We start from the raw sequence: 113,029 nt of genomic DNA, 5'->3' as shown, positions 1-113,029 counted from the left end.
ACGACCACACCACCATCCACCGATCGGGGCCTGGAGGATCTCGACGCGGCGGCGCTGGCGTACGCGGCACGGATCGAGGGGTTGCCCCCGGAACGCCGCCACGAGGCGCGCGACGACCTGGTGCGCTTCGCGATGCCCTTCGCCGGACGTCTCGCGCGCCGCTACCGGGGGCGCGGGGAGCCCTTGGAGGATCTGGAGCAGGTGGCCCGGTTGGGTCTGGTCAACGCCGTTGACCGGTACGACCCGGAACGGGGCTCCTTCACCGCCTACGCGGCGATCACCATCGTGGGTGAGATCAAGCGGCATTTCCGGGACCGCACCTGGGGTGTGCATGTGCCCCGTCGGCTGCGGGACCTGATCCTGGAGGTCGGCCAGGCGACGGCGGCACTGACCAGTGAGCTGTCCCGGGCCCCGACGGTGGCCGAGTTGTCGAAACGGCTGGAGACCCCGGAGCAGGAGATCCTCGCCGCCCTGGAGTCCGCCGCCGGGTACAGCCCGGCCTCGCTGAACGCGCCGGTGGGTGGGGAGAGTTCGGCCGAGTTCGGTGACCTGGTGGGTGAGTCGGATTTCGCGTTGGAATCGGTCGACGACCGGGTGACCGTCAGCGGGCTGCTGCACCGGCTGCCCTGGCGGGAGCGGCGGATCCTGGCCATGCGGTTCTACGGCAACCAGACCCAGGCGGAGATCGCCGCCCGGTTCGGCATCTCCCAGATGCATGTGTCGCGGCTGCTGTCGCGGGCCTTGACCTGGCTGCGCCAGGCGATGCTCGCGGACACCCCGCCACCCTGGCAGAACGGGACCGCCGAGACCGAGTCGGCGACGGCCGGTCCGTCCCGCCCCGCCTCGGTACGGGCACGTTGACACCCTGACCGGCGGAGACGGACGGTCAGCAGGGCGGCACCGACCGGTGCCGCCCTGCTGACGCGCGTACTCCCGCTCAGTTGTCCGGGGTGTCGCCGTGGCCGCGCGGATGCCGCCACCGGTCGGAGGACTGCGGACCGCGATCGGCGCCCAGGGGGTTCTCCTCCGGCTCGTCGGTCTCCTCGAAGCTGGGCCGGAGCACCTCGTCCGGTTCCGGCACCTCGACCGGTCGGGCTCCGGAGCGGGGATCGGGGTGGTAGGCGGTGGCCTCCTGGGCGCCGTGCGCCCCCTCGGCGCTGGGCGACTCGGGCCGGTGCTTCTCCCGGTGCATCTCGTCGTGCAGCTCCTGGGGTGGGCGGGTGGCCCGCTGCGGCAGGTCACCACCCAGATCGGAGACGTACGGCCCGTACTTGGCGTCGAAGGCCGGGCGTTCGGAGCGGATCCGGGGCATCTGGTCGAAGTTGCGCAGCGGCGGCGGGCAGGTGGTGGCCCACTCCAGCGAGTTGCCGAAACCCCAGGGGTCGTTCACGGTCACCACGGCGCCGAACCGCCATGACTTCCAGGCGTTCCAGATGAAGAACAGGGTGGAGGCGCCGAGGACGAAGGAGAAGATGCTGGAGATCGTGTTCAGCGTGGTGAAACCGTCCGTGGGCAGGTAGTCGGCGTAGCGGCGGGGCATCCCCTCGTTGCCCAGCCAGTGCTGCACCAGGAAGGTGCCGTGGAAACCGATGAACATGGTCCAGAAGTGCAGCTTGCCGAGCCGCTCGTCGAGCAGCCGCCCGGTCATCTTGGGCCACCAGAAGTAGAAGCCGCCGAAGAGGGCGAAGACCACCGTGCCGAACAGCACATAGTGGAAGTGGGCCACCACGAAGTAGCTGTCGTGGGTGTGGAAGTCGGCCGGCGGGCTGGCCAGCAGCACCCCGGTGAGCCCGCCCAGCAGGAAGGTCACCAGGAAGCCGATGGCGAACAGCATCGGGGTCTCGAAGGTGATCTGCCCCTTCCACATCGTGCCGATCCAGTTGAAGAACTTGACCCCGGTCGGTACGGCGATGAGATAGCTGAGGATGGCGAAGAACGGCAGCAGCACCTGGCCGGTGGTGAACATGTGGTGTGCCCACACCGTCATCGACAGCACGGTGATCGCGGCGGTGGCGAGCACCAGACCGGTGTAGCCGAAGAGCGGCTTACGGGAGAAGACCGGGATGATCTCGGTGATGATGCCGAAGAACGGCAACGCGATGATGTAGACCTCGGGATGGCCGAAGAACCAGAACAGGTGCTGCCACAGCATCGGCCCGCCGGTGTCGGCGTTGTAGACCTGCGCGTCCAGCAGCCGGTCGGCGCTCAACGCCAGCAGCGCGGCGGCCAGCAGCGGGAAGACCAGGATCACCAGCAGGCTGGTGAACAGCATGTTCCAGGTGAAGATCGGCATCCGGAACATGGTCATGCCGGGGGCTCGCAGGGTCAGGATCGTGGTGATCAGGTTGACCGCACCGAGGATGGTGCCCAGGCCGGAGACGACCAGGCCGATCACCCACATATTCGCGCCGGCGCCGGGGGAGTGTTGGGCGGTGCTCAGCGGGGTGTACGCGGTCCAGCCGAAGTCGGCGGTGCCCTGGGGGGTGAGGAATCCGCCGAGGACCATCAGCCCGCCGAACAGGTACAGCCAGTAGGCCAGGGCGTTCAGCCGAGGAAACGACACATCCGGCGCGCCGATCTGGATCGGCACGATGTAGTTGCCGAACCCGAACGCCGCCGGGGTGGCGAACAGCAGCAGCATCACCGCCCCGTGCGAGGTGAACAACTGGTTGTACTGCTCGGGGGAGAGGAACTGCATGCCCGGCCGGGCCAGTTCCGCGCGGATCAGCATCGCCTCGATCCCGGCCACCAGGAAGAAGCCGAACGAGGTCATCAGGTAGAGCAGCCCGATCTGTTTGTGATCGGTGGTGGCCAGGAACCGGACCAGCTTGCTGCCCGGCAGGGGCTTGTTCAGGGCGCCGGGATAGCCGCCGAACTGGGCCGGTGCGAGGATGGCCGGCCCACGGTCCTGTCCGGTCTCGGTCGGTACCCGCTTGGGCATGATGCTTCCACCCGTCGACGACGCCAAAGGACGGGCGTGACTACCCGACCCGCCGACCATGTAACCAGGCGACAGGGAGGAATTCGGTCAATTCGCCAGTAGTGTTGCCCAGACGGCCTTTCCGTCGCCGGCCGGCGCACTGCCCCACCGGGCGGCCAGCTCGCGAACCAGCAGCAGTCCCCGGCCACCCTCGTCGCGCTCACCGGGGCGGCCCGGCTCGGCCGTCTCGGGGCTGCCGTCGACCACGGTCAGGTGCAGCCACGGCTGGCGCAGGGTCAAGGTGACCTGCATCGGGGTGCCGGCGTGTCGGACCACGTTGCCGACCAGTTCGCTGAGCACGATCGAGGCCGGCTCGACGGCGGCGGGCAGATTCCACCGGGCGCAGGCCTCGGCGACCATTTCCCTGGCGCGTCGGCAGGCCGCCGCCACCGGCTCCAGCCGCAGCCGCACCCTCGGCACCGCCGAGGCGCCCGCCACCCGGGCCGCCTCGTCGCAGTCATGGCGTACCGGCACCGCCCGGCAGGCCGGGGAGGCGGCCAGCGAGGCGGCCGGGTCCGGATACGGCGCGCAGATCACCATCGGCACCACCGGCCAGCCCGCGGCCTGTCGCGCCGCCGCGGTGAACACCGCCACCGCCAACGGGTCGTGCACGGTCAGTCCGGTCAGGTCGACCACGAGCGCGTCCGGCTGGGTGGCCAGGCAGCGGTCCAGCACCGCGAAGGCCTGGCGGGTGGTGGTCAGGTCCAGGCTGCCGGCGAGGCGTACGACGGTGACAGGTGTCCCGTCGTGCACGTCGCAGGTGATCCGGCTCGCCATCTCCGCCCTCGTTCCGCCGATGTCTTCCGCCGGTGTCGCAGGGCTGTCAACTACCCGGCGTCCAGCCCACCGAAACGGCTTCCCCGGGCCGGGTAGGCGGCCGTGTGGGGCGGGTCACGCCGCGGCGACCCGGCGCGGCACCCGGTGACGCAGCTCGGCCAGGGGCGGCCGTTCCTCGACCCGTACGTCACTGACCACGATCTCCCGGTCCAGGTTCGGCAGCGCCTCGGAGCCACCCCGGCGGAACTGGGTCAGCACGGCCGTGGGCAGCATCTCCGGGCTGGCCCAGCCCTGACGCTGCAATCGGGACCAGACGGTGAGCATGATCTGGGCGGACATCCGGCCCAGGGCGGCGGTGTCCTGGTGGCGGTGCTTGCGTTCGCCCAGGTCGACCTGGGCCAGGGCGTCCAGGCCGACGAGTTCGAGCAGGTCGATCAGCATGGCGGTCTCGACACCGTAGCCGGAGACGAAGGGCACCCGCTCCAGCACCTCGCGGCGGCCCGCGTACTCGCCGGCCAGGGGCTGCACGAAACCGGCCAGTTCCGGCCAGAACAGGTTGAGCATGGGACGGGCCATCAACTCGGTCACCCGGCCACCCCCGTCGGCCTCCACCGCGTTCCGGCCGATCAGCGGCCGGTGGTAGAAGCCCTTCACGAAATCCACCGAGGGGTCGGTGAGCAGGGGGCCGAGCAGCCCGGTGACGAAGTGAGGGCGGAACTCCCGCAGGTCGGCGTCGACGAAGGCCACCACATCCCCCTCGGCGGCGGCCAGCCCGGCCCACAGGGCGTCGCCCTTGCCGGTCAGTCGGGGCAGCCCATGGGTCATCGCGTCCTGGCTGACCACCTCCGCGCCGGCCGCCCGGGCCACCTGGGCGGTGCGGTCGGTCGAGCGGGAGTCCACCACGATCAACTCGTCGACCAGGGGTACCCGCTCCACCAGATGCTCGCGGATGGTCGACACGATGGCCCCGACGGTGGCCTCCTCGTTGCAGGCCGGCAACACCACACTGACCCGGCTGTCCCCCTTGGCCCGCAGCAGCCGCCGGGTCGGCCAGTCCGCGGCGGAACTGGTCCGGTAGGTGGCCCAGGCCTCGACAACCGGCGAGACCAGAGGTTCGGTGTTCCGCACAGGCACCCCCTTCGCGGGAGCACCGGGATTCCCCGGTGCTCCGTGTTAGCTAACCGGATCGTTGTCTCTAGCTTGATCACAGCCCTGCTCCGGGCAGGTTCCCGGCTGGTGAAGCTTTGATTGCGTTGCCGCCTTTCGTCCGGCTCTCCGCCCTGGTCAGGTGGGGTCGGCCGGGGGTGCCGAGGCGGTCGGTCCGGGCGGTGCGTGAGCCGGGCTGCCTGGGCGCAACCTCAAGGCACGCCGGGGAGGGCGCGAAAGGGGCCTCCGGTCGCGTACCGTTGCCGCTCATGGGTGTGTCGCAACGGTTGAAGACCAGGTTCCGCCGGTTCCTCCAGCGCCCGGGGACCACGGTCGACCTGGCCCCGCTGGAGAAGCTGCTGCCGGCCATCGAGGCCCGCGAGGAGAAGGTCCAGGCCTTCGACGACGCGGAGCTGACCGAGGCGGCAGGGGTGGCCTCGACCTACGAGGAGATCTGCGCCCTCGGGCGTGAGGCCGCCCGCCGCGGCCTCGACCAGCGGCCGTACGACGTGCAGCTGCTCGGCGCGATGTCGCTGCTGTCCGGCAAGGTCGCCGAGATGGCCACCGGTGAGGGTAAGACCCTGACCGCGGCCATCGCCGCCTACGGGCACGTGCGGCTCGGCAACGGCCCGGTGCACGTGCTCACCGTCAACGACTACCTGGCCCGCCGGGACGCGCAGTGGATGGAGCCGGTCTACACCCTGCTCGGGCTCACCGTGGGCTGGGTCAACGAGGCCTCGACCCCGGCGGAGCGGCGGGCCGCGTACGCCTGTGACGTGACCTATGTGGCCGTCAGCGAGGCCGGTTTCGACTTCCTGCGCGACCAGTTGGTCACCGATGTGGCCGACCGGGTCCAGCCGGCGCTGCGCACCGCGATCGTCGACGAGGCGGACTCGATCCTGATCGACGAGGCCCGGGTGCCGATGGTCCTCGCGGGCTCGGTCGCCAGCGAGCAGGACCCGGTGCACGCCGCCGCCGCGCTGGTGCGCGGCCTGCGCAAGGGCAAGCACTACACGGTGGCCGAGGACGGCCGCAGTGTCGCCTTCACCACCGCCGGCCTGGCCGCCGTCGAGGCCAAACTCGGCATCGACCTGTACGACGAGGAGAACGTCGAGCAGCTCTCCGCGGTGAACGTGGCGTTGCACGCGCACGCCCTGCTGCACCGCGACGTCGACTACATCGTCCGCGACGGCACCGTCGAGCTGATCGACGAGATGCGCGGCCGGGTGGCCCAGCGCCGCCGCTGGCCGGACGGATTGCAGGCGGCGGTCGAGGCCAAGGAGGGCCTGGACGCCACCGCCGAGGGTGAGGTGCTGGGCACCATCGCCGTGCAGGCGTACATCGGTCTCTACCCGACCGTGTGCGGCATGACCGCCACCGCCGTGCTGGTCGGTGACCAGCTGCGGGAGTTCTTCGGGCTGGAGGTCGCGGTGATCCCGCCGAACACCCCCTGCGTGCGGGTGGACGAGCCGGACCGCATCTACGCCACCCGGGCGGAGAAGGAGGAGGCGCTGATCGACGAGATCCAGCGCTGCCACGCCGCCGGGCGGCCGGTGCTGGTCGGCACCCTGGACGTCAAGGAGTCCGAGCAGCTGGCCGCCGGGCTCAACGCCGTCGGGGTGTCGTGCGTGGTGCTCAACGCCAAGAACGACGACGAGGAGGCGGCGATCATCGCCGAGGCCGGTGCCCACGGCGCGGTGACCGTCTCCACCCAGATGGCCGGTCGAGGGGTGGACATCCGACTCGGCGGCAGCGACCAGAGCGATCAGGAGCGGGTCGCCGAGCTGGGCGGCCTCTACGTCATCGGCAGCGGCCGGCACGACAGCCGCCGGGTCGACGACCAGCTGCGCGGACGGGCCGGCCGGCAGGGCGACCCGGGTGGGTCGGTCTTCTTCGTCAGCCTGGAGGACGACCTGGTCGTGCGGCACGCCGGCGACACCGTCCCGCCCTCGCCCCGGATGAACGCCGACGGTCTGGTCACCGACCCTCAGGTGGACTACGCCGTCGAGCACGCCCAGCGGGTCGCCGAGGGGGTCAACCACGAGATCCACCGCAACACCTGGCGCTACAGCGTGGTGATCGAGCAGCAGCGCAAGGCCCTGGCCGAGCGTCGGGAACGGCTGCTGACCAGCGACGTCGCCGCCCTGATGCTGCTGGACAAGATGCCGGAGAAGGCCGGCGAGATGGACGAGGACCTGCTCGCCCGGGTGGCCCGGTCGATCGCCCTCTACCACCTGGACCGGCTCTGGGCCGACCACCTGGCCGAGCTGTCCGAGGTCCGCGAGGGGGTGCACCTGCGCGCCCTGGGTCGACTCGACCCCCTGGATGAGTTCCACCGGGCGGCCGTGCCGGCCTTCACCAACCTGGTCCCGGAGATCGAGGCGCGCACCCTGGCCACCTTCACCGAGACCGAGTTCGACGAGGACTGGCAGCCGGACGCGGCGGAGCTGGTCCGGCCGAGCGCCACCTGGACCTACCTGGTGCACGACAACCCCTTCGGCTCCGAACTGGACCGGCTGATCGCCTCGGTCGGTCGGCGGCTCAGCGGGGCGGGCGCTCGCTGAGGCGTACCGACCGATCCGGTCGCGGCCCCTCCCGGAGGTACCCGTACCCTGGGAGGGGCCCCGCTTTGCACCGTTTCGACCGTAGTTGTGGCGGGTAGTAGGGCGGGTCATTGACGCCAGGGCCGCCGTCGGGGCCGCCCTGGTGCCTGTCTCGGAGCCGAGGAGGAGACCGTGAGGACGCTGGCCAGGCGTACGAGGGCTGCGGGCCGGTGAACCTGGAGACCAGTCCACCGCTGACGGAGACCCTCGGCGTGCTGGAGACGGCGGCCCTGTTGCGGGAGCTGACCGCCGGACTGATCGGTCTGGACGATTTCGACGAGGCGCTGTCCGCCCTGGTCCGCATCACCCGGGACGCCATCGCGGGGGTCAACTGGTGCGGGTTCACCGCCCTGCGGGCCGGTGAGCCGGTCGGGGTGGCCGCCTCCGACGCCCCGATGAGCGGGCTGGACGACCTGCGGTACGGCTCCGACACCCCGGCGATGGACGCCATCCGGCTGCGGGAGATGGTCCGTGCGGAGAACCTGGCCACCGAGCCCCGCTGGCCGCACTGGCGGGCCCAGGCCGGCGAGTTGGGGGTGCACGGGGTGATCTCGGCCCCGGTCGACGTGGACGAGCAGGTGATCGGGGCGATCAACCTCTACGCCGACCGACCCGACGCCCTGACCACCGGCCACCAGCTCACCGCCATGCTCCTGGCCGAGCAGGCCGGTCTGCTGCTGGCCGCCGTCCGGGACCGGCAGCGGCGCAGCGCCCAGGCCGACGCCCGGGACGCCGCCCTGCTCGGCGAGGGGGTGATCGGCCAGGCCATCGGGGTGATCATGACTCAGCGTGGCTGCCCCCCGGAGGACGCCCTGGAGGTGCTGCGCAGCGCGGCCTCGTCGCTGTCCATCCCGTTGCGGGAGGTGGCCGCGCGGCTGGTCAGCACGGTCTCCCGTCCTCGGGACAACTGAGTTCCCGACCTCGGACAACTGAGCGCGGCTCTCGTTTCGCCCTGGTGGCCCCCGGGTAGCACCCTGGACTGGTGAGCTGATTCCAATCCCAGGGGGAACGATGCAGAGCCGACTGCGGGTGCAGGGGCACCCCATTCAACCGATGCTGGTGACGTTCCCGTACGGGCTGTTCGTCTGCGCGACCATCTTCGACTTCGCCCAGGTGGCCGGCGGCCCGGTCCTGCTCGGCGAGGTCGGTTACTGGACCGTGGTGGCCGCCCTGGTGGCGGCGGGGCTGACCATGGTGGCCGGCATGGTCGACCTGTGGGACGTGCCGCCGGACCGGACTCGCCGCACCGCGATCAGCTTCAACCTGGTCAACGCCGGGATGGCCGGGCTGTTCCTGCTCTCCTGCCTGGTGCGGGCGGAATCGCCGACCCGGGGTGCGACCGCCGTACTGCTGGTGGTCGAGATGCTCGCCCTGGCCGTCGGAGGTCTCGGGGTGGCCCTGGGTGCCCGGCTGATGCGCCACTACGAGCCCGGTCGGGCCGAGCCGACCAGCTTCGACGCCCTGCGCGGCTCCGGCACCCCCCGTGCCGCCGCCCTCAGTGGCGTCGACGCCCGGACCGTCGAGATCGTCCGCCCGCGTCCGTAGCGGGCTCAGCCCGGGTCCGCACACGACCGGGAAAAGGCGTTGCCACAGTGGAGACACCCCGGACACGCTGAGCCCGTGTCCCGGGAAGCGAGCTTCGAAGAGTTGGTCGTCGACGGTGCCGCCGCGCCGGTCGAGGGCTGGGCCTTCGACTGGCTCGCCGGACGGGCCACCGAGGAGCGCCCACCCTGGGGGTACGCCCGTCTGATGGCGGCGCGGATGGCGACCGTCGACGCGGCGCTGGACATCGACACCGGCGGGGGAGAGGTGCTCGCCGAGGTGCCCCACCCGCCCCGGCTGCTGGTGGCGACCGAGGCGTGGCCGACGAACGTGCCGGTGGCCCGGGCCAGGCTTCGCCCGATCGGGGCGAGCGTGATCGCGGTGAGCCCCGGCGCGCCGCTGCCGTTGCGTAGCGCCACCTTCGACCTGGTGGTCAGCCGGCATCCGGTGCACACCGACTGGCCCGAGGTGGCGCGCGTGCTGCGGCCCGGTGGGACGTTCCTGTCCCAACAGATCGGGCCGGGCACCGTACGCGAACTCAGCGAGGCGATCCTCGGGCCGCTGCCGCCACCGGCCCACCGGCATCCGGAGCAGGCGGTCGCGGCCGCCGAGGCGGCCGGGCTGACCGTCGTCGACCTGCGTACGGCCACCCTGCGTACGGTGTTCCACGACGTCGGTGCCGTGGTCTGGTTCCTGCGCAAGGTGGTCTGGACGGTGCCCGGTTTCACTGTTGCGGCGCACCGGCCGGCGTTGGCCCGGTTGCACGAGCGCATCCGCGCCGAGGGACCGTTCGTCGCCCACGCCCGACGTTTTCTCATCGAGGCCCGGCGTCGGCCTGGCGTCGGTCAGGCGCGCAGCAGGGTGAGCATCTCGGACAGGTCGAAGAACTGAGCGGTCTCCACGGCGGACGGATTGCCGTGGTCCGGGTCGGCGCCGGCGGCCAGCAGGGCGCGTACCGCCTCGCCGCTGCTGCGGAACACCGCCGCCGCCAGGGCCGTCTGTCCCCGGTCGTTGGTCCGGGTGTGGTCGGCTCCCCGGTCGAGCAGCGCGGCCACCGTCTCCGGGTGGGCATGGTACGCCGCCAGGATCAGTAGCGTGTCGCCCTTGTCGTTGGTCAGGTTGACCGGCAGCCCCGCATCGACGTACCCGGACAGTTCGGCGGTGGCCCCGTCGCGCGCCAGGTCGAACATCCGGTGCGCGAACTCCAGGGTCTCGGCGTCGAGTTCCTCGCTCACCGGGTCAGGTTAGTCGCCCTGCCGAGAGGGCGCTCAGCCCGGCCATCCGTGACCCTCATCGGCTGGTGGCGCGGTCACCGCCGAAGGAACCCTGTCCCGGTATTCGGGATAACCTACTAAACCTATAGGGTTTACATCCTAAACTGGTGGCGATCCTGCCGACCATCGCGAGGAACCTCATGTCTGCCCTGTTCGCCACCGAACCCGACCTGCTCGCCGTCGCCCGGGGCTGGGCCGCTGACCCGACCCGCTGGCCGGTACCGCTGCGCTTCGACCCGACCAGCCGGTGGTACGCCCGGCTGGCCGCCGACGACGACCACGAGGTGTGGGCCTTGAGCTGGTTGCCCGGACAGGGTACGGACCTGCACGATCACGGCGGCTCCTCCGGGGCCTTCCTGGTCGCCTCGGGGGTGCTCACCGAGCAGACCGTCAGCGGGGCGGGGCTGCGTCCGCACCTGCTCGCCGCCGGCACCGGCCGCCGGTTCGGCCCCCGGCACGTGCACATGGTCACCAACCGGCATTCCGAACCGGCGGTCAGCGTGCACGTCTACCGCCCCGCCCTGCGTCGGATGACCCGCTACCACCTGGAGGCGGGTCGGCTGCGCGTCACCGAGGTGGCCGAGGCCGGCGTGGCATGGTGAACCCCCTTCACCCCGCGCAACACCTGGAAGGAACGATGATGCCGCAGACCGACCCCGCCGAGCACTGTCCGACGCCCCCGCCGGGTTCCCGGGGGATCGACGAGATCCTGAGCGCCGCCCGAGCCCGGCTGAACCGGCTCGACCCGGAGCAGGCCCACCTGGCATACCGGGCCGGGGCCCTGCTGGTCGACATCCGACCGGCCGCGCAGCGGGCCGCGCACGGTACCGTGCCCGGGTCCCTGGTGGTGGAACGCAACGTGCTGGAGTGGCGGTTCGACCCCCGGTGTCCCGCCCGGCTGCCCCAGGCCGTCGGCTACGACCTGCCCGTCGTGGTGCTCTGTCAGGAGGGCTACACCTCCTCCCTGGCCGCCGCATCGTTGCAGGATCTCGGCCTGTTCCGGGCCACCGACGTGATCGGTGGCTTCGCCGCCTGGCGGATCGCCGGCCTGCCGGTACTGGGCCCCACCTCGTTGATCCGCTCGACCACCCCCGCGCCCCCGGCGACCGCCGGCCGGGTGTCCCACTGATCAGCCACGCCCACCCGGCGTGGCGGTAGTCCCCAGGAGGCCGTCGTGTCCGTCGTCGCCATCACCCCACGCCAACACCCCTCCGGCCGTACCCACCGAGGTCGCCTCGTCCGGCGGCGCACCGGCCCCACCCTGACCATCACTGTCGACCTGGCCGCCGCGGCGACGAGCCCGCGCCTGCATCGGCTGGTGGAACTGCTCGGCGAACTGGCCGAGGCGGGGGAGGGGCGGCTGTCCCGCGACCCGGTCGCCGCCCCGCCGGCCGATCCGAGCGTCGTGCGCATCCTCACCGGACCCCGGACCGTCCGGCAGGGCGATCGGGTGATCCCGCTGACCCGCATCGAGTACGACCTGCTGCTGTTCCTGGCCGAGCGGCCCCGGCGGGTCTTCACCCGCCTCCAGTTGCTCAACCAGGTCTGGGGATACGACCACGCGGTGGCCCGCACGGTGGACGTGCACGTGCGTCGGTTACGCGCCAAACTCGGCGCCGGTACACCGCTGCTGACCACCGTCCACGGTGTCGGTTACCGGCTGGCCGACGATGCCCGGGTGAGCGTCGAACGCTGAGCCCTCGTCCAGCGTGGCGGGTCCCGGCCGGGGCCGCGCCACGCTGTCGGGCCCGGACCCGGAGCTTGGAAAGCTGGTCAGGGCCCCCGTTCGGGCAGGTGATCGCGGCTCCCGACGAAAGGTGAACTCCGGTGTCGACCCCCCGTATCGGGTCAAGTTGACGACTCTGCTGTAATCATCTGGCCTCGTACGCAGAGCGAGCGGACGGCTCCGAAGTGTCGGCCAATTGTCACATTCACACAACGCAGCCGCCCCTTGACCCGCACACCGGCGCCGGGAAACATCGATAAAGCGGCGTCTCGGGGCCGTGGGGAAAGCCCGGACCAGCCTAGGAGGACCATGTCGGTCAGCCCCGCTTCGTCGCGCGCCGGATGGCATACGTCCCAACCAGCGGTCCCCGGTCGGCCACCCGGCGGCCAACGCCGCCCCACCGGCACCGCGACCCCGGTCATCACGGTCACCCTGTCGATTCCGCTGGCCTGTGAGGAGTCCCTGACCCCGGCCGCCCGCCAGCTGTTGGAAGCCGCCAGGGAACTGCTGGAACGAGGCGAGGGCACGATCGTCAACGGGGGCCCGGTGGTACCGGAGTGGCGCACCGAGGTCGTACCGGCCGGGCGGACACCGGCCCGACCCCTCGCCCCGACCATCCCCACCCTGCACATCCTGGCCTCCTCGCGGTCGGTGCTGCGCGACGGCGAGCCACTGCCGCTGACCCGGCTCGAATTCGACCTGCTGCTGCACCTGGTGGTGCATCCGCGCCGGGTGTTCACCCGGCTCCAGCTGCTCAACGCCGTCTGGGGTTACGAACACGCCGGTGTGCGTACGGTCGACGTGCACGTACGCCGACTGCGCGGCAAGGTCGGGGTGGACGTCCCCCTGGTCACCACGGTCTACGGGGTCGGCTACCGGCTGGCCGACGAGGCCCGGGTAACCCTGGACCAGACCGGCTGAGCGACACCGACAGTCCCTTCCAGGATCACCGGGCACGATTGTCGGATGCGTGTGCGTCCCATCTCCCCGCAGCGACTGGTCACCGAACTGGCGCAGCGACTCGCCGACACCGACCCGACCCGGCGCCTGCGGGTGGCGGTGGACGGCCCGAGCGCCGCCCGCCCCGGGGAGATCGCCGCGGCCCTGGTGGACCCCCTGCGAGCGTGGGGTCGCCCGGCCCGGCACATCCGCTCCGAGGATTTCCTGCGCCCCGCCTCGGTACGCCTGGAGCGGGGCCGGACCAATCCGGACTCGTACTACGAAGGCTGGGTGGACGAGGCCGGACTGCGCCGGGAGGTGCTCGATCCGGCCGGGCCGGACGGGGACGGGCGGATCCTGCCCTCCCTGTGGGACCCCTGCAGGGACCGGGCCAGCCGGGCCGAATACGTCGAGCTGCCCCCGAACGGGATCATCCTGGTCAGCGGCGCCTTCCTGCTCGGCGGAGGCCTGCCCTTCGAGATCACCGTGCACCTGGAGATGTCGGCCGCCGCCCTGGGGCGGCGTACCCCTGCCGACCTGGCCTGGACCCTGCCGGCCTACGCCCGCTACGCCGAGGAGGTGGCCCCGGCCACCTTCGCCGATCTGGTGGTCCGGTTGGACGACCCGCGTCGGCCGGCGATCGTGGAATCCGTGCCGGACGCGGTTTGACCTTCGGGCCACCGGGGTAATCGCGGGGCTCACAGCGCCCGGGTGATCACCCGCCTGGGCGGTATGACCGGGTGGGGTGGTCCCACCCGCGATGACGATGAGCCCCAGGAAGGCAGGCAGCCATGCTCGTCCACGACACGGTCGGCACGGGACGATCCCAGGTGGAGATCGACCAGATTCGGCTCTCCCTTCAGGCCCGCTACGCCGAACTGTCCGAGGAGTACGAGCAGGCCGTGCAGCAGAGCCAGGTGCTGCGGCTGGTAGAGGTCGGCGACACCGCGGGCGACGACCAGGCCGACAGCGGCACCAAGACCGCCGAACGGGACACCGCGCAGTCGCTGTTGCGCACCATCCTCGACCGCCGGGCCCAGTTCGAGCACGCCCTGACCCGGCTCGACGAGGGCACCTACGGCTTCTGCGAGGGCTGCTCCGCACCCATCCCGGTGGAACGGCTGGAGATCTTCCCATCGGCCACCACCTGCGTGACCTGCAAGCAGACCCGGGAACGCCGGGCCGCGTGAGCGGGAGCGGTCGGCGGTCGGTCCGAAACACGGAGCGGGGCACCCATGGGCGAGATCACCGTGGGGACCGCCTCCTGGACCGACCGCACCCTGCTCGACTCCGGGTGGTACCCCCAGACGGCGGACACCCCGGAGAAGCGGCTGGCCTACTACGCCCGGCAGTTCCCGCTGGTCGAGGTCGACGCCACCTACTACTCCCCGCCGGCTGAGCGCACCGCCCGACTGTGGGCCGACCGCACCCCGGCCGGCTTCACCTTCAACATCAAGGCCTTCAGCCTGCTCACCGGCCACCCACCAAGGTCAGCGCGATCTACCAGGACCTGCGGCCGACCACCGACAAACGCAACCTCTACCCGGACGACCTGCCCCCGCAGGCGTACGAGGAGGTCTGGACCCGGTTCCTCAGCGCCCTGGACCCCCTGGCCGAGGCGGGCAAGCTCGGTGCCCTGCTGTTCCAGTTCCCACCCTGGTTCACCCTGCGCCGGGACAACAAGCAGTACCTGCTGGAGGTGACCCGGCGCTGCGCGCCGCTGCGTCCGGTCTTCGAGTTCCGGCACGCCTCCTGGTTCGACGGGGACAACGCCGCCGAGACCCTGGACTTCCTGCGCGAGCATCTGTTGGCCTACGTCAGCGTGGACATGCCGCAGGGACACCGGTCCTCGATTCCGCCGGTGCTGGCGGCCACCTCGGATCTGGCGGTGGTCCGCTTCCACGGCCACAGCGACAAGTGGACCAGCCGCGACATCCACGAGAAGTTCGGTTACCGCTACTCGAAGCGGGAGTTGGCCGACTGGGCCCCCAAGCTACGCGAACTGGCCGACCAGACCCGGCAGACCCAGGTGCTGATGAACAACTGCTACCGGGACTACGCCCAGGTCAACGCCAAGCAACTCCAGGCGCTGCTGACCGAATCCGACTGACCGCCGCCGGGTGTGCTCGGGACATCTCACCCGGACGGGGTGAGGGTGGGTCACCTTGAGTCGGCGCAGGGTGGTGGCAGCCGAGGTCGTCCGCGCGAGGCGACCGCACGGAGGTGGATGGCGATGACGGTGGTACCGCATCGGCGGCGGGAGGCTGTCCTGCGGGTCGTCGGGGCAGACGACCGGGCCGGGCGGGCAGGTCCCGGGCTGGCCAGCCCGATCCGGCCGCGACGCGGGCCGGTGGGGCCGCCGCGACGCCCCGACGACCGACGGTGGGAGACCGACCTACGGAGGTGGACAGATGGCTGAGCGGTTCGAGTCTGCGATTGAGTCCTCGGTGGACAAGATCAACCTGATCCTCAAGGACATCGAGCGGGCCTACGGCTGGCCGAAGGCACAGCGCAACCAGTCCTACGCGGCCCTGCGTACGGTGTTGCACCTGCTGCGTGACCGGATGCCGGTGCAGGAGTGCGCCCAGTTCTCCGCGCAACTGCCGATGCTGGTGCGGGGCCTCTACTTCGAGGGCTGGCAGCCGGAGAAGGTGCCGATCAAGCTGAGCCGGGACGACTTCCTCCAGGCGGTCCGTCAGGGCTTCCCCTACGACGCACAGGGCGGCCCGCAGCGGGTGGTCCAGGTGGTGCTGGACACCCTGCGCCGGCACCTCTCCCCGGGCGAATGGGAGGACGTGCGGTCCACCATGCCGGACGATCTCGTTCCGCTCATGCCCTGACCGTCGCGGGCGCGCCGCCCGGCTCACCCGGACGGCGCGTCCGGGACCCGGCGCGGCGTTCCAGCACCGCCCGGGTCGGGCTTGATCGACTCCGTTACGCCGGAATGGCGGTTTCCCGCCGCCTCGGTCTCCGCCGTTCCGGCGTAACGGCGTGGGTAACTCCCCGTCCCGTCGCTGGACGGGCCTACCAGAGGTCGAAGTGGAACACCTCGAACGAGGTGCCGTAGCGCACCCCCAGCCGGGTGCCGACCGGGCGGGCCCCGCCTTCCAGGAACTCCTCGGCGTCGAAGCTGCCGTCACCCAGCCCGGTCAGGTACGCCTCGTGCGCCAGCAGGGACGCCACCCCCTTGTCGAAGGTCGCGGTGGTGTCCACCCCGTGCTTCGACCGGGGAGAGGAGGCCGCCCAGACCTGGCGTACCCCGCCCCACGGCTCGACTCCGCCGGTCAACTGCTCCGGGAAGATCCACCGGTTGCCGGCGTCGCGTACCGCGTCCAGGGTGGCCCGTCCTACCGCGATGTGATCGGCCTGGTTGAGGGTGTCGGCGCCGTCCCAGGTCGCCCGGAAGTTGTTGGTGATCACGATCTCCGGCCGGTGTCGCCGGACCACGGCGGCCAGTTCCCGGCGCAGGGGCACCCCGTACTCCAGGATCCCGTCGGGCAGGCCCAGGAACTCGACCGTGTCCACCCCCACCAGGGCCGCGGAGTCGCGCTGCTCCTGCTCGCGTACCTGCCGGGCCTGCGGTGGTGGCATCCCGTCGATGCCGGCCTCCCCGCTGGTGACCAGGCAGTAGACCACCTGTTTACCCTGCCCGGTCCAGCGGGCCACCGCGGCGGCGGCGCCGAATTCGAGATCGTCGGGATGGGCCACGATCGCCAGGGCGCGCTGCCAGTCCTCGGTCACCGGCTCCAGGGGTTCCAGTGCTTCGGTCATCGCCACCTCCGTACTGCTCGGCTCGCCCCATCCTGTCACTGTCGGCCGTACTGCACCGGAATCGACCTCTGCACCCTCAGCCCGCACTCCGGTCGGTTGCGGTGACCTCGCCCGGGGGGTACCGAGCGGGGCGAACCGGGCGTGTCGCGGTGTATCGGCGTCTACGGTGGGTGGCACTGGTTTAGAGAAGATCGCGCGTGGGGTACCACGCGCGGCACGGCAAACCCCACCGACGGCGGGGGCTGGTTCATCCGAGGGAGCACGATGCCACTCAACGACGACGACATCCAGAGCACCAGCGGCGGCGGCCTGGAAGGCCCGGCCGACGGCGGCGCGACCCCCGGTCAGCACGACGGTGGTGCCGACGGCAGCGCCGAGGGTCCGGCCGATGGTGGTGCCACGCCGGGTCAGCACGATGGTGGGGCGGACGGCAGCGCCGAGGGTCCGGCCGATGGTGGTGCCACGCCGGGTCAGCACGATGGTGGTGCCGACGGTGCTGCCTGACGACCGAACACGATGACGCGACTCGATGCGCCGGGCGGCGGTGTCCGCCCGGCGGTTGCGTACCCGCCGTCGGCGCTGGCCCGCTGTGTCAGCGTCGAGCCGGAGAAGTTCGCCACCGCCCACTGGGGACACACTCCGTTGCTGTCCCGCGCCGCCGAACTGCCCAACCCGGCCGGCTTCACCGACCTGCTGAGCCCGGACGACGCCGACGAACTGCTCAGCCGGCGTGGTCTGCGTACCCCCTTCCTGCGGGTGGCCAAGGACGGCCAGGTGCTGCCGGCGGCGCGCTACACCGGCGGCGGTGGGGCCGGCGCCGAGATCGGCGACCAGGTCCTGGACGAGAAGATCCTGGAGTTGTACGCCGGAGGCGCCACCCTGGTGCTTCAGGGTCTGCACCGCAACTGGCCACCTCTGATCGACTTCACTAGCGAGTTGAGCCTGGCGGTGGGGCAACCGTTGCAGGTCAACGCCTACCTGACCCCGCCGGGCAGCCAGGGCTTCGCCACCCACTACGACACCCATGACGTGTTCGTGCTCCAGGTCGACGGGCGCAAACACTGGCGGATCCACCCGCCGGTGCTGCCCGATCCGCTGGAGCGCCAACCGTGGGGCGGACGGGCCGACGAGGTCGCCGCCACCGCTGCGGGACCGGCCACCCTGGACGTGGTGCTAGGGCCGGGTGACGCCCTCTACCTGCCCCGGGGCTGGCTGCACAGCGCCCAGGCGCAGGAGTCCAGTTCCCTGCACCTCACCGTCGGCGTCCGGGCCCTGACCCGGTACGCCCTGGTCGAGGAGTTGCTGGCGCTGGCCACCGAGGACCCCCGGCTGCGGGCCACCCTGCCCTTCGGCATCGACCTGGCCGACCCGGAGGCCATCGAGCCGGAACTCACCGAGACCGTCGAGGCGCTGCGCGACTGGTTGTCGCACGCCGACCCGGCGGCGGTGGCCGCCCGGCTGCGGCAGCGGGCCTGGTCGGCGTCCCGGCCTGCCCCGATCCGTCCCCTGGCCCAGGCCGCCGCCCTGGCCACGTTGACGGTCGACTCCCACGTCACCGTCCGCCCCGGCCTGCGCTGGCAGTTGGCCGTCACCGGCGACCAGGTCACCCTGTGCCTGTTCGACCGCACCATCACCCTGCCCGCATACTGCGAACCCGCCCTCCGCGCCCTGCTCACCGGCGAGGTGACCCGCGTAGCCGACCTCCCCGCCCTCGACGCCGACACCGACCGCCTGACCCTGACCCGCCGCCTCCTCCAAGAAGCAGTCCTAACCCCCTAACCCCCTAACCCCCTAACCCCCTAACCCCCTAACCCCCTCTCTCTCTCCCTCCCGCACCCCTCTCTCTGCGCGCCGATCTTGCACTTTCGGTCGCTGGTTCGCCCCGCTTCGCGGCTTTTGCGGCGACGAAAAGTGCAAGATCGACGCGTAAGGGAGAGCGATCGACGCGCGCACAAGGGGGCGGGGGAGGGGGGTTAGAGGGTGGTTAGGAGGAGGAGGGTGGTGGTCAGGCCGGCGGTCACCACCAGCAGGACGGGGCGGGGGGTCAGGACGGCGTGTTGGCGGTCGGCGATCAGGCGGGCCGGGAGCAGGCCCAGCACCGGGCCGAGGAGGGTGATCACCAGAGCCAGCACGGGCAGTCCGACGGCGAGTTCACCTTCGCTGCGGGCACCCAGGGCCCGGGCCCCGACCCCCAGGGCGTACGCCAGCACGGCACCGCCCAGGCCGCACAGCAGCATCAGCGGGTTGACCTTGCCCGACAGTTCGGCCCGCTGCCGGGTACGCCGCAGCAGGTCGCGTACCCCCTCCAACAGCGGCAGGGGATCGCCGGTGGCATCGGCTCTCGGTGTCGGTGGCGCGCCCGCGCGGCGTCCGCCGCCGCCCAGCCGGGCATTGAGCTCCTGCCACAGCACGGCGACCTCGGCGTCGACCCGCTCCTGGGTCTCCCGGGCGGCCACCAGTTCCCGCTCGGCCCGGTTGACCTCCTCGGCGGACTCGGCCACCGCCCGGTCGGCCGCCGCGCACTGCTGCTCGTACCAGGTGTGCGCCTCGGCCTGTTGCTCCCGCACCCGGGCGGTCAGTTCGGCCAGGCGGCGCAGCGCCGCCGCGTACGTCTGGCTGGTCACCGGTTCGTTCATCGGGCCGGTCCGTAGGGGATGATGGTCTGCCCGGTGCGGTGTACCGCCCGGTCGAAGAACAAGCCCCGCCACGGCCGGGGATACCAGTCCGGGCCCGTGCCGGGGTAGAGCGAACCCAGCTCCCCGCCGTGGGTGTCCAGCGCTACCCAGGCCCCGATCTGGTCGGTACGGGCGCTCGGTCCGCCCAGGTCGGCGCGCATCCGGGCGATCCCCCGCCACCAGGCCAGCACATGGGTGCGACGTTCCGGGCCGTCGTGCAGGATCCGGCGCAGGTGGGCGCCCCCGGTGGCCTTGCCGATCCGGGTGGCCAGGGCCCCGGCCGCCGCGTCGACGGCGAACAGCAGCAGATAGTGGGGTGCCTGGCTGGCCCCGGGGGCACCCAGACCCTCGGCGGTCTCGGCCAGCAGCTCGGCCACGCTCTCCTCGTCGTACCAGGCGGCGTCGTCGGCCAGTTCCTCGTACAGGGCACGCGCCGCCGGGTCGGCGTCCGGGTCCAGGCAGGCGATGGAGAATCTGGCCGTACCCGGACGGTGCTGGCGGGCCAGGGACCGGGCGGCGGCGTCCAGCACCGCGCAGGCCTCGTCGACCCGGGTGCCGAGCACCGCCAGGTTCCGCCCCGGCGCACGCGGCAGCCGCAGCGCGGCCGACCGGGCCTGTACGTCGATGATCTCGCCGAGCAGGGCCACCGGGCCGCGGGGGGTGCCGATCTCCGGGGCGGTCAACGCCCGGAAGTCCGGCGCGTCGGCCAACCGGGGGATCGCGTCGCCGTCGAACAGCCGCGCCGGTGCCGCCTCGGCCGGACGCATCCGCCACAGCCGGTGCTGAAGCTCGCTCCAGGTCTCCCAGTCACTGGCCGACGGGATCCGGGCCACCTCGTTGCCTTCGGGCAGGCCCGACTCGGCGTTGACCACCGCGTGGAACTTCGGTAGCGACTGGGCGGCGTCGTTGCGTTCGGCCAGGATCCGCAGGGCCTTGGGCAGGGCGATCCGCAGGGTGAACTGGGCCACCAGCGCCGGGCGCCCCCACAACGCCTCGATGCCGCGTACGTCCTGGGAGGCCAGCACCAGGTGGATGCCCTGGGAGCGGCCCCGCCGGGCCAGGTCCTCCAGCAGGTCGGCCGCCTCCCGGGCCACCGCGTCGCGTCCGGCCAGCAGCATCTGGAACTCGTCCACCACGGCCACGATCCGGGGCCAGTGTCCGGTGGGGTCCACCGCCCGCAGCTCGGCCAGCTTGGTGACCTCGTGCTTCTTCGCCGCGTCGGCCCGGCGGCGCAGCTCCTCGGCGAGGAAGCGCAGCAGCGCCAGGCCGAACTCCCGGTCGGTGTTGACATTGATGCCGACCAGCCGCATGTGCGGCAGCCAGCTGGGGTCCCGTCGCCCTTGGGCGAATCGGGCGAAGGACACCCCCTCCTTGAAGTCGAGCAGGTAGAACTCAAGCTCGGCGGGGGAGTAGCGGGCGGCCAGGGCCCCGATCCAGGCGAAGATCAGGTTGGTCTTGCCGGTGCCGGAGGGCCCGCCGATCAGCGCGTGCGGCGGATAGTCGCCGAGGCTCACCAGCACCGGGCGGCCGTGCGGCCCCTCGCCGATCGGGGCGGTCAGCCCGGTCGCCGAGTCCTCCCGCCACATCTGCTCCGGGGCGGGCAGCAGATCGGTGAAGGGGGTGGGGGCGGGACCGGCGCTCACCACCGAGGCGATCTGGCGGCAGGTCTCGGTGACCAGGGCGGCCGGCGGGGACGGGTCCAGGTGCACCGGCAGGGTGTCGACCCGGGCCTGGGCACCGGTGACCCGTACCCGGGTGACGGTCGGATCCGCCGGCAGCGGCACACCCTGCACGATCAGGTGCACCCCGCAGGCCGCGCCGGCCCGGACCACCCGGTCGAGTTGGCCGCGTTCGTGGCGGGACAACTCCTCCCCGCCGAGCAGCACCGCCACCCGCCACGGCTCGGGTCGGCGACCGGCGGCGGCGGCCAACTCGCGCAGGGTGGCGTGTTCACCGGCGAGCACGGTCTCGTTGATCCGGCGGATCTGCTCCACGAGGTCGTCCAGCAGCCGACCCAGCCCACCCGGCCCGACGAAGGTGAGCAGCCCGGCGGTGCCCAGGGGGGCGAAGCCGGCCAGTCCGCCGCCCAGGTGATCGGGGTCGTAGCCGACCACCCGCACACCCCCCGGCACTGCCCGGCCCAGGCTGCGCAGCAGCAGGGCGGACACCACGGCGGCGCAGCCCTCGGGGTCTCCGTCGAGTGCCACATGGCCGGCGTCGAGCAGGGCCACCAGCGCCGGCACCGGCTCGACATCCGGTAGCTGCACCGTACCGATGCGGGTTCCGCCCGGTGGTTCGGCCCGATCGGCCGGGGTGGGCTGCCATCGTTCCCACGGCATCGAACCCGCCCCGGGCGCCTCCCGGGCCGCGGCCTCCGCCGCCTGCCGGGCCAGGGCCGCCAGCCGCGCGGTGTGCTGGGCGTCGATCTCGGCGAGGCGCCTGTCGCGTTCGGCCCCCACCCGCTCGGGTACGCCGAGCGCGGCCCGCCGCACCCGTACCGCCCGGTCCCGGGCGGTGGCCAGGGCGGTCTGTGCGGCGTCCGACCTGTTCCGGGCGGAGCCGAGGGCGTCGGCGAGCATCTCCCGGACCCGGACGACCAGCTGGTTGCGCCGATCAGCCATCGATCCCGTTCCCGGGCCGGCCGCTCGTCCCCTGCTCGGCGGTGGGCCGTCTCGGCGGGCCGGGCGGCGGCTCGCGCCGGGGCGGGCGGGCCTCGGCGGCTCCGGTCGCCTCACCCGGGGTGCCGGTACTCTCCGGCAGGTCGCGGCCGAGCCGGTCGAGCAGGACCCCGGTGAGTACGCCGGCGGTGACCGCCGGATCGGCCGCGTGTGGCTGCTCACCCTCGCCGCGCCGCGGCGGTGGCATCCGGCAGACCCGGGTCAGCATGGTGTCCAGCACCGGGGCGGGTAGACCGGGCAGCAGGTCCCGCACCCGGCCGTCCAACTCGCGGTGCAGCCGGGACAGATCGTCGCCCCGGGGCGGGTGGCCGAGCAGTTGTCCGGCCAGGTCGCGCAGCAGTGGGGGTGCCACCGCGGCCAGCCCCAGGCCGACGTCGGCGTGGGCCCCGCGCAGTTCCCGGTGCAGTCGGTCCCGGTCACCGGCGCGTACGCCGTGGACCACCCGGCGCAGCAGCTCCCGGGAGTCGGTGATCCGCTCGTCGGGCTGCTCGGCCGACCCCTCGCCCCCGCCGGTCAATTCCGCCACCCGCACCGCCCACCAGCGGCGCAGCCGCACCTCACCGGCCGCCTCCGGGGCGTCCTCGGCCACCGGTTCGGTGGCCGGGGGAGCGTCGTGGGCGGGCCGACGCTGGGGTGCGACCGGCGGTGGTGCGGCGCCGTCGGGGGCCAGCCCGATCGCGGCCAGGTACTCGGTCAACTGCTCCTGGGCCACCCGCAGCGCATATCCGGCGGTCTCGGCGTGCTCGACGGCGGCGGACAACTCCGGCACCCCCATCGGGCTGGCCGACTCCTGCCGTACCCAGCGCAACCGCTCGGTGGCCAGCCCGAACTTCTCCAGGGCCTGCGCGAGCAGACCCAACGGCAGTTCCTCGGCGGCGGCCCGGACCTGTGCGCCGACATCCTCGACGATGGACACGCCCGGCCCCTAGAGTGTCGCGACGTACTGCTGGGCCTGCTCGACCGCGACGAGCGTCGCGGCGAGGCACTCCTCAAGCTCCTGACTGGCCTGGGTCAGCGACGCCTGCGCCGCCTCGACGGTGGTGTGTCCGCTGCCCTCCAGGGCACCGGCGAGGGTCTGCTGCGCCTCGGCCAGTTTCTCGCCGGCGGCCTGGACGGCGCTCTGGCCGTCACCGATCTGTTGGAGCGCTATCTCGATGGCTGCCTTGAGCTCGGCGACGCTCGCCACGCGGGAACCTCCTGGGGGCGGGGAGGACTCCATTAGAGCCTATGCCGGTTGCGGAACGGACATCCGCCCTGTCAGTGTTGCCGCCCCGCTGACCGGTTGTCGACCGCAGGGGACGTGAGTCCGATTCGTGAGACCCGGGGTCGCGAGATCACCAACCGTGATCAAAACCTGGTCGCAGCGGCGTGCGGGCCGGATCAGGGGCGCAGCCACCGGGGGCCGTACACCTCGGCGCCGAGCACGGTGACCCGGTCCCGCAACGCCCGGTCGGCGGTGACCACCAGGCGTCGCCGGTCGCTCGCATCGGCGACCAGCTCGACCACGGCGTCGTCCCCGGAACCGGCGGCGGAGACCACCCGCACCCCCTCGACCCCGGGTACCTTCCGGGCCGCACCCTCCACCACCAGCACCACCTCCACCGGCGGGGGCAGATCCGGCGGCACCCCCTGCCCACTCAGCGGCACCAGGGTGTCCCGCAGTCGGGCGGTCGCCCCGGCCCGGTCCCGCCACCAGCCGTCCGGCCGGGATCCGACCACGTTGGCGGCGTCCACGATGAGCAGCGGAGTCGCGTTCATCGGCCCACCATGCCACCCGGCCGGGGGCGCGTCGTGACCGCCGCGCCGGGCGGCCGTCCCCGCGCCCGCCGTTTCGGTGAAACGGCGGCATCCTGCTGCGGCGGACACCGCCACCGCGCCGAAACCGAGTCGATCACGCCGTCAGCGTGGCGTTTGTCCGGCCGGGGGCCGGGTAGCCCGTGCCGACCCGTCTCGCGCCCGACCGCGGAGGAAGACATGATTGGACCCGGCGACTTCGGTTCGGACCCGTGGGACGAGTTCCTGGCCCGGTACTTCGGTCGGGGTGAGGGTGGGCGTCGGTCCGCCCACCGGGTCGACATCACCCGACTGATGACCGCGGACGCTCGGGAGATGCTCGCCGACGCCGCCCGGCGGGCGGCGCAGCGGAAGAGCAGCGACCTGGACACCGACCACCTGCTGTGGGCCGCCCTGCAACGGGAACCCCTCCAGGATCTGGTGCGTCGCGCCGGGGCCGATCCGGACACCCTGATCAACGCGTTGGGTGGGCGGGGCGACAGTGCCCCGCGGGGTGAACTGCCACCGAACCTGTCGTTGACCCCGGCGGCCAAGCGGGCCCTGCTGGACGCCCATCAGCTGTCCCGGGCGATGGGCGCCAACTACATCGGTCCCGAGCACATCCTGATGGCCTTGCCGCTGAACCCGGAGTCGCCGGCCGGTCGGATGCTCGCCGCCGGGCGGATCCAGCCGGAGTCGTTGCAGGCCGCCAACGCCGAGCGGGGGCCGATGACCAGTCCCCGCCCGGATCGCGGCACCCCCACCCTGGACCAGTACGGCCAGGATCTCACCGAGCTGGCGCGCAACGACCAGATCGACCCGGTCATCGGACGTACCGCCGAGATCGAGCAGGCGGTGGAGATCCTGTCCCGGCGGACCAAGAACAACCCCGTGCTCATCGGCGAGGCCGGGGTCGGCAAGACCGCGATCGTGGAGGGCCTGGCCGAGCGGATCTGCGACGGTGACGTGCCGCAGACCCTGCTCGGCAAGCGGGTGATCCAACTGGACCTGGCCGGTCTGGTGGCCGGTACCCGCTACCGGGGCGACTTCGAGGAACGGCTGAAGAAGGTGATCGACGAGATCCGGGCCCACCGGGATGAGCTGATCATCTTCCTGGACGAGATCCACACCCTGGTCGGTGCGGGCGGTGCCGGCAGCGAGGGCGGCATGGACGCCTCGAACATGCTCAAACCGGCCCTGGCCCGCGGCGAGCTGCGGGTGATCGGCGCCACCACCCTGGACGAGCACCGGCGCACCATCGAGAAGGACGCCGCCCTGGCCCGCCGGTTCCAGCCGGTGTTCGTGCCCGAGCCCAGCGTCGAGGACACCGTGGCCATCCTGCGCGGCCTGCGGGACCGCTACGAGGCACACCATCAGGTGCGGTTCACCGACGAGGCCCTGGCCGCCGCCGCCGAACTGTCCGACCGCTACATCACCGACCGCTACCTGCCGGACAAGGCCATCGACCTGATCGACCAGGCCGGCGCCCGGGTCCGGCTGCGTACCCGGACCCCGGCCGCCGACGTGCGTGACCTGGAGCAGCAACTCGAAGAGGTACGCCGGGACAAGGAGCAGGCGGTCGCCGACGAGCAGTACGAACGCGCCTCCGCCCTGCGTGACCGGGTCGCCGAACTGGAGGAGCAGGTAGGCCGGGCCCGCGGCGAGGACGGCGGCGCCAACCAGGTGCCCGAGGTGGGGTCGGAGGAGATCGCCGAGGTGGTCTCCCGGGCCACCGGCATCCCGGTCAGCCAGCTCACCGAGGAGGAACGCGACCGGCTGCTGCGCCTGGAGGGGCACCTGCACGAGCGGGTCGTCGGCCAGGACGACGCGGTCAACGCGGTGGCCGAGGCGGTACGCAGGTCGCGTACCGGGTTGGCCGACCCGAACCGTCCGATGGGCAGCTTCCTGTTCCTGGGCCCCACCGGGGTGGGCAAGACCGAGCTGGCCCGGGCGTTGGCGGAGGCGTTGTTCGGCGAGGCGGACCGGATGGTCCGGGTGGACATGAGCGAGTTCCAGGAACGGCACACGGTCAGTCGGCTGGTCGGCGCCCCACCCGGCTACGTCGGGTACGAGGAGGCGGGCCAGCTCACCGAGGCGGTACGCCGCCGACCGTACGCGGTCGTGCTGCTCGACGAGATCGAGAAGGCGCACCCGGACGTCTTCAACATCCTGTTGCAGGTACTCGACGACGGTCGGCTGACCGACAGCCAGGGCCGGACGGTCAACTTCAAGAACACCGTCCTGATCATGACCAGCAATCTCGGCTCCGAGTTGATCACCGGCACTCAGCGGGCGGTCGGCTTCGGTGCCGGTGGCCCGGGCGAGAGGCAGGAGAACGACGAACTGCGGGAGCGGCTGATGCGCCGCCTGCAGGAGAACTTCCGCCCGGAGTTCCTCAACCGCATCGACGAGGTGATCATCTTCCGCCGGTTGGAGGCCGAGCAGTTGCGGCAGATCACCGGCCTGATGCTGGAGGAGACCCGCCGTCGGCTGCACGCCCAGGACATCGAGGTGGACTTCACCACCGCCGGGGTCGACTGGCTCGCCGAGCACGGCTACCAGCCGGAGTTCGGGGCCCGACCGCTGCGCCGGATCATCCAGCGGGAGGTGGACAACCAACTGTCCCGGATGCTGCTGGAACAGCAGGTGTCCCCGGGGCAGCGGGTGATCGTGGACGTCCGCGACGGCCACCTCGACTTCGAGGTGGCGGCCGGGGAGCGCGGCTACACGGCCGCCTCCACCACCCATCCCCGCTGATCGGAATGTCCCCGGACCGGGAGGGTACAGATGACCGAACCGGAGGAGAACCGCGACGAGGACCGCGCCGACCCGATCGTCGCCCCGCCGACGGCCAACCCCGCCCGGGTGCAGGTGCCGGCGGAGGGACCGGGTGGGCCGATCGACGAGGGCGACCCGGAATCATCCGGGTCGCCGCCGGCAGAGGAGGGCTGATGGTACGCGAACAGCGACTCGAACCCGAGGTGGAAGTGCTCTGGGACGACTTCCACGCCGAGGTCAACGTGCCGTCCGAACAGCTACGGCAGTGGCTGCTGACCCGTGGTTCCGGTGAGGAGGCGTTCGGCCCCGGCCCGGATCTGGACCTGCCCGAACCGGGGCGGCAAATCCTCGCCGTGCTGCGCAAGCGCAAGGTCGACCTGACCCCGGAGGACATCGAGGTGATGCGGGAGGCCGTGGAGCGCATCCGGGAACTGACCGCGGCCCGGCCCAGCCGGGGCAACGCCGACGACCAGTGGCGGCACTCCCTGCTCGACCTCGGACACGACGTCCTGGTCGAGCGGTAGGGCTACGCGCCAGCGCCGCCGTCGGGGTCCCGACGGCGGCGCTGGCGCTACTCCGTGCCCAGACTGGCGATGGTCAGACCGGCCGCCTCCGCGGCGGCCAGCCGATCGGCCCGGGTCTGCTCCTCCCGGGTGAGCAGGTCGGCGTACTCGGTCAGGTCGGCCGGGTCCGGAAGCTCCGGCAGCCGGCGGAGGAAGGCTTCCACGTCCCGGACGGCGGCGGTGTGCCGCGCGGCCGCCTCGCGCAGGACCTCGCGGTCGTCGGCGGCGGGGTAGAGGTCGGTCATGGCCGCCCTTTACCCGCCCTCAGGCCGTTCGCACCCCGGGATCCACCACCACCGGCGCCGTCGCCCGCAACCCGAACGTCGGGTTGCGCAACAACCAGGCCAGGTACGCCGGGTGTGGGGCCAGGGAGTCGGTGTACGAGGTCAGCGCCGTCTCCAACACCAGATCGGCCATCCGGGCGGCCGGCGACTCCGGATGCCAGCCCAGCATCAGCCGCCACCGCAGGGGGCTACCGGCCAACCGCCGGGTCACCAGCCCGGCCACCGGCCGGAAGGTGGCCTGGCACAGGGCCACCGCCTCACCGGCGTCCACCAGATCAATGCAGCCGCGGACGTCGGTCTCGTACACCTTGCGGGGGGTGAAGCCCGCCCGCGCGCAGGCGGCGGCGAAGCAGTCGCCGAAACAGCCGTCCCCCGGGGCGGCCACCCACTGCTCGTGGCACAGGTCGGCCAGCGCCACCTCGTCGCGCCGGGCCAGCGGATGGGTCTCCGGCAGCAGCACCATGATCGGGTCGACCGCCACCTCCCGCCAGCTCAGCCCGTAGTCCGCCGAGGGGGTGGAGTCGCCGCACACCCCGGTCAGGGCGAAGTCCAACCGCCCACCGGCGACCAGCTGGGCCAACTCGTCGACCGACCAGGAGGCGTACGTGGTGATCTGGGCCTGCGGCTGCTCGGCGGCGAGCCGGTGCACCAGCCGACCCAGGATCGGGCTGTTCACCCCGCCGAACCGGTAACGGCGTGGGGCGTCCCCCGCGCCGGCCAACCGGGCCGCCTCGTCCTGAAGACCCTTCATCGCCGGGAGCAGCACCCGGGCCCGGGCCAACACCAACTCGCCGAGGGCGGTGGGCCGTGCCCCCCGACGATCCCGTTCGAACAGCGGCCCGCCCAAGGTCCGCTCGATGCGCTGGAGCTGGGCGGTGAGTGCCGGCTGAGCCAAGCCCAGCGTCGAGGCCGCCTTGGTCACGCTCCCGGTCTCCGCGATGGCGCAGACCACCCGCAGGTGGCGCAACTCCAGGTTCATAGCGTGACGGTAGGGCCACGGAGCAGTTGGCGGTAGTGCCTGGAGGTATCAACGGCCATGAACATGCTCACTCAGCGCCCGGGCCGCTCCTCCAACTCGCTGAGCTGTGTGTGTCGGCCGGTCACCGCGTCCCGGAACTTGTCGACCAGGGCCACCGCCGGCTCGACGATCCGGTTCCACGGCGGGGTGTGCGGCGCCCTCGGGTGCGGGCGGGTCGGCGCGGCCTCCTCGGCGATCTCCAGCCGGTTGCCGAGCCGGACCAGTTCCTCCTCGGTGGCGGCCTGACACAGCCGCTGCACCAGCGCGTCGACCGCCGACACGTGCGTCTCGACCAGTTGGGCGACCATCGCCAGCCGGTCCTCGGTCAGCCCGCGCAACGCCATGAGCAGCGCGGCGTTGCCGGCCAACACCTCGGCTACCGGCTCGTCGGCGTCCTCGATGGCGTGGCGGACGGCGGGCAGCAGGTACTGCTCCTCCGCCGACAGGTGCCGGGACAGGGCGGCGACCAGGATCTCCCGCCCGTGCGCGGGATCCGGGCCCGGCTCGACCAGCCGCCGGGACAGCGCCAGCAACTGCCGGTGCTCCTCGGCGATGGTGGCGGCGATGCTGCGCCCCGGGGGCTGGTAGCCGTCGCCGGGGGTGGGCGGTAGCGGCGGCAGGTGGACGGACACGGTCCCTCCTCGGCGGGCGGTGGAGGGCCGATGATATGGCAACCTCGGCGCGGGGCAGTACCCGCACCGGTCGTCGTCGAAACCGTCTCACCACGGCGTCGGCTGGACCGGTGCCGCCCGCGCCTGACCTGCGGGCTGGTATGAAGAGGCGATGACGAGTGACGCCCGCCCCGCCCTTCCCGCGCCGACCGACGAGGTCGTCGACCTCTGCCGGGATCTGCTGCGCATCGACACCACGAACACGGGCGACAACGCCACCAGCGTCGGGGAGCGCCTCGCCGCCGAGTACGTCGCCGAGAAGCTGGCCGAGGTCGGCATCGACCCGGTGCTGCACGAGTCCGCCCCGGGCCGGGCCAACGTGATCGCCCGGATCCCCGGCACCGACCCGAGCCGGGGAGCCCTGCTGGTGCACGGCCACCTGGACGTCGTACCGGCCGACCCGCACGAGTGGTCGGTGCACCCCTTCTCCGGTGAGCTGCGCGACGGCTACCTGTGGGGTCGGGGGGCCATCGACATGAAGGACTTCGACGCGATGGTCCTGGCGGTGGTGCGCCACTGGCAGCGCACCGGGGTCCGTCCGCCGCGCGACATCGTGCTGGCGTACACCGCCGACGAGGAGGCGGGCAGCGACTACGGCGCGCACTTCCTGACCACCCGGCACCGGGAGCTGTTCGACGGCTGCACCGAGGCCGTCGGCGAGGTCGGCGGATTCTCGTACACCGTGGACGAGTCCCGGCGGCTCTACCTGATCGAGACCGCGGAGAAGGGCATCGACTGGCTGCGCCTGCACGCCAAGGGCCGACCCGGGCACGGCTCGATGGTGCACGACGACAACGCGGTGACCGCGCTGGCCGAGGCGGTGGCCCGGATCGGGCGGCACCGCTTCCCGGTGGTCGTCACCGACACCGTCCGGGCCTTCCTGGAGGAGGTCTCCGAGCTGCTCGACATCGAGCTGGACCCGGAGGACCCGGAGACGGCGATCGCCAAGCTGGGCCCGATCGCCAACATCATCGGGGCCACCATCCGCAACACGGCCAACCCCACCCGGTTGGCCGCCGGCTACAAGGAGAACGTCATCCCCGGCAGCGCCAGCGCCACCATCGACTGCCGCAGCCTGCCCGGCCAGTCCGAGCTGCTGGAGCAGCAGCTGCGGGAGCTGATCGGCCCGGACATCGCGATCGAGTACATCCAGCGGCAGCCCGCCCTGGAGACCACCTTCGACGGTGACCTGGTCGAGGCCATGTCCGCCGCGCTGCGGGCCGAGGACGCGGGGGCCCACCCGGTGCCGTACATGCTCTCCGGCGGCACCGACGCCAAGGCGTTCTCCCACCTGGGCATCCGCTGCTTCGGTTTCGCACCGCTGCGGCTGCCGGCCGATCTGAACTTCTCGGCGTTGTTCCATGGCATCGACGAGCGGGTTCCGGTGGACGGACTACAGTTCGGCGTGCGGGTTCTCGACCGGTTCCTGCGTACCTGCTGATGCCGTGCCCGGTTCGGGCCCGGCAGCTGACGAAACTTCCTGAAAGGGACGCCTCCTATGACCGACCAGCACGGTGAGCTGGATGCCGCTCTCGAGCGCGTGATCGAAGCGGCCCGCCACCACCTGGCCGCCGTCCGCGCCGCGCAGGGCCGGATCGACGACGACGACGTCTGGCGGGCGTACGTCGCACTGAACAACGCGTCCTTCGCCTACGACGAGCAGCTCATGGACGCCTTCGGTGAGGTCACCCCGTGGGATGTCGAGTCGATCGACCCCGACGAGGTCGACCAGCGCCTCGGCGCGGCCGACGGGGTGGAGGCGACCGACCCGCACCCCCAGGTGATCTCGGTACGCCAGCGGCGCGACTACCGGGTGCCGAGCGTCTCCGCGCTGATCCGGATCGCCGAGGCGGCCCGGCGGGAGGGCATCCCGGCCGAGGAGGAGGTGCCCCCGGTGGAGGGAGTCGGCGAGGCGGTGCTGGAGCTGCTGCAGAGCGGCGACGGTTCACTGTCCGCGCTGGACGTGCCCGAGTTGGAGCCGCTCGACGGGGTCGTCATGGTCAGCGAGGTCGGCACCCCGGTCGACCTGGAGTCCTTCGACGACGACGATGCGGTCGGCCCCTTCCAGCCGGCCACCGGTGACCGGCTGGTCGGGCGGCTCGACGAGCACCCCTTCCTCGACGACGAGGCCGAGCACGCGCACTGACGTCCGTCACCGCCGGGCTGCTGCCGTCGCCGGACGGTGGCGGCCCGGCGACCGGGCCGACCCGGGTCACGGGGTGTGCTGGGGTCGCTTCAACAGGGCCAGCAGCAGCATCACCACGATCACCGCCCAGGTGATCGCGTAGGTGACCATCGGCCGTTGTTCGCTGGCCGCCCCGACGTACCCGCCGATGGCGTAGCTGGCCAGGCAGAGCAGTCCCAGCCCGGCGATCCGTCGGGCGCTGCTGGTGTCGCCGCGCTCGAAGATCCAGTCGGCCAGCCCTCGGGTGGTCCGCAGCACCGTGCCGGTCTGGAAGGAGGTCGCGGTCTGCACCCCGAAGGTACGGGTGACCAGCCCGCCGAGGATGCCGACCGGGAAGGCGCACAGGGCGGTCAGCACGGTGCGCTCGGTCAACGAGTCCCGACCCGAGTCGCGGGACTGATCCACCAGCCCCCACAGCACCAGCAGGGCCAGCATCGCGAGTAGTTCCCAGCCCGGTGGCCGCAACGGGCCCACCGTGGGGAAGCGGCGCAGCCCGGCGCCGAGCAGACCACCCAGACCGAACGCGATGATCGACGCCAGGGCGGACGGCCACGCCGGGAGATGTCCGGCCAGGCCCATACCGATGAAGGCCACGTTTCCGGTCTGGATTCCGACGAACACCTTGTACCGCAGGAACGAGAAAGCGTCGACGACTCCCGCCAAGCCGGTTCCCAACATCAGGGCGAACAATGGATACCGAAAGTCGAGTTGGGTCGTGTTCCACTGTTGTGGGGACCCTCGCCCTGCTGGTCCGGTTCTGCCTTGACGATTGGACATCGCGCACTCTACCCGGACGCCTGATCCGGTAAACGCCGCATTCTTCCGTCCTTTCGTCGCTCCGACGGATTCCGCCGAATGGCGCGATCGCGTGATTCCGCGTACGCCGATTGCTGGCCAGGATCACAGGTAGGCACCCAGCCGTGCCGTCGCACCATGGACGGCCACTTCTTTGTCGGCGCCTTTCCCGCGACTCCTGAGGAGGTCCGTCATGGATCTGGTCTCCATGGCCAGATTGCGCGTCAAGCTCTACTCGTTCGCCGCTCTGGCCGCCGCCGGAGTCGCCATCGACGCGCCGATCTGGAGCATCACGGCACTCGCGTTCCTCTGTGCCGCGATCCCGCTCGCAGTCGCGCTCCAGGGTGGACGTGTCCGCGCGCTCTTTCTTCCGTCCCGGGACGCCACCATGGCGGCCCCTCAACGAGAGGTTGTTCGCGATGCGCAAGTCCGATGAGTTCGGCATGGGATCCAACGGCGGCGGGTCGCTGGTGGGCACCCTTCCGCGTAACCCGGCGATCGACGACACCCACCCCGACCTGGTCACTCCGCCGTCGACCGACGACGGCCTGCTGCCCAACATGGTGTTTCCCTTCTCGCTGGCCCACACCCGCCGGGAGAGCGGCGGCTGGACCCGGGAGATCACCGACCGGCTCCTGCCGATCGCGCACGACCTGGCGATCATCGACATGAAGCTGGACCCGGGGGCGTACCGGGAACTGCACTGGCACATCCAGTCCGAGTGGTCGATCGTGCTCAAGGGCAGCGGCCGGATCGGGGCGGTGGACCAGGAGGGACGCAACTTCCTCGAAGACGTCAAGGAGGGCGACCTCTGGTACTTCCCGGCGGGTATCCCGCACTACATCCAGGCCTTCGAGGAGGGCATGGAGTTCCTCCTGGTCTTCGACGACGGGTGCTACTCCGAGGACGCCACCTTCCAGTTGACCGACTTCCTCGCGCACGTGCCCAGGTCGGTTATCGCGAAGAACTTCGGCTGGACCGAGGAACAGATGCGCAACCTGCCGGAACGCGAGAAGTACATGTTCCACGGGCAGGTGCCGCCGCCCCTGGCCGAACAGCGGGTCTTCAGCCCCACCGGCGATGTTCCGCGTACCTTCAAGCACGCCTTCCTGTCGCAGACCCCGGAGCGGTTCGAGGGCGGCAGCGTACGCATCGCCGACTCGACCAACTTCGCCGCCGCGACCACCACCACGGTGGCGATGGTGGAGTTGGAGCCGGGGGCGATGCGGGAGCTGCACTGGCACCCCAACGGCGCCGAGATGCAGTACGTCATCTCCGGTCAGGGCCGGATGGGGGTGTTCAGCGGCGGCTCCACGGCCCGGACCTTCAACCTGCAACGCGGTGACGTCGGCTACGTGCCGGTCTCGCTGGGCCACTACATCGAGAACCTCGGCGACGAGCCGTTCGTGTACCTGGAACTGTTCCGGACCGCGAAGTTCGAGGACATGTCGCTGGCACAGTGGCTGGCGAACGTACCGCCACAGGTGGTCGCGGACACCCTGAACATGCAGCGGCAGGTCATCGAGGTCCTGCCCAAGGTGAAGAACGCCGTGCAGCGGCACTGACCAGCGGCTACGGACGCCACGACCTGCCAGCGGGTCGTGGCGTCCGCCTTGCCGGCCGGGCCCTGGGTTCAGGAGGGTCGATGGGCGTCCCAGAGGCGGGCCAACTGCACCCGGGTACGGATGCCGAGCTTGGCGTAGATCGCCCGCAGTTGGGTGTCCACGGTGTGGAACGAGACGAACAGCTCGGCGGCGGCCTGCTGTTTGGTAGCACCCCCGGCGAGCAGCTCGGCCACCCGCGCCTCTGCGGGGGTGAGGGCCTGGACCCCGTCCGGCCGGGCCGGGGACCGGTCGCGGGTACCGGTGGCGAGGTGGCGGCGCAGCTGCCGGGCCCGATCGTGGTCGCCGGTGGCGCCGAGGCGCGTGTAGAGGGCGGCGCACTCGTCGAGTACGTCTACCGCCTCGCGCCGCGGTAGGTGCGGCGAGCGCCCCAGGTCGAACATCGCGTCGGCCAGCGCCGGACGGGCCGCGGTGGTCCGCAGCCGGGCCACCGCGGTGGCCAGTGCCGCCGGGTCGCCGCTGATGATCCCGTCGGCCTGGTGGGCGATGCCCTGCCACAGCCGGTTGTTCACCGTGCCGGCGACCCGCTTGAGGTGGCTGGCGAGGATCTGGGCGTGTCGGCGGTCGCCGAGCAGCAGGGCGGTGCGGACCAGTCGCGGACCGTGGTGGGGCACCAGCAGCAGGGGAGCCGCCGCCCGGTGCGACATCCGCAGCATCGCCCGCAGCAGCGGGGCGTGCCGTTCGGGCTCCGGATCGGCGGCCGCGGCGGCCCCCAGACGAAACCACTGCAAGCCGTCCGGCCAGTCCAACGCGGGTTTCTCCGGTGCCAGCAGGGCCCGGGCCATGGAGACCTCGTCGCGACGCAGCAGCTCCTCCAGCACGGTGCCGAGCAGGGTGGCCCGGGCCTCCTCGGGTAGCGCCTCGGCCACCGGATCCTCCAGGGCCAACCGGGCCCGCGCCGCGGCCTCGGCGAACTCGCCCACCGCCAGGCGGGCGACACAGTCCAGGGCGGTGACCAGCGGTCGGGCCACCCCACCCAGGGTGTCGATCTCGTCGCTGACCGCCTCCAGGGCGCTTCGCGCGTCCGTGAACTGGCCGAGGGAGAGTTGGTTGGCGATCCGGTCCACCCGCAGGAAGACCAACTGGCTGCGGGCCCCCGGTGCGCCTGTGTCGACCTCCCGCAGGATCCGCGCGGCCCGGGGCAGGTCGGCGCCGGCCGTGGCCTGGGCCGCCTGCGCCAGGGCCAGCTGGATCCCGCCCTCGGGGGCCGGGGCCCTGCGGTGCGCGTGCTGCGCCTCGACCAGCAGGTCACCACTGTCGGGGTAGCCGAACCGGGCGGCCACCGAGGCCCGCATGGCCAGGGTCCAGCTCCGTTCGGCACCGCTCAGGTGTTCTTCCAGGGCCCGCTCCAGGTAGCTCATCGACAGTGAGGGGCGCTGGGTGGCGTGGTAGGCGCCCAGTCGGCCCAACAGGAGGGCCCGCTGGTGTGCGGCGCACCGAGCGACGGCGAGTTCGGTGCGCAGCAGGAGCATGGCCTCGGGCAGCCGTCCGGCGAGGAAGAGGTTGTCGGCCGTGGCGACCAGCCAGTCCAGCTGGTGATCGGCCGTGCCGGGTGCGCCGCAGGCCAGCAGCAGGTCCGCCGAGAGGGTGGGGCTGACCGCCGGATCGGTCGCCAGCCGGGCCGCCAACGTCCGGACGTCCTGGCCCACGGTCGGCATGGCCTGGAGCAACTGGCGGGCGGCCGGGGCCGGGTGGCCCGCCTCGGCCAGCACCTCGGCGGCACTCTCGTGCAGTCCTCGCTGCATCGACAGCGGAAGCTCCGCCAGCACCCCCTCGCGCAGTCGTGGTGAGGCCAGCCGCAGCCCGGTCGGGCCGTCGACGAGGGTTCCCCGGGCGATCAGCTCCTCCACGGCCGTCTCCAGCGCCAGCCGGGTGCCGACACCCGCGCGGGCCAGCAACCGTTCCAGGAACCAGAGTTCGCAGGGCGCGTCCGCAAGAGCGACCATCCGTACGAGGTACCGCTGAATGTCGCTGGTCGCCGGTGACCCGCCGGTGGACATCTTGGGACGCTGCACGGATGTCTCGGGCATCGGAATCACCGTCAATGCCTCCCCGAATTCGGTTCTCCGGGCCTGTCTGGACGTCGGTGAGCCGTTAAGGGGAGGCTAACCAGGCGGGCGGGAGATTCGGACGGGAAATCGCGAGGAAAACTCCGATCCACTGCTGTCGGTGGGCCGAATTCGAATACCGGGACATCCGGTGGTATCCGTCCTTTCGGTGACCCGGGTTCGGTAAGTTGCGAAGTCATCGGCACCGGTCGTAACGACGCATGACTTGCCGGACCGCCCGAACAGACAGCCAGGTGTGGAGAACCGATGTCGAGTGCCGAACCGCCCGTCGGGGGGAATCGGATCGGGGCCGATCCGGCGGACGTCTACCGCGAGTTCCGCCATCCGATCCTCGTCCTGGGGGCGAGCACGGTGGTCGCCGGAACTCTGGACGCCTTCGCCTTTCTGCGGTACGGGGCCTTCGTGGGCAACCAGTCCAGCAATGTCCTGTTCCTGGGGGTCGGACCGGCCGGTGGGCATCCGGCCTGGCCGACGGCGGCGGCCTCGATGGTGGCGTTCGTGGTCGGGACGGGCCTGACCACCCGGCTGCGCGCGGTGCAGAGTCGGTGGACCCCGGTCTCCCGGGGCCTGGCCCTGGCGGTGGCCACGGTAGCGCTCTGGGGGGCCCTCAACGTGGTGTTCGAGTACGGCCGGGACAACCCCCGGCTTCGGGCCCTGCTGGCCGCCGTCGGCGGGTTCGCGATGGGTGCCCTGGCCACCCTGTTCGTCCGCACCGCCGGGATAGCCACCACCATCACCTACCAGTCGGGCACGGTGGCGAAGACCGGTGAACGGATCGTCGGCTGGCTGCTCGGCCCGCCCCAGGGCCGCGGCAGAGCCAGAAAGGGCTTCCTGCTCGGCCTGCTGACCCTCGCCGGTTACGCCTGCGGTGGCGGGATCGGCACCCTGGCCCAGCAGCGACCGCTGTGGGTGCCGGCCTGGGCGACCCTGGCCCTGCTGGCCGTGGCGCCCCTGATCCGCCACCGGGGATGATCAACCGGTGGGTCGGCGACCACTCTCAGTACGACAGTCCCGGCTGCGGCTGGTTGACCCGACGGCGACGCAGCACCACCTGCCGGGTGCCGTCCCGGTACAGCCGTACCCGGGCCAGTTCCCAGCCGGAGAACTCCGCCTGGATGGCCAACTGCGCCGCGGCGGTCAACCGGTCGACGTTCGGCGGCAGCCGCAGCGGCGCGTATTCGTAGTCCATGGACCCTATGCTGCCCAGCCCGACCCCTCCGGCGCCACCTTGCCGCTGACCTGGCGCGAAAGGTACCCGGATCAGCCGTCCCGTTCGGGGTAGCCGACCTCCAGCGCCGAGACGTCGTCCAACGCCGTGGTGATCTCCTCGGGCAGGGTCATCCGCTCCACCTGAAGGGCGCCGAGCAACTGCCCGCAGGTGCGGGCGCCGAGGATCGGGGCGGTCACCCCGGGCCGGTCCCGGATCCAGGCCAGCGCCACCTCCAGGGGGGACACCCCCAGGCCGGTCGCGGCGGTCGCCACCGCCTCCACGATGCTGGAACAGCGCGGCTCCAGGTAGGTGGCGACGAACCGTTCGAAATGCGGCGACACCGCCCGGGAGTCCGCCGGTCGGCCGTGACGGTACTTACCGGTCAGCACCCCGCGACCCAGCGGGGACCAGGGCAGCACCCCCAACCCCAGGGCCTCACAGGCCGGCAGCACCTCCCGTTCCACCCCCCGCTCCAGCAGGGAGTACTCCACCTGGGCGGCCACCACCGGGGCCCGCCCCGGCCAGGCCGCCTGCCAGGCCGCCGCCCGGGCGGTCTGCCAGCCGGAGAAGTTCGACACCCCGACATAGCGGACCCGGCCACTGGCCACCGCGTGGTCCAGCGCGGCCAGGGTCTCCTCCAGGGGGGTCTGCGGGTCGTAGCCGTGCACCTGGAACAGGTCGACATGATCGGTGCCCAGCCGACGCAGCGAGGCGTCCAGGGTGCGCAGCAGGTGCCCCCGGGAACCGTCCCGACGCCGGCTGCCGCCGGGCCGCAGACCGGCCTTGGTGGCGATCAGCAACTCCTCGCGCGGCACCAGACTGCCCAGCAGCGAGCCGATCACCGACTCGGCGTCACCGTCGCCGTACACGTCGGCGGTGTCGACCAGGTTTCCACCCGCGTCGAGGTAACTCTTCAGTTGGGCGGCCGCGTCGTCGGCGTCGGTGTCCCGGCCCCAGGTCATGGTGCCGAGCGCGAGCCGGGAAACCGCCAGCCCGCTTCGGCCGAGCGGTCGCTGCTGCATGGTTGAACCTTATTTCGAACCGGGCCAGACGGATATCCTCGCTCCTGTCGAGTCTGCTGGCGATTCGGGGTGAGCCGGTGATCGTCCCCACCGCCGCGATTGCGTAACCTGATGCGACTGCGGATAGGGGAGGACTCTGTGCGACTCGGGCTAAGCCTCGGATACCAGACAGCGTGGAGCACACCGGCTGATCATCTGGCCCTGGCTCAGGAGGCGGACCGGCTCGGTTACTCGGTGGTGTGGGCGGCCGAGGCGTACGGCTCCGACTCGCCCAGCATGCTCGCCTGGATGGCCGGGCAGACCGAGCGGATCGACATCGGCAGCGCCGTGATGCAGATCCCCGCCCGGACCCCGGCGATGACCGCGATGACGGCCGCCACCATCGACGCGCTCTCCGGCGGCCGGTTCCGGCTCGGCCTGGGGGTCTCCGGTCCGCAGGTCTCCGAGGGCTGGCACGGCGTACGCTTCGCCAAGCCTCTGGCCCGGACCCGGGAGTACGTCGACATCGTCAAGCTGGCGGTGGCCCGCAAGGAGGTCGCCTACGACGGCCAGTTCTACACCCTGCCGCTGCCCGACGGCCCCGGCAAGGCGCTGCGGCTGGGCTTCCACCCGCCGCGCGAGCACATCCCGATCTACCTGGCCGCGGTCGGCCCGAAGAACCTGGAACTGGCCGGTGAGATCGCCGACGGCTGGTTGGCCATCTTCTACGCCCCGGAGTTCGCCCAGGAGCAACTGGCCTCGGTCACCGCCGGTCGGGCCCGGGCCGGCAAGGAACTCGCCGGGTTCGACGTGGTGCCCTCCGTGCCGGTCGTGGTCGGCGACGATGTCGACTCCTGCGCCGAACTGGTCCGCTGGTACACCGCCCTGTACGTCGGCGGCATGGGCAGCCGGCAGCAGAACTTCTACAACCAGCTGGCCACCCGGATGGGGTACGGCGACGCCGCCCGCGAGGTGCAGGACCTCTACCTGGCCAAGCGTCAGCGGGACGCCGCCGCCGCGGTGCCGCTGGAGTTCATCGACCGCACCTCCCTGCTCGGCCCCAAGGAGCGCATCGCCGACCGGATGTGCCAGTACGCCGAGGCCGGAGTGACCACCCTCTCGGTGACCCTCTTCGCAGCCGACCGGGACAGCGGAGTGCAGACCCTGCGTACCGTCGCCGAGGCCCTGGAACTCTCAGGAGTCGGGGAGTGACCTGGATCGAAGCCATCGTCCTGGGCATCGTCCAGGGACTGACCGAGTTCCTGCCGGTCAGCTCGTCAGGGCACCTGCGGATCACCTCGGCGATCTTCTTCGACCAGGACGCCGGGGCCTCCTTCACCGCGGTCACCCAGTTGGGCACCGAGGCGGCCGTCCTGCTCTACTTCGCCAAGGACATCTGGCGAATCGGCCGAACCTGGGTCGTCGGCATCTGGGACTCCTCGGTACGCAGCAGCCTCGACTACCGCATGGGCTGGTACGTGATCGTCGGTTCCATCCCGATCGGCCTGTTCGGCGTCCTGTTCAAGGACCAGATCCGGGAGACCGCCCGCAACCTGTGGGTGGTCGCCACCACCCTGATCGTGTTCGCCTTCATCCTGGCCTTCGCCGAGTACTGGGGCCGGCAGACCCGGACCCTGAAGGACTTCCGGCTGCGCGACGGCGTGGTCATGGGTTTCGCCCAGGCGCTGGCCCTCATCCCCGGGGTGTCCCGCTCCGGGGCGACGCTGACCTTCGGCCTGTTCCTCAACCTGACCCGGGAGACCGCCGCCCGCTACTCCTTCCTGCTGGCCATCCCGGCCGTGGTGATGTCCGGCATCTTCAGCCTGGGCGACGTCTTCGAACCGGCCGCCCCCGGCACCTCGGTGCCCAGCGTCGCGCAGATGGTCGTCGCCACCCTCATCGCGTTCGCGGTCGGGTACGCGGCCATCGCCTGGCTGCTGCGCTACGTCGCCCACCACACCCTGTACATCTTCGTGCTCTACCGGGTGGCGGTCGGGACCCTCGTCCTGGCCCTTCTGATGACCGGGACGATCAGCGCTACCTGAGTCGGTTTTTGTTCGGTGGTTGCGGTTTGGGGCTGGGGCGACCGTGTCCGGCTTCGGGCGGTCAGGCTTGATCCCTACGCCGGGCACGGTCGCCCCAGCCCGACCTGGTCGGCCTTCGTCGACCTGGCCGGAGGTGGGGAGCTGGTCGGGTGTCGTCGGTGCGGTGCGGTGCGGTGCGGTGCGGTGCGGTGCGGCGGTGCGGTGCGGTGCGGTGGGGCTTGGGGCGGGCACCGTCGGGGTGGTGGGGGGAGTGAAGACGGCTGTTGGCCGGCACCCGGGTTCGGGTGCCGGCCAACAGTTCTTGCTCCCCCTGTGGAGGAATGTCTGTCGGGGTCAGCTGTTCCAGTGTTGGGCGACCAGGTCGGCGGCCTGCTGTTCCCACTGGGCGTAGTGGTCGGGGTAGGCCGACACCTGGACGGTCTGGGCGGCCTTGGTCAGGGGCATGTTCTGCCAGCCGTCGACCTGCTTGAGGCCCTTGAGGAAGGCGGTGGTGGAGTACTCGGGGTCGGTGATCTGATCCACCGTGCCCCAGCCGCTGGACGGGCGCTGCTGGAACAGGCCCTGCGAGTCGTGGTCGTTGCGGTCACCGAGGTGACCCAGGTTCTCCAGCTTCGACTCCTGCAACGCGGTGGCGATGGAGACGACCGCGGCGCGCTCGTCCATGCCGTTCTTCTTGGTGGCGGCGATGATCGCCTTGGTGTTGGCGACCTGCTCGTCGTCGAGGTCGATGCGGGACTGGTCGCCCTGCACGCCGTGCGGGATCAGCTTGGTGGTGTCGGGCTTGGTGGCCTGCGCGACGGTGGCCGTGGTGGCGGTGGTCGGAGTCGGTTCGGTGGTGTCGGCGGTGCCGTGGTTGAGCGGGCCGGCGGCGAGGCCACCGGCGACGGTGAGACCGGCGAGGGCCAGGACGCTCTTACGCAGCATGGTGTTCATGGCGAAGCTCCATTCGGGGGTCGGGTGTCGCCGACGCGAAGGGGGATCGGCGGGCGACACCAGCGCCGTCATGGCGCACAGAGCGAGACAGCGGGATCTCCGGCGGCGGACCAAGGGGTCTTCGCGGCGCCGGATCAGGTGCAACGACCTACCGGGGTGGGTCATTCCCGCAGGTCGTCGGCGCTCGCGGCCGAGCTAGGGCGGGCGGGCGGTCACCGGCGGCGGCGAGGGGAAGGTACCGCATCGGGGTTCGGTGACCGCTGCCGCTTGCGTGGCCCTACTTGCTCGGCCACCGATTCCAACGCCGGGCATCCGCTCCGCATTCCGCCGAGCCGGCCCGACGAATCCGCCACCACCGCCCAAACGTCCGCCCGATGCCGGCAATCCGCGCACCCGGGTAGGCGGCGGCCAAACGCCACGGACGGTACGCAGCGGGCGCATGAAGCCACCGTCGACCCGCAAGCCGTATCGCCACTGACCGGGTACGGCGGTTCGGATGGTGCCGACGGTGCGGAAGACCACCGGTGGGCGTCGGCGGCCTAGGGTGGGGTACGTGGCGACACTTCTGCTTCTGCGGCACGGACGTACCACCGCGAACGCCGATGGTGGACTGGCCGGCCGGCAACCGGTCGATCTCGATGAGACCGGTCAGGCCCAGGCCACCGCGGTGGGTGAGCGGCTTCGCGCACTGCCCCTGGCGGCCGTGGTGAGCAGCCCCCTGGTCCGCTGTCGGCGCACCCTCGAACTGGCCTTGCCGCAGGCCTCGCCGGTGCTCGAGGAGGGGATCATCGAGTGCGGGTACGGCGCCTGGGAGGGACAGCCGCTGAAGAAGCTGGCCAAGGAGCCGCTCTGGCCGGTGGTGCAGCAGCATCCCAGCGCCGCGGTCTTCCCGCAGGGGGAGGCGATGGCTCAGATGGCGGCTCGCGCCGTCGCCACGGTACGCGGCTGGGACGCCCGGGTCACCGCCGAGCACGGTCCCGAGGCGGTCTGGTTGGCATGCAGCCACGGCGATGTGATCAAGGCGATCGTGGCGGACGCTCTCGGCGTACACCTTGATTTCTTTCAGCGGATCGTGGTGGACCCGGCGTCGGTGACCGCGATCCGGTACACCCCGCTGCGCCCCTTCCTGCTGCGCCTCAACGATGTCGGCGGAGACCTGGCCGGGCTGGTCCCGCCGCAGCGTAAGCGGCGTCGGCGGACCAGCCGACCCACCGACTCGGACGCGGCGGTCGGCGGTGGAGCCGGAGGCGGCCGGTGAGTCGCCCGGCCCGCCCCGGTGACCGGACGACGAACCGGTGCAATGGACGGGCCGCCAGGCGGGCCGGGGAGCGTACCGGAAATCGGGTCGGTGGGGTGCGCGGTGCCTGGGGCCGCCGGATAGGGTCGTGGGTATGACGCACCAGGTGCACGCCTTCGAGCCGCCGGAGCGGTTCGTCGCCGGGACCGTCGGGCCGCCGGGGGAGCGCACGTTCTTCCTCCAGGCGCGCGGCGGCGGCCGGCTGGTCAGCGTCGCGTTGGAGAAGGTCCAGGTCTCGCTGCTGGCCGAGAAGTTGGAGGAACTGCTCACCGAGGCGCAGCGCCGGTTCGGGGTGGAGCTACCCGAGGCACCGGCCTCGATCGGCGACAACGAGCCGCTGGAGACACCGGTCGACGAGGAGTTCCGGGTCGGCACCCTGGGCCTCGCCTTCGACGCGGACACCGCCACCGTGGTGATCGAGGCCATCGCGGTCGGTGAACCCGAGGCCGAGGTGGAGTTGGGCGAGTCCGAGGAGGACGAGCCCGAGGACGTCGAGCCCGACGAGGACCTCGACCGGCTCCGCGTGCGGCTCACCCCGGAGGCGACCCGCGAGTTCATCGAACGGGCCCGGCGGGTGGTCAACGCCGGTCGTCCACCCTGCCCCCTCTGCGGCCAGCCGCTCGACCCGGCGGGTCACCTCTGCCCCCGAAACAACGGCTATCACCGGTGACCTCGTCCGGCGTGACCCCCCGACAGGACGGTGGCGCCGCGTTGCGCCTGCTGCGGGACGGCGAACTGACCGTCGAGGGGCGACTGGTCGACGCCTCCAACACCACCCTGCGGGCCGTGCTCACCCTCGACGGCGTCACCGCCCGCTGCGTGTACAAGCCGGTGCGTGGCGAGCGTCCGTTGTGGGACTTCCCGGACGGGACCCTGGCCGGCCGGGAAGTCGCCGCCTACCTGGTGTCGGCGGCCACCGGCTGGGATCTGGTGCCGCCGACCGTGCTGCGGGACGGGCCCTTCGGGCCGGGCTCGTGTCAGCTGTGGATCGACGAACCGGACGAGGTCGAACCCCTGGTCGGGTTCGTGCCGGCCGACGCCGTGCCACCCCGGTGGATCCCGGTCGCCACGGCCCGTGACGACGACGGCACCCCGTACGCCCTGGCCCACGCCGACGACCCCCGGCTGGCCCGGCTGGCGGTGCTCGACACGGTGATCAACAACGCGGACCGTAAGGGCGGGCACGTCCTGGTCGGTCCCGAGGACCGGATCTACGGGGTCGACCACGGGGTCAGCTTCCACGTCGAGGAGAAGCTGCGTACGGTGCTCTGGGGCTGGGCCGGGCGGTCCCTGCCCGCGGACGCCGTCGAGGTGCTCGACCGGCTCGCCGGTCAACTACGCGGCCCCCTCGGCGCCGAACTCACCGAACACCTCACCCTCAGTGAGATCGCCGAACTGGCGGCCCGGGTCGACCGGCTGTGCCGGCACGGTCGTTTTCCACAGCCCTCCCGGGACTGGCCGTCGGTGCCGTGGCCCCCGCTGTGAGCTGAGGTGTTGATCACCCCCGGCTGGACGTGGGCGCGACTCCGGTCTGGTTAGGCTGACGGTCATGGAGTCTTGGGTGGGGCACGAGGTGCCACGTTTGCCGGGCAGGAGCAGGGCGCTGAGGTTGTTCGACACGGCCCGGCAGGCTGTGCACCCGACCGAACCGTCGGGCCCGGCGACCATGTACGTCTGCGGTATCACCCCGTACGACGCCACCCACCTGGGTCACGCCGCCACCATGATCACGTTCGATCTGGTGCAGCGGATGTGGCGGGACGCCGGCCACGAGGTGCGGTACGTGCAGAACGTCACCGACATCGACGACCCCCTGCTGGAACGCGCCGAGCGGGACGGCGAGGACTGGAAGGTCCTGGCCATGCGGGAGACCGCGCTGTTCCGGGAGGACATGGAGGCGCTGCGGATCATCCCACCGGCGCACTACGTCGGTGCGGTCGAGTCGATCCCGGAGATCGCCGAGAAGGTGCTGGAGCTGCTCAAGGACGACGCCGCGTACACGCTGGAGGACGGCACCGGCGACGTCTACTTCGACATCTCGGCCGTTCCCCGGTTCGGCTACGAGTCCAACCTGTCCCGGGCCGAGATGCTGGAACTCTTCCCGGAACGCGGCGGTGACCCGGATCGGGCCGGCAAGCGCGACCCCCTCGATCCGCTGCTGTGGCGGGGCGCCCGCGAGGGCGAACCCTCCTGGCCCGGCGGGGACCTGGGCCGGGGTCGGCCGGGCTGGCACATCGAGTGCACCGTGATCGCCCTGGCGCTGCTCGGCAACACCGTCGACGTGCAGGGCGGCGGCAACGACCTGATCTTCCCGCACCACGAGTGCTCCGCCGCGCACGCCGAGCGGCTGACCGGGGCGGCGCCCTTCGCCCGGCACTACGTGCACGCCGGAATGATCGGCCTGGACGGCGAGAAGATGTCCAAGTCGCTGGGCAACCTGGTCTTCGTCTCCCGGCTGCGCGCCGACAAGGTGGACCCGATGGCGGTACGCCTGGCGTTGCTCTCCGGGCACTACCGGGCCGACCGGTCGTGGACCGATGACCTGCTGACCACCGCGTACCAGCGCCTGGACCGTTGGCGGCGGGCCGCCGCCGCGCCCGCCGGCCCGTCCGGGGAGGCCTTCCTGGCAGCCGTACGCGACCGCCTCACCGACGACCTCGACTCGCCCGGTGCCCTCCGGCTGGCCGACGAGTGGGCCGACCGGACCCTGTCCGCCTCGACGGCCCCCTCCGCCGACCCCACTGCCCCCGCCCTCTTCACCACCACCCTCGACGCCCTCCTCGGCATCCACCTCTGACACCCCTCCCACCCCGCCCACCCCGCTCCCGCGGCCGGGCGGGGCGGGCGGGGCGGGCAGGGCGGGCGAGGCTGCGGGAGGGTGGGGGAGGGTCAGCCCAGGACCAGGCCGGGGTCGGGGTGGGGGTCTGGGGTGGGGGCGGGGATCTTGTACTCCTCGGTGAGGGTGGTGACCGGGCCGGGCCAGGTGGCCTGGGCCACCTCGATGGGTTTGCGGTGGGCGTCGTAGGCCACGTGCAGCAGGTGCAGGACCGGGGTGTCGGGGCGGATCTGGAGGGTCTCCGCCTCCTCCCGGCTGGGCTGGCGGGCGGTGATCGTGTCGGTGGCGGTCGCGTACCGCCGTCCGGTGGCCTCCTCGGCCTCCTGGTAGAGCGGGCGGCCGAACGCCTCGGCGCGTTCCAGGGTGGTGCCGGCGGTGTCCGCGGGTAGGAACCAGGAGGCGCCGACCTCGACCGGGGAGTCCTCGGTACGCACCAGGTGACGGCGGCAGAGCAGTTCGGTGCCGTCCGGTACGCCGAAGGCGTCCGCCACCTCCGGTGGGGCGGGGGAGCGGCCGACGGAGACGAGTTGCTGGCGGTACCGGGCGGCCAGGTCGGTGTGGTAGCCGCGGAAGCCGCCGTAGCGCCCCCGGGACAGCCGGTTGAGTCGCCGCCGGGTGCCACGGACGTACGTACCGGAGCCGGGTTTGGTGATCAGGACCCCCTCGACCCGCAGCTGGTCGACGGCGCGTTGCACGGTCTGCTTGGCCACCCCGAACATCTCCGCGATGGCCGGGATCGACGGCAGCCGCTCACCCGGCCCCCAGTCCCCGCGCCGGATCTGTGTCTTGAGCTGCGCGGCGATCTGTCGGTGCGGAAACTCCGCCGCCCCCGGGTTGATCTGCATCCGGACCCCTATCAGCTAGGTTCCTAGGATGCCCTACGCGGGGTGACCCTCGCCACCCCTGTGGTCACAAACCTGGCGGCGAATACCGAAGCAGGCCCCGGGCGACGTCGCCCGGGGCCTGCGAGAAAACGTGTCTACCAGGAGCCGGCGGTGGGGCCTGCGGAACCGCCTCGGCGGCGCAGGTACTTCTCGAACTCCTGGGCGATCTCGTCCCCGGTCAACGGGGTGATGCCGGCGTCACCGACCCGTTCCTCCAGTTCACGCACGTACTCGCCGAGTTCGGCGTCCTGCTCGGCGGCGCTGCGTACCCGCTGCTCCCACTCGGCGGCCTCCTCGGCCAGGTCGGCCATCGGCACCGGCAGGTCGACCACCTCCTCGACCCGGTGCAGCAGGGCCAGGGTCGCCTTGGGGCAGGGCGGATTGTTGGCATAGTGCGGCACGTGCACCCAGAAGGACACCGCGTCGACCTCGGCGCGGGTGCAGGCGTCGTGCAGCACCCCGACGATGCCGGTCGGCCCGTCGTACCGGGTGGGGGTCAGTTGGTAGCGCTTGGCGGCATCGGCGTCGGAGGCGCTACCGCTGATCGGCAGCGGTCGGGTGTACGGGACGTCGGCCAGCAGCGCGCCGAGCAGCACCACCCGCTCGACCTCAAGACTGTGGCAGATCTCCAGCACCTGTTCGCAGAAGGTGCGCCAGCGCATGCTCGGCTCTATGCCACGGATGAGCACCACGTCTCGTTCGGTGCCGGACGGGCTGGCCACCGCGAAACGGGTCGTCGGCCATTCCACCCGCCGGGTGGCCCCGTCGGACATCGTGATGGTGGGCCGGCTGACCTGGAAGTCGTAGAAGTCCTCCGGGTCGAGTTCGGTGATCTGCTTGGCCTGCCACACCTGTTCCAGGTGTTCGACTGCGGCGGTCGAGGCGTCGGCGGCGTCGTTCCAGCCCTCGAAGGCGGCGATGGCCACCGGAGACCGCAGCACCGGCAGCCCGTCGAATTCGGTCACGCCGTCACCTCACCCCGCGCGTCACGGGCGCTCCGGGGATCGACCCCGATCGTTCGCCCGCCGTGCATGGTGATGTCGCTGTAGTCCCTCACATCAGTCAGCCTACGTGCCGTGTCCGGATGGGGCCCGTCGGCCGCGCCGGATCGCGACCGACACCCGTGCGGCGGCCGGAGTCTGGGGTCTTCCAAAAAGCGGTGACGTGGAACCGGCAGGCGCAGCAGAACCTGGCCGGTGGCCACTCTTATCATCATATAACCCTAGAATAGGACATGATCCATCGATGGCACGATGTGGGATTGCGCGGCGCAGGGGTTCAGTTCATACCGGAGCGGACTAACCTGACAGCGTGCGGACTTCGTTACTCGACGCGCTTGCAGACCGGATCCTCATCGCCGACGGGGCGATGGGGACGATGCTCCAGGCCGCCGACCTGACCCTGGACGATTTCGACGGCCTCGAAGGCTGCAACGAGATCCTCAACGTCACCCGACCGGATGTGGTGCGCGAGGTGCACGAGGCCTACCTCGCCGCCGGCGCGGACTGCGTGGAGACGAACACCTTCGGCGCGAACCTGGCCAACCTCGCCGAGTACGACATTCAGCACCGCATCCGTGAGCTGTCGGCGGCCGGTGCCCGCATCGCCCGGGAGGCCGCCGAGGCGTACTCGACCGCCCAGCGCCCCCGGTTCGTGCTCGGCTCGATCGGCCCCGGCACGAAACTGCCGACCCTCGGGCACGCCGCCTACGCCACCCTGCGCGACGCCTACCAGGAGAACGCCGCCGGTCTGATCGAGGGCGGCGCGGACGCCCTGATCGTGGAGACCTGCCAGGACCTGCTCCAGGTCAAGGCGGCGGTGGTCGGTTCCCAGCGGGCCATGGCCGAGGTGGGCCGCAAGGTCCCGCTGATCTGTCATGTCACGGTGGAGACCACCGGCACCATGCTGCTCGGCAGCGAGATCGGCGCGGCACTGACCGCGATCGAGCCCCTCGGGATCGACCTGATCGGGCTGAACTGCGCCACCGGCCCGGCGGAGATGAGCGAGCACCTGCGTTATCTCTCGCAGCACGCCCAGGTGCCGCTGTCGGTGATGCCGAATGCCGGGCTGCCGCAGCTCACCGCCGACGGCGCGGTCTACCCACTGACCCCGGTGGAGTTGGCCGATGCCATGGAACGCTTCGTCACCGAGTACGGGGTCTCCCTGATCGGTGGCTGTTGTGGCACCACCCCGGAGCACATCCGGGTGCTCGCCGAGCGGCTGGGCGGTAGCCGTCCGGGCCGGCGCGAGCCGCGTACCGATTCCGGTGTCTCCTCGATCTACCACCACGTGCCGTTCGCCCAGGACGCCAGTGTGCTGATGGTGGGGGAGCGGACCAACGCCAACGGCTCGAAGGCGTTCCGGGAGGCGATGCTCGCCGGCGACTGGCAGGCCTGCGTGGAGATCGCCCGGAGCCAGGCCCGCGACGGCTCCCACCTGCTGGATCTCTGTGTCGACTACGTCGGCCGGGACGGCGCGGTCGACATGCGGGAGTTGGCCGGCCGGTTCGCCACCGCCTCCACCCTGCCGATCATGCTCGACTCGACCGAGCCCGCGGTGATCGAGGCGGGCCTGGAGATGCTCGGTGGCCGGTGCGTGGTCAACTCGGTCAACTTCGAGGACGGTGACGGCCCCGACTCCCGGTATGCCCGGGTGATGCCGGTGGTCGCCGAGCACGGCGCCGCCGTGGTCGCGCTGCTCATCGACGAGGAGGGCCAGGCGCGTACGACGGAGTGGAAGGTCCGGGTCGCCGAACGCCTGATCAATGACCTGACCGAGCGGTGGGGGCTGCGCCGCGCGGACATCCTCATCGACGCGCTGACCTTCCCGATCGCCACCGGGCAGGAGGAGACCCGGCGCGACGGCATCGAGACCATCGAGGCGATCCGGGAGATCGCCCGCCGCTGGCCGGGGGTCAACTTCACCCTGGGCGTCTCGAACGTCTCCTTCGGGCTGAATCCGGCCGCCCGGCAGGTGCTCAACTCGGTCTTCCTGCACGAGTGCGTTCAGGCCGGGCTCACCTCGGCGATCGTGCACGCCAGCAAGATCCTGCCGATGGCGAAGATCCCGGAGCAGCAGCGGGAGATCGCCCTCGACCTGATCTACGACCGGCGCCGGGAGGGCTACGACCCGGTGCAGCGGTTCATCGAGATCTTCGAGGGGGTCGACGCGGCCTCCGCGCGGGCCACCCGGGCCGAGGAGTTGGCCGCCCTGCCGCTCAACGAGCGGCTCAAGCGGCGGATCATCGACGGTGAACGCAACGGCCTGGAGGCCGACCTGGAGACCGCGATGGCCGCCGGCACCGCGCCGCTGGCCATCATCAACGACATCCTGCTCGACGGGATGAAGGTCGTCGGTGAGTTGTTCGGCTCCGGTCAGATGCAGTTGCCCTTCGTGCTCCAGTCCGCCGAGGTGATGAAGACCGCGGTGGCGTACCTGGAACCGCACATGGAGAAGGCCGACGACGGCGGCAAGGGCCGCATCGTGCTGGCCACCGTCAAGGGCGACGTGCACGACATCGGCAAGAACCTGGTCGACATCATCCTGTCCAACAACGGCTACGAGGTGGTGAACATCGGCATCAAGCAGCCGATCTCCGCCATCCTCGACGCCGCCGAGCAACACCGGGCGGACGCCATCGGCATGTCCGGCCTGCTGGTCAAGAGCACGGTCATCATGAAGGAGAACCTGGCCGAGATGGCCACGCGCGGGGTCGCGGAGCGCTGGCCGGTCCTGCTCGGTGGCGCGGCCCTGACCCGGGCGTACGTCGAGGACGACCTGCGGTCGGCGTTCCCCGGCCAGGTGCACTACGCCCGCGACGCCTTCGAGGGACTGTCCCTGATGGACCGGGTGATGACCGCCAAGCGCGGTGGCGCGCCGGTCATCGATCCCGAGCGGGAGGCGGCGCTGGCCGCCCGCCGGGCCCGCCGGGAACGGCAGCGCGCCATGGTCACCGAGTCCCTGCCGGAGTTGACGGACACCTCGGTCCGCTCCGACGTGGCCCTCGACGTGCCGGTGCCGACCGCCCCGTTCTACGGCACCCGGGTGGTCAAGGGGGTGCCGTTGGCCGACTACGCGGCACTGCTGGACGAGCGGGCCACCTTCATGGGCCAGTGGGGGCTGCGCGGTGCGCGCGGCGGCAAGGGCCCCTCGTACGAGGAACTGGTGGAGACCGAGGGCCGACCCCGGCTGCGTTACTGGCTGGACCGCCTGATCGCCGACCAGGTGCTGGAGGCGGCCGTGGTGTACGGCTACTTCCCGGCGTACTCCGAGGGCAACGACCTGGTGGTGCTGGACGAGAACGGGAACGCCGAGCGGGCCCGGTTCACCTTCCCCCGCCAGCGGCAGGAGCGGCGGCTCTGCCTGGCCGACTTCTTCCGCCCCCGGGGCGATGAGTTGGACGTGGTCGCGCTGCAACTGGTCACCGTGGGGCAGCCGGTCAGCGAGTACGCGGCCAAGCTGTTCGCCCGCAACGAGTACCGCGACTACCTGGAGGTGCACGGCCTGTCCGTGCAGCTCACCGAGGCCCTGGCCGAGTACTGGCACAAGCGGGTACGCGCCGAGCTGACCCTGCCCGACGGCCGTACCGTCGCCGACGACGACCCGACCGACCTGGCCGGTCTGCTGCGCACCGACTACCGGGGCTGCCGGTACGCGTTCGGCTACCCGGCCTGCCCCGACCTGGAGGACCGGGCGAAGATCGTGGAGCTGCTCGGCGCGGAGCGGATCGGGGTGCAGTTGTCCGAGGAGTTCCAGCTCATGCCCGAGCAGGCCACCGACGCCATCGTCGTCCACCACCCCGAGGCCAGCTACTTCAACGCCAAGTGATGACCGCAGGTGCCGTGACCTGCACTTCCGGCACCTGCGGCAGGCGTTGAACCACGATCATGCCGTCCCCAGGCCGTCGCTGGGTTCCGGACCGTCCTCGTCGGCCTGGTCCTCACCGAACGCCTTGTCGATGGCTCGGCGGGTGCGGTCCTCACTGGTGGGCAACAGGTGTGTGTAGGTCCGTGAAGGTGTGCCGCTGTCTCAACAGGCATTATTCGGACGACCTGCATGCCGAATCCCCCTCTGTGTACGCTGCGTAGCCGTTCCGCACCTAGCTCGAAGGATGTGGTGCGCTCAGTGCGTTCGCAGATGAAGCAGCCCAGGCTGAGGGCGAGCTTGCCGAGCCAGTGCAGATGATGCAGCGGCGATTCGGGGACGGCTGGGACGGTCCGGATTTGTATCGATCTCAGCACGGCTCGATCTTGTCAGCCGTCCCGGCCGCGTTGTACTCGTAGTCCGCATTCGCGGTCCACCTGCGCTCGGCGGAACTCGCCACGCAAGCAGGATGATCAACTCCGTTTCGGCGTAATGGCGGTATCGGGGGCGGGCGGTAGGCGCCGTTACGCCGTAACGGTGGCCGGGGCGGGCGTGGCTGCTGGGCGCCGGGTGTGGTCGCCGAGGGTCGGGCGACGGGGCCGGTCGCTGGGCTGGGCATGATGGGCCGCGCGGACGGGGGACTGTGGGAGGCTCCGCCGTTGATGATCATGATGGCTGGCAGGATGTAGATCATGCTCGCCCTGCGCCGCACTCTGAGCACCTGGACCGTGTTCGTACCGCTCGCTGCCCTGTTGGTCCTGGCTTTGACCTGGGGGCAGAAGCTCGACGGTCTCATGGTCGTGATCGTGGGCCTGTTCCTGGCCGGGGCGGTACTCGCGGCCGTGCACCACGCCGAGGTGGTCGCCCACAAGGTCGGTGAGCCGTACGGGTCGCTGGTGCTCGCGGTGGCGGTCACCGTGATCGAGGTGGCCCTGATCGTCACGCTGATGATCAGTGGTGGGGAGAAGACCCAGTCCCTGGCCCGGGACACGGTCTTCGCCGCCGTCATGATCACCTGCAACGGCATTCTCGGGTTGTCGTTGCTGATCGGCGCGCTGCGTCGCCGGCTGGCGGTGTTCAACCCGGAGGGCACCGGTGGCGCCCTAGCCACGGTGGCCACCCTGGCCACCCTCAGTCTGGTGGTGCCGACCTTCACCACAGGTCGCTCCGGTCCGGAGTTCAGCCCGGCCCAGTTGACCTTCGCGGCGGTGGTGTCGCTGGCCCTGTACGCCCTGTTCGTGATGGTGCAGACCGGCCGGCACCGGGACTACTTCCTGCCGGTGGGCAGGGGAGGGGAGACCCTGCCGGAGGAGGTGCACGCCGACCCGCCGTCGACCCGACAGGCTCTGATCAGTCTCGGGCTGCTGCTGGTGGCCCTGGTGGCGGTGGTCGGTGACGCCAAGTCGGTGTCCCCGGCGATCGAGGCGGGCGTCGCAGCGGTGGACCTGCCGCCGGCCTTCGTCGGGGTGATCATCGCGTTGCTGGTGCTGCTGCCGGAGACCCTCGCCGCGGCTCGTGCCGCTCGCCTGGACCGGGTGCAGATCAGCCTCAACCTGTCGCTCGGTTCGGCGATGGCCAGTATCGGCCTGACCATCCCGGCGATCACGATCGCCTCGATCTGGTTGGAGGGGCCGCTGCTGCTCGGCCTCGGCGGCACCCAGGTCACTCTGCTGGCGTTGACCGTGGTCACCGGTGTGCTGACCGTGGTGCCGGGGCGGGCCACCCTGTTGCAGGGCGGGGTGCACCTGGTGCTGTTCGCCGCCTTCATCTTCCTCGCCGCCAGCCCGTGACGCCCCGCCGGCACATGCCACACCGGCCTCCCGGCGCACACCGCACCGTCCGCGGGCGCGCGCTGTCACGGCCCGCCGGCACACGCCGCACCGTCCGTGGATGAACCGGGGAGGGCGGTACGGCGTACGAAACGGCGAGGGGCGTGCCGGTCGTACCGTGGGGGTATGAGATCCGGCATCGCCGAGGCGGGAGGATGCGGTGGCGGCAGGCGAGCGGCAGGGGCGTCGGGGGAGGTTCATCGGTCTGGCGGTGGCGCTGGTGGCGGCTGCGGCGTGCATGGTCGACCCGGTGGGTCAGCCGGGTGCGCCGACCGGGCAGCGGGATCCGGCGTCGCCGAGCGGGGAGGTGACCACCCGGGCCGACGGCACCGACACGGTCGAGGAGTTCCAGGAGGACGTGGAGACGGCCCGACGTACCGCCGAACGCTACTGGGCGGCGCAGTTCGAGGCATCCGGGAGTTCCTTCCGGCCGATCCGGCGGGTGATCGCGTACCAGCGGGACGGTGAGGTGTCCTGCGGTGGGCAGGAGGTGCCCCGCAACAACGCGGTCTACTGCACGCTCAGCGACTTCATCGCGTACGACATCAACTGGTCGTTCGGGGCGTTCCGGCAGGTGGGGGACGCCTTCGTGTACTACCTGATCGGCCACGAGTACGCCCACGGGATCCAGACCCGCCTGGGGGTCCAGTACAACTTCACCATCCAGCAGGAGTTGCAGGCCGACTGCATGGCCGGGGCCTACCTGGGTGGTGTGGTGGAAGCCGGCTGGCTGACCCTCGACGAGGGTGACCTGGACGAGTTCCGCGAGGGCCTGTTGGCCGTCGGCGACGATCCCGGCCAGCCGTGGTTCGCGGAGGGTTCGCACGGCACCCCGGAGCAGCGCGCCGAGGCGTTCTTCCGGGGCTACGAGCGGTCGCTGTCGGCCTGCGGTCTCAGTTGAGAAAGGTCACCGGGTCGGGCGTACGGCGGTGCGGGGCTGACAGGATTCACCGGGTACCCGATGCGAGGAGGATCCGGTGATCAGTCACCCCGCCGCCGTGCTGTTCGACATGGACGGCACCCTGGTCGACAGCGAGCGACTGTGGGACGTGGCGTTGGCCGAGCTGGCCGAGACGTACGGCGGCAGCCTCTCGGCCGAAGCCCGGCGGGCGATCGTCGGCACCGGGATGGCGGACTCGATGCGGATCCTGCACGAGGACCTGGGCCAGCCGCACCGGGATCCGGCGGCCAGCGCGGCGTGGATCGACAGACGGATCCTCGAACTGTTCCGTGCCGGCTTGCAGTGGCGCCCGGGTGCCCTGGCCCTGCTGGAGGCGGTGCGGGCGGCCCAGGTTCCGACGGCCCTGGTCACCTCCAGCGGTCGGGCGCTGGTCGAGATCGCCCTGGAAACCCTGGGCCGGTCCAGCTTCGACGTGGTGGTCTGCGGTGACGAGGTCGAGGCGACCAAGCCGCACCCGGAGCCCTATCTGACGGCCGCGCGGCTGCTCGGCGTACCGATCGACAGGTGTGTGGCGATCGAGGATTCGGCCATCGGGGTGGCCAGTGCGGTGGCCGCCGGAGCGGCGGTGCTGGCCGTGCCGGCGGAGGTGCCGCTGGCGCCCCGCGACGGCGTACATCAGGTGGAGAGCCTGCTGGCGGCGGACCTGGAGCTGTTGGCCGCCCTGCTCGCACGCTCCGCCGCCTGACGTCCGCGCCGTCGCCGCCGTCCCAGCCGTGCCTGACGCCTGCGTCGACGGCCGCTGGTTGTTAAAAAGGGCCCCCTGTACCGCACCAGGCGTTAACAGGGGGCCCTTCCTTACACCTCAGTCGTGGGCGATGGCGCCCAGGACGTTGATGCGGGCGGCGCGAATCGCGGGCAGGACCGCGGCGATCACCCCGATCAGGGCGGCCAGGCCGAGGAAGACCCCCATCTGGCCCCAGGGCAGCACCAGGTCGGTGATGCCCTCGTCGCGCAGGGCCTCGACCACGGCGGCACCCAGTCCGGTGCCGACGACCACGCCGAGCAGCGCGCCGAACACCGAGATCACCACCGCCTCCACGGTGATCATGCCCATGGTCTGCGACCGCTTCAGGCCGATGGCGCGCAGCAGGCCCAGCTCCCGGGTCCGCTCCAGCACCGACAGGGCCAGGGTGTTGATGATGCCGAGTACGGCGATCACGATGGCCAGCGCCAGCAGGATGCGGATCATCGTGAGCAGGCTGTCGAGCTGACCGGCCTGCTGATCGATGTACGCGTCGAGGCTGACCACGGACACCTCGGGGCTGTTGGCCAGCAGCGCCTCGACGCGCGGCTGTACCTGGTCGACCGTGGTGCCGGACTCCAGTTGGATGAAGCCCTGGATGGGCTGCGGGATGGTGAAGTCGGCGGCCGCCTGGGTCGGCACCACCATCTGCACCCCGGTGAACAGCGGCGAGTCGTCGAAGATGCCGGTGACGGCGAAGGTCTTCACCTCACCCCGGGCGAACTGGATCGGCACGGTCGAGCCGACCGACAGGCCCCGATCCTTCGCGGTGTCCGTGCTGACCAGCAGCTCACCGGGCCCCAGCCGGTCGATGTTCCCGGCGGAGGCGGTCAGGCTGTAGACCTGGCGCAGGGCGGCCGGTTCGGTCACCGCTCCGGTGTAGGTGCGCTCGCCGTCGACCAGGGACATGTCGCCGTAGAGGCCGTCGACCAGCCGTACCCCGGGGATGGCCCTCGCCTCCTCCAGCACGGCGGGGTCGAAGGTCGGGGGGCGGGGGCCGGACTGCGCCCCGGCGATCACCAGTTCCGCCTTGACGGTGTCCTGGGCGAGGCTGCTGATGCTGCTCTTGGCCGAGTCCAGGATGACGGTGATGCCGGTGACCAGGGCGATGCCGACCATCAGGGCGGCGGCCGTGATGGCGGTACGGCGGGGGTTGCGGCCGGAGTTGAGTCGTCCCAGCTTGCCGGGCACCCAGCCGGAGAAGACCGCCCCTAGGGCCGCCACCACGGGCTTGCTGATCAGTGGGGTCAGCAGGGCCACCCCGATGAAGGCGAACAGCACCCCACCGAGGATGGTGGCCAGGGTGTTGCCTCCGGCGTATCCGCCCAGGCCGAGGAAGAGCAGGGTGGCGCCGATCGCGGTGACCACCGCACCGGCGATGGTGATCTTCGTCAGGGGGCGGTCCGGGGTGGCGACGTCCTGCATCGCCGCGATCGGCGGGATCCGCGCGGCCCGCAGCGCCGGCAGCAGCGCCGCCAGCACGGTGATGACCAGGCCGACCCCGAAGGCACCGATCACCGCGGAGGCGGGAACCGCGATCCCGGCCAGGTCCATCCCTCCGGCGAGGTTGCTGAACAGGGCCGCCAGCAGTGCCCCGATGCCGATGCCGGCGGCCAGGCCGAAGACCGCGGCGATCAGGCCGATGGCGATGGCCTCCAGCACCACCGAGCCGATGATCTGCTTGCCGCTGGCACCGACGGCCCGCAGCAGGGCCAGCTCGCGGGTGCGCTGCGCCACGATGATCGAGAAGGTGTTGAGGATGAGGAAGGTGCCGACCAGCAGGGCCACCGCGGCGAAGCCGAGCAGGATCCGGTTGAAGAAGGAGAGCCCCTCCTTCAGTCCGGCGGAGGCTTCGGCGGAGAGCTGCTCACCGGTCTTCACCTCGTAGGCGTCGCCGACCGCGGCGGCCACCGAGTCGCGCAACTGGGTGTCGGAGACCCCCTCGGCGGCGGTCACCACGATGTTGGTGTAGACATCCGGCTCACCGAGCATCAGCTGCTGCGCCACCGGGGTGGTGAACAGGATCTCGTTGGCGCCACCCATGGAGTCCCGGTCGCCGCTGTAGCCGAAGATGCCGACGATGGTGAAGTCCTTGCGCGGGGCCAGGGTGAGCACTCCCACCCGGTCGCCGACGGCCACCTTGGCCGTGGTCGCCAGACCCTTGTTGATCACGATCTCGTCGTCGGCCTGCGGTTCCCGGCCCTCACGCAGCTGCACCAGGTCGCCCTGGCCGACCCAGTTGCCGCCCATCTGCGGCGGACCGAAGGAGGCGACCACCTTGCCGTTGCTGCCGATCAGGCGGGCCCCGTCGGCGAGTACCACACCGGTGGCCTCGGCCACCCCCTCGGCCGCCTGGACCGTCGGCAGGGCAGCGGCCGGTACCGGAGCGGCCAACTGCATGCCCTCCATGTCGTTGCCCTGCACCTTGGGCTTGGCGGTCACACTGACGTCGACCTCTTCGTAGGCGTCGGCGAAGATCTGGTCGAAGGTGCGGCCGAGGGTGTCGGTGAGGACGAAGGCGCCGGAGACGAACATCACCCCCAGCACCACGGCCAGGCCGGACAGCATCAGCCGGACCTTGCGGGCCAGCAGGCTCTTCAGGGTCGCCCGGAACATCAGCCGGCCACCTCGGTAAGGGTGTCCAGCTTCTTCATCGTGTCCAGCACGGTCTCGGCGGTCGGCTCGATCAGCTCGGAGACGATCTGCCCGTCGGCGAGGAAGACCACCCGGTCGGCGTACGCGGCGGCGGTCGGGTCGTGGGTGACCATGACGATGGTCTGACCGTGCTCGCGTACGGAGTTGCGCAGGAAGTTGAGCACCTCCGCGCCGGACCGGGAGTCCAGGTTGCCGGTCGGTTCGTCGGCGAAGATCACCTCTGGGCGGGCCACCAGCGCCCGCGCGCACGCCACCCGCTGCTGCTGGCCACCGGAGAGCTGGGCCGGCCGGTGATCGAGGCGATCCCGTAGCCCGACCGTGTCGATCACGGTGTCGTACCAGGCCGGGTCGGGTTTGCGGCCGGCGATGGACAGCGGCAGCAGGATGTTCTCCTTGGCGGTCAACGTCGGCAGCAGGTTGAACTGCTGGAAGATGAAGCCGATCTTGTCCCGACGCAGCTTCGTCAGGCCGGCGTCCCCCAGGCCGGTGACCGTGGTGTCGCCGACGTGCACCGTGCCCCGGGTGACCGTGTCCAGCCCGGCCAGGCAGTGCATCAGTGTCGACTTGCCGGAGCCCGAGGGGCCCATGATCGCGGTGAACCGGCCACGCTCGAACTCGGCAGTGACCCCCCGTAGCGCGATGACCTGAGCCTCGCCGCTGCCGTAAACCTTCCACACGTCGCTCGCCCGGGCTGCGGCCTCTGCCGACCGGCCTGTCGTAGCGGTCACGTCAAGAACCTCTCCGTCGCTGTTCATCTCGTGCCGCCCCCGGTGGATCTCGGCACGCCTTACATCATCTGCGCCAGGCGCCGTGGTTCCCTACAACTCCGGGCGGAGATGCGGCGGATTTCCGGCTGCGGGTAGCCCCCCACTCGGGGTCAGGGTTATCCCCGACCAGCACGATGAGTGGCGATGAGGCTCGTCGTCACACGACGATCCGCGACCTTATCCCCGTGAACGGCAACCGTCTTCGGCGCAGAACGTCACCCTAGGTGACCGATGCAACGGTCACGTTACGCCCCCGGCCGGACCAGACCCGACTCGTACGCGAACACCACCGCCTGCACCCGGTCGCGCAGCCCGAGCTTGGTCAACACATGCCCGACATGGGTCTTGATGGTGGTCTCGCTCACCGACAGGGTCCGGGCGATCTCCGCGTTGGACAGCCCTCGGGCCACCTGCACCAGCACCTCCCGTTCCCGGTCGGTGAGCCTGCTCAACGCCGGCGGTGGGGTGGCCGCCGGATCGGGCAGCACGTCGGCGAAGCGGTCCAGCAGTCGGCGCAGGATGCGGGGGGCCACCACCGCCTCACCGGCGGCCACCGTACGGATCGCCGTCACCAGGTCCTCGGCCGGCACGTCCTTGGCCAGGAAGCCACTGGCCCCGGCCCGCAGCCCACCCACCACGTACTCGTCGAGTTCGAAGGTGGTCAGGATCAGCACCCGGACCGGCAGTCGGGCCTCGACGATCGCCCGGGTGGCGCTGACTCCGTCCATCCGGGGCATCCGCACATCCATCAACACCACGTCGGGCAGCAGCCGGCGCGACAACTCCACCGCCTCCGCGCCGTCGCCTGCCTCGGCCACGATGTCCAGGTCCGGTTCGGCGCCGAGCACCATTCGGAATCCGGTACGCAGCAACGGCTGGTCATCGGCGAGCAGAATGCGCACCGGTCGGGTCGACGTCGTCGGATCGGCCATCTCATCCTCCGGGGTCAGGGTGCCGCTCACCGGACGTCGGCCAGTGGTTCGACCGGGATGCGCGCGTACACCCGGTAGCCGCCGCCGGTGCGGGCCCCGGTGCGCAGGACACCACCGTAGAGGGCGACCCGCTCGCGCATCCCCACCAGGCCGTGCCCGACCCCCCGGTGCCCGGGTGCCGGCCCCCGGCCGGTGTCGGTGACCTCCACCTCCACGGCGTCGCCGGGAAAGCCGACCCGCACCTGGGCGGTGGCCTGACCGGCATGTTTCAGGGCGTTGGTCAACGCCTCCTGCACGATCCGGTACACGGTCAACGCCACCCCCTGCTCCACCGGCCCCGGGGTGCCGGCCACCGTCAAGGTCACCGGCAACCCGGCTTCGCGTACCTGTTCGACGAGGGTCTCGATGCCGGCCAACCCCGGCTGTGGGGCCAGGTCGGCGGCCGGCTCCGCCTCGGTACGCAGCACATCCAACAGCCGCCGCAACTCCCGCAGGGTGGCCCGGCTGGTCTCCTCGATGGTGGCGACGGCCTCGTCGGCGGCGTCCGGATCGCGGCGCAGCACCCGCCGGACCCCGGTGGCCAGCACCCCCATCACGCTGACGTGGTGGGCCACCACGTCGTGCAGTTCCCGGGCGATGCGGCGCTGCTCGTCGGCGACCGCCTGCTCGGCCAGGGCCCGCTGGTTCGCCTCGGCCACCCGGGCCCGCTCCCGCAGGGCCTCGATCGAGGTACGTCGCGCGTGCACGGCCCGACCCACCGAGAAGGACACGATCCCCACCAGCAGGTTGTTCGCGATCAGGTACGCCGAGCTGAGCTGGGGCAGGGACTCCGCCGGCAGCACCAGCGCGTTGACCAGCGACACCGGCACCCACAGCAGCACGGCGGCCAGCAACGCCGGGCGCACCGCATGGTGGGCGGCGAGGGTGTACGTGAGCACGGCGAAGGTGAAACTCTGCGTCGCGACGTTCGCCTCGAACAGCAACGGCAGGACGAGGGTCGCCACCGCGGCGGTCACGGCGACCCAGGGCGCCAACCGGCGCAGGATCACCGGTGCGGCGCACAGCAGGCTCCAGCACAGGGCCACCGGCAGGGATCGGGGCCAGAACTCCCGTGGGGTCAGCAGGGTGAGCAAGGCCTCGACCAGGACCAGCCCGACCGCCAGCAGGCCGTCACCGACCAGCGGACGCCGGCGCAACCGCTGCCTCAGCCCTGTGTGCACAGCCCGACGCTAGCCGCTCCGGCTCCCGGAAAGATCATCCCGGGTGGTGACCCCGGGCTCATCCCTGGGGACGAGGGTCACTCGTCCGCGCCCGGCGGCGCCGGACGGGACCGGGCATCGCGCAGCGGGTCAGGTGTCGCGGCCCGCTCCGGGAACGGCGGCGGGGTGCCGCCGTAGCTGGGACACAGGGCCTGATGGCTGCACCAGTCGCAGAGCCGGCTGGGTCGAGGCCGGAAGTCCTGGGCGGCGGTGGCCTGCTCGATGGCCCGCCACAGCGCCACCACGGTGCGTTCGAAACGCCTCAGTTCCTCCGCGTCCGGGGCGTAGTCGCACACCTCGGCGTCGCGCAGGTAGAGCAGCCGCAGCACCCGGGGCACCACCCCCCGGGTACGCCACAGCACCAGCGCGTAGAACTTGAGCTGGAACAACGCCCGAGCCTCGAAGGCTTCGCGGGGCGCCCCGCCGGTCTTGTAGTCCACCACCCGCAAGGCGCCGTCGGGGGCCACGTCCAGCCGGTCGAGGTAGCCGCGGATGAGCAACTCGTCGTCGATCACCGCGGAGATCAGACTCTCCCGTTCGGCCGGCTCCAGCCGGCGCGGATCCTCGACCGTGAAGTAGCCCTGGAGCAGGGCCGCCGCCGAACGCAGGAACTCGGCCGGGTCGACCTTCCCCTCGTCGGTGAACAGCCCCGCCAACTCCGGCTGCTCGGTGACCAGCCGGTCCCACTGCGGGGCGACGAGATCACCGGCCGCCTCCGGGGTGCGGCCGGCCGCCGGCAGGTCGAACAGCCGCTCCAGCACCGCGTGCACGAGGGTGCCACGGGCCTGCTCGACCGTGGGCCGCTCGGGCAGCCGGTCGATGCTGCGGAACCGGTAGAGCAGGGGGCAGGTCTTGAAGTCGGCCGCCCGTGAGGGTGACAGCGAGGCCCGCACGGTCGGCGGCAACGGGGCCGCGGTCGGAACCTGCTGGGTGATCACCGGATCCGCTGTCATGCCGTCGAACACTAGGGCACCGGTATGACAGGTGCAGCCGCCGCCGCACCGAACAGGTGATCTCCGGCCGCGTAGCATCGGCTCGGTGGAGCAGAGCAGGCAGCCGCGGCCAGGCCGGCGTTCCGGCCTACAGGTCGGCCGGATCTTCGGGGTGCCGCTGTACCTGAACGCCTCGATCCTGCTGCTGGCAGTGCTGATCATCGTGCTCTACGGCGAGTTGGCCGGTCAACGGTTGCAGCTCTCGCCCGCCGCCGGTTACCTGGTCGGCGCCGGGTTCGTCGGTGCGTTGCTCGGCTCGGTGCTGGCCCACGAACTCGGCCACGCGCTGACCGCACGGCATTTCGGCATCGGGGTGCGGGGGATCACCCTGGAACTGCTCGGCGGGTACACCGAGATGGACCGCGACGCCCCCTCACCCCGGGTGGACCTGCTGGTGTCCCTGGCCGGGCCGGCGGTCTCCGCGGTGCTCGGCGGGGCCGCGGTCGCCGCCACCCTGGCCCTGCCCGACCGCACGGTGGCCCACCAACTCGCCTTTCAACTGGCGGTGAGCAACGTCATCGTCGCCCTGTTCAACAGCCTGCCCGGCCTGCCCCTGGACGGCGGGCGGGCTCTGCGGGCGGTGGTGTGGGCGATCACCCGGGACCGACACCGGGCCACCGAGGTGGCCGGTTGGGTCGGTCGGGTCCTCGCCCTGGGCACGGTGGCGCTGGTCGGCCTGCTCTACGCCGCCGACATCCTGAGTCTGCTGGCGCTGCCGTTGACCGGACTGGTCGCGCTGACCATCTGGCACGGTGCCGGACAGTCGATCAGGCTGGCCCGCATCGGCCGCCGGCTCCCCCTGATCGACCTGGCCCACCTGGCCCGGCCGGTGCTGGCCGTACCCACCGCCACCCCGTTGGCCGAGGCCCAGCGCCGGGCCGAGGAGTTCACCCCGCAACGGCCGGTAGCGGTGCTGGTGACCGACGCCGCGGGCCGACCGGTGGGGGTGGTCGACCCGGCCGCGGCGGCCGCCGTACCGCCGCATCGCCGGCCCTGGCTGGCCGTGGACGCCGTCGCCCGCGCGGTGGCCGACCTGCCGAGAATGCCGGTGGACACCGACGGGGAGCGGGTGCTGGAGACCGTGCAGGCCCACCCGGGCGCGCAGTACCTCGTGACCGCAGGCGAAGATGTCGTCGGAATTCTGCACATCGCGGATCTGGCGCAACTGCTCGAACCTCACCGGAAGATGAACACGTGACCGTGACCCACTCGAACCCGGCCACCCCGGGCGACGCCGCACCCGCCCAGACCCCGGAGCTGACCCCGGTGCACCGGGGACCGTTCCGGCCCGGCGACCGGGTGCAGCTGACCGATCCCAAGGGCCGGATGCACACGGTCACCCTGGAGCCGGGCAAACAGTTCCACACCCACCGGGGCATCCTGGCGCACGACGCCCTGATCGGGCTGCCCGACGGCAGCGTGGTCACCACCTCCGGCGGCGGTACGGCCTTCCTGGCGCTGCGCCCCCTGCTGTCGGACTACGTGTTGTCGATGCCGCGTGGCGCCCAGGTGATCTACCCCAAGGACTCCGCGCAGATCGTCGCCATGGGGGACATCTTCCCCGGCGCCAAGGTGCTGGAGGCCGGAGCCGGTTCCGGGGCGTTGAGCTGCTCCCTGCTGCGGGCCGTCGGGTCCGGAGGCGAACTGCACTCCTACGAGCTGCGCGAGGACTTCGCCCAGATCGCCCGGCGCAACGTGGAGTCCTTCTTCAACGGGCCCCACCCGGCCTGGCACCTGCACGTCGGTGACGTCGGCGAGTGCACCGAGACGGGCTTCGACCGGATCATCCTGGACATGCTGGCCCCCTGGGAGAACCTCGACATGGTCGAGCGGGCCCTGCTGCCCGGGGGTGTCTTCATCGGCTACGTCGCCACCACCCCGCAGCTGTCCGAGCTGGTCGAGGCGTTGCGGGAGCGGGGCGGCTGGACCGAGCCGCGGGCCTGGGAGTCCCTGGTGCGGGACTGGCACGCCGAAGGGCTGGCGGTGCGACCGGACCACCGGATGATCGCCCACACCGCGTTCCTCGTCTCCGCGCGTAAGCTCGCCCCCGGAGTCACCGCACCGCCGCGCCGCCGCAAACCCAGCAAGGGCACGGAGGCGTACGTGCAACGTCGCCAGGCGCTGCGCGATGCGGAGGCGGCCCGGCAGGCGAGCACCCTGTCGCAGACGCAACCGGACACGACGCAGGAGACGGGCAGGCCGTGACGGCGGAATGGGGCGGCTGACAGTGAACGGGCTGAACCTGGCTGCGGGTGGGCGGTGGCCGGGGGTGACCGCATGAGTCGTCCCGGTTTCGGCGGCGGTGACCTGCCGGCGGTCTTCCCCGACTGGTCGCCCTACACCGACCTCGAATCGGCGGCGCGGGCCTACCTGCGTGACCCGGATGTCGCGCTGGAGGCCCTCGGCGGGGTGCTGCGGGGTGCCTCGGTGCTGGGCTTCACCCTGGAACGCTTCGTCAACGAGGTCAACGGGGTGTGGCAGGAGGTCGTCGTCTGTGACGGCAGTCGACTGGTGCTCTGGCACGGCGAGGACGTGCCGCCGGGGGAGGGCCCGCCCGGGTCGATGACCTCATCGCTGCGGGTGGTGCCGGTCTCCTCGGTCACCGAGGTCGGCTGCCGCCGCCGGCTGTTCCGCAGTGACAACGGCGAGATCCGGGTGGACAGCATCGACGTCTATCTGCTGCTGACCTCGCTCGATGAGGCCACCCCGAGCGAGGAGGCGGCCGGCGGTCCTCGCCATGACGCGCTGCGCTTCGGCAAGACCATCGACGACGGCGGGGCCGGGCAGATCGCCCGGTTGGAGGAGTTCGCCCGGTTGGTCGCCTCGGTGGTCGGTCGCCCGCTGCTGTAGACGCGGGTGGGTCAGTCCTCGGCCTCCGGGCCGGCCACCTCGACGCCGTCGCTGCCGCGTACCACGTGGATGCACTCGCCCGGGCACTCCCGCGCCGAGTCGATCACCTCGAGGCGCAGGTGTTCCGGTACGCCGACCCGGGCCCCCGGGGTCTGCTGGAGTTCACCGTCGGGGCCCTTGACGTACGCCAGGCCGTCGACATCGAACTCGAAGACCTCCGGTGCGTACTGGACGCACAGCCCGTCACCCGTGCAGAGGTCCTGGTCCACCCAGACCTGCAACTCGTCGGTCGCGACCTCGGCCACCGGTGCACCCCCCATGTTCTCGCGTCCCACCCCTCGACGGTACCCGAATGCCCGTACCCGCCCGCCAACCCACCCTGGCGATCAAGCTTCGGTGACGGGCGCGTTGCGGAGGACCGAATCGGGCTCATAGCGGCTAGTGTTAGGTCAGAACGTTCAAGCCCCCCGGGGAGGTGGGACGTGGCACGCAGCGACGACGCGGACTCGCGCGCCGCACGGTGGGAGAAGGAGGCCCACGATCTCTCCACGCAGGTCGCGTTCCTTCAAGAGGAACTCGCTCTGGTGCGGCGCAAGTTGACGGAAAGCCCCCGACACGTGCGGCAGCTGGAAGAACGGCTGGCCGCGACTCAGGCGCAGCTGGCGCGGCTGTCCGAGAACAACGAACGGCTCGTGAGCACCCTCAAGGAGGCTCGCGGGCAGATCGTGACGCTCAAGGAGGAGATCGACCGGCTGGCGCAACCGCCCAGCGGGTACGGCGTCTTCCTGGCCCGACACGACGACGGCACGGTGGACGTCTTCACCGGCGGACGCAAGCTCCGGGTCGCCGTCTCGCCCTCGCTCGACGTGGGTGAACTCCGCCGCGGTCAGGAGGTCCTGCTCAACGACGCGCTCAACATCGTCGACGCGTTCGGCTACGAGCGGGTCGGCGAGGTGGTCATGCTCAAGGAGATCCTGGCGGGCCCCGAGGGTGCGCCGGGTGACCGGGCACTGGTGGTCTCGCACTCCGATGAGGAACGGATCGTGCACCTGGCCGAGAGCCTGATCGGCAGCGCGATCAGGGCCGGCGACTCGCTCATGATCGAACCCCGCTCGGCGTACGCCTACGAGCGGATTCCCAAGAGCGAGGTCGAGGAACTGGTCCTGGAGGAGGTGCCGGACGTCGACTACGGCGACATCGGTGGCCTGCACTCCCAGATCGAGCAGATCCGCGACGCGGTGGAACTGCCCTTCCTGCACGCGGACCTGTTCCGGGAGCACCAGTTGCGTCCGCCGAAGGGCATCCTGCTCTACGGGCCGCCAGGCTGCGGCAAGACGCTGATCGCCAAGGCGGTCGCCAACTCCCTGGCCAAGAAGATCGCCGAGCGGCGGGGCGAGGAGAAGCACACCAGCTTCTTCCTCAACATCAAGGGCCCGGAGCTGCTCAACAAGTACGTCGGCGAGACCGAACGGCACATTCGGTTGATCTTCCAGCGGGCTCGGGAGAAGGCCGGCGAGGGCACTCCGGTCATCGTCTTCTTCGACGAGATGGACTCGGTCTTCCGCACCCGCGGCTCCGGGGTCTCCTCCGACGTGGAGAACACCATCGTTCCCCAGTTGCTCAGTGAGATCGACGGTGTCGAGGGCCTGGAGAACGTCATCGTCATCGGCGCCTCGAACCGGGAAGACATGATCGACCCGGCGATCCTGCGTCCCGGTCGCCTCGATGTGAAGATCAAGATCGAGCGTCCGGACGCCGAGGCGGCCAAGGACATCTTCTCCAAGTACATCCTCCCCGGCCTGCCGTTGCACGCCGACGACCTGGCCGAACACGGTGGAGACCCCCAGGCCACCGTAGCCGCCATGATCGACGCGGTGGTTCTGCGGATGTACTCCGAGACCGAGGAGAACCGCTTCCTGGAAGTCACCTACGCCAACGGTGACAAGGAGGTCCTGTACTTCAAGGACTTCAACTCCGGCGCGATGATCCAGAACATCGTCGACCGGGGCAAGAAGATGGCCATCAAGGAGTTCCTCACCTCCGGCCGCAAGGGGTTGCGCCTGCAACACCTGCTCGACGCCTGCGTCGACGAGTTCCGCGAGAACGAGGACCTGCCCAACACCACCAACCCCGACGACTGGGCCCGCATCTCCGGTAAGAAGGGTGAGCGGATCGTCTACATCCGCACCCTCGTCTCCGGCGGCAAGGGCACCGAGGCCGGTCGCTCCATCGAGACCGCCAGCAACACCGGCCAGTACCTCTGAGACAGCGCCCGCAGGGCCCGTGACGACACCCGTCACGGGCCCTGCGTGTGTGCACCTCGCCCACCGAGCGGAAACCGGACCTCGGCGCTAGACTCCGGACAACCCTCCTCGTATGCAAGGATTTCGCGTGCCCGCCGAGCAGAGCACCGTGGCCCCGCCGGCCGTACCGAGCCCCACCGTCAGCCCCGGCGCGCCGTACCGTCGAGGCAACCTGGCCCTGCTCGCCGCGCTGCCGGCGGCCTGGCTGCTGCCGCTGGCTGCGGTCGCCCTCGACGCCCGCTGGGTGCTGCCCCCGCTGGTGCTGCTGGCCACCGCCAGCCTGCTGCGCGGCGGCCGGACCCTGCTCGACCGGCTGTTGCTGGCCACCGTCCTGCTGGTCTGTCTCACCACCGCGGCCGGTCTGATCTTCGCGATCTGGCCCTGGGGGATGGACCCGGTGGCGGTCAGCGGCACCGCCCTCACGGCCCTCGTGCTGACCGCCCTGATCACCGGGCGGCGACCCGTCCTGCCGCGCCCGGCCTGGCCCGACCTGCTGCCCATCCTCGGCACCGGGGCCCTCCTCTGGTATCTGGCCCAGCCCCTGATCCGCGCCGGTGAGCTCGGCAGCCGGCTCAGCATCCTCAACCGGGGTGAGGACTACCTGCGCCACCTGAGCCTGGTGGACGTCATCGGGCGGCACGGCGGTTACCTCTTCGTCGACCCCGGCGCCGTCCGCGAGGACCTGTTCTCCGCCCTGGTGTACTACCCGCAGGGCTGGCACCTGCTCGTCGCCCTGCTCGACGGCCACCGCAGCCCGCCGGGCGGTGGGCCGGCGGGGACGGTCGCGGTGGAGCCCTTCCTCTGGTGGAACCTGGCCACCTTCGGTCTGCTGGTCCTGGCCCTGTTCTGGGCCGCACAGCGCCTCCCCGGCCCGCTGCATGCGCTCAGCCGGGTGGTGCTCACCGTCGTGGTCGGGGCCCTCATCCTCGGCAGCCAACTGCCCCGGATGCTGCTGTCCGGCTACCCCACCGAGACGATCGGGTTGACCCTCGCGGTCGTACTCGCCGCGCTGGTCGCCCGGCCACTGGCCGCCCCCCGGGAACACTTCCTGCTGCTCGGTGCCCTGCTGGTCGGCATCGGCTACACCTACTACCTGTTCCTGCCCGCCGCGGTGGTGCTCGTCCTCGGGGCGCTGCTGTTGCGCCACCGGGAGGTACGCCGACTGCGCCGCAGCACCCTGGTCATCGGCCTGACCGCCGCCCTGCTGGCCCCGGTGCCGATCCTGCTCGGGGTGTTCCGGGCCAACCAGACCGAGTCCCTGGCCGCCACCGTCGGCCCGGACCTGACCGAGACCTGGCTGGCCCTCGGCGGCCTCGGAGCCTTCGTGGTGTCCGCCCTGCTGGTGCACGCCGTACGGATCGGCCGGGCCGACCCGGCCTGGCGACGCTGGCTGTTCGTGCTGCTGGTCAGCGTGGCGCTGACCCTGGCCATCGGTCAGGCCAGCATCAGTCTCAGCGGCCAGGCCGGCTACTACTTCAACAAGGCCGGTCACCTCACCACCGTGCTGCTCATCGTCGGCACCGCCGCAGTGGTGCGACTGCTGCCGGTGCCGACCGGTGGCCGTTCGACGCGTACGACCGTGGCCGCCTGCACCGCCGTGATCGTGGCCGCCGCCACCGTCTGGTTCGGCGGGGTCACCGGCTGGCAGCGCAGCCTGCTGGTGGTCACCCCGGACAGTTGGGCGCAGCGCTGGGTCCACCAGCACATCGATCCGCCCACCCGGTCGGCCGCGGTGTGCGAGCAGGTCCACCAGCGCTATCCGGCCATCGAGGGGGCCACCACGCTGATCCTCGACCGGCGCCCGTCCCAGTCCTACCTGGCGAACATCTGCGTCTCCACCCTCCAGGGGACCACCGGCCAGACCGAGGACGGCATCTACGACATGGTCTTCCTCGAACCGGGTCGCACCTGGCAGATGCTGCACCGGGTACCCGGTGAGATCCGGCTGGTGGCGGTCACCGACGGAGCCCGGGTACGGGCCAACAGAATCCTGCGGGCCGTGCCGGAACTGGCCGATCGAGTGACCATCGAGACGATGATTATCGATGATCCGCCGAGTTGATCCGGCCGACCCGCGGCACACCGACCACCACGGCAGGCCCCTCCGGCCCTCGCAGCGGACTACCCTCGGACATGACGGGGATCGGTCGGGCAAGCGAAGCGGGTAGGTCGATGAGCGTAAGACGGATCATGGGCACTGAGGTCGAGTACGGCATCTCCGTGCCCGGTCAGGCCGGAGCCAACCCGATGGTCACCTCCTCCCAGGTGGTGAACGCCTACGGCGCCCGCCCGGAACTCAACCGGGGCGGCCGGGCGCGTTGGGACTACGAGGAGGAGTCGCCGCTACGCGATGCCCGGGGGTTCACCTACTCCGGCGCCGTGTACGACCCGGCCGAGGCCCTCGCCGACGAGGATCTGGGGCTGGCCAACGTCATCCTCACCAACGGAGCCCGGCTCTACGTGGACCACGCCCACCCCGAATACTCCACTCCGGAGGTCACCAACCCCCGCGACGTGGTCCGCTGGGACAAGGCGGGGGAGCGGGTGATGGCGGAGGCGGCCCGGCGGGCCGCCACCATTCCGGGCACCGCCCCGATCCAGCTCTACAAGAACAACACCGACAACAAGGGTGCCAGCTACGGAGCCCACGAAAACTACCTGATGCGGCGGCAGACCCCGTTCGCCGACATCGTGGCGTACCTGACCCCGTTCTTCGTGACCCGCCAGATCGTCTGCGGCGCCGGGCGGGTCGGCATCGGTCAGGACGGCGGCCAGAACGGCTTCCAGATCTCCCAACGTGCCGACTTCTTCGAAGTCGAGGTGGGGCTGGAGACCACCCTGAAGCGGCCGATCATCAACACCCGGGACGAGCCGCACGCCGACGCCGACAAGTACCGCCGGCTGCACGTCATCATCGGCGACGCCAACCTCTCGGAGATCTCCACCTATCTCAAGGTCGGCACCACCGCGCTGATCCTGACGATGATCGAGGAGAAGGCCCTCGGTTCGGATCTCGGCATCGCCGACCCGGTCGGTGAACTGCGGGCCGTCAGCCACGACCCCTCGCTGACCCATCGGATGCGGCTGCGCGACGGACGCCGACTGACCGCGTTGGACGTGCAGTGGGCGTACCTGGAGCGGGTGCGCACCTTCGTGGAGGACCGCTACGGCAACGACGTCGACGAGCAGACCGCCGACATACTGGACCGCTGGGAGTCCGTGCTGGACCGTCTGGGCCGCGACGTGATGCTCTGCGCCGACGAACTCGACTGGGTGGCCAAGCTGCGGTTGCTGGAGGGCTACCGGGACCGGGAGAAGCTCGCCTGGGGTTCGCACAAGCTGCAACTGGTCGACCTCCAGTACTCCGACGTACGCCCGGAGAAGGGGCTCTACCACCGACTGGTCTCCCGGGGCGCGATGAAGACGCTGCTCAGCGACGAGGAGTCCCGCTCGGCGATGACCGAGCCGCCGGAGGACACCCGCGCCTACTTCCGGGGCCGCTGCCTGGCGCAGTACGCCTCCGAGGTGGTCGCCGCCAGTTGGGACTCGGTCATCTTCGACATCGGGCGGGAATCCCTGGTGCGGGTACCGATGATGGAGCCGGAGCGCGGCACCCGAGCGCATGTCGGGGCCCTGTTCGATCGGTGCGCCAGCGCCAAGGATCTGCTGGAGAGCCTGACCGGCGGCTGAGCGGTCGCCTTCGTCGATGTCGATGTCTTCGGATGCGGGGTTTGCATACCCGCGCGGGTGGGCGTTTCGTCATCCCCGCGAGGTAAGTTCATCGCAGGGAGATCGTGGAGGAGGCAGCAGTGGCCACTCGTGACAGCGGCGGTCAGTCGCAGTCGGGCAAGTCCCGTCAGGGCGAAGAGGTCGAGGACGTCACCGTCGAGGCGAACCCGGAGGTCGCCGAACGGCACGCCGAGATCACCGAGGACGTCGACGATCTGCTCGACGAGATCGACTCCGTCCTCGAGGAGAACGCCGAAGAGTTCGTGAGAGGATACGTGCAAAAAGGAGGTCAGTGAGCATACCGGTTTAAATCGGACATGATGGGAGCGCGGGACGACGGAAGCGGTCAGCTTCGCTGCCGTGACTGCGGTCAGTGGAAGGCGCCTGAGGAATTCTGCTCAAACAGCAAGCGCCCCAATGGTCGAGGTAGCTACTGCAAGCCATGTTTCAACATCCGGTCGAAGGCCAGTTACGCCAAACGGGTGAAGCTTCAGCATGGCCGGGAAGTGAAGCCAGCCCGAGAGGTGCCTGACGGGCACCGATTCTGCGCGGACTGTGGCAGCGTCAAACCGCTTGCCGAGTTTCCCCGCAACCGCGCCGACAGTTCGGGCTACGCCACCTACTGCAAGCCCTGCCACAACACCCGAACGCATGAGACGAAGCAGCGGCTCTACGGTGGGACCCGCGAGTACCATCTGCGGCGCCGTTACGGCATCGGGCAGGCGGAGTTCGACGAGCTATTGGCCGAGCAGGGTGGGGTCTGCGGGGTGTGCGGTGACCCCGATCCGGAACATGTGGACCACGATCATGCCACCGGGTGGGTGCGCGGGATACTCTGCTTCAACTGCAACGGTGGTCTTGGCCAGTTCCGTGACAGTCCGACGAGGCTGGCCAGGGCCATCACGTATCTGAGAGGAACCACGTGGCAGCGGGTTTTGATCCATCCGGGCGTCTACCAGATGTGTTCACCAACGCGGGGACGTCCTCCTTCACGTCGTTTCTGAGCAAGGTGGCCCCCGAGATGCTGCCCGGCCGTCGGCCGCTGCCCCCGGGCATGGCCGCCGACCTGGCTCCGCACGCCACCACCATCGTGGCCATCGTTGCGGCCGGTGGTGTCGTGATGGCCGGCGACCGGCGGGCCACCATGGGCAACCTGATCGCCCAGCGGGACATCGAGAAGGTGCACCCGGCCGACGCGTACTCGCTGGTCGGCATCGCCGGCACGGCCGGCATCGGCATCGAGCTGATGCGACTGTTCCAGGTGGAGCTGGAGCACTACGAGAAGATCGAGGGCGCGATGCTCTCGCTGGACGGCAAGGCCAACCGGCTCGCCTCGATGATCCGCAGCAATCTCGGCGCCGCTATGCAGGGGCTGGCGGTGATCCCGCTGTTCGCCGGGTTCGACCTGGCCGCCAAGGACCCGGCCCGGGCTGGACGGATCTTCAGCTTCGACGTCACCGGCGGCCCGTACGAGGAGACCGGCTACGACGCGATCGGCTCGGGTTCGCTGTTCGCCAAGTCGGCGTTGAAGAAGCGGTTCCGGACCGGCCTGTCGGTCGACGACGCGGTGGGGTTGGCGGTGGAGGCCCTCTACGACGCCGCCGACGACGACACCGCGACCGGTGGCCCGGACCTGATCCGGCGGATCTACCCGGTGGTGATGACCGCGACGGCGCAGGGGACGCACCGGCTGACCGACGCGGAGACCTCGGCGATCGCCGAGAGGGTCGTCGCCGGCCGGATGGAGAACCCGGGCGGCTGACCCGCTCTCGCATTCCCCACCTGATCGCAGTTGCCCAGCACAGCGCCTGAAGGAGAGCCGCCGCCGTGGCCATGCAGTTCTACGCCTCGCCCGAACAGATCATGCGCGACCGTTCCGAGTTGGCCCGCAAGGGCATCGCCCGGGGGCGGAGCGCGGTGGTCCTGAGCTACGCCGGCGGGGTCCTCTTCGTTGCCGAGAATCTCTCCAGCACCCTGCACAAGGTCAGCGAGATCTACGACCGGATCGGCTTCGCCGCAGTCGGCCGGTACAACGAGTTCGAGAACCTGCGCCGTGCCGGGGTGCGGATGGCCGACCTCAACGGGCTCAGCTACGACCGGCGCGACGTCACCGGCCTGGCGCTGGCCAACGCGTACGCGCAGACCCTCGGCGCCATCTTCACCGAACAGTCCAAACCGTTCGAGGTGGAGATCTGCGTGGCCGAGGTGGGGGCCACCCCGGAGGAGGACTCGCTGTACCGGCTCACCTACGACGGTTCGGTCAACGACGAGCCGGGCCGGATGGCGATGGGTGGGCAGTCCGAGGCGGTCGCCGGGGTGCTGAAGTCGAACCACCAGCCGGACATGTCGCTCGGTGACGCCGTGCGGGTGGCGGTGCAGGCGCTGGGCAGTGTCGGTGGTGAGGGTGGTGCCGCCCGGACGATCGCCGCCCACCAGATGGAGGTGGCGGTCCTGGACCGCAGCCGGGTGGGGCGTACCTTCCGGCGGATCACCGGGGCGGCCCTGACCGCGCTGCTCGACGGTGAGGCGGCGGGTGAAGCCGCCGATGACGAGCGGGCGAAGACCCCGACCACCCCGACCGAGGAGGCGCACAAGCCGACCACCTCGGCGGGCTCGGCCGACCTGGAGGACAAGCCCGGCAACCCGTCGGAGTCCTGACACCTCCCGCCCCGACCTCTGGACATACCCTGTGCGGCGCTCGGCAGCTTCGGCTGTCGAGCGCCGCACACGTCGAGGTGCGGCGGGTGGGGTGGGGTGGCTGGCCTGGGAGGTCAGCGGGCGAGTAGTGGGCGGACCAGGGCCCACCAGGCGGCGGCGACCGCGTTGAACACGCCCATTCCGGGAGGTGCGTCCACGTTCGAGGGTGCCACCTTGGCGGTTATCAGGTCGGCGAGCACCCCGTCGCCTACCGTGCGTTCGGACTGTAGGCGTTGGCGGCGCCGGCGTACCCAGTCGCGGTGCTGCCACAGCCAGGACCAGCCGCGTACCTTCTGTCGGCCCCAGCCACCGGCCAGGGCGGCGGCGAGCATGGCGGCCTCGGTGAGCAGCAGCATCGGTGCCAGCAGGGCCAGGGTTCGCCCCTGGTAGGCGGTGAGCAGGGTGATCAGCCGGTTGCGTTCGACCAGGTAGAGCTTGAGGTCGTTGCGGGAGAACTCGTAGTGGTGGCGGACCACCGCGTCGGGCACGTACTCCAGGCGCAGGCCGCGTTGCCACAACCGGAGGCTGAGTTCGGTGTCCTCGTGATAGGCGAAGTACTCCGTGGCGAAGCCGCCCAGTTCCTCCCAGCGCTGCCGGCTGATCACGAAGCAGCAGCCACTGAGGGAGGGTACGACCGTGCGGCGGGCGTGGGCGCTCGCCGGTTCGCCGTTGCCACCGGCCCAGGACAGGCCGGTGAAGTGCAACGGGTTGCCGGAGGTGTTGATCAGTTCGGGGGTGTCGGCGAGCCGGATGGAGGCCATCGCCGCGCCGACGCCGGGCTCGGCGGCCACCGCGGTGACCTTGGCGATGGCGTCCGGGGCGACCACCGCGTCGGAGTTGACGAAGGCCAGCCAGTCGCCGCTGGCCTCGGCGGCACCCAGGTTGCAGCCGCCGGAGAATCCGGTGTTGCTCTCCGGGCGGATCACCCGTACCCCGGGCAGCCCTTTGACCACGTCGATGCCGTCGCTGGTGCACCCGTTGTCGACCAGCACCAACTCCACCTCGACACCGGTGCTGGCCAGTACCGCCTGGGCGGCGTCGACCAGCCAGGGCTCGGCGCCGTAGGCGAGCATCACCACGGTCACACGGGCCGGGTTCATTGGGTACCTCCGGGGGTGGTCGCGGACAGCGGCACCGCGACAGGTGGGTGGGGTCGGGACTCACGAGGACCCCGCAGCAGGGCGAGCATGACTGCGGTGACCACCACCGAGCCCACGGTGTAGCCGAGTTCGACCCGCAGGGCCACCGGCAGCGGGACCAGGGTCGCGGCGACCAGCGCGGCCACCCCGAGGATCCAGGCCAGCGCCTGTGCCCGGTGCCGGTCGCGGGCCAGCAGCGCCTGGCCGAGCACCATGGCCCACAGGTACGCCAGGGTGGCCAGGGCCAGCCAGGCGAAATCGCCGTGGCCGAGGATCTCCGGCGCGTCGAACAGGGCCTGCACGAGCCACGGCCCGAGTAGCACGGTCAACAGGCCGCCGCCGACCCCCAGCACGGTGACGATCGCCAGGGCGCGGCGCAGCAGAGTGCCGAAGGCCGCCGCGTCGTCGGTGGCGGCGGCGGTGGACAGGCCGGGCAGCAGGGCGGCCTGCATCGAGCCGAAGACGAACAGCGGGATGCGGACCAGCACCAGCGCCGACAGCAGGGCACCGGCGGTGGCGGTGTCGGCCGGGGCCAGCAGCCGTACGTTGATCACGCCGACGTTGACCACGACCTGCGACAACAGGCTGGAGGCGGTGAGCAGGGCCAGGCCGCGCAGCAGCGGTGGCCAGGGCAGCGGGGTGCCGCCGCCGAGGGCGCGGGTCACCGGCGGGGCGGTCAGGGCGACCGCCAGCAGCGGCGCGGCGACCAGCACCAGGGCGTACGCCACCGGGGAGTCGACGCCGGCCATGGCCAGCGCGGCGACCCCTGCGATGCGGAGTCCTCCGTCGAGCCCGAGTTGGCTGCCGTACCAGTGGAACTGTCCCAGCCCGGAGAGGACCCCCCGGGTGGTGTGTGCCAGTGCCAGGGCGACCAGGGCCCCGGACAGGGTGGCCACCATGGTCCGGTCGCCGTCGAAGAGGCGGTCGGCGAGGGTGTCCGTGGCGGCGGTGACGGCCAGCAGGAGCAGGGCCAGCACGGCGGCGGCGACGGTGGCCCCCCGCGCCAGCACGGGTCCCGGTGGCTGGCCACGGGTGCGGCGGGCGGAGACCAGTCGGGCCACCTCCTGCTCGACCGGCAGGAACAGGCCGATACCGACGGTGAAGACGATCGACCACAGCACGGACAGCGACGAGTAGTCACCCGGGGTGAGGGTGTGCCCGGCGACGGCCAGATGCACGTACGAGGCCAGACCCACCAGGGCCAGCCCGGCCCCGACGGGAAGGGTGCCGGGTGGGACGAGGCGCAGCAGTCGGCGGATCACCGGCGGATGAGCGCCAGGGTGAGCACGGCCAGGGCCCGCCCCAGGTAGATCATCGCCTTGGCGGGGGAGTGGCTGGGGGTGCCGGCCATCCGTCGTCGCATCGCCACCGGGACCTGCTGGATGCGGTAGCCGCGCCGGGCGGCGTGCACCAGGGTCTCGACCGTGTCGCCGAGGTACTCCGCCGGGTACCACCGGGCGAACATCTCGATCATGCGCCGGTTGGCGGCCCGGAACCCGGAGGTGGTGTCCGTCAGGGTGGTGCCGGCCAGGCCGGAGAGCACCAGTGACAGCATGCCCATCGCCCAGCGGCGGGGCCCGCGTACGGCGTAGTCGCCCTCACCGGCGAACCGGGCCCCGATGACCAGGTCGTAGTCGTCGAGCAGGTCGACCAGCTTCGGCACGTACCGGGGGTCGTGCTGCCCGTCGGCGTCGATCTGCACCGCGACGTCGTAGCCGTGCTCGTGGGCGTAGCGGTAGCCCAGCCGCATCGCACCCCCGACCCCGAGGTTGTACGGCAGCCGGGCCACCCGGGCGCCGGCGGCCATGGCGACGGCGGCCGTACGGTCCGCCGAACCGTCGTCGACGACCAGCACGTCCACCCCGGGCAGTTCGCCCCGGATCTCGCGGACCACGTCGGCGATCGAGCCGGCCTCGTTGAGGGCCGGGATGATGACGAGTAGCCGTTTGCCGTTAACCATCGCGGCTCACCAGTTCCTGCCGCTGCGCCCGCTCCGCCCGGTCGGCCTCGACCTCGGCGCGCAGCAGGGCGAACTCCTCGGCCAGGGTCCGGGTCTCCTCCTCCAGGGCGCTGACCTCCCAGCTCAGGTGGATGCAGACCAGCAGCAGGAAGACGATGCCGAGGAAGAGCACCAGACTGACCCCGGAGGCGACGCCGAGCACGTCGGCCACGCCGTCGAGCAGCCGCGGGAACAGCGACAGCGGGATCACCACGAACAGCAGCCCCAGCCAGAGCATGCCGTACTTCTCCCGCAACTGCCGCCGACGCAGCAGCTCGACGATCGTGCCCAGCAGGACGAGTCCGGTCAGGGCGGTGACCAGGGTGAGCTTCATGCGACCTTCCACGGGGAGGGTGGAGCGGCGGAGGTGAACGCCTCGACCAGCGTGGTGTGCCAGTCCGGCAGGGGTGACAGGCCGGCCTCAGCCCAACGGCCGTGCCCTAGCACACTGTACGCCGGTCGCGGTGCCGGACGCGGAAACCGACTGCTGGTGGTGGGCCGGACCCGGTCGGGGTCCAGCCCGCGGAGCGCGAACACCGCCCGGGCCAGCCCGTACCAGGTGGTCTGTCCGGAGCAGGTGCCGTGCCAGATGCCGGCTGGGGCCCGACCGGCCCGGGCCGCCTCGGCGAGCGTCACCAGTCGCCTCGCCAGGGCGTACGACCAGGTGGGTTGGCCCTGCTGGTCGTCGACGACGTCCAGGAACTCCCGCTGGTCGGCCAGGTCGACCATGGTGGTGACGAAGTTGCGCCCGTGCGCCCCGTACAGCCAGGCGGTACGCACCACATGGCCGGTGTCGGGCAGTAGTCGACGCACCGCCTGTTCGCCGACGAGCTTGCTGCGGCCGTACGCGTTGATCGGCGTGGTGGGCGAGTCCTCGCGGTAGGGGGTGTCGGCGTCCCCGGCGAAGACGTAGTCGGTGGAGACGTGCAGCAGATGCGCGCGGTGGGTGGCGCAGGCGCCGGCGAGCTGGGTCACGGCGGTGCCGTTGACCACGGTCGCCGCCGTCTCGTCCTGCTCGGCACGGTCGACGTCGGTCCAGGCTGCGGCGTTGAGCACCACATCGTGACCGGCCACGGCGTCGTTCACGGCGGCGGTGTCGGTGAGGTCCAGCTGGGTGCGGGTGACGGCGGTCACCGTGTGCTCGGGGTGCCCGGTCAGGACCTCGACGATGTCTCGCCCGAGCATCCCGCCGGCACCGGTGACCAGGATTCTCATGCCGCCGGCGCCTTGCGCAGGGGCTCCCACCAGGAGCGGTTGTCCCGGTACCAGGCCACCGTCGCGGCCAGGCCCTCGTCCAGGCTGATGGTGGGGGCGTACCCCAGGTTCTTGCTGATCTTGGTGATGTCCAGCGAGTAGCGGCGGTCGTGGCCCTTGCGGTCGGCCACCGGGGTGACCCGGTCCCAGTCGGCGCCGCAGGCCTTCAGGAGCCGGCCGGTCAACTCCTTGTTGGTCAACTCGGTGCCGCCGCCGATGTGGTAGACCTCGCCGGCCTGCCCGTGGTGCTGGACCATCGCCACCCCCCGGCAGTGGTCGTGCACGTGCAGCCAGTCCCGCACGTTGCCGCCGTCGCCGTACAGCGGCACGGACCGGCCGTCGAGCAGGTTGGTCACGAACAGCGGAATGACCTTCTCCGGGAACTGGTACGGGCCGTAGTTGTTGGAGCAGCGGGTCACCACCACGTCCAGGCCGTGGGTGCGGTGGTAGGCCAGGGCCAACAGGTCGGAGCCGGCCTTGGAGGCCGAGTACGGCGAGTTCGGCGCCAACGGCCAGTCCTCGGTCCACGAGCCCTCGGCGATCGAGCCGTACACCTCGTCGGTGGAGACGTGCACGAACCGGCGGACCCCGTGCCGCAGGGCGGCGTCGAGCAGCGTCTGCGTACCCAGCACATTGGTGGTGACGAACGGCTCGGCGCCGGAGATCGAACGGTCGACATGCGACTCGGCGGCGAAATGCACGATCACGTCTTGCCCCGCGACGACCCGGTCGACCACATCGAAGTGACGGATGTCACCTTCGACGAAGTGCAGTCGCGGATCGTCGGCCACCGGCGCCAGGTTGGCCCGATTACCCGAGTAGGTCAATGCGTCCAGCACGGTCACCCGGGACGGCTCCGCCTCGGAGACCCCCTCGGCGCTTCCCCCTGGCACGCCCAGCAGCATGCGCACGTACTCCGAACCGATGAAGCCGGCGCCGCCGGTGACCAGGATCCTCACGGGTCCGGAAGTTTACGCGAAACACCCCCGTTCGACCGTCGTGCCGCTCGCGTGGCCGGGTCGGTGACCTACCGGTAGGCTCCGCCCGGTGCGTGGAATTCTGCTTGCCGGTGGCACCGGATCCCGGCTGTGGCCGATCACCCGGGCGGTGTCGAAACAGCTGATGCCGGTGTTCGACAAGCCGATGATCTACTACCCGCTGTCGACTCTGGTGATGGCCGGGGTGCGCGAGATCCTGGTGATCACCACGCCCCAGGAGCAACACCAGTTCCAGCGTCTGCTCGGCGACGGCAGCCAGTTCGGGCTGCGGCTGGAGTACCTGGCCCAGCCCAGGCCGGAGGGGATCGCCCAGGCCTTCGTACTGGGGGCGGACTTCATCGGCGACGAGGGGGTGGCGCTGATCCTGGGGGACAACATCTTCCACGGGGTCGGCCTGGGCCGGCAGTTGTCCGCCGCCGGTGACCCGGTCGGCGGGCGGATCTTCGCCTATCCGGTGGCGAACCCGCAGGCGTACGGGGTGGTGCACTTCGACCCGGACGGCCGAGTGCTGTCGATCGAGGAGAAACCGGAGAAACCCAGATCCCGGTACGCCGTACCCGGTCTGTACTTCTACGACAACCGGGTGGTGGAGATCGCCCGTGGCCTCACCCCCAGCAGTCGGGGCGAGTTGGAGATCACCGCGGTCAACGAGGCGTACCGCCAGCGGGGTGAGCTGTCCGTGACCGTCCTGGACCGGGGCACCGCCTGGCTGGACACCGGCACCTTCACCTCACTGATGCAGGCCGCCGAGTTCGTCCGGGTGATCGAGGAACGGCAGGGCATGAAGATCGGCTGCGTCGAGGAGGTCGCCTGGCGGGCCGGGCTGATCGACGACGACCAACTGCGCGCCCTGGCCGAGCCGTTGACCAGCAGCGGTTACGGTGACTACCTGCTCGGCCTGCTCAACGGCGAGCGACACGAACTGATCAACCCGGGGGAGGTCCGGTGAAACTACGTCCGTTGGGCATCGAGGGCGCCTGGGAGATCACGCCGCAGCAGCACGGTGACTCCCGTGGGCTGTTCCTGGAGTGGTACCGCGTCGACCGGCTGGCCGAGGCGATCGGGCGGCCGTTGCAGCTGGCCCAGAGCAACCTCTCCGTGTCCTGCCGCGACGTGGTGCGCGGCATCCACTTCTCCGACGTACCCCCCGGGCAGGCGAAGTACGTGACCTGCGTACGCGGCGCGGTGCTGGACGTGGTGGTGGACATCCGGGTCGGCTCACCCACCTTCGGCCAGTGGGAGACCCTGCGCCTGGACGACGTGGACCGGCGGGCGGTGTACGTGACGGAGGGGCTGGGCCACGGCTTCTGCGCCCTGACCGACGACGCCACCCTGAGCTACCTCTGCACGACGACCTACGACCCCTCGATCGACCGTGCGGTGCACCCGCTCGACGAGGAGCTGGGCATCGAGTGGCCGACCGGGACCCTGCTGCTGTCCGCCCGCGACGCCGCCGCCCCGACCCTGGCCCAGGCGCGGGAGATGGGGCTGCTGCCGGACTACGAAACCTGCCGACGTCAGGCCGCCGACCTGGCCCTGGAGACGCCCGGCGGACGGTGACGGTCACGGCCCGGTACAGCAGAGGTGTCACGACAGTGACGAATCGGGGCTCCGTACGGCTAATGTCTCATCATGGAACGGCGAATCTTCGGTCTGGAGACCGAGTACGGCGTCACCTGCACCTACCGCGGACAGCGCAGGCTGTCTCCCGACGAAGTAGCCCGGTACCTCTTCCGCCGGGTCGTGTCCTGGGGCCGGTCGAGCAACGTCTTCCTGCGTAACGGCGCTCGGCTCTACCTGGACGTCGGCTCGCACCCGGAGTACGCCACCCCGGAATGCGACTCGGTGATCGACCTGGTGGCCCACGACCGGGCCGGTGAGCGCATCCTGGAAGGGCTGCTCATCGACGCGGAGAAGCGGCTGCACGACGAGGGCATCGCGGGCGAGATCTACCTGTTCAAGAACAACACCGACTCGGCCGGCAACTCGTACGGCTGCCACGAGAACTACCTGGTCTCCCGGCACGGGGAGTTCGGCCGGCTGGCCGACGTGTTGATCCCGTTCCTGGTCACCCGGCAGTTGATCTGTGGCGCGGGGAAGGTGTTGCAGACCCCCCGGGGCGCGGTCTACTGCCTGTCCCAGCGGGCCGAGCACATCTGGGAGGGGGTCTCCTCGGCCACCACCCGCAGTCGTCCGATCATCAACACCCGGGACGAGCCGCACGCCGACGCCGAGCGGTACCGCCGGCTGCACGTCATCGTCGGCGACTCCAACATGAACGAGGTCACCACCCTGCTGAAGGTCGGCAGCGCCGACATCGTGCTGCGGATGATCGAGGCCGGGGTGGTGATGCGGGACCTCACCCTGGAGAACCCGATCCGGGCCATCCGCGAGGTGTCGCACGACATCACCGGTCGACGCAAGGTGCGGCTGGCCTCCGGCAAGGAGGTCAGCGCCCTGGAGATCCAGCAGGAGTACCTGGCCAAGGCGACCGAGTTCGTCGAGCGCCGGGGCGGCGACCAGACCGCCAAGCGGGTGGTCGAGTTGTGGGGCCGGGTGCTGCGGGCGGTGGAGACCGGCGACCTGGAACCGGTCTCCCGGGAGATCGACTGGGTGACCAAGCTGCGGCTGATCGAGCGCTACCAGCGCAAGCACGACCTGCCGTTGTCGCATCCCCGGGTGGCCCAGATGGATCTCGCCTACCACGACCTGCGCCGGGGCCGAGGGCTCTACGCCCTGTTGGAACGGCGCGGGGAGGTGGACCGGGTGGCCACCGATCCGGAGATCTTCGAGGCCAAGGAGACCCCGCCGCAGACCACCCGGGCCCGGCTGCGCGGGGAGTTCATCCGCAACGCCCAGGAGAAGCGGCGCGACTTCACGGTCGACTGGGTGCACCTGAAGCTCAACGACCAGGCGCAACGCACCGTGCTCTGCAAGGACCCCTTCCGCGCGTACGACGAGCGGGTGGAGCGGTTGATCGCCAGCATGTGACCGGCTGCACCGGGCCCGCCCGCCTCGGGCGGGCCCGGGTAGGCTGGCGGGACCATGCTTCCTACCGAACCTTCCACCCCGGGCACCGAGCGGCAGAGCTGGCTGGAACGCCGCCGCGACAAGGTCCGCGCCGAGATCGAGCGCAATCGCCGAGGCGAGTACACCGTGCCCACCTGGGTGCTGGCGTTGGCCCTGGCCCTGATGGTCGGCGGCTGGCTGGCCTTGGTCGTCTTCGCCTGAGGGGCGAGTCGGGTCAGGCTGCGGTGAGCAGGCGGGCGGCGTGCCTACCGGCCGCAGCGGCGGCCAGGAAGTAGGCGTGATCGGCGTCCAGCCCGCGACCCATCGTCGACAGGGGCACCGGACTGCCCCGCAGTGCCGCGTCCAGCCCGGTGGTGTCCACCCGCAGCACGGTGTGCCGGTCGGCGAGCGGCGCCAGCGCGGTATCCACCTCGGCGGCCAGGGTCGGGTCCAGGCCGTCGGGCACCACCAGCTCCGCGCGGGCCAGCGCCACCCGGCCGTACGCGGTCAGACTGTGATGTGACACCCCACGGTGGCGTGCCCGGGGGTCGGCGTCGGAGATCCGCAACGAGCCGACCGGTCGGCCGCCCAGGGTGGCGATCGCGTTGACCGCCTCGCCCACGGCCACACCGGAGAAGCCCCATCGGGTACCGGTGCCCAGGTTGCCCGGGCCCTGCGCCACCACGGCCACGTCGGCGTACAGCACGTGTCGGGCGGCCAGCAGACCGCTGTGCAGGGTCGACGCCTCCAGGTCGCCGCCGAATGCCTGCCCGACACTGATGGTGCCGACCAGTTCGTCGCGCAGGGCGGACAGCGTACGGGAGAACCAGGCGGGCAGCGCCCCACCATCGGTGAGCAGGTACGCGACCCGGGCCTGCGGAGCCTCGGCGCGGATGCCGGCGAGGATCGCCGGCAGCGCCGAGTGCAGGTCCGCGGTCACCACCGGCAGCCCGGCCAGGTCCTCGGCGGCGGCCAGCACCTCGTGGTGCGGTGAGGCCTCCTCGTCGACCCCGAGCAGGATCGGTTGCAGCGGGGTGTACCGGGCCTTCACCAGATGGCCCGCGTCGCGGCTGTCGACCGCCTCCGGCGGATCCGGCGGCAGCCGGTCCGGCAGTGCCACGACCAGGGCGTACCCGCCGGTGCCCAGCCCCATCAGCAGCGCCCCGGCGTTGAGCAGCACCCGATCACCGGCCTCCGGCATCCCCACCAGCTCCGGGTACGCCAACGCCCGCATAGAGGTCCCGTCGACGAGCGTGACATCCAACTCCACGGCCCCCACCCACCGCCGCCGTACCCCCGCCACCGTCCCCACCCGCCACCGCACCATGCCCGCACGCTAACCCCACCCCCACCCCCGCCCTCACCCCGGGCCCCACCCCAGCCCGCGTCGATCTTGCACTTTTTGTCCGGGCAAAGCGCTCAAAAGGGGGCAGTATGGCGACCGAAAGTGCAAGATCGGCGAGGTTGGATGGTGGGGTGGGGCGGCATGTCGGTGTGGGTACATGTGTTCGGGGGGTCGGCTGCTAGCGTCTACGGGGTGTCGCGCAGCCGCACCGAACGCCTGGTCAACCTGGTGATCTGTCTGCTGTCTACGCGGCGGTTCCTGACCGCCGCGCAGATCGCCGCGACCGTGCCCGGCTATGAGCACGATCCGGACGATACCCGCGAGCACGAGGCCTTCCAGCGCAAGTTCGAGCGGGACAAGGCCGAGTTGCGGGAGTTGGGCGTGCCGCTGGAGACCGGCACGGCCAGCGCCTTCGACACCGAACCCGGGTATCGGATCGCCCGCCGGGAGTACGCCCTCCCGGAGATTCCCCTCGAACCGGACGAGGCCGCCGCGGTGGGCATCGCCGCCCGGTTGTGGCAGCACGCGGGGCTGGCCGCCGCCGCCTCCTCCGGCCTGGCGAAGCTCCGCGCCGCCGGTGTGGACGTGGACCCGCACGCCACCCTCGGGCTCGAACCGATGGTCAATGTCGATCCAGCCTTCGCGCCGCTGACCGCCGCCGCCCGGGATCGACGCGAGGTCCGTTTCGACTACCGGGTACCGGACCGGGACGCACCGGATCACCGCCGACTCCAGCCGTGGGGTGTGGTCTGCTGGCGCGGACGCTGGTACGTGGTCGGCCACGACCTCGATCGTGACGCCACCCGTTGTTTCCGGCTGTCCCGGGTGGTCGGCACCGTTCGCGCCACCGGCGTGCCCGGCGCCTACCGGCCGCCGCCCGGTGTCGACCTGATCAGCCACGTGGCCAGATGGTCCGGCCCGACCGAGCACGCCGGACTGGCCACCGTCCTGGTCACCCCCGGGCGGGCGGCCGGGCTGCGGCGGGTGGCTGTCGAGGTGACCTCCGGGCCGGAGGCGGACCGGCTGGTCCTGCCGTACAGCGACATGGACGTGCTCGCCAGTCACCTCGTCGGCTACGGTCCCGAGGTGCGGGTGCTGGACCCACCCGAGATCCGCGAGGCGGTCATCCAGCGCCTCAAGGAGATCGCCGCCCACCACGACGACTCCCCGGCGGTCGGTCCGCTGAACACGAGGAGTGAGCTTGTGAGTCCGGCAGGCGTGAACGGAAGGCGGGCGCGATGAGCGCGAAGGCCGGCACCCGTACCTCCGCCGACCGGTTGGCCCGACTGCTCAACCTGGTGCCGTACCTGCTGGCCCGGCCCGGCATCGAGATCGCCGAGGCGGCCGGGGACCTCGGGGTGACCGAGCGGCAGTTGCGTGAGGATCTGGAACTGCTCTGGGTCTGCGGCCTGCCGGGTTACGGTCCGGGTGACCTGATCGACATGGCCTTCGACGGCGACCGGGTGACCATCACCTACGACGCCGGTATCGACCGCCCGCTGCGGCTCACCCCGGACGAGGCGCTGGCCCTGGTCGTCGCGTTGCGGATGCTGGCCGAGACCCCCGGGGTGGCCAACCGGGAGGCCGTCGAGCGGGCCCTGGCGAAGATCGAGGACGCCGGGGGCGACCTCGTGGCGGCGCCGGTGGAGGTCCGGCTGCCCGGTGACGGGCCGCGGGTCGAGCAGCTACGGGCCGCGGTGGCCGGGGGGCGTGCGCTGCGGATCACCTACTACACCCGGGCGCGTGACGAGACCACCGAGCGGGTGATCGACCCGCTGCGGATGCTGATGTTCGGCGGTCGGGCGTACGTCGAGGCGTGGTGCCGGCGGGCCGAGGCGGTACGGCTGTTCCGGGCCGACCGGATCGACGCGGTCATCGAGCTGGAGGAGCCGGCCGTGGTGCCGCCCCAGGTCCGCCCGCAGGATCTCAGCGGGGGCCTGTTCCGGCCCTCGCCGGAGCTACCGTTGATCACCTTGCGGATCGGTCGGCGGGACCGGTGGATCACCGAGTACTACCCGTGTGAGCGGGTCGAGTCCGATGGTGAGTATTGGGTGGTCTCACTGCGGGTCACCGATCTCGGCTGGGCCCGGCGCTTCGTGCTCGGTCTGGGTCCGGAGGTCACCGTGCTGGCCCCGGCCGAGCTGGCCGAGCAGGTGCGGGACTCGGCCGTGGCGGCCCTGGAGGCGTACGCGACACCGGTGCTCCCCGGCCTGCACCCGGCGGGAACGGGGTCCGGGCAGTAGGCTGGCGCCGTGCTGAAGTGGATCGTGCTCGCGCTGGTGCTGGTGCCGTTGATCGTCCTCGTGCTGGCGGTCCGTCCCCTGCTGGCCCGGTTGCCGCAGCTGCGTCGGGCTGCGCTGCGGCTACGGCAGCTGGCCGACGAGGCGAAGGTCCTACGGGCCGCTGCGGAGAACCTGCAACAGCAGGCCGAGGGATTGCAGAGCCGGCTGGAGACGACCCAGCAGCGGATGACCCTGATCCGGGCCCGCCGAGGCGACTGAGACGACCACCCCGGCCGTCCCGCCTCCGGCACCGGTTCGGAGGCGGAGGAGAACCGGTTCGGGTACGACGATCCAGTCGTCTGGTTGACGGAGTACTCGCAGGTGGCCGAGACTTCACCCGCCGGACCGATCCACCACCTCCCGGTGGGTGGCAACTGCCCGCGTCACACGTACGATGGGCTGCGGAACCACCCCCTTTTGACACAAGCGACTGGAGCTTCACATGGGTGCCCTCAGGCCCTGGCACATCGCCGTACTCGTGGTCGTGATGATCCTGCTCTTCGGCGCGAAGCGGCTTCCGGACGCGGCGCGTTCCCTGGGTCGTTCGCTGCGCATCATCAAGGCCGAGACCAAGAGCCTGGCTGACGATGACGACCGCGACCTGGCCGGCAAGGCCGACGCGCAGGCCGGCTACCAGCCGCTCACGCCGCAGCCCCCGCAGCAGCAGCCGTACCAGGGTACGGTGCAGCAGCCGGTCGTCGACCCGGTGCAGCGCGTCCGCGACAACTGAGCGAGGAGCTCGACCACCGTGGCCTTCGCCCTGCGTAAGCGTGGCCCGAGCAAGTTCGAACGGGCCGCCGACGGCTCGATGACCCTGATCGAGCACTTTCGCGAGCTTCGTACCCGACTGTTCCGGGCGTCGCTGGCGATCGTGGTCGGGCTGATCGCCGGCTTCGCGCTCGCCCAGCCGGCGTTCGACCTCCTGTCCCAGCCGTACTGCCGGCTGCCCGGGATGATGGTCGACGGCGAGTGTCAGAAGTTCCTGATGCTCGCTCCCGCCGACGGCTTCATCCTCAAGCTCAAGCTGGCGCTCTGGATCGGTCTGATCCTCGGCGCGCCGGTCTGGCTGTTCCAACTGTGGGCCTTCATCGCGCCCGGCCTGCACCGGCACGAGCGCAAGTGGGCGTACGTCTTCGTCGCGATCGCGGCGCCGCTGTTCGCCGCCGGGGCGGTGCTCGCCTACTTCGTGGTCGACAAGGGCCTGGCCTTCCTGCTGGAGGCCGGCGTCACCGGCACCGATTCGCAACTCGAGGTGACCCGCTACATCAGCTTCGTCACCACCATGATCCTGCTGTTCGGGGTGGCCTTCGAATTCCCGCTGACCCTGCTGATGCTCAACTTCACCGGGGTGGTCAGCGCCAAGCGCCTGTTGAGCTGGTGGCGGGCGGTGGTCTTCATCTGCTTCGCCTTCGCGGCGGTGGCCACCCCCGACCCGGGGCCCTTCGGCATGACCCTGCTGGCGCTCTGTCTGAGCCTGCTCTACTTCGTCGCGGTCGGGGTGGCCTTCCTCAACGACCGGCGCAAGGGCCGCGGCAAGGAGGTCTACGCCGGCATCGACGACGACGAGGCCTCCCCGCTGGAGGTGGATCTGGAGCCGGTGTCGGCGGGACGGGCGGTGGATCAGGTCAGCCCGATCGAGCCGCCGGAGCCGATCGTGGCACCCAAGCCGATCGAACGGCGCTACGACGACGTCACCTGATGACGGGCTGCCCCGGTAGCGGGGCAGCCCGCAGGGACCACCGGTGCTTCAATCCGTTGCCGCCACTCTCGCCTTCAGCAGGCTCCTAGCGCACGGGGTTTCGCTTGTCACCGATGCAGTCGGTAATCCGTCACCGGGTCTCTCAGGTGCAACAGCTGGGTAATGGCTTCTTTACGATTTGTTGTCGCACCCCATCAGGAAGGTCATTGCCCGTGCGCCGTACGTTGTCCTGCCGCTGGCCCACCTGACCTGAGCGGGCACGGGCGGCGCGGTCGGTACGCCGGCTGTGTCGTGGTGGGCCCGTCGCGCGTGGTCGGTCACCGTGACTGCGCGCGCCCATCCTGCCTGATCGCGGCCCGTGTCATGCGAAGGATCTGGCCCACCATCATTGCCGCCTCAGAAGTCCCGTCTACGGGACTCCCACGGCGGCAGCGCGCGTCCACAGATCGGGAGTCAGCATTGATCCGCGTCGTCGTCGCCGAGGAGATGAGTCTGCTGCGCAGCGCGCTCTGCGTGGCATTGTCGAGCGAGGAGGAGATCGAGGTGATCGCCCAGGTCGCCCGGGTGGAGGAGTTGCCCGAGGTGCTGCGGCGGCACCAACCCGACGTCGTACTGGTGGACCTGGCCTCGGAGGTCTCCCCGCCGGTCAAGGTGGTCGCCGAGATCACGGGTGCCGCCCCCGACGCCGCGGTGCTGGCGATAGGCCGCCGATGGAGCCCGGCGGTGGTGGAGGAGTTGTTGGATGCCGGGGCGCATGGGCTGGTCGGCATGGATGCTCCGGTGGAGGCGCTGGTCGGGGCGGTGCGGGAGGTCGCCACCGGCGAGCGGGTGATCGACGCGGAGGTCGCCGTGCGGGCCCTGCGGCCACCCGGCAGTCCGCTGACTCGCCGCGAGGCGGAGGTGCTGCGGGTGGCCGCCGAAGGGCTGCCGCTCAAGGACATCGCCCGGCGACTCTTCCTGGCGCACGGCACGGTGCGTAACCATCTGTCGGCGGTGATGCGCAAGGCGGGTGCCCGCAACCGGATGGAGGCGGTGTGGCATGCCCGCCGCCACGGTTGGATCTAGCCGACAGTGGGTCGCGGAGGCGAACGCCGGTAGTGCAACGAGCGGGGGTCGTGGCCCACCGAGCGGCACCGGTCGGTACGTGTTTGAATGTTCACGGTTCGTGATCCGCCTGACGGTTCCCGGGAAGGTCGACGTGATCCGTACCCTGCTAGCACTCGACGGTGCCCTGGTCCGGGGCGCGCTCTCCCTCGTTCTCGCCGCCGAGGCCGACATCAGCGTGGTGGCGGAACTCGACCGGGGGGCGGCCCTTCCCGCGCTGATCAAAGCCCAGCGACCCGACGTGGCGGTCATCGACCTCGACCTGGTCGGGTCGGCCGGTGCGGCGGGGTGTCCGATGCTGGTGCTGGTCGACCAGCGTCGGGCCCGCCGCCTGCACCGGGTGCTCGTGCCGGGACGCCCCCTCGGGGTGCTCGGCAGTGACGTTGCGCCGGGTCGGTTGCTGGAGGGGGTTCGGCGGCTGTCCCGAGGGGAGTCGGTGATCGACGTGGACCTGGTCCGGGCGGCGTTGGCCCGGGAGAGCCCGCTCTCCGCACGGGAGACCCAGATTCTCGATCTGACCGCGGCGGGGGCGCCGGTCGTGGAGGTCGCCCGGGCACTCGGCCTGGCGCCGGGCACGGTGCGCAACCATCTCGGGCGGATCACCCGCAAGGTCGGCGCCCGCACCCGGGTGGAGGCCGTACGGGTGGCCCACGAGGCCGGCTGGATCTGACCCCGGACGGGTGCGGCTGTCCGCTGTGTGCCAGCCGACAGCCCCCATTCTCCGTCCGCAGATCACCTTTCTCAGTCGATGTCGTCACGTCGACCGGTGCTGCGCCGAGGGCACCTTCTTCGTGATCTCCATCCTTCGAGAAACAGATCGAGAGGTGTTTGCGTGACTCTTTACGGCTGGGACGCGAGTGACTACGACGTCGACCGAGGGCTGACGGTCGACCGAATCCGCGACGCCCGCAAGGCGGGAATATCCTTCATGACCTACAAAGGTACGGAGCAGTCCGCTGCCGGTACCTTCCACAGCCAGTACTACCGGGTGATGCTCACCGCCGCCAAGGATGCCGGCATTCCCTTCCTCGGCATGTACGTCGTGGTGCACTCCCAGGTCACCGCCGAGGAGCAGGCCACCACGGCCATCGACTACGCCGACGAGCACACCCCCTGGTGGCGCGACTACGACCGGTTCTTCTGGCAGATCGACCTGGAACGGTGGCCGACGGACGACGTGCCCTCCTCGGTCGGTGTCGCCGTCGCCCGCGAGTTGGCGACGCGCACCGACCGGAGGGTGGTCATGTACGCATCCAGGGGCCAGTACGGCTCGAACGAGTTGGGTGACTACCCCCGCTGGAACGCGAACTATCCCTACCAGGTCGCCGAGGATCTCAAGGCCGCCTATGCGCGTGCCGGTGGTGATTCGGGACCGGGCTGGGGCCGTTATGGACGGCCGGAGATGATGCCGCGCATCTGGCAGTTCACGGATTCGGCAATTATCGGTCGACAGCACACCTGCGACGCCGACGCTTTTCGCGGGACCGAGGCGGATTTTGCGGAAATGATCGGCGCCACGGCGCCGGAAGGAGACGACGTGATCGCCAGCTTCCTCAGGGTGCCGTACCGGGATCAGACGCTGGACACCGACGACACCTTCCACGCCATCCGCTGGGAGAGCGGCACCTATCACTGGACCCTGCCCGCCGAGGGGATCGTCGCCGTCCAGGCCACGGTCGACCTGCGAGGGCTGGAACAGAACGATCTGGTCCGGGTGCGGGCGGAGTACACCGAGCCGGGCCGTCCCGCTTCCGACACCCCCTGCTGACCCAGGAACTCGTCCCACTGAACCCGGACACCGTCGGCGGCATCTTCGTGGTGAACACTCCCAACATCAATGTCGAGCTGCCCTCCGGTACCGAGATCCGGCTTCAGGTGGCCGTACGGGCCGGCGACACCACCCGGCGGGTGTCCTACGGCGACCTGACCCGGGTCAGCATGGTGCTGTTCCGACTGCCCAGCTGACCCCCGCCCCGACCGAGCCGGGCTGCCCGGGCCGGGTCGCACCCGGGCCGGGCTTTCACCCTCGGGTGGAGGTCACGGCCCGTCGGGTGTCCGGCGCGGGTTCCTGCCAGTGACCGACCAGCTCCCGGTAGGTGGGGGAGTGGTGCAGCAGTTCCTGGTGGCTGCCGACCAGTGGCCGGTCGCCGTCGAACACCAGCACCCGGTGGGCGCGTAGCGCCGAACTGATCCGGTGGGCGATCACCACGAGGGTGCCCGGGCGGCGGGCGAAGGCCCGTTCGACCCTGGCCTCCATGCTCGGGTCGAGGTGACAGGTCGCCTCGTCCAGGATGACCAGCGGGGCCGGGGCCAGGTAGGCCCGTACCGCGGCGATGAGTTGGCGTTCCCCGGCGGAGAGAGCACCGGGCTCGACCTCGGCCGCCAGCCCACCGAGGCGGTCGACCAGCGGCCAGGCGCCGAGGGCCTCCAGGGCCGCCGCCACGGTCGCCTCGTCCGCCTCCGGCCGCAGGTACAACAGGTTGTCGGCGAGGGTGCCGGTGCGGACGTACGCCTCCTGCGGCACCAGCACCCGCAGCCGGGCCAGGGCCTGCGGGGTGGCGGCGGTGACCGGGGTGTCGGCCAGGTGCACGCTGCCGGACTCCGGTGGCACCAGCCCGGCGATCAGGGCGGCCAGGGTGGATTTGCCGGCACCACTGGGCCCGACCACGGCCAGGTGCTCCCCGTGGGCCACCGTCAGGGTGAAGTCGGCGAGGACCGGCCTCGCGTGCGGGCCGTACCGGAAGGTCAGCCCGCGGGCCCGTACCGCAGCGGTCCGCGGTGCTGGTCCGAGGGCCGGCGGTGGGGCGACGGGGTGGGGGTCGGGCGGTGGGGCAACCGGGGGCGCCTCGTCGTGGGGTCCGGGTGGTGGGCAACTGCGCAGGATCCGGTCCAGGGTCACTGCGTAGCGCAGGCCGCCGCCGCCCACCCCCTGCACGAGAGCGTGCAGGGCGGGTTGCAGACCGGTGGTGACGTAGACCAGCGCGCCCAGCACGGCACCGGTGCTCAGCCCCTGGCGCACCAGCCAGGGGGCGGCCAGCAGCAGGACCACCACGGGCAGCCAGCCACCCAGCCCGAGGCTCAGGCTGCGCAGGGCGGCCATCCGGGCCAGGGTCCGCTCGGCGTTCGACTGGGCGACGATTCGCCGGTCGACCGCGGCGATCACCCGGCCCTGCCCGCCGCAGGCCAGGACGTCGCGATGTCCGGTCAGGGCGGCGGCGGCCGAGCGGCCCAGTTCCTCACCGGCGGCCACCTGGGCCCGCTGGTGGGTGACCATCGCCGGCAGCGCCGCCGCGAACACGGCCAGCCCGAGCAGCAGTGGCGCGGCCACCGCCGCGGCCAGCGGCGGCGACAGGGCCAGCAGGCCGAGCAGCGCCGCACCGGCGGTGAACAGGAAACCCCGGACCACCAGCAGCAGGCCGCCGAAGGTGTCCCGGACCACCTCCACCTGTTGGGTCAGTCGGGCCACGGCGGCGCTGTCCGGCCGGCCACCGGCCCGGGTGGCCTCGCGCAGCGCACCGTCGACCACCCGGGTGGCCAACTCGTCGCGGAACGGCTCGACGACGGCACCGAGACTGCGGTACACCCGGCCGGTGGCGACCGCCCCGATCAGCACGGCGACGGCCAGCCCGGCCAGCCAGGCCAGGCCGGTGGTGAACCGACCGGCCAGGAAGCCCTGGTCGACCGCCCGGGCCACGAGCAGGCCGCTGAGCAGCGCCGGCAGTGACTCGCCCACCGACCAGGCGGCCAGCCGACCCAGCGGGCGGCGGCGGGCCCGCAGCGCCGCCCAGGTGGTCCGGCGTACGCCGGTCATCGGGGGTCCCCGGCCGGGGTGAAGATCGCCTGGTAGTCCGGGTCGGCCCAGAGCCGTCGGTGCGGCCCCACCGCCCGCACCCGGCCGTCGTCGAGCCAGGCGACCAGGTCGGCCGCGGCGGCGGTCGCCGCACGGTGGGTCACCACCAGTCGGGTACGACCCTCGGCTCCCTCGGCCACCGCCTGGCTGATCCGGTGCTCCGTGGCGGTGTCCAGGCTGGACATGGCGTCGTCGAGGACCAGTACCCGTTCGGCGCAGAACGCGCGGGCCAGCCCGAGACGCTGGGCCTCGCCCCCGGAGAAGGGCGCCTCCGACAGCCGGGTGCGGAACCCGTCCGGCAACCGGGCCACGACGTCGGCCACCTGGGCGGCCCGGGTCACCGCCAGCACCGCCCCGGTCGCCGGGGTCGCACCGACCGGCGGTTCGGCCGACTCCGGCGGCAGGGCCAGAGCGATCGCGTCGTGGACGGTCTCGCCGACCAGGACCGGCCGGTCGAAGGCGTGTCCGATGCCCCGCCGCAACGCCGCCGGGCTCAACCGGGGCAGGGGCATCCCGTCGAGCAGCACCTCACCGGCGTCCGGGTCGTGCAGCCGCCCGGCCACCGCGGCGAGGGTCGACTTGCCGACCCCGGAGCGCCCGACTACCGCTAGGGTGCTGCCGGCCGGTACGAGCAGATCGACACCGCGCAGGATGGGTCGCCCGTCCTCGCGGTGCACCTCGACCCCGCGCAGCCGCAGCTCACCCCGGCCAGGGGGTAGCGCCTCGTCGCCGTAGCGGCGGGCGGGTCGGGCCAGCGGCTCGGCGATCCGGTTGGCCGCCGCGCGGGCGCGTACCAGCCGGTGCAGGGTGGACAGCACCGCACCCAACCCGGCGCCCAGGGCGGCGTACTGCACTGCGGCCACCAGTTGTCCGGGGGTGAGCCAGCCGACCGTGAGGGCGTACCCGCCGACGGCTATGACGGCCGCCTGCAACAGCGGACCCACCGCGGCGGTGCGGGCGCTGGCCTGGGCCAGCAGCCGCCAGCCCAGCGACCCGTACCGGCGTAGCTCCGGCAGGGCGGCCAGCACCCGTTCGCGTTCGGGGTCCACGGTCGCGGCGGCGGCGATGGTGCGGGCCCCGCCGAGGGCCTCCAGCAGCCGTCCGGCGATGTTGCCCAACACCCGCTGGTAGCCGGTCACGGCGGCGGAGGCGTCGCTGACGAAGGCCCGCATGAGCACCGCGAGCACCACCAGCCCACCGAGCAGGGTGATCCCCAGCAGCGGCTCGATCAGGATCAGCGCCACCACGCTGCCGACCGGTGGCACCAGGGCGATCACCCCGAACACCACCGCGGTGCCGGCCTGCCCGGCGTCGGCGCTCTGCCCGACCAGCCGGCCGACCAGGTCACCCACCGGGTACCGGCGAACCGTGCGGACATCGCAGGCGAACAGGTGGCGCAGCAGCCGCCGACGCAGCAGGAGAGTGGCCCGAGCCGCGCCGTAGCCGGCGGCCAGGTCACCGAGGATGTCGGTGACCAGCAGGCCGGCGACCAGGGCGCAGGCCACGGCCGGCCACCAGGAGGCCGTACCCCCGACGGCGGCGTCGACGGCGAGCCCCAGGGCGGCCGGAAGCGCGAGTTCGGCGGCGGCGCCGACGAGCGCCACCACCGTGAGCAGGACGGTCCAACCACCGCCGTCCCGGACCACCCGGCGCAACAGCCGGTCGGCGCCGTCTCGAGTCGGCATCGGCACCTCCCCGCGAGAAAGACGTGCGGCCCTGGGCGGGTTCATCGCCCCGCCCAGGGCCTCGCGTGGCGACCTGTCAGTTGCAGGTCGTGACGGACAGCGAGCTGTCGCCGCAGAGCAGCAGGCTCGCCCGGCTGCCACCGCCGGTGCGGTCGGCGGGGGCCATCTCCAGGCCCTGAAGGTCCAGAAGCGCCATGTCGTGTCACCTCCTTCCGTGCTGGTCGGTCTGATCGGATCCCCTCGCATCAGCGAGGGTGTCTGGGGCGCCCGTCAGGGGCGCGAGGAAGGGCAGCGTCACCGGGGCCTCAGCCCGGGCGGTGGCCAGGGCCAGCAGGACCCCTGCCGTACCGGTGCCCAGGTCCATGGACAGCCGCAACAGTTGCTCGCCCGGGAAGGCGGTCCCGTCGGCGTACGGCAGGGCGTGCCAGCTGAGGCGTTCGACCTGCGTGGCCAGTTCTGCGGCCAGGGCCGGGTCATCCGGGTACGCCGCGAGGTAGGCGACGATGCCGGCCCGCCCGGCGAACAGGCCGGACTGCGCGTAGAAGGGGGACCGGGCGGCGCGCCGCACCCCGGCGCTGGCCTCGGCGAACCGCTCGTCGGCCCGGTGGCGCAGGTACTGGTCGAGCACCAGCCCGATGCCTACGCTGCCCTGCCCCAGGTAGGGCATGGTGCGCCAGCCCTCGTTGACCTCCAGGGCGCCGTCCGGACGGACCACACAGCGGTGCAGGTCCTGTCGCAGTGCGGTGGCGGCGTGGGTCAGCAGTTCGGCCTCACCGGTCAGTTCGTGCAGCCGTACCAGCATCAGTGCCGGTCCGCTGCGACCGCGTAGCAGTCCCGCGTACGAGTGTCGGCCGCCGCTGATGTCCGAGGCCGGCTCGTCGGCGAGTTGGGTGACCACCCGCTCGGCGGCCGACCAGGCGGCCTCGCGCAGGGCCGGCTCGCCGGTGCGTCCGGCCAACTCGGCGAGGTTGAGCGCGATCCCGGACAGGCCACCGGCCAGGCTGTGGTCCAACCCGTCCAAGGGTTGCCGCAGGCAGATGTCGAGCACGTCGAGGGCGTCCTGTCGGCGGCCCAGCAGTTCCAGGGCGTACGCGACACCGTGCAGCCCGTCGTAGAAGCCGCAGCGGGTGCCGGAGGCCGGTGAGGTGGCCTGGCGTACCAGCCATCGCTCGTGTTCCGGCCAGCGCCCGGCGCCGCTGACGTGCAGTGCGTACAGGACTCCGGCGGCGCCGTGGGCGAGATTGAGCCCGCCGCTACGGAACTGCTCGATGTCGCCGGGGAAGAGTCGATCCTCGCGCCCGGGTGTCGCGCTGGCCAGGATGGCCCTGGCCACCCGGTCGCGGTGGGCGGGTCCGAGGTCGACGGTGAGGTCGACTCGGGGTTCCGCCGCTGCCGGGCTTTCCCCGGTGATCTCCGCGACGGCGGCGTCCAGAAGTTCTCTCGGCACCGGGAACCGCTCTGCGATCACCTCCGCCAGGTGTGCGGCCTTGGCCGGTGCCAGTCGGACCAGTTGGGTCAGCGGCAGGAACAACGCCAGCCGCAGGCAGGCCAGGGCGTAGTCGTCGACCGCGGGACCGGTGCGGTCCCGGGGGGCGGCGAAACCCTGGTTGCGCAGGCCGGGCCGGCGGTGCCCGTCGATCGGTGCGGTCACCTCGAAGTCGACCAGTGCGATCCGGTCGTCCGGGCGGACCATCACGTTGAACAGGTGCAGGTCGCCGTAGACCAGGCCACGTTCGTGGATGGCCTTGATGACCTGCTCGACCTGCCGGTGGACCTCCAGCGCCCAGCGGGTGTAGTCGGCGCGGCCGGCGTCGGTGGCGTCGGCGTCGATGAGGGGGTACCGGTCGACCAGCACCTTGTTCAGCGCCCGGCCCTCGATGAACTCCAGCGCCAGGAACCGGTGCTCGCCGAGGGTGAACTCGTCGTGCACCCGGGGCACCTGCGGCAGGTCGGCGAGTCGACGCAACGCCTCGGCCTCACGGGCCAGCCGGGCCACCGCGTCGGTGCCGTCGGCGTCCAGACCGGCGTGCGGTCGCGCCTCCTTGAGCACCACCTGGGTGTCGGTGCGCAGATCCCTTCCGACATAGAGGCCGCCGCCGTTGGAGAAGTGGATGACCTTCTCGATCCGGTACGGCACCTCGTCGGTGCTGGTGGCGTTGCGGGCGGCCAGGTGCGGTGCGAGGAAGTCCGGCAGGGTCACCCAGGCGGGTACGTGGAAGACCGGGTCGCGCCGGTCCGGCACCAGAGTGCCGGTGTCGTCCTCGATCGCCGGTACGACCTGCCCGTCCGCCGAGTGGCAGTAGCGGGCGGCGAAGCCGCCGTAGCGTACGTGCACCGGACCGGTGCCGTAGCGCAGGTCGCTGAGAATGTACGGGCCGGGCTGTCCGGCGAGCAGTTCGTCGAGTTCCTTGCAGACCAGTTCCAGCTCGGCCTCGTCGTGTGGGTAGACGGTGACGAACTTGCCGCTGGCCGCCCGGGAGGCGTACTTGGAGTTGCGCAGCAGCAGGGTGCGCGGACCACGCAGGAACTTGAAGGACAGCCCGCGCGGGACGCAGTAGTCCCAGACGGTGTCCAGCACCCGCTCCGCGTTGTCCAGGGTGGCCGCCACGTGGATCTTCCAGCCCTGCTGGGGCAGCGAGTCACCGTCCGGGGCGTAGATCAGCCAGTCGTCCAGCGGCTCGGTGCGCCAGCCCTCCGGCAGCGCTCGTCGGGCCGCGGCGAAGGTGGGCTGTTCGACGGCGTTGCCGAGCGAGTCGTAGAAGTGCCTGTCGGCGGCGCAGTAGCTGTCGTAGCGGTCGTCCACCGCGACTCCTCCCTCCCCTGATCGGCTCGCCTCTGTGTCCTGCTGGCTGATAAGAGTCTGTCCGTTCGGCCAATGGTGGAGCCAGTGCGTTCCGTCATGAGGTGGTGTGCGTGCCGCACAATCGACCGTGACAAATGTCAGGTGAGGGGCCATGGCCCGCCGAGGGCCTCCCGCCGCCGGTCGCCTCGCTGACCGAACGGTGCCTGACTGCGGCGGCCAGCAGGCCGGGCATTTCGGCGGATGTCCGCAGACGGCCGGGCCGGGTACGGTGCACGCCGTGACGGCTGACGATTACTCCGCGCCGGCCGATGGGCCGATCGCCGTTCTGGCCAACCCCGACGCCGGCCGAGGAGTCCATCGGGGGCTGCTACCCGAGGTGCTGGACCGCCTGGCGGCCGGCGGGCGCCCTCTACAGGTCCTGAAGGCCCAGACCCGTACCCAGGCCGAGGCCGCCTGCCACGAGGCGGTCGCCGAGGGGGCGGCGGCCCTGGTCGCGGTCGGCGGCGACGGCACCGTGCACCTGGCGTTGCAGGCGCTGGCCGGCACCCGGACACCCTTCGGCGCGGTGCCGATCGGCACCGGCAACGACTTCGCCGTGGAGACCGGCTCTCCCGTCGACCCCCTGGCCGCCGTGGACGCCATCGCGGCCGCCCTGCGCCAGGGACGAACCCGCCCGCTCGACCTGGCCCGGATCACCGGGCCGGACGGCGGGAGCCGGTGGTACGGGGGGGTGCTCGCGGCCGGGTTCGACGCGATCGTCAACGAACGGGCCAACCGGATGCGCTGGCCACGCGGCCCCCGCCGCTACGACCTGGCGGTCCTGGTGGAACTGGCCCGACTACGCCCGCGCCACTACACCTTGCGCCTGGACGGGGTGACCCACGAGGTGGAGGCCGTGCTGGTGGCGGTCGGCAACTGTCCCTCCTACGGCGGGGGAATGTTGATCTGCCCGGATGCTGACCCGACCGACGGACTGCTGGACGTCGTCGTGGGCGGGCGCTACAGCCGGCGCACCCTGGTCCGCGAGCTGCCGAAAATCTACGAAGGCGCCCACGTCGACCATCCGCTGGCGCGCACCTATGAGGCCCGCACGGTGGAGATAGCCGGCGCCGAGATCACCACCTACGCCGACGGCGAACGCTGCCTACCCCTGCCGATAACCATCACCGCCCACCCCGCCGCCCTCCACCTCCTCCTCCCCTGACCCACCCACCCCCGGTGGCCCCCGTTGATCATGAGGTTAGCGGCAGATGTCGATCTCCTGAGTGCCGCCAACCTCATGATCAACCGGTGCTGGGGTGGGTGGGGTGGGTGGTCAAGGGGAGGATGGAGCCTAGGCCGTTGGGGCGGCCGACTTCGGCGGTGGGGAGCACCAGTGCGGCGCAGCCGGCCGCTACCGCTCCCGCGTCGGCGGGGGTGTCGCCGACCATGAGGGTGCGCTCCGGGTCCACGCCGAGCATGCCGCAGGCCCGCCAGAAGATCGCCGGGTCCGGCTTGCAGCGGCCAACCTCGTACGACAGGACGAAGGCGTCGACCAGGTCGGCGAGGCCCCAGGCGGCGAAATGGGGACGGATGTCGAAGCCGATGTTGCTGACCACCGCCACCCGTACCCCGGCGGCCCGCAGCGCGGCCAGGATGGGGGCGGTGTCCGGGTACGGCACCCAGCCCTCGGGGGTCAGCACCCGTTCGTAGAGGGCCTCGGCCAGGCCGTCGATGCCGGCGTCGACCGTGGCGGCCAGCCCGGTGTACGCGCCCCGGTGGGCGTGCTCGTACAGATCGCGGTCGGCCCACAGCTCGGCCAGGTGCGGTGGTACCCGGGCCGGCAGCGGCCCGCCGGCCCGACCCGCGGTGAGCAGTCGGTCGGCCAGCGCGGTGGCCCGGACCCGGTCGAGTGCCGCCCCGCAGGTCGCCGCAGCGGCCAGCACCCACTCGCGGGGCTCCTCCACCTGGGCGAGGGTGCCGTGGAAGTCGAGCAGTACCGCCTCCACCGGATGGCGGGAGGGGGTCGGCTGGTCATCGCGTACGGGGTGGGTCGGTTCGGCATGATCCGGCACGTGGTGCACCCTACCGACCCCCTCCGACCCGCCTGCCGGTCGGCCTTGCCGGGTGCGGTGTCAGGTGTACGGACTAATCTTGGTGACATGTCGAGCCCCGCCGAGCGGTACGCCGCGGCGCGCCGCCGGGCCGCCCAGGCCTCCCAGTTCCCGGCCCTGGAAGAGTTCACCTCCGACCTCGGGTTCGACCTGGACGACTTCCAGCGTGAGGCGTGTCAGGCCCTGGAGCGGGGCAGCGGGGTGCTGGTGTGCGCGCCGACCGGCGCCGGCAAGACCGTGGTCGGTGAGTTCGCCGTACACCTGGCGCTGCGGGGGACCCCCGGGCAGCCGGCGCCGACCGACGGCCCCCGGCGCAAGTGCTTCTACACCACCCCGATCAAGGCCCTGTCCAACCAGAAGTACCACGACCTGGTCGATCGCTACGGTGCCGAGCAGGTAGGGCTGCTCACCGGCGACAACGCCATCAACGGCGACGCCCCCGTGGTGGTGATGACCACCGAGGTGCTGCGCAACATGCTCTACGCCGGCTCGGCCACTCTGGAGGGCCTGGCGTACGTGGTGATGGACGAGGTGCACTACCTGGCCGACCGGTTCCGGGGCGGGGTGTGGGAGGAGGTCATCATCCACCTGCCCGCCTCGGTCACTCTGGTGTCGCTGTCGGCGACGGTGTCCAACGCGGAGGAGTTCGCCGACTGGCTGATCACCGTACGGGGTGAGACCACGGTGGTGGTCAGCGAGCACCGGCCGGTGCCGCTGTGGCAGCACATGCTGGTCGGCAAGCGGATGTTCGACCTGTTCCACGACGCGGCGGCGGCCCGCAAACACGACGTGCACCCGGAGTTGCTGCGCTACACCCGGGAGACCGTGCGCCGCCTGGACCTGGGCGAGGGGCGCGCCGCCGGCTGGGGCGGGCGGCGGGGGCCCCGCTGGCGGGGGCCTTCGCGGCCGGACATCGTCGACCGGCTGGACCGCGAGGGGTTGCTGCCGGCGATCCTGTTCATCTTCAGTCGGGCCGGGTGTGCCGCGGCCGTGCAGCAGTGCCTGGCGGCCGGCTTGCGGCTGACCTCGCCGGAGGAGCGGGCCGAGATCCGCCGGGTGGTGGAGTCCCGGGTGACGGCCATCCCCAGTGAGGACCTGTCGGTGCTGGGCTACTGGGAGTGGCTCGACGGTCTGGAGCGCGGGCTGGCCAGCCACCACGCCGGGATGCTGCCGGCGTTCAAGGAGGTCGTCGAGGAGCTGTTCGTCCGAGGGCTGGTCAAGGCGGTCTTCGCCACCGAGACCCTGGCCCTGGGGATCAACATGCCGGCCCGCTGCGTGGTGCTGGAGCGTCTGGTCAAGTACAACGGCGAGGCCCATGTCGACCTGACCCCGGGGGAGTACACCCAGCTCACCGGGCGGGCCGGGCGGCGGGGCATCGATGTGGAGGGTCACGCCGTGGTGGTGTGGTCCCCGGAGACCGACCCCCGGCACGTGGCCGGGCTGGCCTCCACCCGCACCTACCCGCTGCGGTCCAGCTTCCGGCCCTCGTACAACATGGCGGTGAACCTGGTCGGCAGTGTCGGCGCGGCACCGGCCCGGGAGTTGCTGGAGTCCTCCTTCGCCCAGTTCCAGGCGGACCGGTCGGTGGTCGGCCTGGCGCGGCAGGTGCAGCGCAACACCGAGACCATCGAGGCGTACGGCGTGGAGGCGCAGTGCCACCACGGTGACTTCGACGAGTACTTCGCGCTGCGGGTGGCCATCGCCGACCGGGAGCGGGCGATCGCCCGGCAGGGGCAGAACCAGCGCCGGGCGGCGGCGGTGGCCGCGTTGGAGCGGCTGCGAGTCGGTGACGTGATCCGGGTGCCCTCGGGGCGGCGCGCCGGCCTGGCCGTGGTGCTGGACCCGGCCGCCGGCGGCTTCAGCGAGCCGCGTCCGCTGGTGCTGACCCAGGATCGCTGGGCCGGGCGGATCAGCCCGGCCGACTTCACCACCCCGGCCGAGGTGCTGGCCCGCATCCGGGTGCCCAAGAACTTCAACCCCCGCAACCCGGCCGCCCGCCGCGACCTGGCGGCGCAGGTCACCGGCACCGGGCTGGACCGGCACAGCCGTCGGGGTGCCCGGGGCCGGCAGTCGGGCGAGGATCACCAGCTCACCCAGTTGCGTGCCGAGTTGCGGCGGCACCCCTGTCACGCCTGCCCGGAGCGGGAGGAGCACGCCCGCTGGGCGGAGCGTCGTCGTCGGCTGGAGCGCGACACCGAGGAGCTGCGGGAGCGGGTGGCCGGTCGGACCGGGTCGCTGGCGCGTACCTTCGACCGGATCGTCGCCCTGCTCACCGCCCGGGGCTACCTCACCGCCGAGGGTGAGGTGACCGACGCCGGGCGGATGCTGAGCCGGATCTGGACCGAGACGGACCTGCTGGTGGCGGAGTGCCTGCGGCGGGGGGTCTGGGACGGGCTGTCACCGGCCGAGCTGGCCGCCGCGGTCTCCGTGGCGGTCTTCGAGGCCCGCCGCGACGTCGACGAACGGGCCTCCCTGCCGCGCGGGCCGGTCGCCGAGGCGGTCGACTCGACCTTGAAGCTGTGGAGCGAGATCGAGGCCGACGAGGCCGCCCGGGGCCTGACGGTCACCCGCGAACCGGACCTGGGGTTCGCCTGGCCGATCTACCGCTGGGCCCGGGGGGAGTCGCTGGCCAAGGTGCTGGGCAGCGGACACGAACTCGACGGCGAGATGCCGGCCGGTGACTTCGTCCGGTGGGCTCGTCAGGTGGTGGATCTGCTTGGCCAGATCGCCGACTCCGGTGGTGCCTCGACCGACCTGCGGGCCACCGCCCGGCAGGCGATCGGCGTGGTCAACCGGGGCGTGCTCGCCTACCACGTACCCGCCTGACAGTCCGTGAGTCCGGACTGACCTGTCGTGATGTCACCGATTCACAACGTTCTGCGCCGGATGGTCGCTCCTAATTGTGCCTGCTGGGAGCTTCCCTGATCATTTTACCGGCGCGTAACCCACGTGCCGTGAAGCTCTGGGGGAGCCGCCGTGGCGGAAATCAATCACTTCGAATACGGATGGATCACACCCGCACTCAGCTACGCGCTGTCGGTGCTGGGTTCCATCCTCGGGCTGATCTGTGCGGGCCGGATCCGTACCGCGTCGAGCACCGGTCAGCGGATCTGGTGGGGGACCCTGGCGGCCTGGGCGCTGGGCGGCACCGCCATCTGGACCATGCACTTCATGGCGATGCTCGGCTTCGCCGTCAGCGGCTCCCGGATCCGGTACGACGTGCCGATCACCGTCGTCAGCGCACTGCTCGCGGTGGTGGCGGTCGGCATCGGGTTGGCCATCGTCGGCACCGGCCGGCTGTCGGCGGTACGGGTGCTCGCCGGCGGCCTGTTCACCGGTGCCGGGGTGGCGGCGATGCACTACACCGGCATGGCCGCGATGCGGCTGAACGGGGACCTGGGCTACGACCCCACCCGGGTCGCCCTCTCCGTGCTGATCGCCGTGGTAGCCGCCACGGCCGCGCTGTGGTTGGCGATGACGGTTCGTCGCGGCATCGCGATCTTCGCCTCGGCCCTGGTGATGGGGGTCGCGGTCAACGGCATGCACTTCACCGGGATGAGCGCCCTGTCGGTGCACCTGCACGAGCAGCGCAGGGAGGTCACCGGCGCCGAGGTGGGCAGCCTGCTGATCCCCATCGTCCTGCTGGTGATCTTCGGGGTGGTGGGACTGGTCTACGCGCTGCTGGCGGCGCCCACCGAGGAGGACCGGGCGGCGGCGGCCTATCTGGACGCCCGCCGAGCGGCCCCGACCCCCGAGCCGGTCGCCGTCGACACGCCGGATCCGGTGGGCCTGCGCGCCCGCTCGACCCTGGCCCGTCCCGGCGCCCCCTTCCCGTCCCGCCGGGACCGCCCGCCGCGCTGATCCCGGCCCCGGTCGGGGTCCTGGAAGAAGAGCTGGTCAGAGCCACGATCGGTGGAGGCCCGCCCAATTCCCGGCAGGGAGGGGCTGCCGGCCCGCCGACCCTCCCGGCTGGACGGTCGCGGAAAGTGTCATACCCGGTACCCACCATGTATTCATGGCTGTCCCCGCCCTCACCCCGCGCAACATCCCACCGCGCTCGCTGCCGTTGCGCGAGGCGCGCACCCGACTGAGTCAGCTCGTCGCCATGGCGGAGCTGACCGACACCGTCACCGTGGTCACCCGCGACGGCGACCCCCGTCCGATCGCCGCCATCGTGCCGGCCGAGGCCGCTCGCAGTGCCGCCCAGGCCCGCGCCGACGCCGGTCGGCTGGCCGAGGTCACCGCAGGCTGGTCCCGACGCCTGGAAGCGCAGCGGGAGCAGGCCGGTCGTCGGCACGCCGCCGAGTTGCGTGCCATGCGGGCGGCGCTCGCCGAGGTGTGGGCCGAGTTGGAGCGCCGGGCCACCCCGGGCGACGCCGAGGTGGCCCGGCTGCGCGCGGCACACGCAGACCTCCTCGCCGGCTGACAACGCCCGCCCACTCGGGCGGTCCTCAGCCCGCCCGAGTCTGCCTGCCGGTCACGGCTCGCCCGAGCCTGCCTGGCGGTCCTCAGATCGCCGCCGCCTGCCTGCCGACCCTGGCGCGCCGACCGTGCCTTGCCGACCCGCAGTCCGTCCGAGCGTGTCGACCGCAGCTTGCGGGTGACCGGGTGGCGACGCTCGGCCACAATAGACTTTCGCGATGGCGGTAGTCGGGGGTGGCGATGAGTGAATCCGAAGTACCGGTCGGCGACCCGCTGCCGCAGCGCCCCGCCGAGCCCGCCGAACCCACCGCCGCGAACCGGACCCGGTGGCTGCGCCTCGGCGCGCTGATCGTGCTGCTGGTGGTGGCCGCGGTCACGGTGGTGCGGGTGGTCAGCGCGACCGCCCCACCCAGCCGGGAGCAGTTGCGGGAACAAGCCGAGCTGACCGGCAAACAGGAGCTGCTGATCGGGGTCAAGGACGATCAGCCGGGAGTCTCGCAGCTGTTGGAGAACGGCGCCTTCGTCGGCTTCGACATCGAGATCGCGTACATGATCGCCGAGGATCTGGGCTTCGACGCGTCACGGGTGCGGTTCCTGCCCATCGAGAGCGAGGACCGGGCCCGCCGACAGGCCCGCGACGGGCACCGGTACGTCACGGTCGATCTGGTGATCGCCTCGTACAGCATCACGGAGGAGCGTCGGCGCGAGGGTGTGATCTTCTCCGCGCCGTACCTTCAGACCGAGCAGTCCGTGGTCACCCGTGCGGACAGTGACCTGCGACCGACCACCTTCGCCGACCTGGCGGGCCGCAAGGTCTGCACCTTGGCGACCTCGACGGCGGAGCGGAACCTGGCCGCAGCCGGTGCCCAGGCGCACGGTCGCAACCGGATCAGCGACTGCATCCAGGAACTGCACGACGGCGAGATCGACGCGGTCACCACGGACGCGGCGATTCTGGCCGGATTCGTGGCCCCGCCGGCCGTCGAAGCGGCGCCCCCGAAGATCAAGATAAAGAACCCCAAGCCGTTGCGTCACTTCGACATCGGTGCCTCCGGTGACGAGTTGTGGGGGGTCAACACCGGGCCCGACCCGGCCATGCGTGACCTGGTCAATCTCTCCTTGGAGCAGGCGCGTACCGGCCGCAACGGCAAGCGGTGGCGGACCGCCTTCGACCGCTATTTCGGCTACGCCCAGCAGTACAGCGTCGAGCAGCAGGTTGCCGTCGACCGGCAGCCGCCGCCCGGCCCGGGGGACAAGGTGGAGGTGCGGCAGTGGCCATGGGAGAGGTTCGCCTGGCGGCACCCGAGTCCAGCACGGCCGGGCCCGGCGTCCGTCGCCGCCCGGGGGCGCGCCAGACCCAACAGTGGCTGCTGACCCTGCTGCCGGCCTTCCCGGTACTGCTGCTGGTACTGCGGTTGTGGCGGCTCAGCCGGCAGGACATGTCCACGATGCTGCTGCTGGTGCAGTACGTCAGCCCGCTCGGGTTGCTCAGTGCGCTGCTCATCGCCCTGGTCTGGGCGGTGCCCCTGGTGGTGCTGCTACCGGTCGTGCTCGGCCGACTGTTGCAGGTCAGCGCCCCGGACCGGTTCGATCCGGAACGCTCCCTGCTGGCCTACATCGCCGTGCGTACCCCGGGTTGGGTGCCGGTGGTGGCCGCCGCCCTGGCCGCTCTCACCTGGCAACTGCGGTTCCTGCCGGGTCTGGTGATGCTGCTGGTCTGGCTGGTCGCCCTGCACACCCGCAGCCGGTACCCCGACCGGCCGCGACTGCTGCTGGTCACCGGCCTGATCGTGCCGGTCGTCGTCGCGGCGGCCGGTTATGCCTGGCTCGCACCGGCCATCTGGTCGGCGGTCGGGCACGGGGAGTTGGCCACCGCCCTGTTGCTGGCCCTGCCGCCCGCCGGTGCCCTGGTGTTGACCGGCCCGGTGCCGGCGCGGATGGCACCGGCCGTGACCCGGGTGGTGATCTACGCGGTCGGGGTGCTGCTGCCGCTGTTGACCGGCACGGTATTCCTGCGTGTGCCGTTGCTGCCGGCGGTGGCGGTCGAGGTCGGGGAGCCACACACCCAGGAGGTGGTGCTGGGCGAGGCGGTGACCGTCACCGACCGGATGACGATCGTGTTGAGCCGTGCCGGGGAGATCCGCTTCCTGCCCAATGACGAGGTGCGGGCGCAGGTGCTCTGTCCGGACGCCGGTCGGGTGCCGAGCAGCCGGGTGGCCGTGGCCGGATGGCCGGTGGAGGACACCGCCTTGGAGTGGCTCATGCCGCGCCGACCGGTGGGTGCCCCGGACCCCCGCTGCACCGGCCTGGTGCCGTTGCCGGTGCCGTCCCCGTCAGCCGGGTCGTGACCGCCCCTTCAGGCGCCGGCCCAACTCGCGGGTGATCTCCCGGTCGGCGTCGCGGGCGGCCAGCGCCTGACGCTTGTCGTACGACTTGCGGCCCTTGGCCACGGCTAGTTCGACCTTGGCCCAGCCGCCGGAGAAGTACATCGACAGGGGCACCAGGGTGGATCCACCCTCCCGGATCTGTGCCAGGATCCGGGCGATCTCCACCCGGCGCAGCAGCAGCTTGCGGGTCCGGCGGGGTGCGTGGTTGGTCCAACTGCCGTAGCCGTACTCGGCGATGTGCAGGCCGTACAGCATGATCTCGCCGTCGTTTTCCTGAGCGAAGGCGTCGACCAGGGAGACCCGGCCCGCGCGCAGCGACTTGACCTCGGTGCCGGCCAGCACGATCCCGGCCTCGTAGGTCTTGAGGATGGTGTAGTCGTGCCGGGCCTTGCGGTTCGAGGCGACGATCGTCCGCTCGCCGCTGCGGGAGGTGCTCACCCGCCGAAGGATAGCCGCTGGTCGGACGCCGTCGGCGCGCCCGGCTCAGAGCCGGCGGCCGGGTGGCCGCCCGGCCAGTTCGCCGGCTTCACCCTCGGCTGACCCGGGACGGCACCGGCGCGGCCGGGGACCGGTCGACGGTTCCCGGCCGCGCCGTCGTCACGGGGCGGGTACGCCGAGGCGGTCGAGCAGGCGGCGCCGCAGCGCGCCGTAGGCCGGATCATCGGGGGAGCGGGTGGGCCCGAGGGGAACCGGCAGCTCCTCGGCGATGACCCGGGCCTCCAGCACGAGCAGGCGGTCGGCGAGCAGGAGCGCCTCCTGCACGTCGTGGGTGACCAGCAGTGCGGCGAAGCCGTGTTCGGCGCGTAACCGGCGTAGCAGGCCCTGCATACGCAGCCGGGTGAGCGCGTCGAGCGCGCCGAACGGCTCGTCGAGCAGCAGCAGGTCCGGGGCGTTGACCTGCTCGCCGACCACCAGGCTGAGCCAGGCCGCGCCGATGGCCAGCCGCAGGCCGAGGAAGAGCGCGGGCAGCGCGCCCGGCAGCACCACATGTCGCAGCCGGGCAAGCGCCCCCAATCCTCAGGCGGGCCGCCTCGACCAGTCGTTCGTCGATGTCCCGGATGCCGGCGTAGGTGTTGAAGCAGAGGGGGAAGAAGGCGCCGAGGGCGACCAGACTGACCTTCAGCGACTCGCCGATGCCGACCCAGATGATGAGCAACGGCACCAACCCGAGATGCGGCAGCATGCGCGCCATCTGCACCGGCGGATCGACCAGGTCGTCGCCGATGCGCAGCACCCCGGCGAGGGCGCCGAGCAGTACCGCGAGTCCTCCGCCGATGAGCAGCCCGGCACCGGCCCGGGTGAGCGAGTCGAGCAGGTGGGTCAGCAGGGTGCCATCGCGGGTCAGCCGCCAACCGGTGGCCAGCACCGTACTGGGTGCGGGTAACTTCTCCGCCGCCAGCAACCCCATCCTCACCTGGAGGCGTACTGGTTCGGCGAGGGGGTGCTGTCGGTGCTGGGCGAACGCGGTCTGTGGCGGCACCCGGCAGGATCGGGCGTGACCGCGTCCCAGCCCACCGGGATCCCGTTCGCCACCCCGCCGGTACCGGCGGGGCGTGGCTAGTCGGTGTCGAAGCCGACTGGCGCGCCACGGTGGCGGGCGAGCAAACCGACCGCCGACTGGTCAGCCGGGGTGGCGGGCGAAGAAGTCGGCCACCACCTCGGTGTGGGTGGAGAAGGCCAACTCGGTCGGCTCGGTCAGCACCAGCCACTCGGTGGCCTCCGCCGTCGGGGCCGAGGGGGGCAGCTCCTCGATCGGGCGGGCGGGCAGTTCACCGAAGACGAGGAGGGTGCCGCCGGCCGGTGCGCTGTGCACCGCGACGAGCTGCACCCCGTCCGGGTCGGCGATCAGCCCGGTCTCCTCCCGCAGCTCGCGCACCAGAGCCCCCGCCCACTGCTCGCCGTGCTCGATGAAGCCGCCGGGCAGGGCCAGCAGCCCACGGGCCGGTTCGATGGCCCGCCGGACGGCGACCACTCCCAGACCGGTCGGGGTACGCACCGGCAGCAGGGCCACCGCGACCGGCAGGGGGTTGCGCCACACCGTCTGGCCGCAGTGCCCGCAGCGCCTGGGCCACCCGGCCTGGGTCGGATAGGCGGTGCCACAGTACGAGCAGTGTGAATGGGCCACTCCGGTCATGCCGATGCACGTTACGCCCGCCCACACCCGCTCGCCGGCCCGGGTCCGGCCGCCGCCTGAACCCGCTCGCCGGTCCGGGTCCGGCCGCCAGGGCGCTCAGGAGATGGCGAGGCGGGCCCTGCCGATCGCGTCGATGCGCCCCCACCGTCCGGGGATGTCGAGCAGTTCGATCCGACCGAATCGCTGCGGGATCGCCGGGTGGACCACGAGGTGTTCACCGTACGGTTCGAGGCCCAGCAGGGTGCGCAGCAGCAGGAAGATGCCGCCGGTGGCGGAGGCCTGCGGGCTGTTCGCCGCCGGATACGGCACCGGATACCGGGTCAGTTTCCGGTCGTACCCGGCGAAGGACTCCGGCATCCGCCCGCCGAAGTGCTGTGCGGCCTCGATGATGGACTCGGCGATGATCCCCGCCTCGGCGGCGAAGCCGTATCGCCGCAGTCCGGCGGCGATCAGGGAGTTGTCGAAGGGCCACACCGTGCCCACGTGGTAGCCGAGGGGGTTGTATCTGGCCTGTCCCTTGCCCAGGGTCCGCACCCCCCAGCCGGAGAACAGCCGCGGCCCCATCAGGTGCCGGGCGACCGCCGGGGCGTGGGCTTCGTCCACGATGCCGCTCCACAGCAGATGGCCCATGTTGGAGGCGAGGGCGTCGACCCGGTCGCCGTCCGGGCCGAGGGCCAGGGCGAAGTACTCCCCGTCCTCGATCCAGAAGTCCCGGTTGAACCGCTGCTTGAGCTCCTCGGCCTGTCGCTCCAGGCGGTCGGCGTACGCGGGATCGCCCCAGAAGTCGCGGGCCAGTCGGGCGCCCCGCCGCTTGGCGTCGTACACGTAGCCCTGAAGTTCGCAGGTGGCCCGGGGGAGTCCGGGTAGCCGACCGTCGGCGTAGCAGATCGCCTCCGGGGTGTTCTTCCAGCAGTGGTTGATCGCCCCGGACTGCTCGTTGCGCCGCTGGTACCACAGGTAGCCGTCGCCGCGGAGGTCGCCGTACTCGTCGATCCAGTCCAGGGCCGCGCGGGCGGTATCCTCCAGGTCGCGGACCAGGTCGCCGTCGCCGGTCCACCGTTCGTACTCGTCGAGCAGGACGACGAACAGCGGGGTGACGTCCGCACCACCGAAGTACGGCGACTGGGGTCGCTCCTCGAAGGCCACCATCTCCCCCTGCCGGAACTCGCTGATTATCTTGCCGGGCTCCTCGTCCCGGAAGTCGTCGAGCACCGTGCCCTGTGGCAGGGCGAGCAGGCAAAGGGTGGTGGCGGCCGTGCCGGACACGAAGGGCAGGATCTGGAAGCAGGTGAGGATGGAGTCGCGGCCGGTGATGGTGGCCAACCAGGGCAGCCCGGCGGCGAGCATCGTCTCGTCCGGCATCGTCAGTGGGGAGAACCGCAGGCCGGCCAGGTCACTCAGGCCGCGTCGGTAGGTGGTGGCCAGCGGCTGCCAGTCACAGTCGAGTCGGGGTGCCTCGGTCAGCCACTGCCTCAGGTCAGGCCGCGACCGGGTGCCGGCCTGGCGGTCCGCGTGCCCCAGCCGGTCCCGTACGTCCGCGCCGTCCGGGCGCAGAATCATGCTCTGTACGCGCAGGGTGGTGCTCCACCGCCCCTGCCGGTCGACTCGGATGCGGAAGGTCATCCCGTGGCGGTCGACCTCGACGGGTTCGCTGGTCGAGACCTCGGTGGCGCGATGGAACCGCTCTCGACGGTAGCCGAGCCGCAGGCGGTCCTCCGACACCTCGCGGTAGCCGCGCAACTGCGACGCCTGTGGCAGGTTCACCTGCCAGGTCGACGCGAAGTCGCTGTCGATGTCGATGCGGATGACGTAGTCGGTCGGCTCGCCGGTGTGGTTGAGCACGGTCAGGCGTTCGGTGAATCTCCTCTCGGAGATCCACCGGTCACGGATGACGGAGACCTTGGCGTCGACGTAGTGGGTCGGGTTGCCGGGGACCAGGAAGAAACGGATCTCGTTGTAACTCGGCTCGTGCACCGCCAGGGGGTGCAGCTGCTCTCCGTTGATGCTCAGCCGCCAGATGGACAGGAACCGGGTGTCGTAGGCGAAGAATCCGCTAGGGCTGGGCGGATCGGAGGTGATGTCCCCGTTGTCCTCGCTGAGGGCGAAGATGTTGCCGTCGAGGATGCGCGTCATCCGCCTCATCACGGTTTCCGATCGTCCGCCGAGGCCGCTCGGGTGGCCACGGCCCGGGGATGGCGGGCTCCCCTGGGTGGGGCGAAGAGGCGTTCCAGCATGATCACGAAACGGAACTCGCCGTCCGCGGTGAAGTCGTTGCGCAACCAGGCCGGCAGCGGCTTGACCTCGCCGTACGCCATTCGAAGGAACAGGGTCTCGTCGGTGTTGATCACGGTTTCGGCCTCTGCCGGGCCACCCTGGGACACCGTGATCCGACCCCGGTCGATGTTGAGCAGCCAGTGGTCCACCCCGCGCGGGTTGACCAGATCGAAGCGGATCCGGCCGGAGACCCGCCGGAGCATCCGACCCCCGCTGCGGGTGAGGTCGTCGAAGAACGCCTGCACCGCTTCCGACATCGCACCAACTCCAAGGATCCGGCGGCGATCGACAGCACCGGTAGAGGTCGATCACGGGCAGCCAGTCGCACTTTTGTCACTTTAGCGGCTTTGATCCCCCTCCGGAGTCCTCTCTGCCGAGCCGTCGGCTCCGGCGACCGGCCCCGGAATATTGCCGTTGGTTTGCGCTGCGGATGCGTCTATGGTGGTTCGATGTACCCCGTCGCCCTACCCAACCGCGTCGCCGTCGTCACGGCGCCGCCGGTTTCGGCTGCGGCGAAGGCGGTGGCCCAGGTTCCCGCGCAGGCTGGTCACGGCCAGCCGAGCCCCGCAGGCCGGAGCCCTCCGGAAGTCGTCCACACCCACAGGACGACCAAGGGCGAAGCCACAGGCTTCCGCCCCTTTTCTTTTTCCGGAGAAGGAGTCACGGCATGAGCACCGACACCCACGACCAGAATTGGCTGACCGACCTCAGGACCACCCTGACGCACGAGTTCGAGACGCAGACCGCACGGCTGACCCAGTTGACGGCCGATACCGGCGACCCGGGCGAGGCGCACACCAACGCCGCCTTGATCGCGGCCACCCGGCAGAGCCTCGCCCAGATCACGGACGCGCTGCGGCGGCTGAGCAGCGGGAGCTACGGCGACTGCGAGAAGTGCGGCACGGCCATCCCGCGTGAGCGGCTGGAGATCCTGCCGCAGGCCCGCTTCTGCGTGCCCTGCCAGCAGAAGCAGAACCGCTGACCGGCGCGGGCTGCCGCACCGACCTACCGGTGCGGCAGCCCGCCCTCGCCGGGCGCGGCGGTCTCCCCGTCGGCGGCAGCCGACCCGGTCCCGTCGGCGGGGGGAGCCGAGGCGGTTTCCCCGGTAGGGGGCGATGCCACCTTCAGCCGGGCGGTGACGGTGGCGGTCATGCCGTCGGGCCGGTGGGTGAGGGTCAGTGCCCCGGTCAGCTGATGAGCCAACCAGAGCCCTCGGCCGCCCGGGGTGTCGGTGTCCGGTCGGTGCACCGTCAGATCGGCGCCGCCGGGCCCGTGGTCGACCACCACGCAGACCAGCCGGTCGGCGTACCGGAGCAGTTCCAGTCGGCCCTGACCACCGCCGTGCAGTACGGCGTTGGTGACCAGTTCGTGCACCGCCAGGACGAGATCCTCGGCCGCATCGCCGTGCAGACCGGCGGCGGCGACCTGTGCGGCCAGCAGGTGCCGCAGCGCGGTCACCGTCTGTCCGGTGAAGGACAGCGACAGCAGGGAGTCGACCTCGTCATCGCCGGATGATGCGCCGTCCGGGCCGCTGGCGTCCGGCCGGTCGAGGTTGCTCATGCTGGCAGATTACGTTGTCCGTCGAGATCCGCACTCCTTGCCCGAGGGCAAGTTCCGGCGCCATGGTGGCCGCCGTGCTCGCGTCGTGCTTTGCTCTGCTTCAATCCGCGCCACGCCCGTCCCGGAGTCGGGGCGGCGCGGCCGGGCCGCGCCCTGAGGTGGCCGGGGTGCGACGAGGAGGACAAGGAGACCAGGACATGGCTGACTTCGTCGGTGCCGTCGACCAGGGCACTACCAGCACCCGTTTCATGATCTTCGATCACGCGGGCAACGAGGTGGGTCGCCATCAACTGGAACACCAGCAGATTCTGCCGCAGGCCGGCTGGGTGGAGCACAATCCGCTGGAGATCTGGGAACGGACCCAGACGGTGATCCGTACCGCCCTGAACACTCACAGCCTGGCCGCCTCCGACCTGGCCGCGCTCGGTGTGACGAATCAGCGGGAGACCACCGTGGTGTGGAACCGGCGCACCGGTCGGCCGTACTACAACGCGATCGTCTGGCAGGACACCCGCACCGACCGCATCGCCGCGGCCCTGGACCGCGACGGCCGTGGCGAGATCATCCGCCGCCGGGCCGGGCTGCCTCCGGCCACCTACTTCGCCGGCGGCAAGATCCAGTGGATCCTGGAGAACGTCGACGGGGTGCGGGCCGACGCCGAACGCGGAGACGCGATCTTCGGCACCACGGACACCTGGCTGCTGTGGCACCTCACCGGCGGCACGGAGGGCGGTGCCCACCTCACCGATCCCACCAACGCCAGCCGCACCATGCTGATGGATCTGGAGACCCTGGACTGGGACGACGAGCTGCTGTCGTTCTTCGACATTCCCCGCGCGATGCTGCCCCGGATCGTCGCCTCCTCGGACCCGCAGGCATACGGCACGACCCTGCCGCAGGGCCCCTTCGCCGGGTCGGTCCGGATCGCCGGGGACCTGGGCGATCAGCAGGCCGCCACCGTCGGGCAGGTCTGCTTCGCGCCGGGGGAGGCCAAGAACACCTACGGTACGGGCAACTTCATGCTGCTCAACACCGGCACGGAGATCGTCCGCTCGGAGGCCGGACTGCTCACCACGGTCTGCTACCGGTTCGCCGGTGAACCCCCGGTGTACGCGCTGGAGGGCAGCATCGCCGTCACCGGTTCCGCCGTGCAGTGGCTGCGCGACCAGCTGAAGATCATCCGGACCGCCGCGCAGAGCGAGGACCTGGCCCGTCAGGTCGACGACAACGGCGGGGTCTACTTCGTACCGGCCTTCTCCGGCCTGTTCGCCCCGTACTGGCGCGCCGACGCCCGGGGCGCCATCGTCGGGCTGTCCCGCTACAACACCGACGCCCACATCGCCCGGGCCACCCTGGAGGCGATCTGCTACCAGAGCCGGGACGTGGCCGAGGCCATGGCGCAGGACTCCGGGGTGGCCGTGGAGTGTCTGAAGGTCGACGGTGGGGTGACCGTCAACGACCTGTGCATGCAGTTGCAGGCGGACATCCTCGGGGTGCCGGTCAGTCGGCCGGTGGTCGCCGAGACCACCGCTCTGGGTGCCGCGTACGCCGCAGGTCTGGCCGTGGGCTTCTGGAAGAACACCGACGAACTGCGGGAGAACTGGAACGAGAGTCGACGGTGGCATCCCTCCTGGTCGGAGCAGCAGCGGGCGGCCGGGTACGCGGGCTGGCAGAAGGCGGTCGGGCGCACCCTCGACTGGGTGCAGGTGGACTGAGGCCGGGGCCGGTGCGGTGGCGCACCGGGTGACGGTTTGTCGACCGGCGATGTCCGCCGATGTGGCTTAGCATTCCGGTGTCGGGCATCGAAGACCGGCGTGGAGAGGGGCAGCCATGCGGGTCGCGCGCGCGATCATGGCGATCGTGGTCGTACTGTCGGCCGGGGTGTTGACGGGGTCGGCCACCGCCTCCGCGTCCACGCAGTTCACCGTGGTCAACGCCACCATCCAACCGGCCACCGGGACTCCCAGGCCGGCCTCGGGCACCCATGCCACCCTGTGGCGCAACACCAGCTCCGCGACGACCACCGTGCAGGGCCCCGGGCCGCTGGTGGTGGGCGCCATCGGCGACTACTGCGAGGGGTGGCCGACGATCCGGGTGAGCGTGGGCGGCACTCCGATCGGGGACGTGACCGTGACCAGCGCGACGGACTACGGCGCCTACCAGGCCGGTGTCCCGTTGCCCGAGGGGCGGCACAGCGTCCGGATCGAGCTGATCAACGACCGCTACACCGGGGCGTGTGACCGCAACGCCCATGTGGCGTACGCCCGGGTCGACGCGGCGCCGCCGACCGACACCACCTTCAGCTTCGCGGTCATCCCGGACACCCAGGAGGAGGTGC

106 protein-coding genes and 3 pseudogenes (2 of these 109 running past the window's edge) are annotated in these 113,029 nt (G+C 71.3%); 65 read left to right on the top strand and 44 right to left on the bottom strand.

The annotated features are described in order from the left end of the window. On the top strand, positions 1–861 hold the 3' portion of the coding sequence (locus ACLQ2T_RS01650; protein WP_425764195.1) for a SigB/SigF/SigG family RNA polymerase sigma factor. 18 nt of this gene lie to the left of the window's left edge; the window shows 861 of its 879 coding nt (coding positions 19–879); its start codon lies beyond the left edge, outside the window; its stop codon occupies positions 859–861. A gap of 76 nt (positions 862–937) precedes the next feature. Here ACLQ2T_RS01650 and ctaD read toward each other — a convergent pair whose 3' ends face one another. The 3 genes from ctaD to ACLQ2T_RS01635 all read right to left on the bottom strand — a co-directional run bounded on the left by ctaD (position 938) and on the right by ACLQ2T_RS01635 (position 4,795). Continuing rightward, entirely contained in the window at positions 938–2,941 is a 2,004-nt protein-coding gene (gene ctaD / locus ACLQ2T_RS01645) for a cytochrome c oxidase subunit I (RefSeq protein ID WP_425764194.1), read from the bottom strand. Positions 2,942–3,028: 87 nt separating this feature from the next. Next, entirely contained in the window at positions 3,029–3,757 is a 729-nt protein-coding gene (locus tag ACLQ2T_RS01640) for an ATP-binding protein (protein ID WP_425764193.1), read from the bottom strand. 114 nt (positions 3,758–3,871) lie between these two features. Then, positions 3,872–4,795 (bottom strand): glucosyl-3-phosphoglycerate synthase, encoded by a 924-nt coding sequence (locus tag ACLQ2T_RS01635; protein WP_425764409.1) that lies wholly within the window; start codon positions 4,793–4,795, stop codon positions 3,872–3,874. 377 nt (positions 4,796–5,172) lie between these two features. Here ACLQ2T_RS01635 and secA2 point away from each other — a divergent pair, with 377 nt between their 5' ends. The 4 genes from secA2 to ACLQ2T_RS01615 all read left to right on the top strand — a co-directional run bounded on the left by secA2 (position 5,173) and on the right by ACLQ2T_RS01615 (position 9,939). Further along, entirely contained in the window at positions 5,173–7,467 is a 2,295-nt protein-coding gene (secA2, locus tag ACLQ2T_RS01630) for an accessory Sec system translocase SecA2 (protein ID WP_425764192.1), read from the top strand. Positions 7,468–7,676: 209 nt separating this feature from the next. Further along, positions 7,677–8,417, top strand: a complete 741-nt coding sequence (locus ACLQ2T_RS01625; protein WP_425764191.1) for a GAF and ANTAR domain-containing protein — start codon at positions 7,677–7,679, stop codon at positions 8,415–8,417. 100 nt (positions 8,418–8,517) lie between these two features. After that, positions 8,518–9,051 carry a DUF2231 domain-containing protein gene (locus tag ACLQ2T_RS01620; protein ID WP_425764190.1) on the top strand — a complete coding sequence of 178 codons (534 nt, stop codon included), beginning with the start codon at positions 8,518–8,520 and terminating at the stop codon, positions 9,049–9,051. A 75-nt stretch (positions 9,052–9,126) separates the two neighbouring features. After that, positions 9,127–9,939: a class I SAM-dependent methyltransferase gene (locus ACLQ2T_RS01615; RefSeq protein ID WP_425764189.1), complete on the top strand. Its 813-nt coding sequence runs from the start codon at positions 9,127–9,129 to the stop codon at positions 9,937–9,939. Here the strand turns inward: ACLQ2T_RS01615 and ACLQ2T_RS01610 are convergent. After that, positions 9,894–10,283, bottom strand: a complete 390-nt coding sequence (locus ACLQ2T_RS01610; protein WP_425764188.1) for an ankyrin repeat domain-containing protein — start codon at positions 10,281–10,283, stop codon at positions 9,894–9,896. The two genes, ACLQ2T_RS01615 and ACLQ2T_RS01610, sit on opposite strands and share 46 nt — an antisense overlap. Positions 10,284–10,462: 179 nt before the next feature. On the opposite strand from ACLQ2T_RS01610, the gene ACLQ2T_RS01605 reads away from it, so the two are divergent. The 8 genes and pseudogenes from ACLQ2T_RS01605 (at position 10,463) to ACLQ2T_RS01570 (ending at position 15,827) form a co-directional block, all read left to right on the top strand. After that, positions 10,463–10,924, top strand: a complete 462-nt coding sequence (locus tag ACLQ2T_RS01605; protein ID WP_425764408.1) for a cysteine dioxygenase — start codon at positions 10,463–10,465, stop codon at positions 10,922–10,924. A 35-nt stretch (positions 10,925–10,959) separates the two neighbouring features. Continuing rightward, positions 10,960–11,451, top strand: a complete 492-nt coding sequence (locus ACLQ2T_RS01600) for a rhodanese-like domain-containing protein (RefSeq protein ID WP_425764187.1) — start codon at positions 10,960–10,962, stop codon at positions 11,449–11,451. A 45-nt stretch (positions 11,452–11,496) separates the two neighbouring features. Beyond that, positions 11,497–12,018: a winged helix-turn-helix domain-containing protein gene (locus ACLQ2T_RS01595; RefSeq protein ID WP_425764186.1), complete on the top strand. Its 522-nt coding sequence runs from the start codon at positions 11,497–11,499 to the stop codon at positions 12,016–12,018. Positions 12,019–12,357: 339 nt separating this feature from the next. After that, the gene (locus ACLQ2T_RS01590; RefSeq protein WP_425764185.1) at positions 12,358–12,969 is read left to right on the top strand and encodes a winged helix-turn-helix domain-containing protein; all 612 of its coding nucleotides are present in this window, start codon (positions 12,358–12,360) and stop codon (positions 12,967–12,969) included. A gap of 45 nt (positions 12,970–13,014) precedes the next feature. Beyond that, positions 13,015–13,656: a uridine kinase gene (locus ACLQ2T_RS01585; RefSeq protein ID WP_425764184.1), complete on the top strand. Its 642-nt coding sequence runs from the start codon at positions 13,015–13,017 to the stop codon at positions 13,654–13,656. Positions 13,657–13,778: 122 nt separating this feature from the next. Further along, entirely contained in the window at positions 13,779–14,177 is a 399-nt protein-coding gene (locus ACLQ2T_RS01580) for a TraR/DksA family transcriptional regulator (protein WP_425764183.1), read from the top strand. Positions 14,178–14,222: 45 nt separating this feature from the next. After that, positions 14,223–15,097 (top strand): annotated as a pseudogene (locus ACLQ2T_RS01575) (DUF72 domain-containing protein). Between the two features lie 301 nt (positions 15,098–15,398). Beyond that, positions 15,399–15,827 (top strand): DUF2267 domain-containing protein, encoded by a 429-nt coding sequence (locus ACLQ2T_RS01570; RefSeq protein WP_425764182.1) that lies wholly within the window; start codon positions 15,399–15,401, stop codon positions 15,825–15,827. A gap of 184 nt (positions 15,828–16,011) precedes the next feature. Here the strand turns inward: ACLQ2T_RS01570 and ACLQ2T_RS01565 are convergent, their stop codons facing one another. Further along, complete coding sequence (locus tag ACLQ2T_RS01565) at positions 16,012–16,758, bottom strand: PIG-L deacetylase family protein (RefSeq protein WP_425764181.1); 747 nt, start codon at positions 16,756–16,758, stop codon at positions 16,012–16,014. A 264-nt stretch (positions 16,759–17,022) separates the two neighbouring features. Here ACLQ2T_RS01565 and ACLQ2T_RS01560 point away from each other — a divergent pair. Both ACLQ2T_RS01560 and ACLQ2T_RS01555 read left to right on the top strand, forming a co-directional pair. Beyond that, positions 17,023–17,259 (top strand): annotated as a pseudogene (locus ACLQ2T_RS01560) (hypothetical protein); the annotation flags it as partial. Positions 17,260–17,274: 15 nt separating this feature from the next. Next, positions 17,275–18,537: a cupin domain-containing protein gene (locus ACLQ2T_RS01555; RefSeq protein ID WP_425764180.1), complete on the top strand. Its 1,263-nt coding sequence runs from the start codon at positions 17,275–17,277 to the stop codon at positions 18,535–18,537. Positions 18,538–18,731: 194 nt separating this feature from the next. On the opposite strand, the gene ACLQ2T_RS01550 is transcribed toward ACLQ2T_RS01555, so the two are convergent. The 5 genes from ACLQ2T_RS01550 to ACLQ2T_RS01530 form a co-directional block, all read right to left on the bottom strand. Beyond that, complete coding sequence (locus tag ACLQ2T_RS01550; RefSeq protein ID WP_425764179.1) at positions 18,732–19,394, bottom strand: hypothetical protein; 663 nt, start codon at positions 19,392–19,394, stop codon at positions 18,732–18,734. Further along, positions 19,391–22,054, bottom strand: a complete 2,664-nt coding sequence (locus tag ACLQ2T_RS01545) for an FtsK/SpoIIIE domain-containing protein (RefSeq protein WP_425764178.1) — start codon at positions 22,052–22,054, stop codon at positions 19,391–19,393. The genes ACLQ2T_RS01550 and ACLQ2T_RS01545 overlap by 4 nt, the downstream gene beginning before the upstream one ends. Then, the gene (locus tag ACLQ2T_RS01540) at positions 22,047–23,027 is read right to left on the bottom strand and encodes a hypothetical protein (RefSeq protein WP_425764177.1); all 981 of its coding nucleotides are present in this window, start codon (positions 23,025–23,027) and stop codon (positions 22,047–22,049) included. Before ACLQ2T_RS01540 ends, ACLQ2T_RS01545 begins: the two co-directional genes overlap by 8 nt. 9 nt (positions 23,028–23,036) lie before the next feature. Then, positions 23,037–23,297 (bottom strand): hypothetical protein, encoded by a 261-nt coding sequence (locus ACLQ2T_RS01535; protein WP_327025514.1) that lies wholly within the window; start codon positions 23,295–23,297, stop codon positions 23,037–23,039. Between the two features lie 194 nt (positions 23,298–23,491). Further along, on the bottom strand, positions 23,492–23,869 hold the full coding sequence (locus ACLQ2T_RS01530; protein WP_425764176.1) for a hypothetical protein: 378 nt from the start codon (positions 23,867–23,869) through the stop codon (positions 23,492–23,494). Between the two features lie 216 nt (positions 23,870–24,085). Between ACLQ2T_RS01530 and ACLQ2T_RS01525 the strand changes: the two genes are divergently transcribed. From ACLQ2T_RS01525 to ACLQ2T_RS01515, 3 genes are read left to right on the top strand one after another with little or no spacing between them, the layout of a single operon-like run. Then, positions 24,086–26,641, top strand: coding sequence for an ATP-dependent Clp protease ATP-binding subunit (locus ACLQ2T_RS01525; protein WP_425764175.1), 2,556 nt, complete (start codon positions 24,086–24,088; stop codon positions 26,639–26,641). Between the two features lie 30 nt (positions 26,642–26,671). Then, the gene (locus tag ACLQ2T_RS01520) at positions 26,672–26,836 is read left to right on the top strand and encodes a hypothetical protein (protein WP_425764174.1); all 165 of its coding nucleotides are present in this window, start codon (positions 26,672–26,674) and stop codon (positions 26,834–26,836) included. After that, positions 26,836–27,186: a DUF3140 domain-containing protein gene (locus ACLQ2T_RS01515; RefSeq protein ID WP_425764173.1), complete on the top strand. Its 351-nt coding sequence runs from the start codon at positions 26,836–26,838 to the stop codon at positions 27,184–27,186. Before ACLQ2T_RS01520 ends, ACLQ2T_RS01515 begins: the two co-directional genes overlap by 1 nt. Positions 27,187–27,233: 47 nt before the next feature. Here ACLQ2T_RS01515 and ACLQ2T_RS01510 read toward each other — a convergent pair whose 3' ends face one another. The 3 genes from ACLQ2T_RS01510 to ACLQ2T_RS01500 form a co-directional block, all read right to left on the bottom strand. Continuing rightward, the gene (locus tag ACLQ2T_RS01510; protein WP_425764172.1) at positions 27,234–27,470 is read right to left on the bottom strand and encodes a hypothetical protein; all 237 of its coding nucleotides are present in this window, start codon (positions 27,468–27,470) and stop codon (positions 27,234–27,236) included. Positions 27,471–27,489: 19 nt separating this feature from the next. Next, complete coding sequence (locus tag ACLQ2T_RS01505) at positions 27,490–28,488, bottom strand: LysR family transcriptional regulator (RefSeq protein WP_425764171.1); 999 nt, start codon at positions 28,486–28,488, stop codon at positions 27,490–27,492. Positions 28,489–28,559: 71 nt separating this feature from the next. Beyond that, a complete protein-coding gene (locus tag ACLQ2T_RS01500; protein WP_425764170.1) occupies positions 28,560–29,159 on the bottom strand; it encodes a hemerythrin domain-containing protein in 600 nt (199 codons plus the stop codon). Positions 29,160–29,310: 151 nt separating this feature from the next. On the opposite strand from ACLQ2T_RS01500, the gene ACLQ2T_RS01495 reads away from it, so the two are divergent. After that, on the top strand, positions 29,311–30,639 hold the full coding sequence (locus ACLQ2T_RS01495; protein ID WP_425764169.1) for a M20/M25/M40 family metallo-hydrolase: 1,329 nt from the start codon (positions 29,311–29,313) through the stop codon (positions 30,637–30,639). A 57-nt stretch (positions 30,640–30,696) separates the two neighbouring features. Then, complete coding sequence (locus ACLQ2T_RS01490; RefSeq protein WP_327025523.1) at positions 30,697–31,344, top strand: hypothetical protein; 648 nt, start codon at positions 30,697–30,699, stop codon at positions 31,342–31,344. A gap of 66 nt (positions 31,345–31,410) precedes the next feature. On the opposite strand, the gene ACLQ2T_RS01485 is transcribed toward ACLQ2T_RS01490, so the two are convergent. Beyond that, positions 31,411–32,061 carry a DUF1275 family protein gene (locus ACLQ2T_RS01485; protein ID WP_425764168.1) on the bottom strand — a complete coding sequence of 217 codons (651 nt, stop codon included), beginning with the start codon at positions 32,059–32,061 and terminating at the stop codon, positions 31,411–31,413. A gap of 310 nt (positions 32,062–32,371) precedes the next feature. Here ACLQ2T_RS01485 and ACLQ2T_RS01480 point away from each other — a divergent pair, with 310 nt between their 5' ends. Next, positions 32,372–32,614 (top strand): hypothetical protein, encoded by a 243-nt coding sequence (locus tag ACLQ2T_RS01480; protein WP_425764167.1) that lies wholly within the window; start codon positions 32,372–32,374, stop codon positions 32,612–32,614. Next, entirely contained in the window at positions 32,598–33,743 is a 1,146-nt protein-coding gene (locus ACLQ2T_RS01475) for a cupin domain-containing protein (RefSeq protein ID WP_425764166.1), read from the top strand. Before ACLQ2T_RS01480 ends, ACLQ2T_RS01475 begins: the two co-directional genes overlap by 17 nt. Positions 33,744–33,811: 68 nt before the next feature. Here ACLQ2T_RS01475 and ACLQ2T_RS01470 read toward each other — a convergent pair whose 3' ends face one another. Next, a complete protein-coding gene (locus ACLQ2T_RS01470; RefSeq protein ID WP_425764165.1) occupies positions 33,812–35,830 on the bottom strand; it encodes a LuxR C-terminal-related transcriptional regulator in 2,019 nt (672 codons plus the stop codon). Positions 35,831–36,115: 285 nt separating this feature from the next. Here ACLQ2T_RS01470 and ACLQ2T_RS01465 point away from each other — a divergent pair, with 285 nt between their 5' ends. Next, positions 36,116–36,841, top strand: a complete 726-nt coding sequence (locus ACLQ2T_RS01465; protein WP_425764164.1) for a YoaK family protein — start codon at positions 36,116–36,118, stop codon at positions 36,839–36,841. Positions 36,842–36,866: 25 nt separating this feature from the next. Here ACLQ2T_RS01465 and ACLQ2T_RS01460 read toward each other — a convergent pair whose 3' ends face one another. Beyond that, positions 36,867–37,058: a DUF5703 family protein gene (locus ACLQ2T_RS01460; RefSeq protein ID WP_013734349.1), complete on the bottom strand. Its 192-nt coding sequence runs from the start codon at positions 37,056–37,058 to the stop codon at positions 36,867–36,869. A gap of 71 nt (positions 37,059–37,129) precedes the next feature. After that, on the bottom strand, positions 37,130–38,101 hold the full coding sequence (locus tag ACLQ2T_RS01455) for an aldo/keto reductase (protein WP_425764163.1): 972 nt from the start codon (positions 38,099–38,101) through the stop codon (positions 37,130–37,132). Between the two features lie 138 nt (positions 38,102–38,239). Here ACLQ2T_RS01455 and ACLQ2T_RS01450 point away from each other — a divergent pair, with 138 nt between their 5' ends. Further along, a complete protein-coding gene (locus ACLQ2T_RS01450) occupies positions 38,240–39,292 on the top strand; it encodes an LLM class F420-dependent oxidoreductase (protein WP_425764162.1) in 1,053 nt (350 codons plus the stop codon). Further along, positions 39,289–40,125: an undecaprenyl-diphosphate phosphatase gene (locus ACLQ2T_RS01445; protein ID WP_425764161.1), complete on the top strand. Its 837-nt coding sequence runs from the start codon at positions 39,289–39,291 to the stop codon at positions 40,123–40,125. Before ACLQ2T_RS01450 ends, ACLQ2T_RS01445 begins: the two co-directional genes overlap by 4 nt. Positions 40,126–40,458: 333 nt before the next feature. Here the strand turns inward: ACLQ2T_RS01445 and ACLQ2T_RS01440 are convergent, their stop codons facing one another. Then, positions 40,459–41,058 (bottom strand): hypothetical protein, encoded by a 600-nt coding sequence (locus tag ACLQ2T_RS01440; RefSeq protein WP_425764160.1) that lies wholly within the window; start codon positions 41,056–41,058, stop codon positions 40,459–40,461. A gap of 553 nt (positions 41,059–41,611) precedes the next feature. Between ACLQ2T_RS01440 and ACLQ2T_RS01435 the strand changes: the two genes are divergently transcribed. From ACLQ2T_RS01435 to mshC, 4 genes are all read left to right on the top strand, one after another. Then, on the top strand, positions 41,612–42,316 hold the full coding sequence (locus ACLQ2T_RS01435; RefSeq protein WP_425764159.1) for a histidine phosphatase family protein: 705 nt from the start codon (positions 41,612–41,614) through the stop codon (positions 42,314–42,316). A 133-nt stretch (positions 42,317–42,449) separates the two neighbouring features. After that, on the top strand, positions 42,450–43,025 hold the full coding sequence (locus ACLQ2T_RS01430; protein ID WP_425764158.1) for a DUF3090 domain-containing protein: 576 nt from the start codon (positions 42,450–42,452) through the stop codon (positions 43,023–43,025). After that, positions 43,022–43,840, top strand: coding sequence for an SCO1664 family protein (locus tag ACLQ2T_RS01425; protein WP_425764157.1), 819 nt, complete (start codon positions 43,022–43,024; stop codon positions 43,838–43,840). Before ACLQ2T_RS01430 ends, ACLQ2T_RS01425 begins: the two co-directional genes overlap by 4 nt. Positions 43,841–43,904: 64 nt before the next feature. Next, on the top strand, positions 43,905–45,152 hold the full coding sequence (gene mshC, locus ACLQ2T_RS01420) for a cysteine--1-D-myo-inosityl 2-amino-2-deoxy-alpha-D-glucopyranoside ligase (RefSeq protein ID WP_425764156.1): 1,248 nt from the start codon (positions 43,905–43,907) through the stop codon (positions 45,150–45,152). Between the two features lie 92 nt (positions 45,153–45,244). Here the strand turns inward: mshC and ACLQ2T_RS01415 are convergent, their stop codons facing one another. Both ACLQ2T_RS01415 and ACLQ2T_RS01410 read right to left on the bottom strand, forming a co-directional pair. Continuing rightward, positions 45,245–46,036 (bottom strand): GntR family transcriptional regulator, encoded by a 792-nt coding sequence (locus ACLQ2T_RS01415; protein WP_425764155.1) that lies wholly within the window; start codon positions 46,034–46,036, stop codon positions 45,245–45,247. A gap of 134 nt (positions 46,037–46,170) precedes the next feature. Then, a complete protein-coding gene (locus tag ACLQ2T_RS01410) occupies positions 46,171–47,040 on the bottom strand; it encodes a PAC2 family protein (RefSeq protein WP_425764154.1) in 870 nt (289 codons plus the stop codon). A 346-nt stretch (positions 47,041–47,386) separates the two neighbouring features. Between ACLQ2T_RS01410 and metH the strand changes: the two genes are divergently transcribed. From metH to ACLQ2T_RS01390, 4 genes are all read left to right on the top strand, one after another. Further along, positions 47,387–50,902 (top strand): methionine synthase, encoded by a 3,516-nt coding sequence (gene metH / locus ACLQ2T_RS01405; RefSeq protein WP_425764153.1) that lies wholly within the window; start codon positions 47,387–47,389, stop codon positions 50,900–50,902. 728 nt (positions 50,903–51,630) lie between these two features. After that, positions 51,631–52,728, top strand: a complete 1,098-nt coding sequence (locus ACLQ2T_RS01400) for a calcium:proton antiporter (protein WP_425764152.1) — start codon at positions 51,631–51,633, stop codon at positions 52,726–52,728. A gap of 199 nt (positions 52,729–52,927) precedes the next feature. Further along, positions 52,928–53,668 (top strand): neutral zinc metallopeptidase, encoded by a 741-nt coding sequence (locus ACLQ2T_RS01395; protein ID WP_425764151.1) that lies wholly within the window; start codon positions 52,928–52,930, stop codon positions 53,666–53,668. A 97-nt stretch (positions 53,669–53,765) separates the two neighbouring features. Then, positions 53,766–54,413: an HAD family hydrolase gene (locus tag ACLQ2T_RS01390; RefSeq protein ID WP_425764407.1), complete on the top strand. Its 648-nt coding sequence runs from the start codon at positions 53,766–53,768 to the stop codon at positions 54,411–54,413. A 117-nt stretch (positions 54,414–54,530) separates the two neighbouring features. Here the strand turns inward: ACLQ2T_RS01390 and ACLQ2T_RS01385 are convergent, their stop codons facing one another. The 5 genes from ACLQ2T_RS01385 to ACLQ2T_RS01365 form a co-directional block, all read right to left on the bottom strand. Continuing rightward, positions 54,531–57,086, bottom strand: coding sequence for an ABC transporter permease (locus ACLQ2T_RS01385; RefSeq protein WP_425764150.1), 2,556 nt, complete (start codon positions 57,084–57,086; stop codon positions 54,531–54,533). Further along, on the bottom strand, positions 57,086–57,853 hold the full coding sequence (locus tag ACLQ2T_RS01380) for an ABC transporter ATP-binding protein (protein ID WP_425764149.1): 768 nt from the start codon (positions 57,851–57,853) through the stop codon (positions 57,086–57,088). The genes ACLQ2T_RS01385 and ACLQ2T_RS01380 overlap by 1 nt, the downstream gene beginning before the upstream one ends. A gap of 284 nt (positions 57,854–58,137) precedes the next feature. Further along, positions 58,138–58,824: a response regulator gene (locus ACLQ2T_RS01375; protein ID WP_425764406.1), complete on the bottom strand. Its 687-nt coding sequence runs from the start codon at positions 58,822–58,824 to the stop codon at positions 58,138–58,140. 26 nt (positions 58,825–58,850) lie between these two features. Beyond that, complete coding sequence (locus tag ACLQ2T_RS01370; protein ID WP_425764148.1) at positions 58,851–60,044, bottom strand: sensor histidine kinase; 1,194 nt, start codon at positions 60,042–60,044, stop codon at positions 58,851–58,853. A 77-nt stretch (positions 60,045–60,121) separates the two neighbouring features. Continuing rightward, on the bottom strand, positions 60,122–61,036 hold the full coding sequence (locus ACLQ2T_RS01365; RefSeq protein WP_425764147.1) for a RecB family exonuclease: 915 nt from the start codon (positions 61,034–61,036) through the stop codon (positions 60,122–60,124). A gap of 85 nt (positions 61,037–61,121) precedes the next feature. Here ACLQ2T_RS01365 and ACLQ2T_RS01360 point away from each other — a divergent pair, with 85 nt between their 5' ends. The 3 genes from ACLQ2T_RS01360 (at position 61,122) to ACLQ2T_RS01350 (ending at position 63,925) form a co-directional block, all read left to right on the top strand. Then, positions 61,122–62,273 carry a site-2 protease family protein gene (locus ACLQ2T_RS01360; RefSeq protein ID WP_425764146.1) on the top strand — a complete coding sequence of 384 codons (1,152 nt, stop codon included), beginning with the start codon at positions 61,122–61,124 and terminating at the stop codon, positions 62,271–62,273. Continuing rightward, positions 62,270–63,280: a tRNA (adenine-N1)-methyltransferase gene (locus ACLQ2T_RS01355; RefSeq protein ID WP_425764145.1), complete on the top strand. Its 1,011-nt coding sequence runs from the start codon at positions 62,270–62,272 to the stop codon at positions 63,278–63,280. The genes ACLQ2T_RS01360 and ACLQ2T_RS01355 overlap by 4 nt, the downstream gene beginning before the upstream one ends. Before the next feature lie 72 nt (positions 63,281–63,352). Beyond that, positions 63,353–63,925, top strand: coding sequence for a hypothetical protein (locus ACLQ2T_RS01350; RefSeq protein WP_425764144.1), 573 nt, complete (start codon positions 63,353–63,355; stop codon positions 63,923–63,925). 11 nt (positions 63,926–63,936) lie between these two features. On the opposite strand, the gene ACLQ2T_RS01345 is transcribed toward ACLQ2T_RS01350, so the two are convergent. Further along, on the bottom strand, positions 63,937–64,230 hold the full coding sequence (locus ACLQ2T_RS01345; RefSeq protein WP_327027098.1) for a ferredoxin: 294 nt from the start codon (positions 64,228–64,230) through the stop codon (positions 63,937–63,939). 177 nt (positions 64,231–64,407) lie between these two features. On the opposite strand from ACLQ2T_RS01345, the gene arc reads away from it, so the two are divergent. The 7 genes from arc (at position 64,408) to prcA (ending at position 72,615) form a co-directional block, all read left to right on the top strand. Next, the gene (arc, locus tag ACLQ2T_RS01340) at positions 64,408–66,189 is read left to right on the top strand and encodes a proteasome ATPase (RefSeq protein WP_425764143.1); all 1,782 of its coding nucleotides are present in this window, start codon (positions 64,408–64,410) and stop codon (positions 66,187–66,189) included. A gap of 127 nt (positions 66,190–66,316) precedes the next feature. Continuing rightward, complete coding sequence (locus tag ACLQ2T_RS01335; protein ID WP_425764142.1) at positions 66,317–68,290, top strand: hypothetical protein; 1,974 nt, start codon at positions 66,317–66,319, stop codon at positions 68,288–68,290. Between the two features lie 110 nt (positions 68,291–68,400). Further along, positions 68,401–69,918 (top strand): depupylase/deamidase Dop, encoded by a 1,518-nt coding sequence (gene dop, locus ACLQ2T_RS01330; RefSeq protein WP_425764141.1) that lies wholly within the window; start codon positions 68,401–68,403, stop codon positions 69,916–69,918. 119 nt (positions 69,919–70,037) lie between these two features. Further along, positions 70,038–70,253, top strand: coding sequence for a ubiquitin-like protein Pup (locus ACLQ2T_RS01325; RefSeq protein ID WP_013734319.1), 216 nt, complete (start codon positions 70,038–70,040; stop codon positions 70,251–70,253). Between the two features lie 186 nt (positions 70,254–70,439). Then, positions 70,440–70,961: an endonuclease VII domain-containing protein gene (locus tag ACLQ2T_RS01320; RefSeq protein WP_425764140.1), complete on the top strand. Its 522-nt coding sequence runs from the start codon at positions 70,440–70,442 to the stop codon at positions 70,959–70,961. Then, positions 70,880–71,719 carry a proteasome subunit beta gene (gene prcB / locus ACLQ2T_RS01315; protein WP_425764139.1) on the top strand — a complete coding sequence of 280 codons (840 nt, stop codon included), beginning with the start codon at positions 70,880–70,882 and terminating at the stop codon, positions 71,717–71,719. The genes ACLQ2T_RS01320 and prcB overlap by 82 nt, the downstream gene beginning before the upstream one ends. A gap of 65 nt (positions 71,720–71,784) precedes the next feature. After that, the gene (gene prcA, locus ACLQ2T_RS01310; protein ID WP_425764138.1) at positions 71,785–72,615 is read left to right on the top strand and encodes a proteasome subunit alpha; all 831 of its coding nucleotides are present in this window, start codon (positions 71,785–71,787) and stop codon (positions 72,613–72,615) included. Positions 72,616–72,728: 113 nt separating this feature from the next. On the opposite strand, the gene ACLQ2T_RS01305 is transcribed toward prcA, so the two are convergent. From ACLQ2T_RS01305 to rfbB, 6 genes are read right to left on the bottom strand one after another with little or no spacing between them, the layout of a single operon-like run. Beyond that, complete coding sequence (locus tag ACLQ2T_RS01305; RefSeq protein WP_425764137.1) at positions 72,729–73,754, bottom strand: glycosyltransferase family 2 protein; 1,026 nt, start codon at positions 73,752–73,754, stop codon at positions 72,729–72,731. Then, on the bottom strand, positions 73,751–75,055 hold the full coding sequence (locus tag ACLQ2T_RS01300) for a polysaccharide biosynthesis protein (RefSeq protein ID WP_425764136.1): 1,305 nt from the start codon (positions 75,053–75,055) through the stop codon (positions 73,751–73,753). The genes ACLQ2T_RS01305 and ACLQ2T_RS01300 overlap by 4 nt, the downstream gene beginning before the upstream one ends. Then, the gene (locus ACLQ2T_RS01295; protein ID WP_425764135.1) at positions 75,052–75,753 is read right to left on the bottom strand and encodes a glycosyltransferase family 2 protein; all 702 of its coding nucleotides are present in this window, start codon (positions 75,751–75,753) and stop codon (positions 75,052–75,054) included. Before ACLQ2T_RS01295 ends, ACLQ2T_RS01300 begins: the two co-directional genes overlap by 4 nt. Beyond that, positions 75,746–76,126: a DUF2304 domain-containing protein gene (locus tag ACLQ2T_RS01290; protein WP_425764134.1), complete on the bottom strand. Its 381-nt coding sequence runs from the start codon at positions 76,124–76,126 to the stop codon at positions 75,746–75,748. Before ACLQ2T_RS01290 ends, ACLQ2T_RS01295 begins: the two co-directional genes overlap by 8 nt. Next, positions 76,123–77,007 (bottom strand): dTDP-4-dehydrorhamnose reductase, encoded by an 885-nt coding sequence (rfbD, locus tag ACLQ2T_RS01285; protein WP_425764133.1) that lies wholly within the window; start codon positions 77,005–77,007, stop codon positions 76,123–76,125. The genes ACLQ2T_RS01290 and rfbD overlap by 4 nt, the downstream gene beginning before the upstream one ends. Then, positions 77,004–78,005 (bottom strand): dTDP-glucose 4,6-dehydratase, encoded by a 1,002-nt coding sequence (gene rfbB, locus ACLQ2T_RS01280; RefSeq protein WP_425764132.1) that lies wholly within the window; start codon positions 78,003–78,005, stop codon positions 77,004–77,006. Before rfbB ends, rfbD begins: the two co-directional genes overlap by 4 nt. 88 nt (positions 78,006–78,093) lie before the next feature. Here rfbB and rfbA point away from each other — a divergent pair, with 88 nt between their 5' ends. The 4 genes from rfbA (at position 78,094) to ACLQ2T_RS01260 (ending at position 81,275) form a co-directional block, all read left to right on the top strand. Continuing rightward, positions 78,094–78,993: a glucose-1-phosphate thymidylyltransferase RfbA gene (gene rfbA / locus ACLQ2T_RS01275; RefSeq protein ID WP_425764131.1), complete on the top strand. Its 900-nt coding sequence runs from the start codon at positions 78,094–78,096 to the stop codon at positions 78,991–78,993. After that, on the top strand, positions 78,990–79,604 hold the full coding sequence (locus ACLQ2T_RS01270; protein ID WP_425764130.1) for a dTDP-4-dehydrorhamnose 3,5-epimerase family protein: 615 nt from the start codon (positions 78,990–78,992) through the stop codon (positions 79,602–79,604). The genes rfbA and ACLQ2T_RS01270 overlap by 4 nt, the downstream gene beginning before the upstream one ends. 72 nt (positions 79,605–79,676) lie before the next feature. Further along, positions 79,677–81,035 (top strand): Pup--protein ligase, encoded by a 1,359-nt coding sequence (gene pafA, locus ACLQ2T_RS01265; protein WP_327025561.1) that lies wholly within the window; start codon positions 79,677–79,679, stop codon positions 81,033–81,035. Positions 81,036–81,089: 54 nt separating this feature from the next. After that, on the top strand, positions 81,090–81,275 hold the full coding sequence (locus tag ACLQ2T_RS01260; protein ID WP_425764129.1) for a hypothetical protein: 186 nt from the start codon (positions 81,090–81,092) through the stop codon (positions 81,273–81,275). A gap of 13 nt (positions 81,276–81,288) precedes the next feature. Here ACLQ2T_RS01260 and ACLQ2T_RS01255 read toward each other — a convergent pair whose 3' ends face one another. Beyond that, a complete protein-coding gene (locus ACLQ2T_RS01255; RefSeq protein ID WP_425764128.1) occupies positions 81,289–82,380 on the bottom strand; it encodes a DUF3866 family protein in 1,092 nt (363 codons plus the stop codon). Positions 82,381–82,590: 210 nt separating this feature from the next. Here ACLQ2T_RS01255 and ACLQ2T_RS01250 point away from each other — a divergent pair, with 210 nt between their 5' ends. The 9 genes from ACLQ2T_RS01250 (at position 82,591) to ACLQ2T_RS01210 (ending at position 89,448) form a co-directional block, all read left to right on the top strand. Next, positions 82,591–83,640: a helix-turn-helix transcriptional regulator gene (locus tag ACLQ2T_RS01250; RefSeq protein ID WP_425764127.1), complete on the top strand. Its 1,050-nt coding sequence runs from the start codon at positions 82,591–82,593 to the stop codon at positions 83,638–83,640. Next, complete coding sequence (locus ACLQ2T_RS01245; RefSeq protein WP_425764126.1) at positions 83,637–84,641, top strand: helix-turn-helix transcriptional regulator; 1,005 nt, start codon at positions 83,637–83,639, stop codon at positions 84,639–84,641. The genes ACLQ2T_RS01250 and ACLQ2T_RS01245 overlap by 4 nt, the downstream gene beginning before the upstream one ends. A gap of 9 nt (positions 84,642–84,650) precedes the next feature. Beyond that, positions 84,651–84,899 carry a hypothetical protein gene (locus ACLQ2T_RS01240; protein WP_425764125.1) on the top strand — a complete coding sequence of 83 codons (249 nt, stop codon included), beginning with the start codon at positions 84,651–84,653 and terminating at the stop codon, positions 84,897–84,899. Positions 84,900–85,122: 223 nt separating this feature from the next. After that, entirely contained in the window at positions 85,123–85,410 is a 288-nt protein-coding gene (gene tatA / locus ACLQ2T_RS01235) for a Sec-independent protein translocase subunit TatA (protein WP_327025567.1), read from the top strand. Positions 85,411–85,428: 18 nt separating this feature from the next. After that, on the top strand, positions 85,429–86,379 hold the full coding sequence (gene tatC, locus ACLQ2T_RS01230) for a twin-arginine translocase subunit TatC (protein ID WP_425764124.1): 951 nt from the start codon (positions 85,429–85,431) through the stop codon (positions 86,377–86,379). 459 nt (positions 86,380–86,838) lie between these two features. Then, positions 86,839–87,444 carry a response regulator transcription factor gene (locus ACLQ2T_RS01225; protein WP_425764123.1) on the top strand — a complete coding sequence of 202 codons (606 nt, stop codon included), beginning with the start codon at positions 86,839–86,841 and terminating at the stop codon, positions 87,442–87,444. A 100-nt stretch (positions 87,445–87,544) separates the two neighbouring features. Further along, entirely contained in the window at positions 87,545–88,153 is a 609-nt protein-coding gene (locus tag ACLQ2T_RS01220; RefSeq protein ID WP_425764122.1) for a response regulator transcription factor, read from the top strand. A 162-nt stretch (positions 88,154–88,315) separates the two neighbouring features. Beyond that, on the top strand, positions 88,316–89,251 hold the full coding sequence (locus ACLQ2T_RS01215; RefSeq protein WP_425764121.1) for a hypothetical protein: 936 nt from the start codon (positions 88,316–88,318) through the stop codon (positions 89,249–89,251). A 50-nt stretch (positions 89,252–89,301) separates the two neighbouring features. Next, the gene (locus ACLQ2T_RS01210) at positions 89,302–89,448 is read left to right on the top strand and encodes a hypothetical protein (RefSeq protein WP_425764120.1); all 147 of its coding nucleotides are present in this window, start codon (positions 89,302–89,304) and stop codon (positions 89,446–89,448) included. 55 nt (positions 89,449–89,503) lie between these two features. Here ACLQ2T_RS01210 and ACLQ2T_RS01205 read toward each other — a convergent pair whose 3' ends face one another. The 4 genes from ACLQ2T_RS01205 to lanKC form a co-directional block, all read right to left on the bottom strand. Beyond that, the gene (locus ACLQ2T_RS01205) at positions 89,504–91,294 is read right to left on the bottom strand and encodes an ATP-binding cassette domain-containing protein (RefSeq protein WP_425764119.1); all 1,791 of its coding nucleotides are present in this window, start codon (positions 91,292–91,294) and stop codon (positions 89,504–89,506) included. Then, on the bottom strand, positions 91,291–93,018 hold the full coding sequence (locus tag ACLQ2T_RS01200) for an ATP-binding cassette domain-containing protein (protein WP_425764118.1): 1,728 nt from the start codon (positions 93,016–93,018) through the stop codon (positions 91,291–91,293). Before ACLQ2T_RS01200 ends, ACLQ2T_RS01205 begins: the two co-directional genes overlap by 4 nt. Positions 93,019–93,094: 76 nt before the next feature. Continuing rightward, on the bottom strand, positions 93,095–93,214 hold the full coding sequence (locus ACLQ2T_RS01195; RefSeq protein WP_013734295.1) for a SapB/AmfS family lanthipeptide: 120 nt from the start codon (positions 93,212–93,214) through the stop codon (positions 93,095–93,097). Positions 93,215–93,220: 6 nt separating this feature from the next. After that, complete coding sequence (lanKC, locus tag ACLQ2T_RS01190) at positions 93,221–95,821, bottom strand: class III lanthionine synthetase LanKC (protein ID WP_425764117.1); 2,601 nt, start codon at positions 95,819–95,821, stop codon at positions 93,221–93,223. 268 nt (positions 95,822–96,089) lie between these two features. On the opposite strand from lanKC, the gene ACLQ2T_RS01185 reads away from it, so the two are divergent. Further along, complete coding sequence (locus tag ACLQ2T_RS01185) at positions 96,090–97,025, top strand: diacylglycerol kinase family protein (protein WP_425764405.1); 936 nt, start codon at positions 96,090–96,092, stop codon at positions 97,023–97,025. A gap of 79 nt (positions 97,026–97,104) precedes the next feature. On the opposite strand, the gene ACLQ2T_RS01180 is transcribed toward ACLQ2T_RS01185, so the two are convergent. Continuing rightward, positions 97,105–97,875, bottom strand: coding sequence for an HAD family hydrolase (locus ACLQ2T_RS01180; RefSeq protein ID WP_425764116.1), 771 nt, complete (start codon positions 97,873–97,875; stop codon positions 97,105–97,107). An 87-nt stretch (positions 97,876–97,962) separates the two neighbouring features. Here ACLQ2T_RS01180 and ACLQ2T_RS01175 point away from each other — a divergent pair, with 87 nt between their 5' ends. The 5 genes from ACLQ2T_RS01175 (at position 97,963) to ACLQ2T_RS01155 (ending at position 104,684) form a co-directional block, all read left to right on the top strand. Beyond that, on the top strand, positions 97,963–100,740 hold the full coding sequence (locus ACLQ2T_RS01175; protein ID WP_425764115.1) for a DEAD/DEAH box helicase: 2,778 nt from the start codon (positions 97,963–97,965) through the stop codon (positions 100,738–100,740). Positions 100,741–100,890: 150 nt separating this feature from the next. Beyond that, the gene (locus tag ACLQ2T_RS01170; RefSeq protein WP_425764114.1) at positions 100,891–101,775 is read left to right on the top strand and encodes an MHYT domain-containing protein; all 885 of its coding nucleotides are present in this window, start codon (positions 100,891–100,893) and stop codon (positions 101,773–101,775) included. 154 nt (positions 101,776–101,929) lie between these two features. Further along, positions 101,930–102,340 (top strand): type II toxin-antitoxin system Phd/YefM family antitoxin, encoded by a 411-nt coding sequence (locus ACLQ2T_RS01165; protein ID WP_425764113.1) that lies wholly within the window; start codon positions 101,930–101,932, stop codon positions 102,338–102,340. Positions 102,341–102,576: 236 nt separating this feature from the next. Further along, complete coding sequence (locus ACLQ2T_RS01160; RefSeq protein WP_425764112.1) at positions 102,577–103,710, top strand: transporter substrate-binding domain-containing protein; 1,134 nt, start codon at positions 102,577–102,579, stop codon at positions 103,708–103,710. Further along, the gene (locus ACLQ2T_RS01155; RefSeq protein ID WP_425764111.1) at positions 103,614–104,684 is read left to right on the top strand and encodes a hypothetical protein; all 1,071 of its coding nucleotides are present in this window, start codon (positions 103,614–103,616) and stop codon (positions 104,682–104,684) included. Before ACLQ2T_RS01160 ends, ACLQ2T_RS01155 begins: the two co-directional genes overlap by 97 nt. Here the strand turns inward: ACLQ2T_RS01155 and smpB are convergent. From smpB to ACLQ2T_RS01130, 5 genes and pseudogenes are all read right to left on the bottom strand, one after another. Further along, positions 104,670–105,161, bottom strand: a complete 492-nt coding sequence (gene smpB / locus ACLQ2T_RS01150) for an SsrA-binding protein SmpB (protein ID WP_425764110.1) — start codon at positions 105,159–105,161, stop codon at positions 104,670–104,672. The two genes, ACLQ2T_RS01155 and smpB, sit on opposite strands and share 15 nt — an antisense overlap. Positions 105,162–105,320: 159 nt before the next feature. Next, a pseudogene (locus ACLQ2T_RS01145) lies at positions 105,321–106,203 on the bottom strand (ABC transporter permease subunit). A gap of 141 nt (positions 106,204–106,344) precedes the next feature. Then, positions 106,345–106,857, bottom strand: a complete 513-nt coding sequence (locus tag ACLQ2T_RS01140; RefSeq protein ID WP_425764109.1) for an NUDIX domain-containing protein — start codon at positions 106,855–106,857, stop codon at positions 106,345–106,347. Between the two features lie 96 nt (positions 106,858–106,953). Next, positions 106,954–108,999, bottom strand: coding sequence for a glycogen debranching N-terminal domain-containing protein (locus ACLQ2T_RS01135; protein WP_425764108.1), 2,046 nt, complete (start codon positions 108,997–108,999; stop codon positions 106,954–106,956). Further along, positions 108,999–109,388, bottom strand: a complete 390-nt coding sequence (locus tag ACLQ2T_RS01130) for an SCP2 sterol-binding domain-containing protein (protein ID WP_425764107.1) — start codon at positions 109,386–109,388, stop codon at positions 108,999–109,001. Before ACLQ2T_RS01130 ends, ACLQ2T_RS01135 begins: the two co-directional genes overlap by 1 nt. Before the next feature lie 410 nt (positions 109,389–109,798). Here ACLQ2T_RS01130 and ACLQ2T_RS01125 point away from each other — a divergent pair, with 410 nt between their 5' ends. After that, positions 109,799–110,113, top strand: coding sequence for a TraR/DksA family transcriptional regulator (locus tag ACLQ2T_RS01125; RefSeq protein WP_425764106.1), 315 nt, complete (start codon positions 109,799–109,801; stop codon positions 110,111–110,113). A 23-nt stretch (positions 110,114–110,136) separates the two neighbouring features. Here ACLQ2T_RS01125 and ACLQ2T_RS01120 read toward each other — a convergent pair whose 3' ends face one another. Next, on the bottom strand, positions 110,137–110,691 hold the full coding sequence (locus tag ACLQ2T_RS01120) for an ATP-binding protein (protein WP_425764105.1): 555 nt from the start codon (positions 110,689–110,691) through the stop codon (positions 110,137–110,139). A gap of 197 nt (positions 110,692–110,888) precedes the next feature. On the opposite strand from ACLQ2T_RS01120, the gene glpK reads away from it, so the two are divergent. Beyond that, entirely contained in the window at positions 110,889–112,406 is a 1,518-nt protein-coding gene (gene glpK, locus ACLQ2T_RS01115; protein WP_425764104.1) for a glycerol kinase GlpK, read from the top strand. A gap of 115 nt (positions 112,407–112,521) precedes the next feature. Beyond that, positions 112,522–113,029, top strand: partial view of a carbohydrate-binding domain-containing protein gene (locus ACLQ2T_RS01110; RefSeq protein ID WP_425764103.1) — the 5' end (the start) only. The gene runs 824 nt beyond the window's last position; 508 of the gene's 1,332 nt are visible here — the first part of the coding sequence; the start codon lies at positions 112,522–112,524; its stop codon lies beyond the right edge, outside the window.

This window comes from Micromonospora sp. DT229 (assembly GCF_049844505.1).
GTDB lineage: Bacteria > Actinomycetota > Actinomycetes > Mycobacteriales > Micromonosporaceae > Micromonospora.
Note: the sequence above shows the minus strand (reverse complement) of the source record. Positions and strands in the feature narration are given on the sequence as shown.

Excerpts from the sequence above, each read along its gene's own strand:
- ACLQ2T_RS01365 (WP_425764147.1), bottom strand. The coding sequence starts at position 61,036 with ATGACAGCGGATCCGGTGATCACCCAGCAGGTTCCGACCGCGGCCCCG.
- secA2 (WP_425764192.1), top strand. The coding sequence starts at position 5,173 with ATGGGTGTGTCGCAACGGTTGAAGACCAGGTTCCGCCGGTTCCTCCAG.
- ACLQ2T_RS01430 (WP_425764158.1), top strand. The coding sequence starts at position 42,450 with ATGACGCACCAGGTGCACGCCTTCGAGCCGCCGGAGCGGTTCGTCGCC.
- ACLQ2T_RS01155 (WP_425764111.1), top strand. The coding sequence starts at position 103,614 with ATGGGAGAGGTTCGCCTGGCGGCACCCGAGTCCAGCACGGCCGGGCCC.
- ACLQ2T_RS01570 (WP_425764182.1), top strand. The coding sequence starts at position 15,399 with ATGGCTGAGCGGTTCGAGTCTGCGATTGAGTCCTCGGTGGACAAGATC.
- ACLQ2T_RS01620 (WP_425764190.1), top strand. The coding sequence starts at position 8,518 with ATGCAGAGCCGACTGCGGGTGCAGGGGCACCCCATTCAACCGATGCTG.
- ACLQ2T_RS01200 (WP_425764118.1), bottom strand. The coding sequence starts at position 93,018 with ATGCCGACTCGAGACGGCGCCGACCGGCTGTTGCGCCGGGTGGTCCGG.
- ACLQ2T_RS01505 (WP_425764171.1), bottom strand. The coding sequence starts at position 28,488 with ATGAACCTGGAGTTGCGCCACCTGCGGGTGGTCTGCGCCATCGCGGAG.
- ACLQ2T_RS01550 (WP_425764179.1), bottom strand. The coding sequence starts at position 19,394 with ATGAACGAACCGGTGACCAGCCAGACGTACGCGGCGGCGCTGCGCCGC.
- ACLQ2T_RS01460 (WP_013734349.1), bottom strand. The coding sequence starts at position 37,058 with ATGGACTACGAATACGCGCCGCTGCGGCTGCCGCCGAACGTCGACCGG.
- ACLQ2T_RS01165 (WP_425764113.1), top strand. The coding sequence starts at position 101,930 with ATGGCTGTCCCCGCCCTCACCCCGCGCAACATCCCACCGCGCTCGCTG.
- ACLQ2T_RS01585 (WP_425764184.1), top strand. The coding sequence starts at position 13,015 with ATGCGTGTGCGTCCCATCTCCCCGCAGCGACTGGTCACCGAACTGGCG.
- ACLQ2T_RS01465 (WP_425764164.1), top strand. The coding sequence starts at position 36,116 with ATGTCGAGTGCCGAACCGCCCGTCGGGGGGAATCGGATCGGGGCCGAT.
- ACLQ2T_RS01415 (WP_425764155.1), bottom strand. The coding sequence starts at position 46,036 with ATGCAGATCAACCCGGGGGCGGCGGAGTTTCCGCACCGACAGATCGCC.
- ACLQ2T_RS01385 (WP_425764150.1), bottom strand. The coding sequence starts at position 57,086 with ATGTTCCGGGCGACCCTGAAGAGCCTGCTGGCCCGCAAGGTCCGGCTG.
- ACLQ2T_RS01195 (WP_013734295.1), bottom strand. The coding sequence starts at position 93,214 with ATGGCGCTTCTGGACCTTCAGGGCCTGGAGATGGCCCCCGCCGACCGC.
- mshC (WP_425764156.1), top strand. The coding sequence starts at position 43,905 with ATGGAGTCTTGGGTGGGGCACGAGGTGCCACGTTTGCCGGGCAGGAGC.
- ACLQ2T_RS01290 (WP_425764134.1), bottom strand. The coding sequence starts at position 76,126 with ATGAAGCTCACCCTGGTCACCGCCCTGACCGGACTCGTCCTGCTGGGC.
- ACLQ2T_RS01545 (WP_425764178.1), bottom strand. The coding sequence starts at position 22,054 with ATGGCTGATCGGCGCAACCAGCTGGTCGTCCGGGTCCGGGAGATGCTC.
- dop (WP_425764141.1), top strand. The coding sequence starts at position 68,401 with ATGAGCGTAAGACGGATCATGGGCACTGAGGTCGAGTACGGCATCTCC.
- ACLQ2T_RS01260 (WP_425764129.1), top strand. The coding sequence starts at position 81,090 with ATGCTTCCTACCGAACCTTCCACCCCGGGCACCGAGCGGCAGAGCTGG.
- ACLQ2T_RS01590 (WP_425764185.1), top strand. The coding sequence starts at position 12,358 with ATGTCGGTCAGCCCCGCTTCGTCGCGCGCCGGATGGCATACGTCCCAA.
- ACLQ2T_RS01400 (WP_425764152.1), top strand. The coding sequence starts at position 51,631 with ATGCTCGCCCTGCGCCGCACTCTGAGCACCTGGACCGTGTTCGTACCG.
- ACLQ2T_RS01175 (WP_425764115.1), top strand. The coding sequence starts at position 97,963 with ATGTCGAGCCCCGCCGAGCGGTACGCCGCGGCGCGCCGCCGGGCCGCC.
- ACLQ2T_RS01520 (WP_425764174.1), top strand. The coding sequence starts at position 26,672 with ATGACCGAACCGGAGGAGAACCGCGACGAGGACCGCGCCGACCCGATC.
- tatA (WP_327025567.1), top strand. The coding sequence starts at position 85,123 with ATGGGTGCCCTCAGGCCCTGGCACATCGCCGTACTCGTGGTCGTGATG.
- ACLQ2T_RS01255 (WP_425764128.1), bottom strand. The coding sequence starts at position 82,380 with ATGGTGCGGTGGCGGGTGGGGACGGTGGCGGGGGTACGGCGGCGGTGG.
- ACLQ2T_RS01295 (WP_425764135.1), bottom strand. The coding sequence starts at position 75,753 with ATGGTTAACGGCAAACGGCTACTCGTCATCATCCCGGCCCTCAACGAG.
- ACLQ2T_RS01480 (WP_425764167.1), top strand. The coding sequence starts at position 32,372 with ATGGATCTGGTCTCCATGGCCAGATTGCGCGTCAAGCTCTACTCGTTC.
- ACLQ2T_RS01490 (WP_327025523.1), top strand. The coding sequence starts at position 30,697 with ATGACCGACCAGCACGGTGAGCTGGATGCCGCTCTCGAGCGCGTGATC.
- ACLQ2T_RS01135 (WP_425764108.1), bottom strand. The coding sequence starts at position 108,999 with ATGAGGCGGATGACGCGCATCCTCGACGGCAACATCTTCGCCCTCAGC.
- ACLQ2T_RS01565 (WP_425764181.1), bottom strand. The coding sequence starts at position 16,758 with ATGACCGAAGCACTGGAACCCCTGGAGCCGGTGACCGAGGACTGGCAG.
- ACLQ2T_RS01600 (WP_425764187.1), top strand. The coding sequence starts at position 10,960 with ATGATGCCGCAGACCGACCCCGCCGAGCACTGTCCGACGCCCCCGCCG.
- ACLQ2T_RS01525 (WP_425764175.1), top strand. The coding sequence starts at position 24,086 with ATGATTGGACCCGGCGACTTCGGTTCGGACCCGTGGGACGAGTTCCTG.
- ACLQ2T_RS01375 (WP_425764406.1), bottom strand. The coding sequence starts at position 58,824 with ATGGCCGATCCGACGACGTCGACCCGACCGGTGCGCATTCTGCTCGCC.
- rfbD (WP_425764133.1), bottom strand. The coding sequence starts at position 77,007 with ATGAGAATCCTGGTCACCGGTGCCGGCGGGATGCTCGGGCGAGACATC.
- ACLQ2T_RS01130 (WP_425764107.1), bottom strand. The coding sequence starts at position 109,388 with ATGTCGGAAGCGGTGCAGGCGTTCTTCGACGACCTCACCCGCAGCGGG.
- ACLQ2T_RS01555 (WP_425764180.1), top strand. The coding sequence starts at position 17,275 with ATGACGCGACTCGATGCGCCGGGCGGCGGTGTCCGCCCGGCGGTTGCG.
- ACLQ2T_RS01605 (WP_425764408.1), top strand. The coding sequence starts at position 10,463 with ATGTCTGCCCTGTTCGCCACCGAACCCGACCTGCTCGCCGTCGCCCGG.
- ACLQ2T_RS01510 (WP_425764172.1), bottom strand. The coding sequence starts at position 27,470 with ATGACCGACCTCTACCCCGCCGCCGACGACCGCGAGGTCCTGCGCGAG.
- ACLQ2T_RS01305 (WP_425764137.1), bottom strand. The coding sequence starts at position 73,754 with ATGAACCCGGCCCGTGTGACCGTGGTGATGCTCGCCTACGGCGCCGAG.
- pafA (WP_327025561.1), top strand. The coding sequence starts at position 79,677 with ATGGAACGGCGAATCTTCGGTCTGGAGACCGAGTACGGCGTCACCTGC.
- ACLQ2T_RS01475 (WP_425764166.1), top strand. The coding sequence starts at position 32,598 with ATGCGCAAGTCCGATGAGTTCGGCATGGGATCCAACGGCGGCGGGTCG.
- ACLQ2T_RS01455 (WP_425764163.1), bottom strand. The coding sequence starts at position 38,101 with ATGCAGCAGCGACCGCTCGGCCGAAGCGGGCTGGCGGTTTCCCGGCTC.
- ACLQ2T_RS01470 (WP_425764165.1), bottom strand. The coding sequence starts at position 35,830 with ATGCCCGAGACATCCGTGCAGCGTCCCAAGATGTCCACCGGCGGGTCA.
- ACLQ2T_RS01160 (WP_425764112.1), top strand. The coding sequence starts at position 102,577 with ATGAGTGAATCCGAAGTACCGGTCGGCGACCCGCTGCCGCAGCGCCCC.
- ACLQ2T_RS01440 (WP_425764160.1), bottom strand. The coding sequence starts at position 41,058 with ATGAACACCATGCTGCGTAAGAGCGTCCTGGCCCTCGCCGGTCTCACC.
- ACLQ2T_RS01580 (WP_425764183.1), top strand. The coding sequence starts at position 13,779 with ATGCTCGTCCACGACACGGTCGGCACGGGACGATCCCAGGTGGAGATC.
- ctaD (WP_425764194.1), bottom strand. The coding sequence starts at position 2,941 with ATGCCCAAGCGGGTACCGACCGAGACCGGACAGGACCGTGGGCCGGCC.
- ACLQ2T_RS01495 (WP_425764169.1), top strand. The coding sequence starts at position 29,311 with ATGACGAGTGACGCCCGCCCCGCCCTTCCCGCGCCGACCGACGAGGTC.
- ACLQ2T_RS01120 (WP_425764105.1), bottom strand. The coding sequence starts at position 110,691 with ATGAGCAACCTCGACCGGCCGGACGCCAGCGGCCCGGACGGCGCATCA.
- glpK (WP_425764104.1), top strand. The coding sequence starts at position 110,889 with ATGGCTGACTTCGTCGGTGCCGTCGACCAGGGCACTACCAGCACCCGT.
- ACLQ2T_RS01350 (WP_425764144.1), top strand. The coding sequence starts at position 63,353 with ATGAGTCGTCCCGGTTTCGGCGGCGGTGACCTGCCGGCGGTCTTCCCC.
- ACLQ2T_RS01205 (WP_425764119.1), bottom strand. The coding sequence starts at position 91,294 with ATGACCGGCGTACGCCGGACCACCTGGGCGGCGCTGCGGGCCCGCCGC.
- ACLQ2T_RS01125 (WP_425764106.1), top strand. The coding sequence starts at position 109,799 with ATGAGCACCGACACCCACGACCAGAATTGGCTGACCGACCTCAGGACC.
- ACLQ2T_RS01530 (WP_425764176.1), bottom strand. The coding sequence starts at position 23,869 with ATGAACGCGACTCCGCTGCTCATCGTGGACGCCGCCAACGTGGTCGGA.
- ACLQ2T_RS01245 (WP_425764126.1), top strand. The coding sequence starts at position 83,637 with ATGAGCGCGAAGGCCGGCACCCGTACCTCCGCCGACCGGTTGGCCCGA.
- ACLQ2T_RS01140 (WP_425764109.1), bottom strand. The coding sequence starts at position 106,857 with ATGACCGGAGTGGCCCATTCACACTGCTCGTACTGTGGCACCGCCTAT.
- ACLQ2T_RS01515 (WP_425764173.1), top strand. The coding sequence starts at position 26,836 with ATGGTACGCGAACAGCGACTCGAACCCGAGGTGGAAGTGCTCTGGGAC.
- ACLQ2T_RS01640 (WP_425764193.1), bottom strand. The coding sequence starts at position 3,757 with ATGGCGAGCCGGATCACCTGCGACGTGCACGACGGGACACCTGTCACC.
- ACLQ2T_RS01485 (WP_425764168.1), bottom strand. The coding sequence starts at position 32,061 with ATGTTGGGAACCGGCTTGGCGGGAGTCGTCGACGCTTTCTCGTTCCTG.